At 66.2% G+C, this 113029-nt stretch carries 100 protein-coding genes and 2 pseudogenes (1 of these 102 cut by a window edge); 57 read left to right on the forward strand and 45 right to left on the reverse strand.

Annotated features, from left to right (window positions below):
• Positions 1-127: 127 nt before the first annotated feature.
• On the reverse strand, positions 128-1717 hold the full coding sequence (locus BFE01S_RS09310) for a S53 family peptidase (protein WP_028225246.1): 1590 nt from the start codon (positions 1715-1717) through the stop codon (positions 128-130).
• 365 nt (positions 1718-2082) lie between these two features.
• On the opposite strand from BFE01S_RS09310, the gene BFE01S_RS09315 reads away from it, so the two are divergent.
• Entirely contained in the window at positions 2083-3192 is a 1110-nt protein-coding gene (locus BFE01S_RS09315) for a BMP family ABC transporter substrate-binding protein (protein ID WP_028225247.1), read from the forward strand.
• A 60-nt stretch (positions 3193-3252) separates the two neighbouring features.
• Here BFE01S_RS09315 and galU read toward each other — a convergent pair whose 3' ends face one another.
• Positions 3253-4143, reverse strand: coding sequence for a UTP--glucose-1-phosphate uridylyltransferase GalU (gene galU, locus BFE01S_RS09320; protein WP_028225248.1), 891 nt, complete (start codon positions 4141-4143; stop codon positions 3253-3255).
• A 287-nt stretch (positions 4144-4430) separates the two neighbouring features.
• Complete coding sequence (locus BFE01S_RS44980) at positions 4431-4574, reverse strand: hypothetical protein (protein ID WP_169742612.1); 144 nt, start codon at positions 4572-4574, stop codon at positions 4431-4433.
• 264 nt (positions 4575-4838) lie between these two features.
• On the opposite strand from BFE01S_RS44980, the gene BFE01S_RS09330 reads away from it, so the two are divergent.
• Positions 4839-6032 carry an acyltransferase family protein gene (locus BFE01S_RS09330; protein WP_028225249.1) on the forward strand — a complete coding sequence of 398 codons (1194 nt, stop codon included), beginning with the start codon at positions 4839-4841 and terminating at the stop codon, positions 6030-6032.
• Between the two features lie 91 nt (positions 6033-6123).
• Here BFE01S_RS09330 and BFE01S_RS09335 read toward each other — a convergent pair whose 3' ends face one another.
• The 3 genes from BFE01S_RS09335 to BFE01S_RS09345 all read right to left on the reverse strand — a co-directional run bounded on the left by BFE01S_RS09335 (position 6124) and on the right by BFE01S_RS09345 (position 12323).
• Positions 6124-8604, reverse strand: a complete 2481-nt coding sequence (locus BFE01S_RS09335; RefSeq protein ID WP_028225250.1) for a glycosyltransferase family 4 protein — start codon at positions 8602-8604, stop codon at positions 6124-6126.
• Positions 8601-10067, reverse strand: coding sequence for a flippase (locus BFE01S_RS09340; protein ID WP_028225251.1), 1467 nt, complete (start codon positions 10065-10067; stop codon positions 8601-8603). Before BFE01S_RS09340 ends, BFE01S_RS09335 begins: the two co-directional genes overlap by 4 nt.
• A gap of 81 nt (positions 10068-10148) precedes the next feature.
• A complete protein-coding gene (locus BFE01S_RS09345; protein WP_407668195.1) occupies positions 10149-12323 on the reverse strand; it encodes an NHL repeat-containing protein in 2175 nt (724 codons plus the stop codon).
• 401 nt (positions 12324-12724) lie between these two features.
• Between BFE01S_RS09345 and BFE01S_RS09350 the strand changes: the two genes are divergently transcribed.
• The 3 genes from BFE01S_RS09350 (at position 12725) to BFE01S_RS09360 (ending at position 15843) form a co-directional block, all read left to right on the forward strand.
• On the forward strand, positions 12725-13807 hold the full coding sequence (locus tag BFE01S_RS09350; protein WP_028225253.1) for an acyltransferase family protein: 1083 nt from the start codon (positions 12725-12727) through the stop codon (positions 13805-13807).
• A gap of 73 nt (positions 13808-13880) precedes the next feature.
• Positions 13881-14924, forward strand: coding sequence for a GDP-mannose 4,6-dehydratase (gmd, locus tag BFE01S_RS09355; RefSeq protein WP_028225254.1), 1044 nt, complete (start codon positions 13881-13883; stop codon positions 14922-14924).
• Positions 14911-15843 (forward strand): NAD-dependent epimerase/dehydratase family protein, encoded by a 933-nt coding sequence (locus tag BFE01S_RS09360; protein WP_028225255.1) that lies wholly within the window; start codon positions 14911-14913, stop codon positions 15841-15843. Before gmd ends, BFE01S_RS09360 begins: the two co-directional genes overlap by 14 nt.
• A gap of 62 nt (positions 15844-15905) precedes the next feature.
• On the opposite strand, the gene BFE01S_RS09365 is transcribed toward BFE01S_RS09360, so the two are convergent.
• From BFE01S_RS09365 to BFE01S_RS09410, 10 genes are all read right to left on the reverse strand, one after another.
• Positions 15906-17075, reverse strand: coding sequence for a glycosyltransferase family 4 protein (locus BFE01S_RS09365; RefSeq protein WP_028225256.1), 1170 nt, complete (start codon positions 17073-17075; stop codon positions 15906-15908).
• 31 nt (positions 17076-17106) lie between these two features.
• Positions 17107-18303: a glycosyltransferase family 4 protein gene (locus BFE01S_RS09370; protein WP_028225257.1), complete on the reverse strand. Its 1197-nt coding sequence runs from the start codon at positions 18301-18303 to the stop codon at positions 17107-17109.
• A complete protein-coding gene (locus tag BFE01S_RS38060; RefSeq protein WP_042337396.1) occupies positions 18300-19799 on the reverse strand; it encodes a glucose-6-phosphate isomerase in 1500 nt (499 codons plus the stop codon). The genes BFE01S_RS09370 and BFE01S_RS38060 overlap by 4 nt, the downstream gene beginning before the upstream one ends.
• Positions 19800-19801: 2 nt before the next feature.
• Positions 19802-20950 carry a glycosyltransferase gene (locus tag BFE01S_RS09380; protein ID WP_028225258.1) on the reverse strand — a complete coding sequence of 383 codons (1149 nt, stop codon included), beginning with the start codon at positions 20948-20950 and terminating at the stop codon, positions 19802-19804.
• A 33-nt stretch (positions 20951-20983) separates the two neighbouring features.
• On the reverse strand, positions 20984-21910 hold the full coding sequence (locus tag BFE01S_RS09385) for a glycosyltransferase family 2 protein (RefSeq protein ID WP_028225259.1): 927 nt from the start codon (positions 21908-21910) through the stop codon (positions 20984-20986).
• A 61-nt stretch (positions 21911-21971) separates the two neighbouring features.
• A complete protein-coding gene (locus BFE01S_RS09390) occupies positions 21972-24200 on the reverse strand; it encodes a polysaccharide biosynthesis tyrosine autokinase (RefSeq protein WP_028225260.1) in 2229 nt (742 codons plus the stop codon).
• A 60-nt stretch (positions 24201-24260) separates the two neighbouring features.
• Positions 24261-25436 carry a polysaccharide biosynthesis/export family protein gene (locus BFE01S_RS09395; protein ID WP_042337397.1) on the reverse strand — a complete coding sequence of 392 codons (1176 nt, stop codon included), beginning with the start codon at positions 25434-25436 and terminating at the stop codon, positions 24261-24263.
• A complete protein-coding gene (locus tag BFE01S_RS09400) occupies positions 25424-25888 on the reverse strand; it encodes an arsenate reductase/protein-tyrosine-phosphatase family protein (protein ID WP_028225262.1) in 465 nt (154 codons plus the stop codon). Before BFE01S_RS09400 ends, BFE01S_RS09395 begins: the two co-directional genes overlap by 13 nt.
• A 32-nt stretch (positions 25889-25920) precedes the next feature.
• Entirely contained in the window at positions 25921-27357 is a 1437-nt protein-coding gene (locus BFE01S_RS09405; protein ID WP_028225263.1) for a UDP-glucose dehydrogenase family protein, read from the reverse strand.
• A 57-nt stretch (positions 27358-27414) separates the two neighbouring features.
• Positions 27415-28794, reverse strand: a complete 1380-nt coding sequence (locus BFE01S_RS09410; RefSeq protein WP_028225264.1) for an undecaprenyl-phosphate glucose phosphotransferase — start codon at positions 28792-28794, stop codon at positions 27415-27417.
• A gap of 492 nt (positions 28795-29286) precedes the next feature.
• Here BFE01S_RS09410 and BFE01S_RS09415 point away from each other — a divergent pair, with 492 nt between their 5' ends.
• On the forward strand, positions 29287-30807 hold the full coding sequence (locus BFE01S_RS09415; protein WP_028225265.1) for a mannose-1-phosphate guanylyltransferase/mannose-6-phosphate isomerase: 1521 nt from the start codon (positions 29287-29289) through the stop codon (positions 30805-30807).
• A gap of 89 nt (positions 30808-30896) precedes the next feature.
• Here BFE01S_RS09415 and BFE01S_RS38065 read toward each other — a convergent pair whose 3' ends face one another.
• Entirely contained in the window at positions 30897-32015 is a 1119-nt protein-coding gene (locus BFE01S_RS38065; protein WP_052420838.1) for a transposase, read from the reverse strand.
• Positions 32016-32580: 565 nt separating this feature from the next.
• Here BFE01S_RS38065 and BFE01S_RS09425 point away from each other — a divergent pair.
• A complete protein-coding gene (locus BFE01S_RS09425; RefSeq protein ID WP_028225266.1) occupies positions 32581-33039 on the forward strand; it encodes a DUF2501 domain-containing protein in 459 nt (152 codons plus the stop codon).
• 142 nt (positions 33040-33181) lie between these two features.
• The gene (locus BFE01S_RS09430) at positions 33182-33637 is read left to right on the forward strand and encodes a hypothetical protein (protein ID WP_028225267.1); all 456 of its coding nucleotides are present in this window, start codon (positions 33182-33184) and stop codon (positions 33635-33637) included.
• 44 nt (positions 33638-33681) lie between these two features.
• On the opposite strand, the gene BFE01S_RS09435 is transcribed toward BFE01S_RS09430, so the two are convergent.
• Entirely contained in the window at positions 33682-34269 is a 588-nt protein-coding gene (locus BFE01S_RS09435) for a DUF4337 domain-containing protein (protein ID WP_028225268.1), read from the reverse strand.
• A 191-nt stretch (positions 34270-34460) separates the two neighbouring features.
• Positions 34461-34805, reverse strand: a pseudogene (locus tag BFE01S_RS46245) (ABC transporter permease subunit); the annotation flags it as partial.
• On the opposite strand from BFE01S_RS46245, the gene BFE01S_RS09445 reads away from it, so the two are divergent.
• Positions 34804-36108, forward strand: coding sequence for a pyridoxal-phosphate-dependent aminotransferase family protein (locus BFE01S_RS09445; protein ID WP_084169677.1), 1305 nt, complete (start codon positions 34804-34806; stop codon positions 36106-36108). The pseudogene BFE01S_RS46245 and the gene BFE01S_RS09445 overlap by 2 nt on opposite strands.
• Positions 36109-36151: 43 nt before the next feature.
• Here BFE01S_RS09445 and BFE01S_RS09450 read toward each other — a convergent pair whose 3' ends face one another.
• Entirely contained in the window at positions 36152-36910 is a 759-nt protein-coding gene (locus BFE01S_RS09450) for a class I SAM-dependent methyltransferase (protein WP_028225271.1), read from the reverse strand.
• Positions 36911-37128: 218 nt separating this feature from the next.
• Here BFE01S_RS09450 and BFE01S_RS38070 point away from each other — a divergent pair, with 218 nt between their 5' ends.
• The 6 genes from BFE01S_RS38070 (at position 37129) to BFE01S_RS09480 (ending at position 43360) form a co-directional block, all read left to right on the forward strand.
• Entirely contained in the window at positions 37129-37860 is a 732-nt protein-coding gene (locus tag BFE01S_RS38070) for an HAD family hydrolase (protein WP_042337398.1), read from the forward strand.
• A gap of 145 nt (positions 37861-38005) precedes the next feature.
• Positions 38006-38482 carry a MarR family winged helix-turn-helix transcriptional regulator gene (locus BFE01S_RS38075; protein ID WP_042337399.1) on the forward strand — a complete coding sequence of 159 codons (477 nt, stop codon included), beginning with the start codon at positions 38006-38008 and terminating at the stop codon, positions 38480-38482.
• On the forward strand, positions 38479-40614 hold the full coding sequence (locus tag BFE01S_RS09465) for an FUSC family protein (RefSeq protein ID WP_028225272.1): 2136 nt from the start codon (positions 38479-38481) through the stop codon (positions 40612-40614). Before BFE01S_RS38075 ends, BFE01S_RS09465 begins: the two co-directional genes overlap by 4 nt.
• 36 nt (positions 40615-40650) lie before the next feature.
• Positions 40651-40863, forward strand: a complete 213-nt coding sequence (locus BFE01S_RS09470) for a DUF1656 domain-containing protein (protein ID WP_028225273.1) — start codon at positions 40651-40653, stop codon at positions 40861-40863.
• Positions 40864-40868: 5 nt separating this feature from the next.
• On the forward strand, positions 40869-41876 hold the full coding sequence (locus BFE01S_RS09475; protein WP_028225274.1) for an efflux RND transporter periplasmic adaptor subunit: 1008 nt from the start codon (positions 40869-40871) through the stop codon (positions 41874-41876).
• Positions 41873-43360, forward strand: coding sequence for an efflux transporter outer membrane subunit (locus BFE01S_RS09480; RefSeq protein ID WP_028225275.1), 1488 nt, complete (start codon positions 41873-41875; stop codon positions 43358-43360). The genes BFE01S_RS09475 and BFE01S_RS09480 overlap by 4 nt, the downstream gene beginning before the upstream one ends.
• A 40-nt stretch (positions 43361-43400) precedes the next feature.
• Here the strand turns inward: BFE01S_RS09480 and pbpC are convergent, their stop codons facing one another.
• The 3 genes from pbpC to BFE01S_RS09495 are packed head-to-tail and all read right to left on the reverse strand — an operon-like array spanning position 43401 to position 52405.
• Entirely contained in the window at positions 43401-45677 is a 2277-nt protein-coding gene (gene pbpC, locus BFE01S_RS09485; RefSeq protein WP_042337456.1) for a penicillin-binding protein 1C, read from the reverse strand.
• 11 nt (positions 45678-45688) lie between these two features.
• Positions 45689-51769 carry an alpha-2-macroglobulin family protein gene (locus BFE01S_RS09490; RefSeq protein WP_028225277.1) on the reverse strand — a complete coding sequence of 2027 codons (6081 nt, stop codon included), beginning with the start codon at positions 51767-51769 and terminating at the stop codon, positions 45689-45691.
• Positions 51770-51784: 15 nt separating this feature from the next.
• Positions 51785-52405, reverse strand: a complete 621-nt coding sequence (locus BFE01S_RS09495) for a hypothetical protein (RefSeq protein WP_028225278.1) — start codon at positions 52403-52405, stop codon at positions 51785-51787.
• A gap of 479 nt (positions 52406-52884) precedes the next feature.
• Between BFE01S_RS09495 and BFE01S_RS38080 the strand changes: the two genes are divergently transcribed.
• Entirely contained in the window at positions 52885-53205 is a 321-nt protein-coding gene (locus BFE01S_RS38080) for a hypothetical protein (protein WP_042337400.1), read from the forward strand.
• A gap of 36 nt (positions 53206-53241) precedes the next feature.
• On the opposite strand, the gene BFE01S_RS09505 is transcribed toward BFE01S_RS38080, so the two are convergent.
• Positions 53242-54033 carry an SDR family NAD(P)-dependent oxidoreductase gene (locus tag BFE01S_RS09505; RefSeq protein WP_028225279.1) on the reverse strand — a complete coding sequence of 264 codons (792 nt, stop codon included), beginning with the start codon at positions 54031-54033 and terminating at the stop codon, positions 53242-53244.
• Positions 54034-54146: 113 nt separating this feature from the next.
• Here BFE01S_RS09505 and BFE01S_RS09510 point away from each other — a divergent pair, with 113 nt between their 5' ends.
• Positions 54147-54707: a TetR/AcrR family transcriptional regulator gene (locus BFE01S_RS09510; protein ID WP_028225280.1), complete on the forward strand. Its 561-nt coding sequence runs from the start codon at positions 54147-54149 to the stop codon at positions 54705-54707.
• 94 nt (positions 54708-54801) lie between these two features.
• Here the strand turns inward: BFE01S_RS09510 and BFE01S_RS09515 are convergent, their stop codons facing one another.
• The gene (locus BFE01S_RS09515) at positions 54802-55134 is read right to left on the reverse strand and encodes a DUF4148 domain-containing protein (protein ID WP_028225281.1); all 333 of its coding nucleotides are present in this window, start codon (positions 55132-55134) and stop codon (positions 54802-54804) included.
• Between the two features lie 272 nt (positions 55135-55406).
• Between BFE01S_RS09515 and BFE01S_RS09520 the strand changes: the two genes are divergently transcribed.
• Together BFE01S_RS09520 and BFE01S_RS09525 are read left to right on the forward strand one after the other, a co-directional pair.
• On the forward strand, positions 55407-56801 hold the full coding sequence (locus tag BFE01S_RS09520) for a selenium-binding family protein (RefSeq protein ID WP_028225282.1): 1395 nt from the start codon (positions 55407-55409) through the stop codon (positions 56799-56801).
• Positions 56802-56815: 14 nt separating this feature from the next.
• A complete protein-coding gene (locus BFE01S_RS09525; RefSeq protein WP_028225283.1) occupies positions 56816-57472 on the forward strand; it encodes a hypothetical protein in 657 nt (218 codons plus the stop codon).
• Between the two features lie 104 nt (positions 57473-57576).
• On the opposite strand, the gene BFE01S_RS09530 is transcribed toward BFE01S_RS09525, so the two are convergent.
• Entirely contained in the window at positions 57577-57867 is a 291-nt protein-coding gene (locus tag BFE01S_RS09530) for a hypothetical protein (RefSeq protein ID WP_028225284.1), read from the reverse strand.
• Position 57868: 1 nt separating this feature from the next.
• Positions 57869-58660: a hypothetical protein gene (locus tag BFE01S_RS09535; protein ID WP_028225285.1), complete on the reverse strand. Its 792-nt coding sequence runs from the start codon at positions 58658-58660 to the stop codon at positions 57869-57871.
• Positions 58661-58889: 229 nt separating this feature from the next.
• Here BFE01S_RS09535 and BFE01S_RS09540 point away from each other — a divergent pair, with 229 nt between their 5' ends.
• From BFE01S_RS09540 to BFE01S_RS09550, 3 genes are all read left to right on the forward strand, one after another.
• Positions 58890-59738: an NADPH-dependent oxidoreductase gene (locus BFE01S_RS09540; protein WP_028225286.1), complete on the forward strand. Its 849-nt coding sequence runs from the start codon at positions 58890-58892 to the stop codon at positions 59736-59738.
• A gap of 35 nt (positions 59739-59773) precedes the next feature.
• The gene (locus BFE01S_RS09545; RefSeq protein WP_028225287.1) at positions 59774-60685 is read left to right on the forward strand and encodes a ketopantoate reductase family protein; all 912 of its coding nucleotides are present in this window, start codon (positions 59774-59776) and stop codon (positions 60683-60685) included.
• Positions 60686-60857: 172 nt separating this feature from the next.
• A complete protein-coding gene (locus BFE01S_RS09550) occupies positions 60858-61166 on the forward strand; it encodes an EthD family reductase (protein WP_028225288.1) in 309 nt (102 codons plus the stop codon).
• A gap of 10 nt (positions 61167-61176) precedes the next feature.
• On the opposite strand, the gene BFE01S_RS09555 is transcribed toward BFE01S_RS09550, so the two are convergent.
• Complete coding sequence (locus BFE01S_RS09555; RefSeq protein WP_322787818.1) at positions 61177-61689, reverse strand: PaaI family thioesterase; 513 nt, start codon at positions 61687-61689, stop codon at positions 61177-61179.
• Positions 61690-61941: 252 nt separating this feature from the next.
• Between BFE01S_RS09555 and BFE01S_RS09560 the strand changes: the two genes are divergently transcribed.
• The 3 genes from BFE01S_RS09560 to BFE01S_RS09570 all read left to right on the forward strand — a co-directional run bounded on the left by BFE01S_RS09560 (position 61942) and on the right by BFE01S_RS09570 (position 65408).
• The gene (locus BFE01S_RS09560) at positions 61942-62769 is read left to right on the forward strand and encodes an alpha/beta fold hydrolase (RefSeq protein ID WP_028225290.1); all 828 of its coding nucleotides are present in this window, start codon (positions 61942-61944) and stop codon (positions 62767-62769) included.
• Between the two features lie 159 nt (positions 62770-62928).
• Positions 62929-64386: a sensor histidine kinase gene (locus tag BFE01S_RS09565; RefSeq protein ID WP_245621073.1), complete on the forward strand. Its 1458-nt coding sequence runs from the start codon at positions 62929-62931 to the stop codon at positions 64384-64386.
• Positions 64383-65408 (forward strand): response regulator, encoded by a 1026-nt coding sequence (locus tag BFE01S_RS09570; RefSeq protein WP_028225292.1) that lies wholly within the window; start codon positions 64383-64385, stop codon positions 65406-65408. Before BFE01S_RS09565 ends, BFE01S_RS09570 begins: the two co-directional genes overlap by 4 nt.
• Positions 65409-65475: 67 nt before the next feature.
• Here BFE01S_RS09570 and cqsA read toward each other — a convergent pair whose 3' ends face one another.
• From cqsA to BFE01S_RS09595, 5 genes are all read right to left on the reverse strand, one after another.
• The gene (gene cqsA, locus BFE01S_RS09575) at positions 65476-66777 is read right to left on the reverse strand and encodes an alpha-hydroxyketone-type quorum-sensing autoinducer synthase (RefSeq protein WP_028225293.1); all 1302 of its coding nucleotides are present in this window, start codon (positions 66775-66777) and stop codon (positions 65476-65478) included.
• 789 nt (positions 66778-67566) lie between these two features.
• On the reverse strand, positions 67567-68040 hold the full coding sequence (locus BFE01S_RS09580; protein WP_042337401.1) for a DoxX family protein: 474 nt from the start codon (positions 68038-68040) through the stop codon (positions 67567-67569).
• Between the two features lies 1 nt (position 68041).
• On the reverse strand, positions 68042-68860 hold the full coding sequence (locus BFE01S_RS38085) for an HvfC/BufC N-terminal domain-containing protein (protein WP_042337402.1): 819 nt from the start codon (positions 68858-68860) through the stop codon (positions 68042-68044).
• A complete protein-coding gene (bufB, locus tag BFE01S_RS09590) occupies positions 68857-69699 on the reverse strand; it encodes an MNIO family bufferin maturase (protein WP_028225295.1) in 843 nt (280 codons plus the stop codon). The genes BFE01S_RS38085 and bufB overlap by 4 nt, the downstream gene beginning before the upstream one ends.
• A 22-nt stretch (positions 69700-69721) precedes the next feature.
• Complete coding sequence (locus BFE01S_RS09595) at positions 69722-69988, reverse strand: BufA1 family periplasmic bufferin-type metallophore (protein ID WP_028225296.1); 267 nt, start codon at positions 69986-69988, stop codon at positions 69722-69724.
• A 451-nt stretch (positions 69989-70439) separates the two neighbouring features.
• Between BFE01S_RS09595 and BFE01S_RS44150 the strand changes: the two genes are divergently transcribed.
• The 8 genes from BFE01S_RS44150 to BFE01S_RS09635 all read left to right on the forward strand — a co-directional run bounded on the left by BFE01S_RS44150 (position 70440) and on the right by BFE01S_RS09635 (position 74061).
• Positions 70440-70580, forward strand: a complete 141-nt coding sequence (locus BFE01S_RS44150) for a hypothetical protein (RefSeq protein WP_156966961.1) — start codon at positions 70440-70442, stop codon at positions 70578-70580.
• A 58-nt stretch (positions 70581-70638) separates the two neighbouring features.
• A complete protein-coding gene (locus tag BFE01S_RS09605; RefSeq protein WP_028225297.1) occupies positions 70639-71211 on the forward strand; it encodes a sigma-70 family RNA polymerase sigma factor in 573 nt (190 codons plus the stop codon).
• On the forward strand, positions 71208-71849 hold the full coding sequence (locus BFE01S_RS09610) for a DUF1109 domain-containing protein (RefSeq protein WP_028225298.1): 642 nt from the start codon (positions 71208-71210) through the stop codon (positions 71847-71849). Before BFE01S_RS09605 ends, BFE01S_RS09610 begins: the two co-directional genes overlap by 4 nt.
• Before the next feature lie 76 nt (positions 71850-71925).
• Positions 71926-72192 carry a DUF2795 domain-containing protein gene (locus BFE01S_RS38090; RefSeq protein ID WP_042337404.1) on the forward strand — a complete coding sequence of 89 codons (267 nt, stop codon included), beginning with the start codon at positions 71926-71928 and terminating at the stop codon, positions 72190-72192.
• A gap of 18 nt (positions 72193-72210) precedes the next feature.
• Positions 72211-72552: a DUF3175 domain-containing protein gene (locus BFE01S_RS09620; RefSeq protein WP_028225299.1), complete on the forward strand. Its 342-nt coding sequence runs from the start codon at positions 72211-72213 to the stop codon at positions 72550-72552.
• A gap of 197 nt (positions 72553-72749) precedes the next feature.
• Positions 72750-73100, forward strand: a complete 351-nt coding sequence (locus BFE01S_RS09625; protein ID WP_028225300.1) for a response regulator — start codon at positions 72750-72752, stop codon at positions 73098-73100.
• Between the two features lie 114 nt (positions 73101-73214).
• Positions 73215-73430 (forward strand): hypothetical protein, encoded by a 216-nt coding sequence (locus BFE01S_RS09630; RefSeq protein ID WP_028225301.1) that lies wholly within the window; start codon positions 73215-73217, stop codon positions 73428-73430.
• Between the two features lie 124 nt (positions 73431-73554).
• The gene (locus tag BFE01S_RS09635) at positions 73555-74061 is read left to right on the forward strand and encodes a PRC-barrel domain-containing protein (protein ID WP_042337406.1); all 507 of its coding nucleotides are present in this window, start codon (positions 73555-73557) and stop codon (positions 74059-74061) included.
• A 30-nt stretch (positions 74062-74091) separates the two neighbouring features.
• Here the strand turns inward: BFE01S_RS09635 and ligD are convergent, their stop codons facing one another.
• Complete coding sequence (gene ligD / locus BFE01S_RS09640; protein ID WP_028225303.1) at positions 74092-76626, reverse strand: DNA ligase D; 2535 nt, start codon at positions 76624-76626, stop codon at positions 74092-74094.
• 44 nt (positions 76627-76670) lie between these two features.
• The gene (gene ku, locus BFE01S_RS38095) at positions 76671-77594 is read right to left on the reverse strand and encodes a non-homologous end joining protein Ku (RefSeq protein WP_052420840.1); all 924 of its coding nucleotides are present in this window, start codon (positions 77592-77594) and stop codon (positions 76671-76673) included.
• Between the two features lie 134 nt (positions 77595-77728).
• Between ku and BFE01S_RS09650 the strand changes: the two genes are divergently transcribed.
• The 5 genes from BFE01S_RS09650 (at position 77729) to BFE01S_RS09670 (ending at position 84732) form a co-directional block, all read left to right on the forward strand.
• Positions 77729-78613, forward strand: coding sequence for a LysR substrate-binding domain-containing protein (locus tag BFE01S_RS09650; protein ID WP_028225304.1), 885 nt, complete (start codon positions 77729-77731; stop codon positions 78611-78613).
• Positions 78614-78722: 109 nt separating this feature from the next.
• The gene (locus tag BFE01S_RS09655; protein ID WP_028225305.1) at positions 78723-80837 is read left to right on the forward strand and encodes a LamG-like jellyroll fold domain-containing protein; all 2115 of its coding nucleotides are present in this window, start codon (positions 78723-78725) and stop codon (positions 80835-80837) included.
• Between the two features lie 11 nt (positions 80838-80848).
• Positions 80849-81139 carry a hypothetical protein gene (locus BFE01S_RS09660; protein ID WP_042337408.1) on the forward strand — a complete coding sequence of 97 codons (291 nt, stop codon included), beginning with the start codon at positions 80849-80851 and terminating at the stop codon, positions 81137-81139.
• 88 nt (positions 81140-81227) lie between these two features.
• Complete coding sequence (locus tag BFE01S_RS09665) at positions 81228-83366, forward strand: phosphocholine-specific phospholipase C (protein ID WP_028225307.1); 2139 nt, start codon at positions 81228-81230, stop codon at positions 83364-83366.
• A gap of 193 nt (positions 83367-83559) precedes the next feature.
• The gene (locus tag BFE01S_RS09670; protein ID WP_028225308.1) at positions 83560-84732 is read left to right on the forward strand and encodes a porin; all 1173 of its coding nucleotides are present in this window, start codon (positions 83560-83562) and stop codon (positions 84730-84732) included.
• Positions 84733-84832: 100 nt separating this feature from the next.
• On the opposite strand, the gene BFE01S_RS42915 is transcribed toward BFE01S_RS09670, so the two are convergent.
• From BFE01S_RS42915 to BFE01S_RS09705, 7 genes are all read right to left on the reverse strand, one after another.
• On the reverse strand, positions 84833-84997 hold the full coding sequence (locus BFE01S_RS42915) for a DUF1328 family protein (protein ID WP_028225309.1): 165 nt from the start codon (positions 84995-84997) through the stop codon (positions 84833-84835).
• A gap of 344 nt (positions 84998-85341) precedes the next feature.
• A complete protein-coding gene (locus BFE01S_RS09680; RefSeq protein WP_028225310.1) occupies positions 85342-86205 on the reverse strand; it encodes an alpha/beta hydrolase in 864 nt (287 codons plus the stop codon).
• Between the two features lie 174 nt (positions 86206-86379).
• Positions 86380-87381 (reverse strand): response regulator, encoded by a 1002-nt coding sequence (locus BFE01S_RS09685; RefSeq protein ID WP_028225311.1) that lies wholly within the window; start codon positions 87379-87381, stop codon positions 86380-86382.
• Complete coding sequence (locus BFE01S_RS09690; RefSeq protein ID WP_028225312.1) at positions 87381-88502, reverse strand: hybrid sensor histidine kinase/response regulator; 1122 nt, start codon at positions 88500-88502, stop codon at positions 87381-87383. Before BFE01S_RS09690 ends, BFE01S_RS09685 begins: the two co-directional genes overlap by 1 nt.
• A gap of 9 nt (positions 88503-88511) precedes the next feature.
• Positions 88512-89846 (reverse strand): sensor histidine kinase, encoded by a 1335-nt coding sequence (locus tag BFE01S_RS09695; RefSeq protein WP_028225313.1) that lies wholly within the window; start codon positions 89844-89846, stop codon positions 88512-88514.
• Positions 89847-89868: 22 nt separating this feature from the next.
• Positions 89869-91257 (reverse strand): class I SAM-dependent methyltransferase, encoded by a 1389-nt coding sequence (locus tag BFE01S_RS09700; RefSeq protein ID WP_028225314.1) that lies wholly within the window; start codon positions 91255-91257, stop codon positions 89869-89871.
• A 484-nt stretch (positions 91258-91741) separates the two neighbouring features.
• Positions 91742-92161 (reverse strand): hypothetical protein, encoded by a 420-nt coding sequence (locus tag BFE01S_RS09705; RefSeq protein ID WP_028225315.1) that lies wholly within the window; start codon positions 92159-92161, stop codon positions 91742-91744.
• A 343-nt stretch (positions 92162-92504) separates the two neighbouring features.
• On the opposite strand from BFE01S_RS09705, the gene BFE01S_RS09710 reads away from it, so the two are divergent.
• The 18 genes from BFE01S_RS09710 (at position 92505) to BFE01S_RS09800 (ending at position 109717) form a co-directional block, all read left to right on the forward strand.
• Positions 92505-93737: a SpoIIE family protein phosphatase gene (locus BFE01S_RS09710; RefSeq protein WP_028225316.1), complete on the forward strand. Its 1233-nt coding sequence runs from the start codon at positions 92505-92507 to the stop codon at positions 93735-93737.
• 14 nt (positions 93738-93751) lie between these two features.
• On the forward strand, positions 93752-94315 hold the full coding sequence (locus BFE01S_RS09715) for a SiaB family protein kinase (protein WP_028225317.1): 564 nt from the start codon (positions 93752-93754) through the stop codon (positions 94313-94315).
• An 18-nt stretch (positions 94316-94333) separates the two neighbouring features.
• Positions 94334-94720 carry a DUF1987 domain-containing protein gene (locus tag BFE01S_RS09720; RefSeq protein WP_028225318.1) on the forward strand — a complete coding sequence of 129 codons (387 nt, stop codon included), beginning with the start codon at positions 94334-94336 and terminating at the stop codon, positions 94718-94720.
• A gap of 101 nt (positions 94721-94821) precedes the next feature.
• Complete coding sequence (locus tag BFE01S_RS38100; protein WP_084169705.1) at positions 94822-95493, forward strand: GGDEF domain-containing protein; 672 nt, start codon at positions 94822-94824, stop codon at positions 95491-95493.
• A gap of 527 nt (positions 95494-96020) precedes the next feature.
• A complete protein-coding gene (locus BFE01S_RS44985) occupies positions 96021-96164 on the forward strand; it encodes a hypothetical protein (protein WP_169742613.1) in 144 nt (47 codons plus the stop codon).
• A gap of 74 nt (positions 96165-96238) precedes the next feature.
• The gene (locus BFE01S_RS44155) at positions 96239-96385 is read left to right on the forward strand and encodes a hypothetical protein (RefSeq protein WP_156966962.1); all 147 of its coding nucleotides are present in this window, start codon (positions 96239-96241) and stop codon (positions 96383-96385) included.
• Positions 96386-96478: 93 nt separating this feature from the next.
• On the forward strand, positions 96479-96775 hold the full coding sequence (locus BFE01S_RS09740) for a hypothetical protein (protein WP_028225319.1): 297 nt from the start codon (positions 96479-96481) through the stop codon (positions 96773-96775).
• Between the two features lie 625 nt (positions 96776-97400).
• On the forward strand, positions 97401-98342 hold the full coding sequence (locus tag BFE01S_RS09750) for a MurR/RpiR family transcriptional regulator (protein WP_028225320.1): 942 nt from the start codon (positions 97401-97403) through the stop codon (positions 98340-98342).
• Positions 98339-99337 carry an isoaspartyl peptidase/L-asparaginase family protein gene (locus tag BFE01S_RS09755; protein ID WP_028225321.1) on the forward strand — a complete coding sequence of 333 codons (999 nt, stop codon included), beginning with the start codon at positions 98339-98341 and terminating at the stop codon, positions 99335-99337. The genes BFE01S_RS09750 and BFE01S_RS09755 overlap by 4 nt, the downstream gene beginning before the upstream one ends.
• A gap of 38 nt (positions 99338-99375) precedes the next feature.
• Positions 99376-101301 carry a dipeptide ABC transporter ATP-binding protein gene (locus tag BFE01S_RS09760; protein WP_028225322.1) on the forward strand — a complete coding sequence of 642 codons (1926 nt, stop codon included), beginning with the start codon at positions 99376-99378 and terminating at the stop codon, positions 101299-101301.
• 56 nt (positions 101302-101357) lie between these two features.
• Positions 101358-102920, forward strand: a complete 1563-nt coding sequence (gene gsiB, locus BFE01S_RS09765; RefSeq protein WP_042337409.1) for a glutathione ABC transporter substrate-binding protein GsiB — start codon at positions 101358-101360, stop codon at positions 102918-102920.
• 75 nt (positions 102921-102995) lie between these two features.
• Positions 102996-103916, forward strand: a complete 921-nt coding sequence (gene gsiC, locus BFE01S_RS09770) for a glutathione ABC transporter permease GsiC (RefSeq protein WP_028225324.1) — start codon at positions 102996-102998, stop codon at positions 103914-103916.
• 7 nt (positions 103917-103923) lie between these two features.
• Positions 103924-104829: a glutathione ABC transporter permease GsiD gene (gene gsiD, locus BFE01S_RS09775; RefSeq protein ID WP_028225325.1), complete on the forward strand. Its 906-nt coding sequence runs from the start codon at positions 103924-103926 to the stop codon at positions 104827-104829.
• Entirely contained in the window at positions 104826-105923 is a 1098-nt protein-coding gene (locus tag BFE01S_RS09780) for a DmpA family aminopeptidase (RefSeq protein ID WP_028225326.1), read from the forward strand. Before gsiD ends, BFE01S_RS09780 begins: the two co-directional genes overlap by 4 nt.
• Positions 105920-106759, forward strand: coding sequence for a M55 family metallopeptidase (locus tag BFE01S_RS09785; RefSeq protein ID WP_028225327.1), 840 nt, complete (start codon positions 105920-105922; stop codon positions 106757-106759). Before BFE01S_RS09780 ends, BFE01S_RS09785 begins: the two co-directional genes overlap by 4 nt.
• A gap of 68 nt (positions 106760-106827) precedes the next feature.
• Positions 106828-108066, forward strand: coding sequence for an MFS transporter (locus tag BFE01S_RS09790; protein WP_042337410.1), 1239 nt, complete (start codon positions 106828-106830; stop codon positions 108064-108066).
• Complete coding sequence (locus BFE01S_RS09795; RefSeq protein ID WP_028225329.1) at positions 108063-108935, forward strand: alpha/beta fold hydrolase; 873 nt, start codon at positions 108063-108065, stop codon at positions 108933-108935. The genes BFE01S_RS09790 and BFE01S_RS09795 overlap by 4 nt, the downstream gene beginning before the upstream one ends.
• 47 nt (positions 108936-108982) lie before the next feature.
• The gene (locus BFE01S_RS09800) at positions 108983-109717 is read left to right on the forward strand and encodes a metallophosphoesterase family protein (RefSeq protein ID WP_028225330.1); all 735 of its coding nucleotides are present in this window, start codon (positions 108983-108985) and stop codon (positions 109715-109717) included.
• Between the two features lie 69 nt (positions 109718-109786).
• On the opposite strand, the gene BFE01S_RS09805 is transcribed toward BFE01S_RS09800, so the two are convergent.
• The 3 genes and pseudogenes from BFE01S_RS09805 to BFE01S_RS09815 all read right to left on the reverse strand — a co-directional run bounded on the left by BFE01S_RS09805 (position 109787) and on the right by BFE01S_RS09815 (position 112229).
• Positions 109787-110578: a BPSS1780 family membrane protein gene (locus tag BFE01S_RS09805; RefSeq protein WP_028225331.1), complete on the reverse strand. Its 792-nt coding sequence runs from the start codon at positions 110576-110578 to the stop codon at positions 109787-109789.
• A gap of 904 nt (positions 110579-111482) precedes the next feature.
• A pseudogene (locus tag BFE01S_RS46525) lies at positions 111483-111894 on the reverse strand (DUF1700 domain-containing protein); the annotation flags it as partial.
• Positions 111891-112229: a PadR family transcriptional regulator gene (locus BFE01S_RS09815; protein WP_028225333.1), complete on the reverse strand. Its 339-nt coding sequence runs from the start codon at positions 112227-112229 to the stop codon at positions 111891-111893. The gene BFE01S_RS09815 and the pseudogene BFE01S_RS46525, both read right to left, overlap by 4 nt.
• 538 nt (positions 112230-112767) lie before the next feature.
• On the opposite strand from BFE01S_RS09815, the gene BFE01S_RS42920 reads away from it, so the two are divergent.
• Positions 112768-113029: the 5' portion of a tlde1 domain-containing protein gene (locus tag BFE01S_RS42920; protein WP_084169683.1), read on the forward strand. The gene runs 116 nt beyond the window's last position; 262 of the gene's 378 nt are visible here — the first part of the coding sequence; it begins with the start codon at positions 112768-112770; its stop codon lies off the right edge, out of view.

Here is a 113029-nt window from a genome sequence, read left to right on the forward strand (position 1 = left end):
GTCTTCTCCTTGCGCGCTGTGTTCCTGCTTTGCCTTTCCACCGGACCGTCGACACGCCTTCGACATCCTCGCAACGCAGCTTCCCGGGCCCGCACGCCGGCCGTTCGCAACCGGCGCGCAACCCATCCTACGCCGATGCGAGTACCGCAGCCACTTTGCTGCCCACCGGCGTGCCGAGTCCCGTGCAGGCGTCCCACCCCGGCGCTGCCGAATAGTCGCCGTTGTTGCCGCTCGTCACGTCGTTGAACGCGCCGGGCTGCGCGTAGAGCAGCGCGTTCACGAAGCCCACGGGCTTGCCGCGCGCAGCGTTCGCGCGCGCGATCAGCGCGGCCCACAGCGGGGCCACCGCGCTCGTGCCACCCACCACGGTGTCCGTGCCGTCGATGCGTACCGCGTAGCCCGATTCCGGATCCGCGTCCGCGGACACGTCGGGCACGCCGCGGCGCACGAGCGCCCCGGCGCCGCCATTGCGATGCACGACCGAGAGCCCCTTTTGCCACGCGGGCAACGCAAAGGTCGCGCTCACGCCGCCGCCCGTCGCGCCGTCTTCGGCGCCGCCATTCCACACGGTCTCGCTCACGATGCGGCTGCCCGAGGCTGTTACGTGCGTGCCGCCGCAGCCCAGCGCATACGGGCTCGATGCGGGGAAGTCCACATGGTCGGCGCCATCGGAAACGCCGTCCGAGGAACCGCTGTCGCCGGCGGCCGCGCAGACCGTCACGCCGAGCGCCACGGCCGTCTCCAGCGCATCGTTGAGCGCCGAAAGCGTCTGCTGCGACCACGACGATTCCGGCGCGCCCCAACTGATCGAAATGACCGAGGGCTTGCGCGCGTTGTCGTGCAGCGCGGCGCTCACGCCATCGACGAAACCTGCCTCGCTGTTGGGCGAAAAGTACACGGCGATCAGCGCGGCCGGCGCGAGCGCACCGGCGATTTCCACATCGAGCGTGACTTCGCCGTCCGGGCCGTTGGGGTCGCCCGTGGGAGCGTTGTTCGCGCCGTCCACCGGCACGGCTTCCACGGTCGGCATCGGCACGCCGAGCGCACCGAAATAGCTCGCGAGATCGGACTCGCTGTAGCCGCCGCCCATTTCGATCAGCGCGATGCATTCGCCCTTGCCGTCGCCGGGCGGGAAGTCGTAGAGCGCGGCGATCTGCAGCGGCGTGAACGAAGCGGCCGCGGCGCGCGCCGCGCGGATGGGAGGACGAATGGGGGCACCCAGGCGAAAGTGCGGCTGCGCCTTCGCGCGGTTGTCGAAACCGAGCACGGCCGTGACGACGTCGCGCACGCCCTCGGGCACCTGCACCGGGCTGCCCGGCTGCCGGTAGTGATACGTGGACTGGCCCACCTGATGCGCGAAGCGCTTCAGATCGACGCCGAACGCCGCGCCGTACTGCTGCACGGTGCCGGAAAGCACGACGCGGCGCGCGGCCGCATCGGCCAGCACCACGTTCAGACCGTGGGCCGCGGCGAAGCGCTTCACCTGCGCGATGTCCTCGGGCGCCGCGCCGAAGCGCTTGTCGTAGGCCTCGCGCGAAAGCGGCTGGACCGACGGGTCGCGCGCCGTCAAGCCTTCAACCAGCGTGCGAAACGCCGCCTGCTGCTGGCGCCGCAGCACCAGCACGATCTCGAAGCGCTCTGCGGGATCGCATGCGCCAACGCATGTCGCGCCGGCCGTCACCGGATGATCGCCGCCTGTCTGGGGATGCCTCGTCATGGCTTGTTCTCCTTTGCTTCGAGTTTGCGATGCGCGCCTGCCGGCCGTCCGGCACGCCACCGCCCGGGCGGGTTCCCACTGCCTCCCCGGCTTCGCCGCGCGCGAAACGGCCTGTATGCCAAGGCTTGATTCATTCACCGCGCATGACACGTGTTCACAGCCGGTTCCGGCGTGCGCGCCGATGTGTTCATGCAGGCAAACATATCGCGCGCCGCAACTCCCGTTCCCGGGCCACTCGCCGTGCCTGCACGTGCGCCCGCATACATATGAAGTTTGTTATACCGGCGATAACACGGCGAAATATTTCCGGAGTATTTGGCTTCGGACCATGCGTCATCCATCCCTGCCCTTTTACCGGAGATCTCATGAAACAACGCATGGCCCGCGCCCTGCGCGCCTCCCGCACTACACTCGCCGCGCTTGCCACGGCCGTTACCGCGCTCACGCTCGGCGCCGCTGCGGCGCACGCGGAGCCGATGGGCGTCGCCTTCGTCTACCTCGGCAACCCGGGCGACGCCGGCTGGACCTACGCGCACGAACAGGGCGTGAAGGCCATCGAGGCGCAGTTCGGCGACAAGATCAAGGTCACGCGGGTGGAGAACGTGCCCGAATCGGCGGATTCCGAACGCGTGTTCCGCGACCTCGCCGCCAAGGGCAACAAGATCGTCGTGGGCACGAGCTTCGGTTTTCAGGACTTCGAACTGAAAGTGGCGAAGGACTATCCCGATAGCGTCTTCATGCATGCCACCGGCTTCAAGAAGGCTCCGAACTTCGCGACCTACGACGTGCGGACCTATCAGAGCGCGTATCTCGCGGGCCTCGTGGCGGGCTATACGTCGAAGACGGGCACGCTCGGCTTCGTGGCCTCGGTACCCGTACCCGAGGTGGTGCGCAACATCAACGCATTCACCCTGGGCGCGCGCTCGGTGAATCCCAAGGCACGCGTGAAGGTCATCTGGATCAATAGCTGGTTCGATCCGGGCCTCGAAAAGCAGGCCGCGGAAACGCTGATCGGCCAGGGCGCCGACGTGCTGATCCAGAACACCGACTCCACCGCCACCATGCAGACGGCCGAGCAGAAGAAGGTTCATGCGTTCGGCTGGGATTCGGACATGAAGAAGTTCGGCCCCCATGCGCAACTGGGCGCCTGCGTGAGCTACTGGGGCGTGTATTACGCGCACCTGGTCCAGCAGGTGATGTCGGGCACCTGGACGAACGCCCCCGTGTGGTGGGGGCTGAAAGAGAAGGCGATCGACCTCGCCGACATCAACACCGACGCGGTCCCGCCCGCCGCGCTCAAGGCACTCGCGGCGAAGCGCGAGGCCATCGTGGACGGCAGCTTCGACCCGTTCGCGGGCCCGCTTGCGGACCAGAGCGGCACGATCCGCGTGGCGGCGGGCAAGTCGCTCTCCGACCCCGAACTGCAACGGCTCAACTGGTTCGTGCAAGGCGTGGACGGCACCGTGCCCAAATAAGCACGGCACGTCCCGCGCGCGGCGGCTTCGCAACCCTGCGGCGCCGCCGCTTCGTTCGCGTTACGCCGCGGCGGCCAGCGCAGCCGGCAGGTGGCTCTGCAAATACGCTTCGAACTCGTCCTTCACCTCGGGGTGGCGCAGCGCAAACTCCACCGTCGCCTTCAGGTAGCCAAGCTTGCTGCCGCAATCGAAACGCGTGCCCATGTAGCGATAAGCCAGCACCTGCTCCTCGGTGAGGAGCGACTGCAGCGCGTCGGTAAGCTGGAGCTCGCCGCCCGTGCCGGGCTTGAGCGCGCGCAGATGATCGAAGATGGTGGGCATCAGTACGTAGCGCCCCACCACGCCCAGATTCGAAGGCGCCACTTCTGGCGCCGGCTTTTCGACGATGCCCGCGAGCTTGAACACGTCCTCTTCCCACTCGCGCCCATCGACCACGCCATACGACGCGCTGTTCTCGCGCGCGATGGTCTCCACGCCCACCACCGAGCTGTGATAGTGGTTGAACACGTCCACGAGCTGCCGCATGACGGGCTTGGGGCTGTAAAGCAGGTCGTCGGCGAGAATCACGGCGAACGGGCCGCCGCCCACGAGCTTTTCCGCGCACAGCACGGCATGGCCGAGCCCCAGCGCTTCGGCCTGGCGCACGTAGAAGCAGTCCACGTGGCTCGGCTTGATACTGCGCACGAGATCGAGCAGCTTGTCCTTGCGGCGCGCTTCGAGCTCGGCTTCGATCTCGTAGGACTTGTCGAAATGATCTTCGATCGCCCGTTTGCTGCGGCCGGTCACGAATATCATCTCCGTGATGCCGGCGGCGATCGCCTCTTCCACCGCGTACTGGATCAGCGGCTTGTCGACGATCGGCAGCATTTCCTTCGGGCTGGCCTTGGTCGCCGGCAGGAAGCGCGTACCGAGGCCCGCCACAGGAAATACCGCTTTCGTTACTTTCAGCATGATGTTCATTCCCAGATCGATCGTTTGAGTGACGGCCTCGCCGCAAGGCGAAGCCGGCGGCCCCGAGGGTTCGATAGTGCAATTTTTATAGGGACGGCGCCGGATTCGCGCTGCCATCCACAAGCGTGAAAGGCAACGTAAATCCGTAAATCGGTATTGAAAAGGATCGGCGGAAATTATTGCCATTCATTGCGAATATTCGGCATGAATTTCCTGAAATTCCCGCAACGTTGTGGCACGCATTCCGCGATGCGCGCGAATGAAGGGTGCGTGCCGGCGCACGCAGTCTACTCGACATCTTCGACCGTGGGCACCTTGCCGGAGCGCGCACGCACACGCCGGATAGGCTCGTTGCGCAAGGCTTCGCGGTAGGCCGACACGGCGACCAGGATCAACAGCACGGCAACGCCGGCTAGCAAGTGCAGGTTCATCGAAATCTCCAGCGCCTATATAAACCACCAGAACAACCGGATGCCGCAGGGAGCAGCGGGGGATCAGCAGGCAAGCCTTTTAAAATTAGCATCACAAATTCCACAAATAAACTGGTTTACCCGAATTCCGATTTTTTTATGCCTTTCGATATTTTTCGAATAACCATGCGGAATGCAAGGGCGAATACATTTTGAAAATCTTTCGCATAATTTCGGGCCGCCGCGCACCTATGATCGCGAGGACACTCACCCTTGCGCATACCGATGAGCGATCCCGCACTCGACACCGCCCTGCCGTCCACCGCTCCCGCCCTGGTGGCGAGAGCCCCGAGGCCATCCGTCGCCCGGCCGGCCGCCGTCGCAGCCGATCCGTTGATCGAGGCTCTGCGCGGCTTCGCGGCGCTGCTCGTGGCCTATTTTCATTGCCGCCAGGTGACATGGATCGGCATGGGGGCCTTTCATGCCTCGCAGCCCAGCCTCGCGCAGCCCGGCACACTCGCCGCATGGCTCACGCTGCCGGTCGCCTGGGGATCGGCCGGCGTGCCGATCTTCTTCGTGATCAGCGGCTATTGCATCCATCGCAGCGGCGCGGCGAAGCTCTTCGCCAATCCGGACTTCCGGCTCGACGCGCGCCAGTTCTGGCTACGCCGCTTCGTGCGCATCTATCCCGTACTGCTGGCCGCGCTCGTGCTCACCTTCGCCGCCGATTCGATCAGCCTCACGCTGCAACCGGTCAGCCACAAGATCCTCGACATCGGGCCGCGCGCCTTCCTCGTCAATCTGTTCTCGCTGCAAGGCGTGGCCGGCAAGACCTACGGCTCGAACGGGGCGCTGTGGACGCTCTCGCTCGAAGTGCAGTTCTACCTGCTCTATCCGCTTGTTTTCGCGCTGCGCCGCCGCTTCGGCCTTTCCGCCGTGATCGCGGGTGTTGCCGCTGTCAACGTGGTGTCCGCGCTCACGTTGCAGCGCTACGACATCATCGTCTTCACGTCGTACTGGTTCTCGTGGGTCCTGGGCGCCTGGATTGCCGAAGCGCGCCTGCGGGGCTCCGAAGGTTTCCCGTTCGCTTACGCGGCGGCCGCATTGCTCGCGGCAGCCGGCTGCGCCGCGTTCCACTTCGGCCAGTACGGTGCGTTCCAGCTCTGGGCCGGCGCCTTCGCCTGCTACCTCGCGAAGGCCCTGGCGCGCACGCCGCAGGGTAAGGGCAACGGAAACGGCAGCGGGATTGTCGTTCCCGCGCTTGCGAAGATCGGCGACTTCAGCTACTCGCTTTATCTGATTCATCTGCCGCTTTTCGTGCTGCTCGGTTCGCTGCTGTACCGCTCGGCCTTGCAATCTTCGATCTGGCCGTCCTTCGGGTTCACGCTTGCGGTGCTGCCCGTGGCCTGGGTGTTCTACCGGCTGTTCGAGCGCCCCGCCCTCAATGCGGCGGGACGGTTGCGGCACAGGACCGTGTAAGCCAGCGGAAGGCCGCATGAACGACAAGCGCCCGTCGTAACGGGCGCTTTTCAGACTCTTCTCAGTCTCTTCTCAGACTCATCAGACGCGCTCAACGCCCGCGCTTCACCACCTCCCCCAGCACACGATCCACCGTCTCCACATACAGGGCCTTGCCAAAGCGCTCGCGCGCGGCGGCGAGGCCCGCCACGGCGAGCCGCTCGCGCAGGGCCGCATCGTCGTGGAGCGAGACCAGCGTGGCCGCCAGTTCCGCCGCATCGCCGGGCGTGCAAAGCAGCCCGTTCGCGCCGTGCTCCACGATCTCCGTCACGCCGCCGTCGCGCGAAGCCACGACGGGCCGCTCGGCCAGCATGCCCTCCACCACCACGCGCCCGAACGGCTCGGGCGTGATCGACGTGTGTGCGATCACGTCCATCGCCCGCATGCACGCGGCGATATCGTGACGAAAGCCGAGGAAGTGGACGCGGCGCTCCAGCCCGTGCGCTTTGACGAACGCACGCAGTTCCCCGGCATAAGCGTCTTCGCCGAACAGCGGCGCGCCCACCAGCACGGCATGCAGGCGCGTATCGCGGCGCAGCGCTTCGAGCAGCACATGCTGGCCCTTCCAGTGCGCGAGACGGCTGAACGCGCCCACGAGAAACGCCTCTTCCGGCAGGCCGATCTGCGCACGCAGCGCTGCCTGCGAAATACCGTCCAGCGCGCGAAACGGCGCCTCGTCCACGCCGTTGTGCACGACGTCGATGCGACGATCGTCGAAGTTCGTCAGTTGTACGAACTCTTTCGCCGAAGCATGCGAGTTCGCAATCACGTGGGCGAGGCCCAGCTTCGCGCAGCCCTTGATGACCATGCGCTGTGCGCGGCCGAAATGCTCGGGGCTCACAATGTCGCGCAGATGCCAGACCACGGGCTTGCGCGAGAGCCGCCCCGCCAGCACGCCAATCACCATGGCGCGCTGCGTATTGGCGTAAAGCACGTCGGCCGTACGGGCGCGGCGGCGGGTCTCGCGCACGAGCGAGGCAATCCCCGCGATCACGCCAAGCCGCGGCGCCGCGCCGCCGTCGCGGCGTACGTTGCGCAGCGCGCCCGAATCGAGCACGTCCACGCGCGCGCCGGCTGCCGCCAGCGCCTCGCGAAACGGCCCGTCGTTGAACAACAAGACTTCGATGCGCGAGCGCAGCCCCTTCACCACTTCGAGCAGGGACAACTCCGCGCCGCCCAGCACGCCACTCTGGTCGATGGCGAGCACGCGCGGTGCATCGGCCTCGCTCTGCGCCTCCGGCACCGCATGCACCCGCGCCGTATCCCGATACCCGATCTCGGGCACGGCCTGCGCCACGCGAGCGAACAACTGCTCGCGAAACCGCGCCGCCGAAAAGCGTTCGGCATTCGCGCGGCAATCCTCGGCCCGGAAGTAACCCGGTTCGCGTTCGAACGCCTCGACGGCCGAGATAATCGCTTGCGCGCTTTGTTCCTCGAAGAACAGGCCCGTGGGCCGCGCGCCTTCGCGCACGGTTTCGAGCGCACCGCCCTTGCCATAGGCGATCACGGGCGTGCCGCACGCCTGAGCCTCGACCACGGAAATGCCGAAATCCTCCTCGGCCGCGAACACGAAGGCCCTCGCCCGGCGCATGCGGTCGTGCAGCACTGCGAACGGCTGATAGCCCATCACTTCCACATTCGGCGTGGCCTTCGCGCGCACCTTCTGCATGTCGGGTCCATCTCCGATCACCACGAGCTTACGCTCCGGCATGCGCGCGAACGCTTCGACGATCAGGTCGATCTTCTTGTACGGCACGAGCCGCGAGGCGGTCAGATAGAAGTCGTCCTTGCGGGTTTCGAGGGCAAAGGCTTCGATATCGACGGGCGGATACACCACGGCGGCGTCGCGCTGATACACCTTGTGAATGCGCCGCGCGATGAATTCCGAGTTCGCCACGAACTGATCGACCGAGTTGGCCGTGCGCACGTCCCAGTTGCGGATGTAGTGCAAAATGAGTCGCGCCAGCACGGACTTCGTGCCGCGCGTCAACTGCGACTCCTGCAGATACTGATGCTGCAGGTCCCACGCATAGCGAATGGGCGAGTGAACGTAGCTCAGGTGAAACTGGTCGGGCCCGGTGAGCACGCCCTTGGCCACGGCATGGCTGCTGGAGATCACCACGTCGTAGGCCGAAACGTCCAGTTGCTCGATGGCGAGCGGCATGAGCGGCAACCACGTGCGGTACCTCTTGCGCGCAAGCGGCAGTCGCTGGATGAACGAGGTGGTGACGCGCTTGCCGCGCAGGAAGGCACGATCCTTTTCTTCGACGAAGTCCACCACGGCGAAGAGGTCGGCCTCGGGAAAACACGCGATGATCTGCTCCAGCACCCGCTCGGCACCGGCGTAGGTGACGAGCCAGTCGTGCACGATCGCCACGCGTGGCGCGCGTGCCGCCCTCGCGGCTCGTGGCAGGATAGCGGCCCCTGACTCGTCGCGTTTCTTGATGGCCTTGCTCGCAACCTTCTCGCGCCGCAAGGCCGGTGCGGCCGCGCGTTCGGTGCGCGCCGCTTCGTCGATCAGTTCGTGACTCATGCGCTTTTCCGTAGATTCAGGCGAAACAGGAGGGAACGGACATAGCCGCGCAGTACCGGCGTGGTCGCAACCGACCAGAGCGCGTTCGCCAGTGCCAGCACGACACCCGCGCCAATCGCGAACGCGGCGCCCGGCAGCCACCACGCACAGGCGAGCGCGGCGGCCAGAAAACTCAGGTGTGCAAACATGTCCACGAGGATCAGGCGTGCATGGATGCGCGCGAGGTACAGCAGCACCAGATAGTCGAACAGCGAACGCGCGAGCACGGCAGCCGCGGCACCCGGCAAGCCGTAGCGCGCGATGCCCAGCCACAGCAGCCCCGCGAACAGCGGCAATTCGATCAGCCCGACGCGCGCTGTCGCGGCCGGATTGTTCTGCGCCTGGATGAGCACCCGCGTGACGCTCGCCTGGCCGATCAGCCACACGGCTACGATCAGTACGCGGCCCACCGGCGCGCCATGCGCCGCCAGATCGGGTCCCACCCACGCGTGCAGGAATGGTTCGAGCACGACGATGGCGCCGATGGCAACCGGCGTGAACACCGCATTGAGGAACTGGAGCGACTGCGCCGCAATCTCGTCCGCATGATCGCGGCGCAGCGCCGAAAGGCGCGGAAAAAGCGTGCGCACGAGCGCGTTCGGCACGAGATTCAGCCGCATCACCAGGTTCTGCGGCACGGTGTAGTAGGTCACGAAGCGTGCACCCAGACCCGCGCCCAGCATCATGCGGTCGAGCGAATCGGCCACCATGCCCGTGATGCTCGCAATCAGCATCCAGCCGCCGAAATGGAAGAGCGCTTTCGCCGTATCGAAACGCGGCCCGCGCAGCGTGCGGATGGACAGCACGCGCAGCGCCGAACGCCCCAGCAGCACGGCGGCCACGAACCGCGCGAACACGGCGGCAGCCAGCACCGTCTGCAGATTCGGCGCAATGGCCCACGCGGCGGCGAGCGGCAGCAACTGGAACAGGAACGTGCCGATGGTCTGGTTGGTGTTGTAGATGCCGAAGCGCTCGGCGCCGTTGATGGCGCCCGCAAACACCCAGGAGACATTGGCAAGCGGTATCGCCACCGCGAGCCACGGCAGCGCGCGATAAACCTCGTGGCGCAGTTCCGCCGAAACGTGCGTGAAATAGGCGGTATACAGCGCGCCGCCCGAATAGATCAACAGGCCGCCTATTGCGCCCGTGGTGAGATTGAGCCAGAAGGCGCTCCAGAACACGCGCTCGCAGGCCTCGGCATCGCCCGAAGCATGCGCCTTCGAAATGTGATTCTGCGCGGCCATGCTCATGCCCAGATCGAGCACGCTGAAGTAGCCGATCAGCGTCCAGACGAGCGCGATCACGCCATAGCGTTCGACGCCGAGCAGACGGATATACGAAGGCACCGTGACGAGCGACACGAAGGTCGGCAGCACGAGGCCAAACAGATTGATCGCGACGTTGCGCAGTATGCGTTTATCCATGGTGTTTCCGTGGCGACTCCGTGCCGGTTCCCGTAGTCGTTCCCGTGGTTGTTCCCGTAGTCGTTCCCTTAACGGCCGCCATCAGGCCGGCTTCCAGCGATACATGAGCACCTTGCCGCGAGCGTCCTCCTCCACGAAGATCAGGTACTCGCCATCGGGCTGCCGGTGCGCGCTGATGCCGAACGGCACATCGACCCACCCCGAGGCGTGGCCCACTTCCGGGCCCGGCCCGAAGGTGCCGATCTCCTTCGCGCTCTCCTTGTCGTACACATGCACGTTGCCCGCGGGCTCCACCACGAACACGTAGCGCCCTTCGACCGTGAGGCCCGCCGGCGTGACGGGCGGCTTCGCCGTGGGGTCCCACGGCAGGCGCAGCACATAGCGCTGATCGGGGTGCCCGCTCGACCAGTGGTCGTAGCGCACGAGCACGCGGCCCGCCTCTTTCCAGAAGCCGGGGTCGTGCGGCGCATCGGCCGTGTAGCCGGTCACGTAGAGCGAGTCGGTTTCGGGCTCGTAGATCGCGCGGTGCACTTCGGTGAACGGCGCCGGCACCGCATACTTGTCGAGCTTGTCGTAGCCGTAGATGGGGTTGCCCTTCGCATCGAGGCCGCCGAAGCGAAAACGCCAGATGCCCTTGTCGTCGCGGGCGCGCCAGATGTCGCCGCGCGTGTCGATCCACCAGCCCCAGCCGCCGCCCAACCGGTCCGGCCCGGGATTGCGCGTAAATTCGGCGGCATCGAAAGCCCCGTTGCCGTTGCTGTCGCGCCAGATCCAGTCGCCGCCGGGCGGCGCGTTCGGCACGTGCAGCACCGGCCGCTCGCGCCCCGCGATGAAGCCCGAGGGAATGGCCACCTCGCCGTCGTGCTGCGGATCGAAGCGATAGATTTTCAGGTGATCCGCGTACATGTCGGTGAGGTACAGGAACGTATGGCCATTCAGCGCGCGCGCTGTGGGCAAACCGGGCCACTGGTCCGTATGGAAGACCGGGTCGTCCGGATAACGGAAGCGATTGGAGAGGAACCCTACGTAATGCCAGTCCTGGCCGGGCGGCTTCGAGAGATCGAGTTCGAAGCGCTTGTTGCCCGTATAAACGCTATTGGGACGCTGCGGGTCCATCCACGCGCCATCCACGAACAGCAGGCCCTCCACGATCCAGTTGCGCTTGCCCTCCGGCGTATAGCTCTCGAGCGTGGCGCCCAGACCGGCGCCAATCGTGTCGTGACGCGGGCCGATCCCGTTGGTCGAGACGTAGATGTTGCCGCGCGCGTCCGTTGCCACGCCGGTCAGTCCGTTGAAACGCCCCGGCCCGGGCCGGCCTGCAATGCCGGAAAAGATTCCGCCGCGCTCGCCCAGGGTGCCGCTCTGTGCATACGCACCGCCGTTGCGCGTGTAGATGAGAATTTGCTGACGCGGCCCGTTATCGGCTATGAGCAGGCGCTGTGCGGGATCGAAAGCAAGATCGACAGCCACCGAATCGGCCGGCAGCGCGAGTGCATCCTGCGCAATCGGCTTGCCCTGCGCCGTAAAGTGCGAGACGCGCGGCGCGCGATCGGTCAGCGTGCCGGTGAGCACCCACAGCGACCCGTCGCCGGCAATCGCAATGCGCCCCGGCTCGTGGACATCCCACTGTGCCTCGCGCTGCATCGTGTTGGCGTCGTACGCCTCGATGCGGTTCATCGCCGTGTTGCTCACATAGAGCGTCGAATCCGTGGCGGCAAGTCCGCCGATGTCCGCAGGCGTGTCGCCCGTCACATCGTCGATGCGCAGGAATGCACCGGCAAGCTGCGCATGCGGATTGAGCGGATCGGGCGAAGCCGCGAACGCTGCGGCGCGTTTGGGTTCGTCGATGGGGCGCCGCGTGACGCCGATCCATTGATGGCCCTTCGGCGGCCAGATGCCGTTGCCGACCAGCTTGCCCTTTTCGTTGCCCACGCCCACGGCGGCATACAGATAGCGATGGTTCACCGCGACCGCGTTGCCGCCCTTGCCGCCCCACCCGTGCGTGCCGCCTGCGAAGCCCAGCACCTTGCCGTCCCGATACGCGCTGATCTCGCCGCCGCTCTCGTCCCACGGCGCATCTGTATAGACTTTGCCGTCGGGCGTTACCGCGATGGCGGTGATATTGATCTGCGTCCACGTGCCCTGGCCATAGCCATAGGTATTGCCGATCCACGAGGTGGTCACGTTCAGTTGCGGCGCGGCGACGGTCTGAACCGACGACGTGCAGACGAACGCGCACAGCGCGGCTAGCGCCAACGGCCTCTTGATGCGACCGGGACTCGATGCGGGCAAGGCAATTCCTCCGTTGGGGTTTACGGCAATCTGTCCGGATCATGCCGTACAACCACGAAGAAAAATCGCCCCGAAAAAAGCGAAAATAATTCAAAAAAATTCACTGCCATTTCGATACGGCGTTATTCTTTTCGCATCGATCTCGCGTCGCTCCTCCATCGACACAGCCGGTCATAAATGCTTATTTCATGCCATACCTGTCATTCTTTCCTTCTTTCTTGCTGCACCCTCCGCCATAACAACCATTCCCTTACCCGGCATTATTTATTTCCCATTACATTCAGAATATATTTCGCCGATTTTTGCGCATTTAATTCTTCCTAGAATGATCCGGACTGTCTGCGCCTGCATCCACCGGATACCCGATGACCGTAACGAGCCTCGCTAGTCCCGCACCGTCTTCCCACCGCATCGTCCAGCTCGACGGGCTGCGCGCGATCGCCGTGATGGCCGTGTTCGCGCAGCACGCGCTGCGCGCGCCGTTATGGATGGGCGTCGATCTGTTCTTCGTACTGAGCGGCTTTTTGATTACCGGCATCCTGCTCGAACGCAAGGCCCGCGGGCAGTCGTATTTCAGCTACTTCTACGCGCGCCGGGCGCGCCGCATCCTGCCGCCCTATGTGCTGCTGCTCGCCGCCTCCTCGGCACTGTTCGGCTTCGGCTGGGCACACTACTGGCCCTGGTATGCGTTCTTCGCCACCAATATCGGCGACGCACTGGGCCAGAGCGGACACGACAGCCTGAACATCCTCTGGTCGCTCGCGGTGGAAGAGCAGTTCTATATTTTCTGGCCCTTCGTCGTGCTGCTGCTGCCCGAACGCCTGCTGGCCCTCGCCGCCGCGGCGCTGATCGTGCTCGTGCCTGTGCTGCGCGCCGTGGCCACGCCGTGGTTCGACAGCTACTGGCCGATCTACTACCTCACGCCGTTCCGCATGGACCTGCTTGCGGCCGGTGCGCTCATTGCCGTCCTTGTGCGGCGCGACCGCCACGCGCTCGAACCGTTCAAGCCCGTCGCCGTGATTTTCTTCTTCGCGGCGCTCGCCACGCTCGCGTGGCTGCATCTGCACTATCCACGCTTTCGGGCCACCAATACGCCGCTTTCGAATGCGCTGCTCTATAGCGTCTCGCTCGTGCTGTGCACCTCGACCGTCGTGATCGCGCTGCAAGCCAAAGGCCTCGTGCTGCGCGTCCTGAGCCATCCGGTGCTGGTGTATCTGGGTACGATCAGCTACACGATCTACCTGATCCACCTCACCTTCCTCTATGCGGTGTGGCCGCTCGGCCATGGGCGCTATGCGAGTGCCGCCATCGCGCTCGCCCTCACGCTGGCGTATGCCAGCGCGAGCTGGTTCCTGTTCGAAAAGCGCCTCACGCGCGGTCCGCGCACGAAGCCTGCCGCGGCGCACGACGCCCTGGCCGCCGTCCGCGCCTCCGGCACGCGGCCCTGAATGCTGAATGCCCCCGAAACCGCCGTGAAATCCGGCCCTTCGACTTCTCGTCATTTCACCAAAGGCAGACTCCATGAACGAACAACGTAAAGCCATCATTACCGGCGTGTCCGGCCAGGACGGCGCCTACCTCACGCGTCTGCTGCTCGACAAAGGCTATCGCGTCACCGGCACCTACCGGCGCACGAGTTCGGTGAACTTCTGGCGCATGGGCGAACTCGGCATCCTCGACCATCCGGGGCTCGACCTCGTCGAGCACGATCTCACCGACGCGGGTTCGACCCTGCGCCTGCTCGAACGTACCCAGGCGCACGAGGTCTACAACCTCGCGGCGCAAAGCTTCGTGGGCGTTTCGTTCGACCAGCCCGTCACGACCGCCGAAGTCACCGGCATCGGCGCACTCAATCTGCTCGAAGCGATCCGCGTGGTGAATCCGCGCATCCGCTTCTACCAGGCCTCCACCTCCGAAATGTTCGGCAAGGTGCGCGCCGTGCCGCAGTGCGAAGACACCGCGTTCTATCCGCGCAGCCCCTACGGCATCGCCAAGCTGTTCGCGCACTGGTCCACCGTGAACTATCGCGAGTCCTACGACATCTTCGCCACGAGCGGCATTCTCTTCAATCACGAATCGCCGCTGCGCGGCCGCGAGTTCGTGACGCGAAAAATTACGGACTCCGTAGCCAAGATCAAGCTCGAAAAGCAGTCCATGCTGGAGCTCGGCAATCTCGACGCGAAGCGCGACTGGGGCTTCGCCTCCGAGTACGTGGAAGGCATGTGGCGCATGCTTCAGGCCGACCGCCCCGACACCTACGTACTCGCAACCGGCCGCACGGAAACGGTGCGCGATTTCGTGACGATGGCCTTCGCGGCAGCGGGCTACCAGCTCGAATGGTCGGGACGCGGCGAGCGTGAGACCGGCATCGATATTTCGAACGGACGCACGCTGGTACGCGTGAACCCGCGCTTCTACCGCCCCGCCGAAGTGGACCTCCTGATCGGCGACGCGAGCAAGGCGCGCGGCGAACTGGGCTGGCGGCCGCAGACCACGCTGGAACAGTTGTGCCAGATGATGGTGGCCGCCGACCTCTCACGCAACGAAACCCATGACACGTTCTGACGCCAGCCGCGCGCCCCGCGCGCTGATTACCGGCATGGGCGGCTTCACGGGACGCTATATGGCCGGGCGCCTCGCTGCCGCCGGCTATCGCGTCTGGGGCACGGTGCGCAGCCAGGAGCGCGTGCCGGCCGACACCACGCCCATTGCCGCCGACCTGCTCGACGAACGCGTCCTTGCCGACGCCGTGGAGGCCGTGCAGCCCGAGGTGGTCGTGCATCTCGCGGCCGTCGCGAACGTGACGCATGCCGATATCGCCCGCACCTATGTGGTGAACGTGGTCGGCACGCGCAATCTGCTCGATGCGCTCGCACGCATGACGCAGCCGCCGCGCGCCGTTCTTGTCGCCAGTAGTGCGAACGTTTATGGCAACGCTACGCAGGGGGTGATCGACGAAACCGTTTCTCCGCAGCCCGCCAACGACTATGCGGTCAGCAAGCTGGCGATGGAGTACGTGGCGAAGCACTGGCTGCCGAAACTGCCCATCGTGATCGCGCGGCCGTTCAACTACACGGGCGTGGGTCAGGACGGCGATTTCCTCCTGCCCAAGATCGTTTCGCACTACGCGCGGGACGCCCGCTCGATCTCGCTCGGCAACCTCGACGTGAGCCGCGACTTCTCCGACGTGCGCGACGTGGTGGATGCCTACGCGCGGCTCGTCGAAGCGGTGCCGCGCGGCGAGACCTTCAATGTCTGTTCCGGCCGGGGCTGGACGCTGCATTCGGTGCTCGACACGCTCTCGAAGATCGCCGGTTACGTCATCGACGTGGAGGTCGATCCGCGTTTCGTGCGCGCCAACGAGGTGCGCAAGCTCGTGGGATCGAATGCGAAACTTGCTGCCGCAATTGGCGAAACGGAACGCGTTCGGCTTGAAGATACGCTGCGCTGGATGTACGAAGACGCGCGCCGCCGGCCGCTCTGAACTTCTGCCCCTCTTGCTGCGGAGCCGGTGCCGAGGGGCGCCGGCTCCACGATGCCCCACCCTCAATGCACGCCGTTCGCCGCGCCAATCGCTTCCGCATATACCGCGGCCACGCGCTTCGCGATCACCGCGTTATCGAAGTGATTCCGTGCGTAGTCGCGGCAGGCCTCGGCATCGGGCAACTTGATACGCCCCGATAGCGCGCCGTCGATCCCGTCCGCAATCGCCGCCGCACCCGTGGAAGGCAGCACGAGATCCGGGGAAAGACCGGCCACCGCTTCCGGCAGGCCGCCCACCGGCGTCACCAGCACCGGCGTGCCCGCCGCGAGCGATTCCACCGTAATCAACCCGAAGCCCTCCAGCGCCACCGTCGGCACCACGCTCAGCGTCGCTGCGCGATACAGCGAAGGCAGATGCGCGTCGGGCACGAAGCCGAGCAGCTTCACGTTGTCGGTCAGACCCGCGTCGTCGATGCGTTGCTGCAGTTCCGCTTCCAGGCGCCCGCGCCCGGCAATCAGCAGCAGCACATCGGGGTGGCGCGAGCGGATCTGTGCAATGGCATCGATCAGATCCTCCAGCCCCATGCGCCGCACGAGCCGGCGCACGGCCAGCACGATGGGCCGTCCTTGCGGCAACTGGAGCTTCAAACGCGCTTCCGACTGTGTGCAAGGCGGATCGAACTGGGCCGTATCGACGCAGCCCGGCACCACCCGCACCCGTTCGGGCGAAATCGCATAGCGCTTCGTGAGGATGTCGCCGAATGCACGTGAAAGCACGATGAGACGCGAGGAGCGCTCGTACACCGACTGCTCCAGATAGTGCTTGATGCGCTGGCTAAGCGTCGCCGCGCCTTCGACCAGGCTTTCGTCGGCCCACGGCCCCTGGAAATGCGAGACCTGCGGAATGCCGCGCGTCACGTCGAGCCCCGGGAAGGTGTAGAGCGCGAAGTGCGAGGAGATCACGTCGGGCCGGTGGCTTTCGATCTCGCGGCGCAGCGCGTGGCGCGCCGCGATGAGGCGCAGCGGCAGCGCGCGGGAAGCGGAACCGAAGCCATGAATCGCGCCGCCGCTATCCTGCGCGACCTTCGGCGAGCCTGCCACCACGCCGCGCACGTGCACGCCGGCACCGGGCAGCGCGCCCACGAGCGAGTAATACATGCGGTCGAGCCCGCCCGCGCGTTCGGGGAACCAGTGCATGCCGATCTGCAACGAATGAATGGAGGAAGTCGTCATCGCGTGTGTCCTTGTTCTGCTGGAGTTTTTCTCAGAGGGTTTCTGCACCGGGCACGGCAGAGGCTGCAAAGCCATGGTCCGCCGTTGCCTCGCTCGCGTTGCCGGCCAGTTGACGGTAAAGCGCAATGTATTGCGCCCCCATGCGCGCCCAGCCGAACGAGCCGGCCAGTTCCGCCGCGGCATTGCCCATTGCGTGGCGGCGCGGGGTATCGTCGGCGAGTTGCCGCACGGCGGCGGCCAGCGCCGGCACGTCGTCGGGATCGTCCAGCACGATGCCGCAATCCGGCGTGATGATCTCCGCACCGCCCGCCGTACTGGCCGTGACGACCGGCAAGCCGGCCGCCATCGCTTCCAGCAGCGAGAGGCTCATTGCTTCGTAGCGCGAAGGAAAAACGTAGGCATCGACGGAGCGCATCAGCTTGGGCATTTCTCGCACGAGCCCGAGAAAATGCACGCGCGAAGCAATGCCCAGCGACTGCGCGAGCGCCGGATAAGGGCTGCCCGGCAGATAACCCGCCACCGCGAGATGCACGCGCTCCGGCAACGACTGCAGCGCGTGCAGTACCGTGCCCAGGTTCTTGCGCGGCGTGCGCAGATCGCCCACGAAGAGCAGCAGGAATGCATCGGCGGGCAGACCGAATTTGGCGCGGTCGGCGCCGGCCGCGGCGAAGGCGCGCGTATCGACGCCGTTGTAGATCACGTCCAGACGCTCCACCGGATCGCCACCCGAAGCGCGAATTTCGTCCGCTACCTTGCGGGAAACGGCGGCGATCACGCGCGAGCGCCGGTACGCCCAACGCTCGAGCACGGCATTCGCGCGCGTGTAGACGTACTGGTACGCCGACCACACGCCGCGCGTCAGCCCGAACGGGTAGTACTTGCTGCGCGCCCAGCCGCCGTGCACGAAGTGGGCGGTGTTGACGTCCGCGTGGGCCCAGGTGATGAAACCGTTCACATGCAGCACGTCGTATTCGCGGCGGTGGCGGCGCAGCCACAGCGCGCTTCTGAGCGCGAACACCTGCTGGCGCAGCAGGTTGGTGGGCCAGGCGCGCGAAGGTTGCACCGGCACCCACTTCACACGCGGATGCGCGAGCAGTTCGGGCGCGACGTGGGAGGCGATGAGCGTGACCTCGAAGCCCTCCTCCAGCGCCGCATGCGCGATTTCGTGATTGACGCGCCCCTGGCCGTCGTTATGGCGCACGACATGCGTGACGATTGCGACTCTCAATCGGGGACCTCCGTGATGCGGGCCTGGCGGCGCGCCAGATTGCGCCAGTGACCCGCGCTGAGTAGGGAAAAAACGCTCGAAAAAAGCAGCAACCCGCCCGTGCCGACGAGCGAATTGGTGAAGACAAGCATGGCGAAAATCGAGAGCGCGAGGCTCAGGCACGCGCAGGCGTAGCGGTCTTCGGGCATGCGCAGCGCCACCCGCACCGCACGCACGATGAGCCACAGCACCCCGCTGAGGTAGAGCAGCGTGCCGGGCCAGCCGAGCACGAACGGAATGTTCATCACGCCGCTATCGAAGCTGCCGTACTTGCCGAGCTGGCCGTTGTTGCTCGATAGCTTGGTGGAAGCCCCCGTGGCACCCAGACCTTCGCCCGTGACGTCGGTGAACGCCGTCTTGGCGAAATCGGCGTAGAACTGGTTGCGCGCCTCGTAGCTCTGGTCGTCGCTGAGATTGGCGAGCGTATTCAGGCGCTGCTGCATGCGGTCCGCCACGGGGCCGACCGTGAGCAGCGGCACGCACACCGCCGCCAGCACGAACGCGCTCGCGATAATGCGAATGCGCACGCGGTTACTGGACTTCGCCAACTGGATGAGCATGGCGATGGCCCAGCCGCCCCAGGTGGAGCGCACGAGCGAAAGCGCGAACGAGAAGAAGCCGAATGCAGCCGCTACCCAGCGCACGCGATGCTTCGCCGCCATCACGAACACCATGGCGCCCATCATCGCGAAGGCAAAGGGTCCCGACGAATTCATCGTGCTGAACACGCGCACGCCGTACGGCACGGGATCGCCCTGCGAGTTCATGTCCGAGCCGATCATCCACATGGCGTCCCACGGCGGCATCACGAAGAACTGCACAAGACCGTAAGCCCCCATCACGAGCATGCCGTAGATGAAGGTGTTGACGATGGTGTCGCGGCACTCGGGATACTGGCGCGTGAGCACCATGATGTGAAAGCCGATCAGCAGCGGATAGACCCAGTTCGCCAGGTCGTACGCCGCGGCAGCCGGCCCGTTCGCCACGACGCCCACCACGAAGGCGTACGCAATGCCGAGCAGCGCGAGCAGGAGCGGCAGGCCGCGGCGTTGCGCGAGCAGCGGGTAGAAGCGCACCAGCGAGATGCCGCTGATCATCGTGACGGCGAGCGGCGCCACCTGAATCAGGCTCGTGGGCGTGAACGCGCCCTTGCCGTAGTCGGCAAGACGGCGCACTTCGGGGCTCAGAAACCATAGCCACCACATGAAGCCGATGTAGCGCACCGGATTCACGAAATAGAGCCACAGGCCGACCGCCACCGAAAGCACCGGGAACGCGAGCGTGAGCACGGTGCCCTGGTGCGCCCCGATGAGCAGCGCCGTAATCAGCCACAGCGCGAGAGGCGGCAGCGTATCGCGGCCCAGCGCGCGGCGCAGGCCCGAGGCGCGGGTGCCTTGCGCGGGCGCGCCGGACGCGGCCGGTGGCAGTGCGCCGGAAACGGCGCCAGGCGTGCTCATCGTCACATCCCTCGCGGCAGTTGGCGCGCCGGGAGCGCCCCGCCTGCCGACGCGGCGCGCGCATGGCGCGCTTCGCGCTCCAGCAGCATCTCGCGCGTCAACTGCACGTGCTGCTGTGCGTAATGCTGCGTCGTGAGTTCGCGCTCGCGCAGTTGACCGCAGGCTTCGCGGGCCTGTTCGAGCGCGCGGGCCGGCTGCGAAGCCAGTGCGTTCACCGCGTCGCGCAACTGCTGCGGATCGAACGGTGCGACCCACGAAACGGCCCGTTCGTCGAAGTAATCGTCGAGCGCACCCACCTTCGTCGCGATCATGGGCTTGCCGAGCGCCGCGGCTTCCAGCATCACGGTGATACCGGACGCGTGCGTGTTGGGCCGCAGCGGCACGACGATCAGGTCGGCCCACTCGTAAAGCGCGCGCTGCTGCTGGAGCCCCGAAACGCGCACCACCTCCACGTTCGGCGCGCGCGCCGAAGACGGCATGCGCCGGCGCGTGGCGATCCGCACCTCGTAGCGCGCGTCGTGGCCGAGCGCGGCCACGAGCGTCGCCCAGTCGCGGTCGCGGTCGTTGCCGATCGCAGCCACCCGCACGGGTTCATGCGGCCGCCACTGCGTGGGCGGGCACAGCGGGAAGTCGTTCGTGTTGAGGCCGTAGAGGACCGTGCGCGCCGTGCGTCCGAAATAGCGGCTGCACAGTGCGGCATTCTCGCTTGCGAGCGTGGTGAGCAGGTCGGCACGCGTCAGCAGTCGCCGGTACAGCGCGCGGCGCAGCGCGCCGTAGCCCGCCCAGCGGTCGAGCAGCCACACGCTTTGCGCGAGCAGGAGCGGCCGGTCGCCGCCCTTCTGCGCGTGCAGGAGCAGCAACAGCGCCACGGCCAGATGCTCCTGCTCCGTATGCGTCCAGATCACGTCCGAGCGCAGAAGCGCGCGGCGGTTGCGCCAGGTATGGATGAAGTCGAAACCAAGCACGGCCTTCAGGGCGCGGCGCAGGAAGCGAGCGGGCGCGCGTTCGGCCGCGTCCTCGGAATAGTCGAGCGCGAACTCGTCCGACTCGGCGTGATGATAGCCGTACAGACAGCCGATATTCTCGCCTTTGCGATAACGGCGCGGATCCGCCCCGTAAAAGAGATGGACGTGGACTTGCGTGCTGCTCATTCGGTGTCCTCCGTAAAATTCGTCGGCCGCCGCTTACGCGAGCGCGCGGCGTGCTTCGCGTGCGCCGCCGCGCACCGCGCGCCAGCGGGCCAGCGCTGCGCCCGGGGGTGTGCCGCGCGCCGCGCTCAGTGCCGCCAGCAGCAAACCCGGATAAACGCGCGTGCCGACGAGCGCATACCACCACCACGCGGTTTCGCGGTGCAGCGGCGGCAGGTGGCCGCGCAGGATCAGGTGCAGGTTGAACGCCGCGTTGCGCATGGAGGCGAGCGTCTGCGCATTGCGCGGGTCCTCGCCGGGGCGCGGTGCCGGATAGTGATCCACCGCCACGCGCGGGTCGTACACGAGTTTCCAGCCGGCGCGCTTCACGCTCAGGCTGAACGCCATGTCGTTATGGGTCTGCGCGCCCGTACCGCGCAGGCGCCGGTCGAAACGCAGCCCGGCAATCGCCTCGCGCCGGTAGCTCATGTTGGCGCCCTTGAGCAGATCGACTTCGCGCGCCGTACCCACACCCAGATGATGATTGCCGACAATGCGGCCCGAGCGCTGGAGCTTGCCCACCAGTTCGCGCTCGCCGTCCAGTACGCGGCCTTCTTCGTGCACCCAGTCGCGCCCGCCCAGGGCGCCGAGGCGCGCGTCGGCCTCGAAGGCGGCGGCAATGCGCTCGACCCAGTCCGCGCGCGGCGCGGCGTCGTCGTCGGTAATGGCCACCACGTCGCCCGTCGCGGCTTCGAGCCCGCGGTTGAGCGCAGCCACCTGCCCCGGCTCTTCGACAATCGCCACCTCCACGTTCAGCACGCGCGGCGTGACATGGTCGGCAAGGCATGCGTGGGTCGCTGCGTCGTCGGCGCGGGCCACCACGACGATCTGCCCGGGCGCGCGTGCCTGGCGCAGCAGCGCGGAAAGGCAGCGCGCCAGATCGTCGGGACGCCGGTAGGTGGGTACGAGCACGGTCACTCTCATTGCAGGTTCTCCCCGTAGTTCTTCGGCCGGTTCTTCAGAAACGGATGGTTCCGTGCAGGCATCAGGCGCTCAGGTATTCCTGCACGCCCGCATAGCCGTAACCGTAGTGGCCGCGCGCACGCTGCGGCACGGCATTGAAAATGCCGCCTTGCACGCGCACGCCCGCCGTGCGCAGGCGCTTGAGCGTATCGGCAATCTCGCCTTCCGAATGCACGCCCGAGCGCAGCACGAGGAAGGTCGATCCCGCGTGGCCGCCGATGATGGCTGCATCCGTCACGGCCAGCACCGGGGGCGTGTCGATCAGGAGTGCGTCGTAGCGCTTCGACAGTCCTTCGAGGTACTGATCGAGTCGCGGCGACATCAGCAATTCGGAAGGATTGGGTGGCCGGCGCCCGCACGAAATGAAGTGCAGGTTGTCCACCTCGGTCGCGCGGATGGCTTCGTCGAGCGAGATCTGGCCGGAAAGCAGTTCCGAGAAACCGTTTTCCTGCGGGCCGCCCAGGTAGCGTTCGAGCGCGCCGCGCCGCAAGTCGCCGTCGATCATCAGCACGCGCTTGCCGGAGTGCGCGAGCAGCACGGCAAGATTGGCCGTGAGGAAGCTCTTGCCCACGCCCGGCACCGAGCCCGTGAGCATGACCACGCGGTTGCGCGCGTCCATCAGGCTGAACTGCAGCGAGGTGCGCAAGCTGCGCAGGCTCTCCACCGTGAGGTCTTTCGGGCAGGCATTGGAGAGCACCTCGCGCAGGCGCGTGCCGCCGCGCACGGGGCCGCGTTTCTCCAGCGCCGTCTGTTCCGCCGAGAGCGGCACGATGCCGTACACGGGCAGATGGAAGGCGCGCTCGATCTGGTCGGCATCCACGATGCCCTTGAAGAGATTGCGGCGCATCAGCACGAAGCCGGTGCCGAGAATCAGGCCGAGCAGCGTCGCTGCCGAGACGATGAGCAGCTTTTTCGGCTTCGAGGGCTTGCCCGGACGCATCGCCGCATCGACGATGTGCACGTTGCCGCCCGTGCCCACGCGCTGCACCGAAAGCTCCTGAATGCGGTTGAGCAGCAGCACGTAGATGTCTTCCGCCACCTTGGCGTCGCGCTGCAACTGCACGGCCTTCACTTCGGTAGCCGGCAGATCGCGAAAGCGCGTGTCGTACTTCTGCTGCTCGCCTTCGAGTTGCGCGAGCTGCTGGCGCGCGGCGATGAGCACGGGATGCTGGTCGCCGAAGCGCTGTTCGAGCGAGGCGATCTGCAGCCTCATCGCCGAAATCTGCTGCTCGTACTGCACGCTGCCTTCCAGATAGATCTTCGCTTCGTCGCTGGCGTCGATCGAGCCGGACTTGCTTTGATACGCCGTGAGCGCCGCCTCGGCGTTTTCGAGGTCAGCCTTCAGGCGCGGCTGCTCGCTCTTCAGGAAGTCGAGCATCTTGCCCGCGTCCTCCTGCTTGGTTTCCACGTGCTGGTGCAAGTAGGACTGCGCAAGCGCATTGGCGATGTCGGCGGCGCGCTGCGCGTCGGTGTCTTCGAGCGAAATGTCGATCACGCCCGTCTGCTTGCCCTGCTCCTGCACCGTGATCGCATTCTGGAACGCCGTGACGGCATCCAGATCGTTCATGCGGACCACCATGAAGCGCGTGCCGGGCCGCGCCGCCAGCTTGTTCACGAGCATCGACACGCCGCCGCCCTGTGCGGGCTCGCCCGCCACGCCCTCCAGCAGGCGTTCGCCGTTCGGGGCCGCGAGCGCGTAACGCCCGTTGGAGAGCGCGGTAAGCGTGAGCTTCTGGCCTTCGAGCGAAGGCGGCACCTCCACCGACTCCACGTCGGCCACTTCGCCGCCCCAGGCGAACGAGGAGAGGCCGAGCCACGGCTTCGCGGGTTCGCCCGGTGTGGCGAGACGGCTGGCGAGGCTGCCCAGCACCGGAATCGTCGCCGGCACGACCGAGAAGTCGAGCTTGAACTGCTTGACCACCGGCTCGATCACGCTGCGGCTCTTGATCATCTCCATCTCGGCGTCGGTGGGCAGCGAGGTGGAGGAGCCGCTGTCGACGGAGGCGCCCGTCTGCGTTTGCGTGAGCGCCTGCGACGTGTAGTCGGAGGGCTCCACGCGCACCTGGGTGTCGGCCGAATAGACCGGCTTGGCCACGTAGCAGTAGAACACCGCAATGGCGACCACGGCCGCCGCGATGGCAATGAGCCAGCCGATGTCGTCCAGAATGACGCGCAACAACTGGCCGAGGACCACGTCCTCTTCTTCGGTGCGGACCGCGGGGGCCGCCTGCTGGGTGAATTGCGTGCTCACGTTACGATCCCCATGTCTCGTGTTGCGTCGGTTCAACCTGAATCCGGATTGCCACGCGCGTCATTGCACGATCTCCTTCAGGTAGAAAACGGACTGGATGGTGGGCAGAACCTGCTGCAACAGGCGGTTAAAGGTGGTGGACGCCGCGGTGCCGACATACACGACATCCATCGGCTGCAGGTCGAAGTGCGACGACAGCATGATCGCGTCCGGCTTCGTCATGTCGAGACGGTAGATCTCCGGATGCGTGGGGTTGTTCTTCATGCCGCGCATCACGAACACCTGGCGCGGATTCGCATCGGTGTCGAGAATGCCGCCCGCCGCGGTGAGCGCATCGGCAATCGTGAAGTTGCCGCGAATCAGGCCCGCCTGAGTCGGCGTCTTCACTTCGCCCATCACGAATACTCTGCTATCCGAACGATCCGGCACATAGACCGTGTCGCCGTTCTGCAGCATCACGTCCTGGCTCGTGTCGCCCTGCTGGAGCATGCGGTTCGCGTCGAGCACATAAAGCTTGTGGTCGCGCGTGAGACGCACGCGGTTGATGTCGGCGTTGTCGGTCGCGCCGCCCGAACGCGTGATCGCGTCCGTCAACGTGAGCGGCACGTCGCTCATTGCGAGCGGCCCCGGCGTCTTCACGTCGCCCGCCACCTGCACCTTCTGGCTGCGGTAGGCGAGCACGCGCACGTCCACCTGCGGATTCTTCACGTAGGGGCCGAGTCGCGCGGCGATCTGGTCGCGCACCTGGCCGGGCGTCTTGCCCGCCGCCATCAAGCGGCCCACGAACGGGAAGTAGATCGTGCCGTCCGAGGCAACGGTCTGCCCATAGGGGTCGGCCTCGCCCGGCAGCGCGCTGGTGTAGGGCTGCGCGAGCGTCTGGCCGAGCGTCTGCGTGGTGTTGCCGCCCGTCGAGAAGGTCGAGCCCTGCGGCGTCGAGAGTTCGGGGTGGTCGTACACCGTCACGCCCAGAATGTCCTGCGGCGCGACGTGGTAGACGTAGTCGGCCGGGCTCGCGTAACGCGAAGGCGGCAGGGGCTGCTGCGGCGCGGCCGCGGCGGCCTGCGCCTGCTGCATGATGAGCTGCGCGTCGATCACGCGCACCGCGTACTGCTGCTGCGCCTGGGTGGACGGCTGCTCCTGCAGGCCCGACGTGTCGAGATAATTGCCGGGCGCCGTCGCGCAAGCCGACACGAAGGCGCACAGCGCCAGTACACAAGCGAGTTTCATCCTTGGCATATTCGGCTCAACCATCCCTTCACCATTCGATCCATCAGTTCGAGACTCTCCAGATACGCACCCTCGTGCAGGCCGTGCGGATCCACCACGTCCGAGTTCTCCCAGTTGCCGAGCGCGTAGACCTTGCCGCGCGCGGTCGGCACCATGCGCTCGACTGCGCTCACCTGGCGGTATTCCGTGACGAGCACGAGGTCCGCGGCGCGCACGAGGCGGCTCGTGAGCCTTCTTGCGCGATGCGGGCCTGCTTCGATGCCGCGCTCGGCGAGCAGGCGCTGCATCACCGGGTCCATGTCGTCGCCTTCGCGTGCGCGCAGCCCCGCCGAGTGGATCGCGCCCGCCTGGGCGAGCGTGTGTTTGGCCGCCGCTTCGCGCGCGGCGGCGCGAAAAAGCTGCTCCGCCGCCGGCGAGCGGCAGACATTGGCATGACAGACGATCAGCACGTCGTTGACCATGGCACCTCCCTCATTCCTGCCGCCGGCCGCGCTCAGACAGCCGCCACCGGCGCGGCCGGCGATCCTGCGCGCGCCGCCGCTTCGGCCCGCGCGCGGCCCGACTGCGCCGCGCTCGCACGGCCCACGGCGTGATACTCGATGCCGAGTTCGTGCAACGCGGGCGGATCGTAAAGATTGCGGCCATCGAACACGATCGGCGCTTTCAGGCGCGTTTTCAGCATTTCGAAGTCGGGCGCCTTGAACACCTTCCACTCCGTCACGACCACCACCGCATCGGCGCCGCTCGCCGCTTCCATCGCGTCCGCGACGAACGTCAGCCGCTCGCGGTGCTCGGGCACGGCGGCGAGGTCGAATGCGAGCGCCCGCTGCGCTTCTTCGGTCGCCACCGGATCGTAGGCGCGCACCTGGGCGCCGCGCGCCAGCAGTTCGGCAATCAGCGTGCGGCTGGGCGCTTCGCGCATGTCGTCGGTGTTCGGCTTGAAGGCGAGCCCCCACACGCCGAAGGTGCGCCCCGTGAGGTCGGAGCCGAAACGCGTGACGATCTTCTGCGCGAGCACGAGCTTCTGCCCTTCGTTGACGGACTCCACCGCGCGCAGGATCTGCAGCGGCTCGCCGAAGTCTTCGGCCGTGCGCATCAGCGCTTTCACGTCCTTCGGGAAACACGAGCCGCCGTAGCCGCAGCCCGCGTAGAGGAAGTCGTAGCCGATGCGCGGGTCCGAGCCCACGCCGCGGCGCACGGCCTCGATATCGGCGCCCACCCGGTCCGCGAGGTTGGCCAGTTCGTTCATGAACGAGATACGCGTGGCGAGCATCGCGTTCGCCGCGTACTTCGTGAATTCGGCAGACGGCACGTCCATGTAGAGCGTGCGCTCGTGATTGCGGTTGAACGGTGCGTAGAGGCGCTTCATCAGCTCCTTCGCGCGTTCGCCGGGCACGTCGTCGGCGCAGCCCAGCACGATGCGGTCGGGCCGTGCGAAGTCTTCCACGGCCGCGCCTTCCTTGAGGAACTCGGGATTCGAGACCACCGAAAACATGTGGGTCTCGCCGCGCCGGCGCAATTCGCCCGCAATGGCGTCGTGCACGAGCGCCGCGGTGCCCACCGGCACCGTCGATTTATCGACGATCACCTTGAAGCCGTTCATGTGCCGGCCAATGTTGCGCGCGGCGGCCAGCACGTATTGCAGGTCGGCGGAGCCGTCTTCGTCGGGCGGCGTGCCCACCGCGACGAACAGGATGTCGCCGTGCGCGACGGCCGCCGCGACGTCGGTGGAAAACGTGAGACGCCGCGCGCGCCGGTTGCGTTCGATGATCTCCTGCAGGCCCGGCTCGTGAATCGGCACGATGCCCTCGTTGAGCAGATCGATCTTGCGTGCGTCCACGTCGAGGCAAAACACGTCGTTGCCGATGTCGGCCAGGCACGCGCCCGTGACGAGACCCACATAACCGCTGCCTATGATCGTCAGATTCATGACCACCTCAAAGTGTGATTACCCATTGCCCTCGCGCGCGGCGCGAGGCGCTGCGCCTCAATAGGCGTTGTGTCCTGCAAAGCCCTTCCACATCGTCATGGCGACGATCTTCAGGTCGAGCATGAAGCTCCAGTTCTGCATGTAATGCAGGTCGAAGCGCACGCGGTCGCGCATCTTTTCCACGCGATCGGTCTCGCCGCGAAAGCCGTTGACCTGGGCCCAGCCCGTGATGCCCGGCTTGATGCGATAGCGGTGCATGTAGCCGCGCACGAGGTTCTTGTAGATGTCGTCGTGTTCGAGCGCGTGCGGGCGCGGCCCCACCACCGACATCTCGCCCTTGAGCACGTTGATGAACTGCGGCAGTTCGTCGAGGCTCGTGCGGCGCAGGAAGGCGCCCACGCGCGTCACGCGCGGATCGTTGCGGCGCGCCTGCGTGATTTGCCCCTGCGTTTCCGCATGGACCTTCATCGAACGAAACTTGTAGATCTCGAACTCGTTGCCGTCGAGCCCCTTGCGACGCTGGCGAAACATCACGGGGCCGCGCGAATCGCACTTCACGGCAATCGCGATCACGGCGAAGAGCGGCGCGAGCGCGGCGAGCACGCAGGCGGCAAAGAGGCAGTCGAAGGCGCGCTTGGGCAGCACGCGCAGGTCCGTGATGGGCGAAGCCGCAAGATTGATGGCCGGCACGCCCAGCAGATCCACCACGGGCTGATTGAAAAGCGAGAGCGCGCGCACATCCGGAATGAAGCGGATATTCACGAAGTCGTGGCGCAGCTCCGTCACGATGCGGTGGATCGTGCGTTCCTTCGAAATCGGCAGCGCCAGCCAGAGTTCGCGAATGCCGCGCTCGCGCACCTGCTGGAGCATGGCCTGCAGATTGCGCTCCACCGGCACGCCGTCCACCTCGGCCTCGCCCTGGGCGTCGCTGTCTTCGTCGAACAGCAGCGCCGGGCGAAAGCCGGCGTCCGGGCGGCTCTTCATCTGTTCGATGAGAAAGCGGCCATAGCGATGACCGCCCGCCACAGCCACGTCGCGCTGGTTGTAGCCTTCGCGGCGCAGGCCCTTGAGCACCATGTACACGAGCGCCTTCGAAACGATCAGGAGTGCGACCGTCGCCACCGCCCACAGGACGAGCCAGATCCGCGAGAGCGAATCGGCGCGGTGCACGCTGAAGCTGAGCAGGATGCCGGTGGCCTCCACCGCGAGCCACGCGGCGCTCACGCGGGCAAACAGGTCGTAGAGCGACTTGCCGCGCCACGACTGGTAGATGCCGAACGCGGGAAACATCCAGATGGCGAGCAGGCAGTTGAACGCAAGCGCCACGCTCTCCACGTCGCCGAGCGCCGCGACGTGGCCGCGATGCAAGGCGGCTGCGACCAGGGCGCCGGCAGCAATGGCGGCAACGTCGATAATTCTGGCAAGAACGCTGAGCATGTCCGGCACCTCGGTTTAAAAAAGTGGATCGCAGCCCCGCACCTGAGCGGTGGCCGTCTCCTCGATATTCTGGGAATGCGGCACCTGGTCCTGCCGGTGCCGCCAAATCGGATCCGAATAAACCCTAATAAAGCGCGATAAAAATTGATTCCGCAAGGCACAAAAGTATCTCGAAATGTTTCGGGTATTCCCGCAGATTTTTCATCGATTTTTTTCGGCAAGATTTGCGGAAACGCATGCCGATGACGCCGTGCACACGCGGGTTTCCGGCACATTTTTCCGTAATTTCCACCCTCTGACGCCGGTTCCAAAGCGCCAACGGACACTCATCCCGTCATTTTTCATGGATTTTTTATCGAATGAATGTGCGAATAAAAACCCTCTTTTTATTTGAAAAGAATATTTTCCGATTTCTTATTTGCGTTCCGGTTTATTACCGATTTTAAGCATGCTACAAATCGCATCACCGAAACCCCCTTTCAGGAGATCGAGATGACGGATACGGGTTCCGCAACAGTGGCGGCGCGTGCGGCCGAAGTCCGCGCAGAATCGCGCAGCGCGCTGCAGGTGTGCCCCGTGGTGCTTGCGGGCGGCGCGGGCTCGCGGCTGTGGCCCCTGTCACGCGAGCACTACCCCAAGCAGATGATCAATCTGGTGGGCGAGCATTCGCTGCTCGCGGAAACGGCCATGCGGCTCGACGCCCTCTCCGGCCGCGTGGCGCTCGCCGACCAGTTGCTGATCGTCTGCAACGAAGAGCACCGCTTCACGACGGCCGACCAGGTCCGCCAGGCCGGCAAGCGCGCCCGCCTGATTCTCGAACCCGCGGGGCGCGACACCGCACCGGCGCTCACGCTGGCCGCGCTTTCGGTCGTGGCCGAGCACCAGGACGGCATTCTCGTGGTCATGCCCGCGGACCATGCGCTCGCCGACCTCGATGCGTTCCAGGCCGCCGTTGCCGAAGGCGTGCGCCAGGCAGCGGCCGGCCATGTCGTGACGATGGGCATCGTGCCCACGCGCCCGGAGGTGGGCTACGGCTACATCCACGTGGGCGAACCGCTCGCCGCCGCCGAACCCGGCGGCGCGCGGCGCCTGAACGGTTTCGTCGAAAAGCCCTACTTCGAACTTGCACAGCAGTACGTAGCATCGCAGCGCTACTGGTGGAACAGCGGCATCTTCATCATGCGCGCTTCCACGTGGCTCAAGGCCATCCGCCACTTCCAGCCCGCCATCTACGATGCCTGTGCCGCCGCCACCGAACGCGGCACGCAGGACGGCGATTTTTTCCGCGTCGATCGTGAAGCGTTCGCGCACACGCCCTCGAACTCCATCGACTACGCGGTCATGGAATCGCTCGCGAGCGACCCTTCGGTCGCGCACGGCGTGGTGGTGCCGCTTGCGGCGGGCTGGACCGACCTCGGCTCCTGGGACACCGTGTGGCAGGTCTCGCCGAAGGACGACGAAGGCAACGTGGCGCAGGGCCGCGTGATGTTCGAAGGCGCGAGCAACACGTTCGCCCACTCGGACGGACGGCTGATTGCGTGCCTCGGCACGCAGGATCTCGTGGTGGTGGAAACGGCGGACGCCGTGCTCGTGGCCGACCGCTCGCGCGCGCAGGACGTGAAAAAGGTCGTGCAGCGCCTGCGCGAAGCGCGCGGCAGCGAGGCGGTCACGCACCGCCTCGTGCATCGCCCGTGGGGTCATTACGACTGCATCGACGGCGGCGAGCGCTTCCAGGTGAAACGCATCGTGGTCGAACCGGGCGCACGCCTTTCGCTGCAGATGCATCATCATCGCGCCGAGCACTGGGTGGTCGTGCGCGGCACCGCGCTCGTCACGCGCGGCGAGGAGCGCTTCATCGTCTCCGAAAACGAGTCGGCCTATATCCCGCTCGGCGTTGCCCATCGGCTGGAAAACCCCGGCAAGATGCCGCTCGAAATCATCGAAGTGCAATCGGGCTCGTATCTCGGCGAGGACGATATCGTGCGCCTCGACGATCAGTACGGACGGCAGTGAGCCGAGCGGGAGACGCGCGAGGCACGTCGCCTCGCGCCTCTCCCGCGGCTTTGCTCAATCTCTCTTGCTCAACCGCTTGTTCAAGCTTGTCAGCTTGCGCGAGACCCGGCGAGCGGCCTGAAATGCGCCTCCGCAGAACGGCGTTCGCCATTGCATGCCGAGGCATTCGCATCGCGGCCATCCGCCGGCGGCAGCAGCGCGCCCGAAGCCGAATAGCGCTGCAGCGGCGCATGCCGGACGTTGCCCGGCGCCGCGACACTTCCCGGCACCGGGCGCGTGACGACGCCGCCGGACACGCGCGTGGCACTCTGCGCGCCAGGCGTTTCGCCCGGCTCGCCGCGGCACTCGTGCTCGATCCATTTGCGCGCCCAGTCGAAGGCGAAGTGCTTCGCGCCATCGCGATCCTGGAACGGCGGGCCGATCAGGCCCGAACGCTCGAGGCGCTTGCCGTCCTTGTGGATCTCCACCGCCGCACGATACATGCGGTTGCGCACCGGCTGCACCGTGAGATGCATCACGTAGCCGTGCCACTCGGCCACCTGGACCGATTGTGCGGACTGCGGCACACCGCCGTGGTCACGGCCCGGCACACGCCGCGCGGCCGCGGGACTCTCGTCGCGCGGCCGCGCTAACGTTTGCGCGCCGGCGTGAGCGGGCGACGCGGCAGCCTGCGTGCGTGGGCGCGCAGCCTGTGTGCGCTCCGGCCTGCCCGGATCGGCAGGATCGGTGCGCGCAAGCTGGCGCGTCATGCTCTCGATGGGATCGGCCAGCACCGCGGCATGCGCGGGCACCTGCGGTGCCTGCCAGGCTTCGGGGCTCTTCCAGTACACCGCCGGCAAACCGTCGTCTTCCACCGCCTCGACAGCAACGGCTTCCACCGCCGGCGCCGAGGACGGCACACGGGGCACGGCAGGCTCCGGCACATAGACGAAATTGCGCCCCGCCACACTCAGGCGCTTGACGATCTCGATCAGCGTGCCGTTCACGTGCCATTCATCGAAACGACGACGGCACGTGGGACCGGACGGATAGCGCGCGGGCAGGCGCGACCACGATTCGCCCGTGCTCAAGATCCACAGGACGGCATTGGCCACCACCCTCGGCTCGGCGCGGGGGCGGCCGCGACGATTGAGCCTGATGGGCGGTTCATCGGCCACGAGCGTAGACACCAACGTCCATTCGTCATCGCTCAGTTCTTCGAAATTCATGCTGTTCTCCACGCAGCCGGACCGGGGCTGCAGTGACTGAGTCCTTCACTCGCGGATCATGGTTGTCCGCGTTGGAATACCCGGTTGCACCATATGCTTATCTACCTGGTTCATTTGCGTTCATCGCTGCACTCGGGCTGTGCAGATGTTCACGTTATTGACGCAAAGAACGTGGTCTCACTCGTGCATGGGAGAATTTGTGCAGGAAGCATACCACCTGAAACCAGCCGCGAGGAGGGTCGTAATAAGTGTTACGGTTAGAAACAAAATCGCGCGGAGCACGGCGTGAATATTGCCGAAAAGCCCCTGTAAGCAAGTGATTTCTTGCTTCGGCATGGTTGGCGACCCGTCTCGTGCGGTATGCGAGTGGCATGCCCCGTATGCCACTCGCGATGCCTGCGCACGGCACATCTTTCTCACCTGCTGTTGTGCATGCAACAAATGACACAATGATGACTACGCCGCGCGCCGGGTTGCACCTTGCATATCCGCGGCCATGTTCGCGCGGCGCGCAGGCGAATCCCTCTATAGTGAAGCGCAGTCTCGTCACTCTGGAGGAAGGAGTATGCAAGCATCTGTCACTCGCGCCGCTGCCGCCGTGGCCATCGCGCTCGTTCTGCCCTGGAGCACCGCCTACGCGCAGCTCGGCAACCTGCTCAACCAGGGCGGCAGCAGCGGTTCGGGTTCGGCCGGCAATGCACTGGGCGGGCTGGGCGGACTGGGCGGCGCGGTTCCGGGCGCCTCGCTCAGTTCGAACAGTCTCGGCAATGTCACGGGCCTGCTGCAGTATTGCATCAAGAACAACTACCTCAGCGGGTCCAGCGCGGGCAGCGTGAAAGACTCGTTGCTCAGCAAGCTGCCCGGCGGCGAGAACACCACCGATAGCGGCTATACGCAGGGCAGCAACGGCATCCTCACCGCCAGCAACGGCTCGCAGGTGGATCTCTCCGGCGGCGGCCTCAAGGAAGCCGCCACGCGCCAGGTGTGCGACAAGATCCTGAGCCAGGCGAAATCGATGCTGTAACCGAGGGAGTAAAATCCGCCCGCCGGTGCGGGCGGCGTGTGGCGCAGCGCGCATTGCGGCGCAATTATTGTGCCGCACCCCTTGAACATGAACGGCGTTCGGGTGTCGAATGGGTTATCCGGTTGTTGCAGTCGTTATCGCCATGCTTCAGCGCCGCCCCTTCGCCATCGGGTTGCTGGCCCGGCTCTTCGCGGGCCTGGCTGCCCTCCTCGCGCCGCTGTTCGCGCATGCCGACGCGCACGACGAACAGTTCGACTGCCGCTCGAACCCCCACACCTTCATTTCGTCGCTGATCGACGAAAAGTCGATCGATCCGCAACCCAGCCGGGTCGAAGCGAATTCGGTCAACGCGTTTCGCCCCGTGCGCGGCAACCAGCTCAGCGCGTTCGGCTTTCCTATCTACGTCGTGATTGGCTACGAGCGGGACGACACGCTCTTTCACCACGGTTCGGGCAAAGCGATCGAAGCGCCGCTGTACGGCGTCGTGGTGTCCGCGCCCGCGGACCCGGTGCGTTTGCGCGTATCCGAAAGCCACAGCGGCGCGACGGTGCATACCGTCGTGCCGCTATTGCTGACCGCCATCGTCTGCGGCGGCTAGAGGCCCCTGGGGGCCGCTGGAGACTGCTGGATGCGCCGAGGTGCTCAGGGCGCGAAAAAGGCCAGCGCACCCATCACCGCGCCGGTCACGGCAATGCCGATCGAGGCATACAGCAGCCAGCGCCGCCGCGTGAGCAGCGTAATGGCCGTGAGCGCGATCGAAATCTGGATCGCGGTGGTGGCCTGCGCCCAGCGGTGATGGCCGTGCATGAGCGCCTCGCTGCGCGCGTCGTCCTGCGCCACGGCCTTTTCCAGCGCTTCGGCGTTGGCGCGGATCGGCTCCTTCTGCTGGCGATATTTATCGACATCGGCGGCAAAGCGGCTGCGCGCCTCCGGGTTGCTCGCCGAAAGCGCCTCGCCCAGCTCCGCGAGATTTTCCTTCTCGCCCTTTGCCTGGTAGTACGCCCACTGGTTCGCGGCTTCCGTCTTGCGTATGGCCGCTTCGTTCTTGTAATAGAGCGCGAGATTTTCGCTCGTGCCGCTCTGGTAGGCAAAGATCGCGCCGATCGACGCGAGGATCGCCGTCATGACCGCCATGCGGCTCGCGAACGGATCGGCATCCCCATGCGCGCCGTGGCCTGCATGCTCGACCGCGTGATCGTGCGGCCCGTGCACCTCGTACTCTTCAGACATCCCAGGACTCTCCGATAACACCCGATCAGGCGCGCGCCTTCCGGGGACGCTCCCGCCTTTCGGGAGCGTCAATTATCGTGAGCGCGGCCCGCTTGTCCAGTAGGCAATTTGCATCGGCGCGGCAGGAAATGCCCGGGTCATGGAACAGAAAGCAAACCGTAGGATTCGCTGTGCGCGGCAGGCGGCCCGAAGAGGCGCGCGGCGAACACCACGCCCAGCTGCGAGCCCATGCCGCCCACCACCGCGGCGAAGATCAGCGCCGATGCGACGAAGGTGAACGATTCGGGCGTGACGAGCCCCTGGCGCGCCGCGAAGAATGCGCCGGCGAGGCGTGCGAACGAAGCGCCGGGCGTGAACGCCAAGAGCTTCCCGCGCGTGGGATTGAGGCCCAGCGAGCGACAGAAGCGCGACTGTTCACCGAAAATCGCCGCAACTGTACATGGCCAGACCGGGCCCGCGCGACAACACTGCAGGCTCCCCTTCTTGCCCGTGCACGCTGCCCGGGCTGCATCAACCCCGTCTGCAAGGTCTGCCATGAACGACACCACGCTTCGCCCCACGCCCGCCGATACAGAACGCCACTTCTCGGTTGCAGCGGCGGCGGCCGGGGCCGCGCCGGAGTCCGCCGTGGCCGTGCCCTGCCCCGAGGTCGAACCGCTCGACGGCATCCTGCCCGACGAGCCGCTCCTCATGATGGGCGCCGGCCCCGTGCCCATTCCGGCGGCAGTGGCCAAGGCCAACTCGGTGGTGATCAACCACCTCGGCGACACCATGGCGCGCGTGATCCATCAGGTGAAGGCCATGGCGCGCTACGTGTTCCAGACGCGCTCGAACTGGGTGCTGGGCGTGGCGGGCCCGGGGTCGGCCGCCATGGAGATGGCCGTCTCGAACCTCGCATGGCCGGGCACGCGCGTGCTCTCCATCGTGAACGGCTTCTTCAGCCATCGGATGGCGGAAATGGCGCGGCGCGTGGGCGCCGACGTCGAAACGCTCGCCGTGCCCGACCGCGAAATCGCCTCGCTCGAAGCCGTGGCCGAAGCCATTGCGCGCACGCGGCCCGCCATCGTCACGATCGTTCACGGCGAAACGTCGAATACGGTGTGGAACCGCCAGTTGCGGGAGATCGTGCAAATTGCCAAGGCGGCGGGCGCGCTCGTGGTGGTGGACGCTGTGTGCACGCTGAGCACGATGCCGCTCGACATGGACGCCTGGGGTATCGACGTGGTCATCACGGGCGGCCAAAAGGGCCTTTCGTCGATCCCGGGGGTTTCGCTGATCGCGTTCTCCGATGCGGCCTGGGCACGCGTGCGCGAGCGCACCGCGCCGAACACGCACTGGTGCCTCGACGCCACGCTCGCCGAAAACTTCTGGCACAAGGCGGGCTATCACTACACCGCGCCGGTTTCGGGCGTGCTCGCGCTGCACGAAGCACTGCGGCTCGTCTGCATGGAAACGCTGGAGAAGCGTTTCGCGCGCCATCAACGCTGCTCGCTTGCGCTGCAGAGCGGCGTGGCCGCACTGGGCCTCGCGCTCTACACGCCCGAAGACTGCCGCCTCAATTCCGTGGTGGGGATCGGCTTGCCGGAGGAAATGACGCCGCGGGCCGTGTGCGATCACATCTCGCAGCAGTATCAGGTGGAGATTGCCGGATCGTTCGGTCTGCCTATCGTTCGCATCGGCCAGATGGGCGAGCAGTGCCGCGAGCACAACCTGTTTCGCACGGTGCACGCGCTCGGCCGCACGATCCGCGATCTGGGCGGCAAGGTCGATCTGCCCGCGGGCGTGGCCGCGCTCGAAGAATCGCTTTCCGCGGCGGTGCGCGAGACACGCCGCGCGTAGCGCGTAGCGCAGGCGGCGCGCGGGGCCCGCAAGACAAACCGGCTTAGGCTCGCCGCGCGCGAATGCAGAGGAAGGCCGGCGCCAGTTCGAGTTCGGTGTGCAGCGCAGGCGCCACCGCTTTCATTTCCGGCGCGGGCCGCGGCTCCACCAGCCGGTCCAGGACCCAGCCTGCCGCGCTCAGGCCATTGACGATATCCGCCAGCGGCCGCCGGAACGCCTCGATATACGGCTTCGGCTCGCCGAAGCCGCCCCAGTGCAGGCCGAAGCGCGTCGTCTCGAAGTAGCTGCGCTCGCCGCGCGTGCGCGTGTCGATCCAGTCGCGCATGGGGTGCGCCATCGAAAAGACCAGTTGCGCGCCGGGCTTCGCCACGCGGTGAAATTCCGCGAACACGGGCTCCAGCGCCTCCACGTAGTCGAGTGCGAGCGAGCAGACGATGCGCTCGAAGGTGCAATCGGCAAGCCAGTCGAGCGGCCGCCCCAGGTCGCCCAGCACCGCTTCCACGGGCAGCCCCGCGCAATGCTCCCGGGCCAGCGCGATCATGGCCGGCGTCACGTCGAATCCATGCACGCGCGCGCCGGCCCGGGCCAGCTTCGCACTCAGGATGCCGGGCCCGCAGCCGGCGTCGAGCACGCTCAGCCCCGCGACCTCGCCGAGCAGCGCCGCCGTGGCGGGCCGCTCGTAGAGCGCGTTGTGCGGCTTTTCGGGCACGCGTTGCGCATAACGGTCGGCGAACTGCGTGTAGTTCGTGCGGCCAGGCAGTTCGTTGGGATCGGCGGAGGGCGTGGGTTTTTCGGAGGACATCGGCTGGGAGGAAGGAGTGCGAGGAATGCGAAAGCGCTATTGTCCCGCGTTTGAGGCGCTTTGCTCCAGTCCGCGGCGGCTCATGTGCGAACCGGTGCGAACCGGGGCATCCCGGCACCTGCCCGCGAGCGTCGCATGTTGCGCCCGCTCCGGGTATCATCGCCCTCCTGCACACGGCGTAAGCTCGCCGCCCCAGTTCTCACCGCCCCAGACCGACGATGTCCCATTCCCCCTTCGACGCCGTGCTCTTCGACTGCGACGGCGTGCTCGTCGATTCCGAACGCATCACCCACCAGGTGCTCGTGCAATTGCTGGGCGAACTCGGCTGGACGCTGGCCGTGGAAGAAGCCATGCAGATCTTCGTGGGCAAGATGGTGATCGACGAGGCGGCGCGCATCAAGGCCCACACGGGCTACACCATCGACGAAGCCTGGCTGGCCGGCTTCCGCGCGCGCCGCAACGAAGCGCTGGAGCGCGACCTCGTGGAGATCCCGGGCGCGCCCGCGGCCGTGCGCGCGGTGCATGCGGCCTTCGGCGGGCGTATTGCGGTGGCTTCGGGCGCCGACCGCCGCAAGGTGGAACTGCAACTGCGCAAGGTGAACCTCCTCGACTGCTTCGACGGGCGCATTTTCAGCGGCCACGAAATGCCGCGCAGCAAGCCGCATCCCGACGTCTACCTGGCCGCCGCGGCCGGGTTGAAGGCCGCGCCCGCGCGCTGCGCGGTGATCGAGGACACGGTAACGGGCGCACGCGCCGGTCTCGCCGCCGGCGCCACGGTGTTCGGTTACAGTCCGCCTGCGCCCGGCCACAGCAGCGCCCAGGCGCTGCGCGAAGCCGGCGTGGCCCATGTTTTCACCGACATGGCCGAACTGCCGGACCTGCTCGCACGCTGGCGGCCTCCGGCCGCCTGGCCGTCAAGCCGCGCCGGGAAGCCGCCCAAATCGGGCTAAAAACCGGCACAGGAAAGTCGCGCAAAACCGACACGCCGCTCACTTCCGTAGCACCCTTCTGCCGACTCGATTACCATCGCGTGATGGCGTCGTTAGCCGGAAAAGATAGTTTGCTACCAAATCGCATTCAGCTATCATCCCGCCGATGTCGAATCTTCATACCTTACGTCTGGCCGTCAGCAGCACGCTCGTCCTGGCCGCGCGCAAATGGCGGCGCACGAGCGACGGCATGCTCAGCGCGTACAACGTCTCCGAAGCCTGCTCCACGCCGCTCCTGATCGCGGGGCGCCTGGGCGAGGCCGTGCGGCAGGTCACACTTGCCGAGCACGTGGGCATAGAAGGGCCCTCGCTCGTGCGCCTGCTCGACCAGCTTTGCGCCGCGGGCCTCGTGCGCCGCGACGAAGACCCCGACGACCGCCGCGCCAAGACCATCACGCTCACCAACGCCGGCCGCGCCGTCACCGAAAAGATGGAAGAGGACCTGCGCGCGCTGCGGGGCCGCGTGCTCAAGGGCGTGACGCGCGCCGACCTCGAAGCGACGCTGCGCGTCCTGAACGCGTTCAACGCGTCCGAAGCGGCCGAGGCCGCCGAGGCCTCCCGCCGCGAGCGAACGGCGCCATGACCTACCCCACCGTGCGCGACTGGCTCTTCTCGGTCAAGACCTTCGCGGCCGCGATGCTGGCGCTCTATCTCGCGCTCTACTTCGAACTGCCGCGCCCCTACTGGGCGATGGCAACGGTCTATATCGTCTCGAATCCGTTCGTGGGGGCCACCCGTTCGAAGGCGCTCTATCGCGCGCTCGGCACCGCGCTGGGCGCATTCGCCGCCATCGTGCTCGTGCCGCCCTTCGTGGAAATGCCCTATGTTTTCAGCGTGATCGTCGCCCTGTGGACCGGCACGCTGCTGTTCTTCGCGATCTCCGACCGCACGGCGCGCAGCTATGTGTTCATGCTCGCGGGCTACACCATGCCGCTCATCGCGCTGCCCACCGTGACCGATCCCACCACCATCTTCGACGTGGCAATCACGCGCACCGAAGAAATCACGCTCGGCATCGTGTGCGCGAGCGTGGTGGGCAGCGTCATTCTGCCCAGCCGCCTCGCGCCCACGCTCATCGAACGCGCCGATACCTGGTTTCGCGACGCCGCGTTCTACGGCCGCGAAACGCTCTCGGGCCACCTCGCGGGCACGGCCATTTCGGCCTGCCGCCAGCGCCTTGCCATCACCGTGAACGGCCTCGAGTTCCTGCTCAGCCAGTTGAGCTACGACCATACGCACCCGGAAATTCTCGCGCGCGCCGAGTCGCTGCGCGGCCGCATGCAGCTCTTCCTGCCGATGATGTCGGCGCTGGCCGATCCGCTCGTCGCGCTGCTGCGTCTGAATTCGCGGCCCGAAGGTCTCGACGCCCTGCTCGCCGACGCCGCGAAATGGTTCGACTCCCCGTTGCCCATGCGGGTCTCCGAGATGCAGGACGAAGCCGGCGACCCGGCGGCGGAGGCGCTGCGCGCCCGCGTCGCGGCCCTGCAGCCCTCGCGCGAAGCGCTCGGCCGCTGGGAGGGCGCGGTGCTCTCGAACGCACTGTGGCGCCTCGGCCAGGTGATCGACGTCTGGCAGGACTGCAGAACATTGCGGGCGCTGATCGCCTGCGAGGAAGGCACGTGGCTGCCGCGCTACCGCCACTGGCGGCTCGGCGGCACGGAACGCTTCTTCGACCGCGGCATGATGCTCATTTCCTGTCTCGTGCCGGTGAGCGCGATCGTGGTGGCAAGCGCGCTCTGGATCAGTTCGGGCTGGCACGACGGCGCGGGTGCGGTCTCCCTCGCGGCCGTGGCATGCAGCTTCTTCGCCGCGCTCGACGAACCCGCGCCCATGGTGTTCCGCTTCTTCGCCGCCACCTGCGCGAGCGTGGTGTTCGCGGGCCTCTACCTCTTCGTCGTGCTGCCGCACGTGCACGACTTCGAGCTGCTCGTCATCATGTTCGCGGGACCGTTCATCCTGATCGGCACGCTGATCCCGCGCCCGGCCTTCAACATGGTGACGATGCTCGTAGCCGTGAACACGGCCACCTTCATCAGCATCCAGAGCGCCTACGAGGCCGACTTCCTCGTCTTCCTGAACAGCAATCTCGCGGGCGTGGCGGGCCTCCTGTTCGCCTTTCTCTGGACCCGCGCCACGCGCCCCTTCGGCGCGGAACTCGCGGCGCGGCGCCTGCTGCGTTCGAGCTGGTATGACGTGGCGATGAGCGCTTCTTCCGCGCCGCTCGACAACCAGCGCAATCTCGCCTCGCGCATGCTCGACCGCCTGATGCAACTGCTGCCGCGTCTCGGGGCTTCCGACGAGCATCGCCATCCGTCGATCGAGAGCTTCCGCGATCTGCGCATCGCGCTGAACGCGCTCGACCTGCGCCGCTCGCGCCGCCGGCTTAGCGGCGAGGTGCCCGATGCGATCGACCGCGTGCTGGCCGGCGTCAGCGCCTACTACCAGCGCTGCGCCAGCGCGAGCACGCGCGAGCCCGCGCCGCAGGCCCTGCTCGACACCATCGACGACGCGTTCGGCCGCATCGCTTCCCACAACGTCGCGCCCTCGCCCGCCACGCCCGCGCCGGGCAGCACGGCGGCGGGCGAGGCGCGCCGCGCCCATGCCTCGCAGCGCTGGCTGCGCGACACGCTGCACGCGCTCGTGGGCATGCGGCTCTCGCTCTTTCCGAACAACGCGGGGCAAGCGCCCCATAGCGCAACCGAGGCCAAGGCATGAGCCCGTTTTTCCGCGCCCTCTTCCGGGAGCCACATCATGATCGGTGAAGTCGATATCTTCGGCGTGTTCGTGCCCGCCGTGCTCGTGCTGATGCTGATCGCGTACCTCATCAACGTCGTGATCGGCAAGGTGCTGGTGCGCATCGGCTTCTACCGGCTCGTCTGGCACCGCTCCATTTTCGACCTCGGCATCTACGTGTTCGTGCTCGCCGGCGTCATCATCGTGTCGCACCGATTCATGCCTTACTGACTAACGTGAAAAAAACCTGGTTCTCCGCAGGACAGATCCTGCTGACGCTCATCGTCGTCGTGGTCGCCGCGCTCGTGCTGTGGCGCATCGTCAACTACTACATGTTTGCGCCGTGGACGCGCGACGGCCACGTGCGCGCCGACGTGATCCAGGTCGCGCCCGACGTGGGCGGCCTCATCACCGACGTGGAGGTGGTGGACAGCCAGCAGGTCAAGCAGGGCCAGGTGCTGTTCGTGATCGATCAGGCGCGCTACACGCTCGCGCTGCGGCTCGCGCAGGCCACGCTTGCGCAACGTCGGGCCACACTGGCCCAGGCCAAACGCGAATACGCGCGCAACCTCACGCTCGGCAATCTCGTGGCAAGCGAAACGCTGGAAGAAAGCCGCACGCGCGTGGAGCAGGACGAAGCCTCCGCCGCCGACGCCCAGGTCCAGGTGGACACCGCGCGCCTGAACCTGCAGCGCACGACCATCGTGAGCCCCGTGGACGGCTACCTGAACGACCGCGCGCCGCGCGTGGGCGAATACGTTTCGGCCGGGCGTGCCGTGCTCTCCGTGGTCGACATGCATTCGTTCCGCGTGGACGGCTATTTCGAGGAAACCAAGCTCTCCGGCATCCATATCGGCGAGCCCGTGGACATCATGGTGATGGGCGAGCCGCACGTGCTGCGCGGGCACGTGCAAAGCATCGTCGCCGCCATCGAGGATCGCGACCTCACGCCGAGCGCGAACCTGCTGCCGAACGTGAACCCGGCCTTCAGCTGGGTGCGGCTCGCCCAGCGTATTCCGGTGCGCGTGGCGCTCGACGAAGTGCCCGACGACTTCCGCATGATCGCGGGCCGCACGGCGACGGTCGCGGTGCATACGCCGGAAGACGACAGGAAGAAGCAGGCCGCCGCGGGTGCTGCCGGTGCCAGCGGTGCAAGCACCACGGTCGCTTCGCAGCCCTCAACAAGTGCTTCCCCGGCCGCAACGGCCAGCGCTCCCGCCCGCGCGGCAGGAGCCTCGCAATGACGCGCCGCAGCCTGTGGCGTGCCTTCGCGCTGGCGCCCATGACGCTGGCGCTCGGCGCATGCATGAATGTCGGTCCGAACTACAAGCTGCCGGGCGACGCACTCGTGAACGCACCGCTCGCGCAGGGGCCGATTGCGGGCACCGCGGGCGCGCCGGTATCGCAGGCCGACGTGCCCGACGACTGGTGGCGCCTCTACGACGACCCCGTGCTCAACGATCTCGTGGAAGAAGCGCTGAAGTCGAATACGAGCCTGCGCGTGGCGGCGGCCAATCTTGCGCGTTCGCGCGCGGCCGTCGAGGTCGCCAAGGAACAGGGCGGCTTCTCGGGCAGCGCGAGCGCCGCGTTCCAGCGCGCGCAGGTATCGGGAGAACAGTATCTGCTGTTCAGCAAGGTGCCCGTGGCCACGCTGGGCGACCTGGGCGTGAACGTTTCGTACGAGATCGACCTTTTCGGCAAGCTGCGGCGCGGCGTGGAAGCGGCCAACGCCGACGACGAAGCGGTGCTCGCCGCTACCGACCTCGCGCGCATCACCGTCGTTGCGGACGTGGTGCAGGCCTACGTCGAATCGTGCTCGGCCGCCGAAGAGCTCGCGGTGGCCAAAGAGTCGCTGAAGCTGCAGCAGGAGCGCGTCGCCCTCACCAAACGGCTGCGCGACGCTGGCCGCGGCAATCAGCCGGACGTGACGAGCGGCCAGACCCAGGCCGAGACGGTGGCCGCCGCCATCCCGCGCTTCGAAGGCCAGCGCCGCATCGCGCAATATCAACTCGCCATGCTGCTGGCGCGCTCGCCGTCCGACCTGCCGCCCGCCGCGCTCTCGTGCTCGCAGTTGCCCACGCTCAAGCAGCCGATCCCGGTGGGCGACGGCGCCGCCCTGCTCAAGCGCCGCCCCGACGTGCGAGAGGCCGAGCGGCAACTCGCGGCCGCCACGGCGCGCATTGGCGTGGCGACGGCGGAACTCTATCCGTCGATCAGCTTCGGCGCAGGAGTGGGTTCGATCGGGGTAACGGGCGATCTGTTCACGCCGGCCACGAATAGCTGGTCGTTCGGACCGCTAATCAACTGGACCTTCCCCGTCAACGGCCAGCGCGCACGCGTGCAGGAGGCGCAGGCGGCCACGAGCGGCGCACTGGCCCGCTTCGACGGTGTGGTGCTCAACGCGTTGCGAGAAACGCAAACGAGCCTCGCGACCTACGCCGCGGACGACCAGCGCACCGAAGCGCTGCGGGCGGCGTATGCCTCCGCACAGCAGTCGGCCGACGAAACGCACCGGCTGTATGCAGCGGGACGCGAGTCGTTCCTCGCCGATCTCGATGCCACGCGCACGCTGACGAACGTGCACGCCGAAGTGGCGGCGGCGGAGGGACAGGTGGCGGTCGATCAAGTGAAGCTGTTCCTCGCACTCGGCGGCGGCTGGCAGCAAGCGGCTGCCGAACCGCAGGGCAACGGGAACGCGACTGCGACTGCGGGCGCGACCGCGAAATAGCCCTCTTCCCGCGAGAAAAGCGGCGGCCCGAACGGCCCCGCTAGCGCACGGCTCCGGTGCCCGGCGGCATGCGTGCGCTTGCCGGCGCCCCGGCCTTCGCCATCGCGCCCCGCACTTCGAACCGCACGGCATCCGTCACCTGGCCGCGCGCATCCACAAGTTCGAGCACGTGCTTGCCCGGCCACGGCAGCCACGCCACGCGCGCGGCCGCGCCGAGCGGCTTGCCGTCCAGCCGCCACGTCACGCGCGCGGTCGATCCCGTAGCGCGCTCGAACCACACGCGCTGCTGCGCGGGCGGAATGTCAGGATCGACCGCGAAGATGGTGCCGTCCACAGGACTGCCGATCTGCGCCGGGCCGCGCGCAAGATCGGAGGCATTCGCGGCGAGGCCGACATCAGGCGTGGCCGTGCCCGCAAGGAACCACTCGTTGCGCGAGGGCTCCACCGCATCGGCGAACGTCACGCGCACGCGCTCGACGCCAGGCGGCGGTGCGGGCGCCACGCTGGGCACGCCGCGATGCAGATAGCCGACGATTGCGGCCCACACCGGCGCCGCCCCGCTCACGCCGGAAACGTCCCACATCGGCGAGCCGTCCGCGTTGCCCACCCACACGCCCACCGTATAGCGCGAGGTGTAGCCCATCGTCCAGTTGTCGCGCATGTCCTTGCTCGTACCGGTTTTCACCGCCGAAAACATGCGGGTGGCGAGTGGGCTGTCGAAGCCGAACGTGCGCGTGCGCGCGTTGTTGTCGGCAAGCACGTCCGTGACGATGAAAGCCGCGTCGCGGCTGAAAACGCGCGTGCCGGGTTTCGTCGCCGAAGATGGAGAGGATGACGAAGCAGACGATGCAGCAGACAACGCAGCGGCCGGCAACTCGACGATCGCCCCTGCCACGCCTCCGTTGGCGAGCGCGCGATACGCGTTCGCGAGCGAAACGAGCGTCACGTCCGCACTGCCGAGCGCGAGGCTGTAGCCGTAGTAGTCGCCGGTTTCGGTGAGCGGCAGCCCGAGCGTCTTGAGGGTCTTCGCGAAGCGGTGCGGCGTAACCATCACGAGCGTACGCACAGCCGGCACGTTCAGCGACGAGCCTAGCGCCGTGCGCACGCTCACCCAGCCCTTGAAACCCTTGTCGTAGTTCTGCGGCATGTAGAGGCCGCCGCCGGTGGCGAGGTCGAGCGGCGCGTCGTCGAGCAGCGAAGCCGTCGTCACGCGCCGTTCGTCGATCGCCTCGGCGTAAAGGAACGGCTTGAGCGTGGAGCCCGGCTGACGCAGCGAGAGCGCCGCATCCACTTCGCGTGCGCCCGAAAGGCCGCCCGACGACCCCACCCACGCCAGGACCTGGCCCGTGGCGTTGTCGAGCACGATGGCCGCGCCGTCCCTCACGTTGCGCGGATGGGCAGGCTGGTTCAGTTCGATCAGCGTGCGCGTGAGCGTGTCGCGCGCGAAGCGCTGCAGGTTGGCGTCCAACGTGGAGCGCACGCGCTGGCCCGCGGCAGGATGCACGGCGCTTGCGATCTGGCGCGCGAAGTGCGGCGCCAAAGCATCGGCGCCGTCGAAGCCGGCATAGTCGCCCGACGCCGCCGGGCGCGCGAAGGCCATCTGCACGAAGCCGTCGAGGTTCGTGCAATCGCCCGCGTCGTTCAGGTCGCGCAGGATGCGGCAGGCGCGCGCGGCCACCTTCTGCCACGGGGCGTTCGGCGCGCGGATCAGCGCGGCGGTCACGGCGGATTCGCGGTCGTCGAGGCCGGAGGGCGCCTTGCCGAAGAGCGTCTGCGAGATCGCGGCGAGGCCCACGGTCTCGCCGCGAAACGGCACGAGATTCAAATAGGCTTCGAGTATCTGGTCCTTGCGCCAGCTACGTTCGAGCCGCAGCGCGTCCACGGCCTGCACCGCCTTCTGGCCGAAAGAGCGTTGGCCCGAGCGCTTCGGATCGTCGTCGAGCAGGCCGGCCAGTTGCATCGTCACCGTCGATGCGCCGCGCGTGCGCGTATTCCACAGGTTCGCCCATGCGGCGGCGGCGGCGCCGCGCCAGTCCACGCCGCTATGCTCGTAAAATCGTTTGTCCTCCGAAACAACAATGGCTGCCCGCAGCGAAGGCGAAACATCGGCAAGCATCACCCAGTCGCCGCGCCGTGCCGTGCGTTCGACGCGAGTGCGCTGCAGCGGCGTGCCGTCGCGAGCGAGCAGCACCCAGTCGGAACTGCGCCATTGCGCGCGGACCTCGTCGTAGGCCGGCAGCGCCGCCGCCGTCACGGGCAGCAGCGCGGTACACGCCACGATAGCGGCGGCAGCGAGGGCTCTCACGCGCGCATGCATGATCGCTGTGCTCACGGCGCCGGCTTCACGACCACCGGTGCGTTGGGCACGGCACCGAAGATCGCGGGCGCATAGAGCGCCTCCACCCGCGTGGGCGGCAGGCCGAACGTGCCCACGTTGTTGAGCCGCACCGTGTATTCGATCGAAACCTTCCCCTTCGGCAAATAGTCGTAATACGCGCGATAGCCGTCGAAGCCGCGCTCGATGAAAGCCGGCCACGGTTCGTCCTCGCCGTGCTTCTCGCCTTGCGTCGCCACCGCCGAATCGCGTCCGAGCCCGGAGCCGAGTATCGTTGCACCCGCCGGCACCGGATCGTTGACGACCACCCACGTCATGTCGCTTTGCGCGTCGATGTCGAGGTGAACGCGAAGCACGTCGCCGCGCGTATAGACGCCCTTCACGGCCGGCTCGACGGCCGTAACGGTCTTCGTGATGCGGTAGCCCGCCGCGAACGGCGCTTGCAGCGGCACGGCGGCGAGGCTTTCCACAGTTGCCCACGGCTTGCCGGTTCCTTCCTGCGTGAGCGCGAGCGTGCCGCCCTGGCCCTGCGCGGGCCAGCCGAGCAGCACGCCGCGCACCGCAGCCGATCGCGTGGCCGCCATGGCGCCGGACGCGGCGCCCGCTGGTGCCGCGCTCCACGAAACCGTGCGTTGCGCGCTGCCCAGCGCGATCTTCGTCGTCCCCGTCACGCCCTCGCGTTCGAAGACCTGCGAGAAACGCTCGACGGCAATCGATCCATACGCGTTGGCCGTCGTCGTGTCCCACGCGCCGTTGTTCTGCATGGCGAGCAGGCCCGTCACGAGGCGCGGCATCTCGTCCTTCCACGCGGGGTTATCGACGAACGCGAGCGCGAGCCGCGCCGCATTCACCTGGGTGTTCGTCATGAGCCACCAGAGGTTGTCGCCGTCCGCCGTCGAGAACGTGAGCTGCGTGCCCTGATACGTGAGGCGCGCGCGCAGGATCTGTTCGAGCTGTGCGAGCTTCGCCTCGCGATCGGGCACGTCGCGCATGCGCGAGAGGCTCGCGTAATAGTCGATCACTGCCGACGTGGGCCACTGGTTCGGCGCAATCTCGATCGAACCGAAGAGCCGCGCGTTCGCGGCGCCGTAGCGCGAGAGCGCGTCGATGGCCGCGAGCTTGCGCAGGTCGAGGTCGCGGCGCGGCGCCCACGTGTCGCGCTGGATGCGGCCTTCGACGAAACGCGTGAGGCCGTCCTCCATCTTGGTGCGCAGGGCGTCGGGGAGCGCGAAGTGCGAATCGAGCTTCGAGGCTTCGTCCGTCACGGCGAGCAGGTAGGCGGTGAGCGTGGGGCTGCCGCGGTTCGGGCTGTCGTCGGAAGGCGGAAAGTAATTGGCGAGGCCGTCGCTGTCCAGATAGACCGGCATATGCGTGAGCACTGCCTGCCAGCGCGCCGGGTCGCGCAGACCCAGCGCCACCGAAGTCTGCTGTTCGAGGCAGCCATAGGGATAGCGTTCGAGCCAGCGCGCCACGCCCGGCAGGCCATCGGCAAGTTTCGGCTGTAGCGAGACCGCAATGCCGCCGCGCACGCGGCCGTCCTTCGCGGCGCTCGCGTGGGCGGGCGGCGCCACCGGCACCGAAAGCGTGCCGTCCACCTGCGCGAGCGTGGCCTGCTGCACCGTCACCGGTATCGCGGCGCTCACGCGCTGCGTGAGCTTCACCGCATCGCTCGCGTGCGCGCCGCCCTGCTCCGCCGCGCTCACGTTCCAGACCAGCGCGGGAAGATCCGCATCGGCGAGGCCGTCCGGCACCGTGGCCGTCCACGCGATCTCGCGCGACGCATCGGGCGCGAGATCCACCGTCTGCGGCGCAAGCGTAAGCGGCGGCACGCTGGGCGTGACCACCACCTTCATCGCACGCGAGGTGGTGTTGCGCAGCGTGAACTGCGCGCGGAAGGCGTCGCCTTCGCGCACGAGCGGGGGCAGGCCCGAAATCAACTGGAGGTCCTGGGTGCTTTCGATCGTCGCGCTCCCCGTGCCGAAGCGCTGCGCGCCGCTCGCCGCCACCGCCACGATCCGGAAGCGCGTGAGCGAATCGTTGAGCGGCACGTCCACCTGGGCTTCGCCCTTTGCGTCGAGCGTCACGTTCGGGTTCCAGTAGAGCAAGGTGTCGAAGAGCTCGCGCGTTGCGGCGTGGCCGCCGCCGCCGCCCGCGGGCACCGCCTTGCGGCCGAAGTGGCGGCGCCCGACGATCTCCATCTGCGCCGTCGAGGTTTCCACGCCATAGGCGCGTTGCTGGAGCATCGCGTCGAGCAGGTTCCAGCTTTCGTTCTTCATCAGTTCGAGCAGGGCTTCATCCACGGCCGCCACTGCGACTTGCGTACCTGCCGGCACCGGCTGGCCATTGGGCAACTGCACGCGCAGCGCGACGTGCGCCTTGCCGCGCACCGCGTAGCGCTTCGCATCGGGTGTCACCGTCACGTCGAGCCGGTGCGCGGCGGTGCCCACGCGAATCTGCGCGAGCCCATAGCGGTAAGCGGGCTTCGAGAGATCGACGAGCGGCGTGGGCGGTTCGTACTGGCGCCCTTCGTACCAGAACGCGCGCGCCCATTCGAGCGGCGCTTTCCAGCCCCAGGTGAAGAACGAATACCACGGCACCTCGTGAATGCGCCCGCGCAGCGCGAGCACGGACACGTACACGTTCGGCCCCCACTGGTCGCTCACCTTGAGTTCGACGGTGGGGTCGCGCCCGTCCAGATGCACGACGTGCGTTTCGATGATGCCCTCGCGCTCCACGGCCACGAGCGCGGTGGCGAAGCGGAACGGCATGCGCACCTGGAAGCGCGCGGTCTCGCCGGGTTCGTAGCTGGTTTTCTCGGGCAATACGTCGATGCGGTCGGTGTTGTCGCTGCCGAACCAGAGTTCGTCCTCGCGCGTGACCCAGACCGAAGTGGTGGCGGTGGACGCGTGACCGTCGCCGTCCGTTGCGGTTGCAACGAGATCGATATTGCCCGCCTCGCCGAGTTTCGCCTCGCAGTCGAGCAGCCCGTGATCGTCGCTCTTGCCGCTGCACAGCACGCCCAGATCGTGCGTCTGCGTGTGGTTGTCGTAGGCATAGAAGCCGCCCACCATGCGCTTGCGCGACGTGATGGTGGTACGGAATACGCCGCGCACTTCGAGCTTCACGCCCGCGCGCGGCTTGCCCTGGAGGTCGAGCGCCAGTGCCGTGACCGGCACCGTGCCGCCCACCGACACCCAGCGTCCCGACTTGATGCCCGCCACCACGGCGGCAGGCCACAGCGTAGCGCTGCCGCCTATCGTCTGCACCTCGCCGTTGGGATCGGCGAAGGTGGTTTCGAGCGCAAGGCGCGTGGGCGCGATCACGGCCGGCAGGTTCTTCAGCACGAGCGAGCCCGCGCCGTTGCGGTCGAGCGTGAGCGGCTCCTTGTCGGCCACGAGCCTGGCCGTTTCGGCGGCGTCCTGCGGGGTGGCGTCTTCGTCGTCCGCCTCGCCGTCACCGGTCTTGCCGTTCGCGCTTTCGGGCACGTAGGGCGCGAAGCTGAAGTCACCGAAATCGTCCGTGAAGGTGGGCGTGTAGTCCTTCACGAGTGCCGAGACCTGCACGGGCAGGTTCGAGGCGGCGCCGCCCGAGACGTAGCCGATCTGCACCGAAACCGGCGCTTCTTTCGCCGCCACGAGCGGCGAGGTCTTTTCGTTGCGCACGGCGATGCTGCCCGTGAACACCGGCACGCGGAACGCTTCCACGCGGAAGCTGCCGCTGTCGTAGTTCATGTGGACGCTGTCGCCGCCGCTGTCGTTGCTGTTATCGCCGTCGTCGTTCTGCGCGCCCGGGTCGCCATCGTCGAGCGAGACGTCGTATTCGCCCAGTTTCGCTTCGGCAGGAATCCTGAACGTTGATACAGCCGTGTGATCGGCGGACCAGGTGAGCGGCAGATGGTAGGTCTGCCCGCTCCCGGTATGGCGGATCGTCACGCGCCGCGGATACTGTTCGGGGAACGCCAGGCCATGCATGTTTTGCGCGCGGATGAAGTGCTTCATCGATACCGTCTCCCCCGCGCGGAAGAGCGGTCGGTCGAATACGGTATGCGCGATCACGGTGGGCGTGACGCTCGTGTCGGTGGGCACGTCGAAGCGCCACGCTTCGATGCCGCGGTTCCAGTCCGACTGCACGAACGCCATGTCGGGGCCGGTCTTCGGATCGTTGATGCGCGCCGAAACGAAGAACCCGCTATAGCTGTTTTCGCCGCACGTGCGCCGGCTCGCAAGCGGGCCGTCGATGGTCAGCAGGCCATGCGCGTCGGTCTTGCCCGCGGCAACCTGGTCGCCGTTGCAGTCCGATACGCGCACGTCCGCGCCCGGCACCGGTTCGCCCTTGTCGAGCGTCGTCACCCACACTACGCTGTTCTCGCGGCCCTGCTTGAAATGCACACCGAGGTTGGTGATGAGCACCGCCGTGCGCACGTACATCGGCACCGACTTGCCGAGCAGCGAAGCGCCGAGCGAGGGCGAAGCCAGTTCGATCACATAGAAGCCCGGCTTCTGCACGGGTATGCCTACCACCTCGAATGGCCGCAGCGCTTTCGGATCGGCCTTGGGCAACGCGAGCGTCTGCACGCCCGGCTGGCCGGCCAGCAGCGAGAGCGAGCGCACGTCGATCAGGCGTTCTTTCTGGCCGTTGCCGGTGTTCGTGTTCGCATCCGCGTCGGTATTTGCATCGTCGCCGTCACCGGCCGCAGGCTGCACGACCACCGCCGATTTCGCGCGCGCGAGCAGCCCCGGCACCTGCTTTTCGATGGACGATTCGCTCATGCCATAGGCGTCGAACTGCTCGACGAGGCGCATCCAGCGGCGCATGTCCGTATCCGAATCGACGGAAAGCTTCGAGAAGCGCGCCTCGCCCGCGTTGAGCCCCTTGATGTGCAGATCGGCCTCGACGTTGCGCAGCGTGACCGGCACGATCGGCGGCATGCCCGGCTCGGCGTAGCGTTCGATGATGCCGAAGGTGGAGGACGAAAACTTCGCGAGCGGCGGCATGGGCGCCGTGGCCATCGGCAACGGAAACAGGTCGGCGTTCGCGAGCGGCCGCCCGCTCGTATCCTTGAGCCCCGCGGGCGCGAGCACCGTGAGCATCGCGTGGTCGGGCAGCGGCGCGGCGAATTCGATCGTCCTGACTGCGTTGTCCGTGGTGTCTCCGGTATCGTCCTTTTCCGCGGTCGGCGCGATCTCGCCGTTCGGGCCGCGAAGGCGAAAGCGCCGGGCGTCGGCACGCGCAACGTCCGCGCTCAGCTCCACGCGCAGCGGCAGGAGCGGCGAGCACGGCGCCTTCGCGTTCTCGCGCTGGCAACTCATCTTCGCCGTGAACGGCGCGCGCACCGTGTAGTCGAGCCGGGTCTCGGTATCGTTCGGCGTGCCGTTCGGCCCCTTCACGCCCTTGCCGTAGACAAGCTGCATTTTCGCGCTCGAGGGCAGCGTCTGCTGGCATGCGATCGTGAGTACGCGCGCGCTGTCCTTCTGAAGCTGGAAATGCTTGAGGAGCGTCGCGCGCGTGGCGGCATCGACGTTGCGCACCGGGATGCGGTTGCCGAGCCCCTCCGACTCGCACCACACATGCTCGTGCACCGAGGCATCGGTGGCCGGGCCGTTGAGCGTGAGCACGAACACCTGGTTCTCTTCGATCTCGCCGGCGTAGGGCGCACGGTCCACGGGGAACGGGCCGCCGGTCGAAAACGCATAGCGCCGCGCGCCCGTCACAGCGTTGCCCGCCACCGACTTCAGCGCGTCGTCGAGCACGACGCTGCACTGCACGTCCGGCGGCAGCGCCGCCTTGAAATTCCACTTCCAGGTCTTTTCGTCGATCCATTCGCCCTGGCCTGCGGCCGCCGCGGCGTTGGTGCACGTCACGTGCGCGGGAGCCGGAGCGGCCGGGGCGCCGAAGGCCACCATCGGCTCGTCGAACTTGATCACGACTTCGAGCGCCTGCGCGACCGTGCCCTGGGGCGACACGCTCAGCGTGCGCGCCGCATCCGCCCGCCAGCCGAAGAGCGCGGAAGCGCCCAGCATGACGGCCAGCGCCGCCGTCCACCACCCGATCTTTTTCGCGTTATGGGTTTGCATCGCCCGTCCCTGTTTTCACGTCTTTTTCGCGTACGTTACTGGCGGCTTTCCGCGCAGCGTGGGCAGCATGGTAGCGCGCGGCCCAGGCAGACGCGCCGAAAGTGTGCTGCCACCCGTAGTGTCGCGCGGGCGGCAGCCGCAGCCCAGGGCCGGCCCGGCGGATCGGGCCACGCCCTCTACCGCGACCGCCGCCGGCGTTTCGGCATCGGGCATGAGCGGCATGTCGAGCACGCCGACGAACGTGGGCAGATCGCGCAAGCCCGCAGCGAAAAAGACCGCCACGCTCACGGCCGCGATGCGCCGGTCGGTCCGCCTGCGCCGCGCGGCGAACCACATGAACGCGCCCGAAGTCACGAAGAAGTTGCACGCGTGGCCGATCGCGAGGATGTCGCGCGTTTCGGCAATGAGCCGCGGCACCAGGAGCATGGCGAGCGCGCCCACGAGCACCACGGCCCACGGCGCCAGTTCGTAACGCGGCAGGCGGCGTTCGGCATGGCACAGGACGAACATTGCGTACGCCGCGCCGTAGAAACGATCAGTGCGAGCGAATTCACGCGCTCCCAGCCGTTCGTGTCCGCGCACGGCCTGGGTGGCCATGACCTGGTTGAGCGCCACCCTGCGCCCCGCGAGCGTCATCGGGTCGAACCCGCGGCAGGCCGATGAGATACCCCGTCGCTCCGGCCTGCAAGGCCGTGACGATGATCTGCTTCGTACTCCGTACTCCACGCCGGGATTGCCAGAATCGGCCGCGCGGGATCGCTCGGGGAAAGCTCGGGCAGTTCGGGCAGCGCTTGGGTCATGGGTCCGGCAAGACTGGCGAGAGCGCCAGGGTTTGTTCACTAATCACTCATGCGGACAGACCCTGGCTTCGCACAATTGCGCGGGACGCGCGGCGTTTCGCCTGCGGATTACCTGATTCCAGGTATTGCCGCCCCTGCGGCCAGCGATTCAAATAGTCCGAGAATCCAGAGGGCATTGGAAAAGAGGCCGTCGCGGCCGCAAGACCAGGACGGCCGCGCGAACACGCAACCTTCTACGAGCGCGGGGGCGGTGGTCCGGTGCGGGCGAAAAAGAACAGGGGCGCCCGCACCGGCGAAGCCGGCCAGTGAGAGACCATGGATCATGCAAGAAAGAGCCGGCGAGCCGCCGGCACGGGCTGGTGCGAGGAGCGGTACAGCCTGGAACTGGCGCGCGGCGGCTCGCATATCGCGAGCATGCTCTCGGCGCAGAGCCGCGCCGGCGCTATTGCCGAAGTCGTCGAGAACTTCGTGCTGCGGTACGGCGAAACCGATCTCACCGTTTTCCTCGACGTGCTTGCCGAGCGCCTCACGCGGCGCGGGGCGCCCGAGGCCGCGGCAGCGGTCGCCGGCGTCGGCCCACGCCACAGCAGCAGTGGCAGTGGCACCGGCGCCGGCGCGAAGAAGCGCCTGGCCTGAGCGCGCCTCACGCGCCGTTGCAGCGTGGAGCGTTTCCTACCGTGCCGCGTCGCGATAGCGCCCGGCCGGTTGCGACTGCGTGAAATTTGCCGCCATGGCAAGGCGAGCCGCGTCGAAGTCGGCCCATTGACGGTCGTCGGGCAGCGGCGGAATCGTCACCGTTTCGCGGCGGTCGTAGCCCACCAGCGCCGCATCCACGAGATCGCCCACTTCCATCACCCCCTGGAGCGCATTGACGTCCTTGCCGGAGCGCGCCCAGATCTCGGTGCGCGTGGCGGCAGGCAGCACGGCCTGCACGTAGACGCCCCGCTCGCCGAGCTCGATGTGCAGCCCCTGCGACAGCGAGAGCACGAAAGCCTTCGTCGCGCCATAAACGCTCGCGCCGTATTCCGGCAGAAGCCCCAGCACCGAAGCGATGTTGACGATCGCACCGCTGCCTTCGCGCGCGAAGCGCGGCGCCACGGCGGCCGCCAGCCGCGCAAGCGCGGTGACGTTGAGATCGATGAGCTTGCCCACCGCCTCCGCCCCCTGCTCCACGAACGTGCCCGGCAGGCTCGCGCCCGCATTGTTGATCAGGACACCGATGCGTTCGTCTTCGGCAAGACGCTTTTCGATGCGCGCGAGATCGGCGCGATCGGTCAGATCGGCGCGCACCACCTCGACCTTCACCCCGTCGCGGGCGGCAAGCCACGCGGCGAGTTCTTCCATGCGGGCGAGGTCGCGTGCGACCAGCACGAGATCGTGGCCGCGCTGCGCAAACCGGTCGGCATACACGGCGCCGATGCCGGTGGACGCACCCGTAATCAACACGGCAGGACGAGCAGACATCTGGAATCTCCTTGAGGATTCGAACTTTTACATGATAATAATCATGTATTCGAGAATGATGATGACCATCATATATAATGTCAAGCATGGATTGAGACGAATGGGAGCAGGCAATGAGAGTCAGCCGGGAGCAGGTTGCAGCCAACCGCGCGAGGATTCTGGAAGCCGCCAGCGCGCTGTTCCGCGCGCGCGGCTACGACGCGGTCACGGTGGCCGACGTGATGAACGCCGCCGGGCTCACGCACGGCGGCTTCTACGGCTATTTCAAGTCGAAGGACGCGTTGATCGCCCAGACGCTCGCGCACGTGTTCTCGCAGGGCGAAACGGGCAGCGCCGATCTCACGCATTTCGCGGCCGGCTACCTGTCGCCCGCGCACCGCGACAACGTGGCGGCGGGCTGCCCCACGGCAGCACTGGGCGCGGAAACCGTGCGGCAAACGCCCGAGGCGCGCGCGGTGATGGCCGAGGGTTTGAAAAAGACGATCGAGCGCTTTAGCGCAGGTCTTGCGGACGAAGCCGCCGGCGAGGCGCGCAGAAAAGCCATTGGCGCGTGGTCGGCGATGGTGGGCGCGGTCATTCTCGCGCGCCTGATCGACGATCCGGCGCTATCGGACGAAGTGCTCGAACAAACGCGCGCCTGGATCGGCGACCAGGGCGTGGGCAACGGGGCGTGAATCGTTGTGGTGCAAAAGACAAACGCCGCGCGAACCGTGAGTTCGCGCGGCGTGATAACGCGAATTCAAGCCCCTTTTACAGGGCTCCCCCGCATTAATGCGGGTTATACATGCGCAGCGGCGGCGAATAGCTGCTGACCGCACGGTCGCTCGGGCCGCCGCTTTGCGACGAACCGGTCGTGGCCGAACCGTAGCCACTGGTTTGAACACCGTTCTGGGCATCCACGCGCGCTTGCGCCGCCTGGATGTCCTCCGGGTAGTAACGGTCGTTGGCTTCCGGGTGATAGCCGGCTTGTTCGAGCTGGATCAGTTCGCCGCGAACCTGCCCGCGCGTGACCGGACCATTACTGGACTGCGCCTGGGCGAACGAGACGGCCGGGACTGCCAGCACGGCAGCAAGCGCAACGGCCTTGATGAGCGATTTCATGACACTACCTCCGAGAATTTGAATTGCCGGCGCAGTTCTTTTCTGCATCCGTTGAAGACAGTGTAGAGAGGTACGAGCCGCAGATAAATGTCGCCTCAATGAAATCACTGTTTTCGTAGAGCGGATAATCGGCTGCCCGAAACAGCGTCTCGCCCCTGCCCGCTTATCCTTTCTGCTCATATCGTTATTTCGCCATGGAATAAGGGACATAATCCGCACGCGATGCGCGCGGCGGGTGCATCATGAGGGCTCACCGACGAGGGGGATTGCCCATGGCCACCTGGAAGCCCGATCCGTCCTTTTACCCGTCCGCCCGCATGGCGGGCGGCGCGCCGAAAGAAACGCTCGCGTACGTCGCGAGCTTCGACCCCACCCGCCAGGTTCCGGATACGCTCGACGTGGTCGATCTGGACCCCGCTTCCGCCGGCTACGGGCGCATCGTCCATCGCCTGCCCATGCCCAATGCCGGCGACGAACTGCATCACTTCGGCTGGAACGCCTGCAGTTCGTGCCTGTGCCCCAACGCGCCGCATCCGCACTCCGAGCGCCGCTACCTGGTCGTACCGGGTCTGCGCTCGTCGCGCATTCATATCGTCGATACGAAGCCGGACCCGCGCGCGCCGCGCATCGTGCGCGTGCACGAGCCCGAAACGGTCGCGCAGCGCGCGGGCTACACGCGCCCGCACACGGTGCATTGCGGGCCCGAGGGCATTTACGTCACGGCGCTCGCCAACGCCGAAGGCGAGGCGCCCGGCGGCATCTTCCTGATGGATCACGAGAGCTTCGACATCCTCGGCCAGTGGGAAATCGAGCGCGGCCCGCAGCAGTTGGCCTACGACGGCTGGTGGCATCTGGGCTTCGACACCGTGGTCACGAGCGAATGGGGGCTGCCCGCCACCTTCGAAAACGGCCTCGTGCCCGAGGTGCTGCTGGGCGGCCAGTACGGCCACCGGCTGCACTTCTGGGATCTGCATACGCGCCGGCACAAGCAGACGCTCGATTTCGGGGCCGAAAACCAGATCGTATTCGAGTTGCGTCCCGCGCACAACCCCACGCGGCCATACGGCTTCGTGAATTCCGTGATCAGCCTGAAGGACCTCTCCGCGTCCATCTGGCAGTGGTATCGGGACGGCGATCAATGGGCCGCGCGCAAGATCATCGAGATCCCTGCCGAGCCCGCCGACCCCGACCTGCTCCCGCCGCTGCTCAAGGGCTTCGGCGCCGTGCCGCCGCTCGTCACCGACATCGCGCTCTCGCTCGACGACCGTTTCCTCTACGCCGCATGCTGGGGCACGGGCGAGCTGCGCCAGTACGACGTGTCCGACCCGGAGCACGCGCAACTGACCGGCAGCGTGCGCATCGGCGGGATCGTGGCGCGCGCGGCGCACCCGGGTGCGCCGGGCAAGGCGCTCAATGGTGGCCCGCAAATGGTGGAAGTGAGCCGCGACGGCGAACGCGTCTATTTCACCAACTCGCTCTATGGCGCGATCGACGGGCAGTTCTACCCCGACGGCATCGACGGCTGGATGGTGAAGCTCGACGCTGCGCCCGAAGGCGGCCTCGCGTTCGACGAGCGCTTCCTGATCGAATGGCCGAAATCGCATCGGCCGCATCAGGTACGGCTCGAAGGCGGCGACTGCTCATCCGATTCGTACTGCTATCCATAAGCCCAGCGCACGGCATGAACGGCTTCTTCGGGGCGCACTGGCAAACCTGGGCCGCCGTGGTCGGCAGCGGTGTCTTTCACGGCGCGAACCCGGCGATGGGCTGGCTGTTCGCCACCGCGATCGGCCTGCAGCGCGGCAGCCGCGCGGCGCTCCTGATGGCGCTGCCGCCCATCGCGCTCGGGCACGCGGCGTCGATCCTGCTGTTCGCGAGTTCGGCGGCGATGCTGGGCACCTGGCTGCCGGTTGGCGGCCTGCACTGGCTGCTCGGTGCGCTCCTGATCGGCTGGGCCGTATGGCAGCAGGCCTATGGCCACCGGCACCGCGTGCGCGTGGGCATGACGGCGGGGTTCGTCGGGCTCGCGGCCTGGTCGGCGCTGATGGCGACGCTGCACGGCGCGGGGCTCATGCTGATGCCGGTCATGCTGCCCTTGTGCGGCGGCGCTTCCGGCCTGGGTGTGAGCACCGGCGCGCGCGTGGCGGAAACGCTCTCGGTTTCGCTGCAACTCACCGTGCTGCACACGCTCGTGACGCTCGCCACGACTGCGTTGATCGCGCTCGCTGCCTACGAGTATCTCGGGCTTGGGCTGCTGCGGCGCGGCTGGATCAACTTCGACTGGCTCTGGCGCGGCGCGCTGGTGGCAACCGGCACGCTGGTGATGGCGGCCGGTTGACGGCATGTCGCATTTTGTTAGTTATCCGCAGGAAAGTCGGATGCCGTGCTCACTTCGCGTTGCGCTGGCCGATTGCGGTGTTCGTACAACGTTGAGGCGGCAAGTCACTCTTGCTCGGGACGCTGCGGCGATTCCCACTTCATCGGACGCTCGATGGTGATCTTGAAGCGCTCGCGCAACCCGGTATTCGTGTGCCCCTGCATGAGCATGACCATGCCGCCCAGCCTGCGGGCGTCCTCGTCCGTGATCGCGGCGTCGTGTTCTTCGAGCGGGACCGGCATAACCGTAGCGTTGTCGATCAGGGCTTGTACTTTCGATCTCAGTACGTTGCAAATTTTGAATTCCTGGGAGTCTTCGTCGTAGAAGACAATGGCTGCTCGCGGTGATTTGATCATTTCAATATCCTCTGCATTGCTGGTATTTCTGGAATGCACGCGTTTTGCACTCGGGATAGTACGCGGGGCTCCGATACATCGAACTGCCAGCCGAGCACATTTCCATATCGGTCTCGTACTCTGCAAAGCAATCCGCCTCGTCCGCCTCTGTTATGCCACGTGCTGCAAGGTCGGTTACATCTCTTCCGGTCGGGTCGGCCGGATACTCGAACCGCTGTGCGTCGCTAAGCGAACCATCACCGCGTGAGTATGACGGCATGTTGAGATTCTGCTGCACACGTGGCTTGTTGTCGTAGAGCCGGTTCGCCTGGTCGGCAATCGTTGACTGCTGCGGACAGTCCGAAGCTGGCCGTGGTGCTCTTTGCCGCTCTTCGCGGATAGCCTGCACGCACGCGAGCATCTCCTCTCGGCTGGGCACGAAGAGAAGCCCGCCATCACGGACCTCGCCATGCAGAGCATGCGCGATCTGCAGGTTATCCATCCGGTATATGTCGTAGCGGCGATCGCTTAGCCCGAGCACGGCACGCAAATCGTGCGATCCGTGAGACAGCAGTGAAGAAGGGGTATTGCTGCGCAACCATGCTGCGCGGGCTTCCTTCATACCTCGTACAAGGTCGTCGAGTTCCTCGCGTGGTGCGCTGCGGTGACGTGCGAAGTGAAACCACCGCACCACGTCGAAAATGTGTGGAGATCGGACGCGCAAATAGATCGAATCCTGGGCGCTTCGCCAGAAGAAGTGCCCATGCCGCCCATCATCACAGTCGTAACGGGAAACTAGAAAGAGTGAAGACATCGCGCCTCAAGGAAAAAAGGGAAACTCCCATACCTATCGCAACGCATGCCGCCTGTCTTTGTTCGATGTCAAGCCCGCGCCAGAACACGCGCCGTCTGCCCCATTCCCCCGGACCGCCGAAACCCAGACAACCCACTACCGCCCCACCAGCCCGTGTACCATACGGCGCCTGGCGCCCGCGACACCCGCGGCGCACCCGCACCACCTCAAGCATTCCGCCGGAGATACGATGTCCACCGCCCCCTCGCCCCACCGCCTTGCCGCGTCCCCCGACGCCGCGCTCGAAGCGCGCTACGGCACGCTCTGGTCGGCGCCCCTGCCCGCCTGGAACGCGACGCTCGACACGCTGCTCGCTCACCGCTCGGTGCGCGCCTATGCCAACCGTCCGCTGCCCGCCGGCACGCTCGAAACGCTGATCGCCGCGGCGCAGTCGGCCTCCACGTCGTCGAACCTGCAAACGTGGAGCGTGGTGGCCGTGGAAGACCCGGCGCGCAAGGACCGACTCGCCACGCTCGCCGGCGACCAGTCGCAGATTCGCGAAGCGCCGCTCTTTCTCGTGTGGCTCGCCGACCTCGCGCGCCTCGAAGCCGCGGCACAGCGCAGCGGCGCGCCCGTGGGCGGCCTCGACTACATGGAGACGATGCTCGTCGGCGTGATCGACGCGGCGCTCGCGGCGCAGAATGCCGTGGTCGCGCTCGAATCGCTCGGCATGAGTTCCGTCTATATCGGCGCGATCCGCAATCGTCCCGAGCAGGTGGCCGCCGAACTCGGCCTGCCGCCGCGCGTGATGCCCGTGTTCGGCCTGTGCGTGGGCTACGAGGACCCGGCGCGGACTGCCGCGGTCAAGCCGCGCCTGCCGCAATCGGTGGTGTTGCATCGCGAGCGGTACGACGCCGTTTCGCAGGAAATCGGCATTCACGACTACGAAAGCGTGATGGGCGCCTTCCAGACCGCGCAGGGCCAGCGCGCGGCCGGCTGGACCTCGCGCTCGCTCGCGCGCTGGAGGAGCCGCGAATCGCTGCATGGGCGCGACCGTCTGCGCGAAGCGCTCAACGCGCTCGGCTTCGAGCTGCGGTAGAACGATCGATCACTGGGTTACATGGAGGAAACGTCATGAAAATCGCCGTCATGGGCGCGGGTACGGTGGGCTGCTATTACGGCGGCATGCTCGCGCGTGCGGGGCACGATGTCGTGCTGATCGGCCGCGCGCAGCATGTCGAAGCCATCGAGCGCGAGGGCCTGCACCTCGAAACGCAGCAGTTCGACGAACGCATCGGCCAGCCGCATCTCACGGCCAGCACCGATCCGGCCGCCGTGGAAGGCGCGCAGCTCGTGCTCTTCTGCGTGAAATCGACCGACACCGAAAGCGCGGGCGCCTCCATCGGCTCGCATCTCGCCGCCGATACGCTCGTGCTTACGCTGCAAAACGGCGTGGACAACGCCGAGCGTCTGCGCGGGGCCATCGCGCAGGAAGTCGCCGCGGCCGTGGTGTACGTCGCCACCGAAATGGCGGGACCGGGGCACGTGCGTCATCACGGCCGCGGCGAACTCGTGATCGAGCCCTCCTCGCAAAGCGCTGTCGTGGCGCAAACGCTGATCGACGCGGGCGTGCCCACCCAGATCTCCGCGAACGTGCGCGGCGCGCTCTGGGCCAAGCTGATCCTGAACTGCGCGTACAACGCGCTTTCGGCCATTGCGCAATTGCCGTATGGGCGTCTCGTCCAGGGCGAGGGCGTGCGTGCGTCGATGCACGACATCGTGGCCGAATGCATCGCGGTCGCGCAGGCCGACGGCGTGAGCCTGCCGCCCGACGTGGATCTCGCGGTGCGCCGCATCGCCGAAACCATGCCGGGGCAGTACTCGTCCACGGCGCAGGACATGGCGCGCGGCAAGCGCAGCGAGATCGACCATCTGAACGGCCTCGTGGTGAGGCGCGGCGAGACGCTGGGCGTAGCCACGCCCGCGAACCGGCTGCTGCACACGCTCGTGCGCCTGATCGAGGACAAGGCGGGCGGCGCGGTTTAGCGGGCGGTTTAGGAGGCGATCAAAGCGCGACGAAGCAAAGCCGGCCTTTGGGGTTTGAGAACGTTACGCCAGAGCCGCGAAAAACCCTCCGGCCCACGACGGACGCGCCGCCTGAAACCGCGCGCGCCCGGGCGTAGAATCCGCGAACACGCTCTACACGGAGACTTTCGCCATGGCCAAGCTCGTCGTGCTCTACAAGACCCCCGCCGACCCCGCCGCGTTCGACGTGTACTACGCCTCGACGCACATCCCGCTCGCCAAAAAAATTCCCGGCCTCACGCGCTACGAAATCAGCACGGGACCGGTTGCCACGCCGCAAGGCCCCTCTCCCTATCACCTCGCGGCCGTGCTGAGCTTCGACACCTTCGACGCCCTGCGCGCCGGCCTCGGCTCGCCCGAAGGCCGGGCATCGGCCGAAGACGTGGGCCACTTCGCGCAGGCCGGCGCCGACCTGCTCCTCTTCGATACGAAGGACGTTTGAGACCAGAGCGTCAGCGCTCGAACACGAGCAGCGTGGACGAAGCGGTGGCGTAGACCTTGCCGGCGGCGTCGGTGATCGTGGCCTCGGCGAAGGCCGCGCGGCGGCCTATCGTCAGCACGCGGCCCTCGGCGCGCACCAGCCCGGTATCGGCCGTCATGGCGCGGAGATACGACACTTTCAGTTCGAGCGTGGTGTAGCCCTGAGTGGGGCCGAGCTTCGTATGCGCGGCACAGCCGCACGCGGAATCGAGCAGCGTGGCCGCGTAGCCGCCGTGCACCGAACCGATGGGGTTGTACACGCGCAGCCCCGGCACGGCTTCGAACACGGCGCGCCCTTCTTCCACTTCCACCAGCTGGAAATCGAGCGTATCGGCAATTGGCGGACGGCCGCCCAGCTTGATCATGTGCTGCAACTGTTGAAGGCCGGTCAGGCCGGCCGGCATTTGCGCAACGAGGTTCATGGGGTCCGGGTCTCCAAAGAGTGGGCGCGCACGGCGCAATGCGGGCGCAACTGCGCTCGCCATGAACCGCATCCTACCGTTTTTAGAACGATCGTGCTTAAATTGATCCAGATTTGAGGAGGTGCTCCAGCACCGGCTGGCCATCATTTATTACGCAATCCGAAGCAATTGGACTTCATACCCGGAGCATGCCGCAGATGCAGGCTCAAGCGCCCCCGCTCCGTAGCAGTTAAAATTCAGCGTCCCGGTTCGCCCGAATCACGCCCGAGTCACACACAAATCACGCACCGATTACCTAGCCACCCCGCACGGCCCATGAATACCAGCGCATTCGCCACCCTGCCCGCCACCGACGAGCGCGGCGCCCTCTCTATCGAATATTGCTGGATTGGCGTCGAACGCGTCGGCGCGCCGCTCGCCGTGTTTCTGCACGAGGGGCTCGGTTCGATCGCCATCTGGAAGGACTGGCCGCAAGCGCTGTGCGAACGCCTCGGCATGCGCGGGCTCGTGTATTCGCGGCCCGGCTATGGCCGCTCCACTCCGCGCCCGCACGAGGAGCGGTGGCCCGTCGATTACCTCGAACGGCAGGCGTGCGACGTGCTGCCCGCCCTGCTCGACGCGCTCGGCGTGAGCACCGCGCAGCGCGAAAAGATGTGGCTCGTGGGCCATAGCGACGGCGGCACCATCGCGCTGCACTACGCCGCCCGCTTCCCGCGCGCGCTCGCGGGTGCCGTGGCCATTGCGCCGCACGTGTTCGTCGAAGACGTTTCGGTGGAAGGCATCGTGGACATGAAAGCCGCCTACGAGCAGTCCACGGGCCTGCGCGAGCGCCTCGCGCGCTATCACGACGACGTCGATTCGGCCTTCTACGGCTGGGCCGATATCTGGCTGACCCCCGCGTTCCGCGCATGGAATATCGTCGATCAGCTCGGCGCGATCCGCGCGCCGCTACTCGCGGTGCAAGCCCTCGACGACCACTACGGCACGATGGCGCAGATCGAAACCATCGGCGAAGCGGTGTCGCATGCGCGCGTGGTGGCGCTCGCCGAAGGCGGGCATTCGCCGCATCGCGATGCGCCGCAGGCGCTCGACAACGCCATCGCCCAGTTCGTGCTCGAACAGCAGCACGCCGTTTCGCCCTGAATCAGCCGGTACGCGCCGCCGCGTCCGCTGTGCCAGGCGTACCCGGCGCCACGCTGCCGTGGCTCACGGCGCCGGGCCGCCGGCATTTCGATGCGTCGCGCATCGAATCCACGCGAAAAGAGGCCGGAAGCATGCTAACCCGTCAGGCGCGCCGGCGGGTTGGGCTCGGAGCCGCGCATTGATGATATCGTCTTGCACGGGCTGCGGCGCGTGCGCACCGCAGCCCCCGGCCGCCCCCCGGCAATAACGACAAGCGATTTGATCCCGATGACTGCATCGAAAACCTCGCTCGCAACGAGGCTGCGGCGCATGTGGGCGCCGCTGCGCCCGTTCTTCGTCCGCGCCTTCGCGCCCGCCCTGCGCAACCTGCAGTACGCGAAGCGGCGCATGCAGCCCTTCGCGGTCGTGGCCTGTGTGGGTTTCCCGCTTTACTACTACGTCTGGAAGGTTCTTTTCCCCCAGCCTTACGAGAATCTCACGCTGCGCCTGATCGGTGCGGCGCTGTTTTTTCCCGTGGTGATCTACGAGCGCTGGCCCGCCCGCGCCAAAAAACTGCTGCCCTGGTACTGGTACGGCATTTCGCTTTACGCGCTGCCGTTTTTTTTCACCTTCATGCTGCTGAAAAATCACGGCAATGAAGTCTGGGTGGAAAGCGCGCTGATCGCGGCATTCGTCATGGTGCTGCTGCACGACTGGCTCATGCTCGTGCTCCAGTTCGTCATGGGTATTGGTCTTGCCATAATCGCTTACTGGGCGACAAGCGACCCCATCGTATTCGGCACGAATTACCTCATCCACCTCACCATCTTTTCGTTTGCCGTGGCAATTGGTGCCGTGGCCAATTACGACCAGGACCGCATCCAGATCGAACAGGAGCGCGCCATGCTCGCCACCGCGGGCAGCGTGGCGCACGAGTTGCGCACTCCGCTCGTGGCAATTCGCGTGGGCGCGGCAGGCATCATGCGCTACCTGCCCACCCTGCTCGACACCTACCTGCTGGCGCAGCGCCATCGCCTGCCGGTCTCGCGCATCCGCGCGGCGCACCTGCATTCGCTGCAAGGCGTGGTGGGCCGCATCGAGCAGGAAGCGCTGTATTCGAACGCCATCATCGATATGCTGCTCGCCACCGCGCGCTTCACGGGCGGCAGCATGCAAAACGCAACATCCTGCTCGATCGTGCTGTGCGTGGAGGCGGCGCTGGCGCGCTTTCCGTTCCGCGAAGGCGACCGGCGGCGCGTGCATTGCAATCTGCGGCCCGATTTTACGTTTCAGGGCTCGGAAATGCTCACGGTTCACGTGCTATTCAATTTGTTAAAAAATGCGTTCCGGCACATGGGAAATAGGGAAGACGCATATATTTCGATCAAACTGGAAACCGGAATACGCGCAAACCGCTTAATTTTCAGGGATACTGGCACCGGTATATCAGCAGAAATCTTGCCGCATATCTTTACCCGCTTTTATACTTCGACCACCACCACCGACGACGTCTCCCTGGGAGCGGGTATCGGACTAGCGTTCTGCCACGATGTCATGCAGGCGATAGGGGGGGCGATAACCTGCTCTTCGGTGAAAGGCGAGTACACCGAATTCGTTTTGACATTCCCTGCGCCATGACGAAAGCCATCAAGCCCTTCGCGTACCCGACCACCGTCGCCTTCGTCGACGACAGCGCCGCGTTCCTGTCGAACCTGAGCCTGCAGCTCGACCCTCAACTGGCGTTCCGGATGTTCAATTCGCCCGCCCATGCGCTGCGGTTCCTGAACAGCCGCCCCGCGCCGGACCAGGGCAGCGAGCCCATCTTCAGCCCCTATCTGGACCGCACCGAAGAAAACGATGCGCACCAGGTCGTGGCCATGCGCGTCGATGCGATCCGCAGCCTCGTGCATCACGCGGCGCGCTTCGAGTCGGTTTCGGTCGTGGTGGTCGATTACGACATGCCCGAGCTGAACGGCATGGAGTTCTGCCGCCGCCTTGCCGATTCGTCGGTGAAGAAGATCGTCCTCACCGGCAAGGCCGACGAGCACGTCGCCGTGCGCAGCTTCAACGAAGGCCTGATCGACCGCTTCATCCGCAAGCACGAGATCGATGCGGTCGATACGTTGAACCACGCGATCCGCGATATGCAGGATGCGTATCTGGACCAGGCCGGCGCCTCGGTGCGCGACGCCCTCTCGGTTTCCGAATATGCGTTTCTCAAGGACAGTGCGCTCGCGGCGCACGTAAACGGCATTTTCGAAGCGCTCGGCATCGTCGAGCACTACCTCTCCTACCAGCCGCACGGCATTCTCATGGTGGACGGCGCGGGCACCGCCTATCTGCTCGTCATCCATACCGACGAAACCCTGCGCGGCGTGCGCGAGATCGCCGTCGAACAAGGCGCGCCGATGGGCTTTCTCAGCGAGCTCGATTCGCACCGCAGCCTGCCTTACTTCTGGCGCACGGAAGGCTACTACCCCGCGCAGTGCGTGGAGTGGGAGCCCTATATGCACACGGCGGCGGTCTTTCACGGCGAGCGCCGCTACACCTACGCCGTCGTGAAGAAACCGGCCGGCCTCGCGCTCGACACCCTGGTCCCTTACGACACCTTCCTGCATCAACTGGACGGCGAATTCCAGGCGGCGTGGAACCCTCAGTAAGCATCTGACTGAGCAGATGCCACGCCGGTCTGCATTTCCCCCGCTAATCAGCAGGGGTTCGGCCCGCTCACGCGGCAACGGCTTCGAGCGTCAGCGCCGCCGGCTGTGCCCCGCGCGTGCGCGTACGGCTCGCGCCGCGCTGGACCAGACGCTTCGTGGAAGGCCAGTTCCACATATCCACCTCGTCGCGGATCGCCTCGCACACGTCCACGAGGTGCTCGAGCTCCCGTTCCGAAAGCGCTGCGTTCACCGAGAGCCGCACGAGCGAGCGGTTCTGCGCCGTGGCCGGCGCGCAGAACACCGAACCGAAAATGCCGCGCGCTTCCAGCGCATCGCGCAGCACGATGGTTTGCTGCTCCGGGCCCGCTTCGAGCGCAACGATCTGGGCTTCGCTGCCGTTCAGGTTGTAGCCGAACCCGGCGAGCCGCGTGCGCAGGTAGCGCGCGTTCGCGTGGAGCCGCGTGCGGCGCCAGTCTTCGCGTTCGATCACATCGAGCGTGGCCGCGAGCCCCATCACCTCGTGCGGCAGCAGCGTCGAGCTGAAGATGGCGGGCAGCGCCTCGAACTTGAAGTATTCCTGAAAGCGCTTCGAACAGGCGATGATGCCCGCGCGGCCCGCGAACGCCTTGGCGAGGCTCGCGGTACGGAAATGCACGCGATCGGTCAGCCCCAGTTCGACCACGAGTCCCGCGCCCTTCGGCCCATGCGTGCCGAGCGAATGCGATTCGTCCACCACCAGCACGCAGCCGTGTTGCGCGCAGACTTCGGCAATCGCTTCGAGCGGCGCCACGCTGCCGTTCGTGCTGTACACCGAATCGACGATCACGACACCCGGGCCGTTGCGCTCGATGCGCTGTTCGAGGTGATCGACGTCGTTGTGCAGGAAACTGACCGCGCGTGCGCCCGCGCTGCGGATGCCTTCCCAAAGCGACATGTGGGCCATCATGTCCACGTAGACCGGCGTGCGATCGTTCGCGATCGACTGGATGAGGCCCGTATTCGCGGCGAAGCCCGACTGGCACAGCACGCCCGATTCCGCATGCATATAGGCGGCGAAGCGGTCTTCGAGCTGCAACTGCGGACAATCGTCGCCGTGCAGGAAGATGCCCGACATCAGCAGGCCGTTGCCTTCGTCGCGAATGCTGCGGCACATGGCGTCGAGAATCTCGGGATGGCGTGCGATCGAAAGGTAATCGTTGCTCGACAGATGCAGCGCCTCGGCGCCCGGCGTGCGGCCCTGCATGATGTGGCCGCCGGCCCAGGTTTCGTGCACGCGCGCCTCGTAATACCGGTCCACGCGTGCGGCAAGAAAGGACGGCAACGCCGCATCGTTCTGGTGGGCGCTACGCCAGTTGCTACCAACTTTCATCTCAGGCTCCTTGCGGTTATAGGCCGCCTCCCGAAGGCGACTCGTCGCGTCAGGAATCCTTGCGAGAGACAGGCCAGTGATGTGCCCGCGCAGGCACGCCGAGCGTGGTCATACTCGGTGCGCCTGCAACAGACAGGTGAATGCGGGTCATGCGATGGTGGACGGATGCGTCCGTCGCGATGCGCAATGCAACGCCAATGCGAGGACGAACCGGAGTGCAAAGCGGGATCTGCCCGCTTCGCCAGTGTGGGTTGCCGTGCGCGCCGCGCACGTACGCGCGGCCGCATTGCGGCATGATCGATGCAGACCGGCAGCACAACGGCGCCGGCGATATCGTTTGCGGCCGCCGGCCGCGCCAGAACAGACGCCCCGACATCCGCACGATTCCCGCCTCGCGTGATCGCTACAGGTTATGAAGGAAGAGGTGCCCGCACGGTGAAGGGGCCCCTGCGCCGCCCATGCGCGAAGCGCAGTACCCGCAAGGGAGCGGAAAGGAACACGGCGCAACACGCGAAATGCATGTTTGATAATTATCCAGTAAAAACTTCAGCGCCATGAACTTCCAAAGCATAACTATGCGCAGTGAATTTCAATTTCGCCATTCGCAGCATTCGCGCCACGTTCTCCGGCGAAAATGATTCGCCATGCATAATGCGGCGCGTACGGAAACGCTTTAACAATACGCGCAATGCCAAAGGACGAAAAAAAAGCGCAGCCGCCAGACTGGCGACTGCGCAGGACGAAAGCGGGAGAATGGCTGACCGGCTCAGCGACCGGAAGGCTTTCTTTCTATTTGATGCCGAAACGCCGATCCAGCGACAGAGCGCCGCCGCCCCGCCCGATCATGTAAAGCAGCAACCCGGCCCACGAAAGATGCGTAGGCCACGCATCGGGATACACGAATACTTCGATCACGGTGGTCATGCCGAGCAAGGCGAGCGCCGCGCCGCGCGTGAACAGGCCGAGCACGAGCAGCACCGGGAAAAAATGCTCGGAATACGCAGCCATATGCGCGGTGATTTCGGGGGGAATCAGCGGAATCTTGTATTCGTCGCGAAACAACTCGTACGTGCCGGGCGTGATCGTAAGGAAACCGCTCACCTTGGTGCGGCCCGACATGAAAAAGATCGCCGCAATGGCAAAGCGGCACACGAGCGCGAGCAGCGAATGGCCGATCAGACGGTTCGCCAGATCGGCGGCGGCGTTCCAGCCCGCGCGCAGGCGCGCGAGGGGAGGCGTTGAGGTGGCTTGAATCGTTTCCATTTCATGCTCCATCCGTTTTGGACTGCTTACGAGGTAAGGGTGTGGGGGCAGCCGTGTCGTCCGGGAACTGCGCGGCGCCGAATGCGCCGTCCGCAAAGAGGCCGGCGAACAGGGCACCCAGATCGAGATCGGGTTCGGCTTCGAGCGCGCACGCCGTCGCCTCTTCCATGGCGCGGCCCGCCGCGCAGGCATCGAGCAGCGCATAACCGCCCTTGCCCAGCGCGCGCCACGTCACGGCGCCGCCCGCGCGCGACAGCAAGGCGCCCTCGCCGTGCCACGCGAGCGCTTCGGGCAATGCGACCGCCTCGCGGTTCGCACTCCAGATCGTGTAGACGGGATGCTGGTCGAACCATGCCCAGCGCGCGCTCGCGTGCGGACGCAGCACCGTACGCATGAAGTCTTCCGGCGAAAGCGACGCCATCCCGGCCGCGCCCAGCACGGTATCGTCCGCCGCTACGTGCGCCTCGGTCCAGAACCGGTCGAGCCGCGCGACGTCCGCGAGCCAGGGTAGTTCGCGCGCGGGTTCGAAGCCGGCGAGGAACGCTGGGAAGCTCGTGCCGTAGAGCAGCAGCCGGGCATCTTCGGGTGGTTCGTCCTGCGCGTAGATGAGCGCCGCCGAGCGAAACCAGTCCACGCCCACAAGGCGCTCGACGGTGGGGAAGTTCGCCCGCAGGGCATCGACGCAACCCTTGAACACCGTGTTGCGATAAACGGCGAACCCCGGTTGCGCAGCGAATGCCGCAACGCGAGGGTCGTTCGCGGCGGCGCCGTGCAGCGCGCGCACGAACGCGTCCTGAAAAGCAGCGAGCGTGGGCTTCATGCGATCACCTCTGCTCGTTCGAGTATCGACTGCGCTGCGTTGCGTTCGGCCAGCAGCGTGTCGAACGCGGGAATATGATCGTCGCGCTCGATCAACGCGGGCCGCGGGCCGAAACGGTCGATTGCATAGCGATAGAGCGACCACACGGCGTCGGCCACCGGCGCGTCGTGCGAATCGATCAGGAGCGGGGGCTGCGTCTCCTCGTCCACGCTGTATCCGGCCAGGTGCATTTCCATCACCGCCTCGCCGGGAAAGGCGTCGATCCACGCGCGGGCATCGAAGCCCATGTTGCGCGCGCTCACATAGACGTTGTTCACGTCGAGCAGCAGGCCGCAGCCGGTGCGCCTCACCAGTTCGGCAAGAAAGTCCTGCTCGCTCCACGCGTGACCGTCTATCCGTATGTAGTGCGACGGATTTTCAACGGCGATGCGCCGCCCGAGTGCCTCCTGCGTACAGGCAATGTTCGCCGCAATGCGGGAGAGTGCCGCAGCATCGCGCGGAAACGGCAGCAGATCGGGGTGGTAACGGCCGCCCCAGGCGGACCACGCCAGATGCTCGGAAACGAGCGCCGGCTGCACGCGGTCCGCCAGCGCACGCAGCCGCCGCAGATGGGCGGCGTCCGGCACGCGGTCGGCCGCGAGCGAGAGCGAGACGCCATGCAGCGAGAGCGCGTGCCGCTCGCGCACGGCTTCGAGCCACGCGAGGCGCGGGCCGCCCTCGACCATGTAATTCTCCGGATGAACTTCGAACCATAAGCCGCGCGCCTCGCAGTTGCGCGCTTGCTCGTAGTGTTGCGGCTTGAGGCCGAGTCCGGCGCCGCATTCGGCTGGCGTATTCATGATCGCAGGGCGGCGAGGCACATCAGGAGCCCATCGGCGTGAGCGAGCCGTGGCCGTTCGGCGTCTTGATCATCGTGCAGGTGCCGGCGGGAACGTTCTTCCAGTGCGCGCCGTCATAGTCCATCTTCTGCGAACCGGCACAGGTGGTGCCCGCACCGGCCTTGCAGTCGTTGTGGCCGGCCATGGCGACGCCGTAGCACTTCTCCACGCTTTGGGCCTGCGCGACGGTGGCGCCCGAAGCGAGCGAGGCGAGGATCAGGGCGGCGGCGGAAAACTTAAGAGTACTCATGATATGGGCTCCATCGATTGGACTGCTGGGTTGAATGACGACTGGAACTGCAAGTTGAAACTCAAGTAAAAAATCGGACGGTGTCCGGATCGCCTGCGGCTTCGTGATCGATGCACGCGCGATCTGCCTGTAAATACGAAGCGGCCAATGCTTCGGTTACAGGCCGGGATGCAAATTCAGCGGAATATTTTTTTGCGGGATGCTGTAACCGGCGGGCGCGTTCGTTCGTATACGCGGGCGGATGGCAGACACGCCGCGCGCGCAAGCGCGGCGCGGCGCAACAGAAAGCCATCGGAAAGAAAACATGCCGACTGCACTGCACGATGCGCTGTTCGACGCGTTCACCACCCAATTTCCCGCCTCAGCCCTTGACGAATGTCCGGCAGGCCCGCGACTATTGACCCCAGGCCCATCGAACCCAGGGCCGTTCCCCTGCCACCGGAGTACCCGCATGACCCGCCACGCCCCCAACGCCGAGCAGAACGCCCATTCCTCGGGCGCCGAAGGCCCCGGCTTGCTGGCCGAAGCCTTGCCGCCGGCGCGTGCCGGCCGCCTCCGCGCCGCTGCGTCCGCACGCGCGCTACCCGCCTGATGCGCGCGCCATTGCCTGTGCGCGTTTTGTTTCGTCCGCGCTGTAACCGGAGTTCGCGATGAACCGAACTACCGGTAACGAGCCTCGCCACGGAACCGAGGAACGGCTCAGGGCCCTGTTCGTGCGCGGTCTGGACGGCGACACGGCGGCCTATCACGCCTTTCTCTCGGATCTCGGCGGGCATCTGCGCGGCTTCCTGCGCAAGCGGCTTTATGGAATGCAGGACGACGTGGAGGATCTCGTGCAGGAAATCCTGCTGGCCGTGCACAACGGCCGCGCCACCTACCGCCCCGAGGAACCGCTCACGGCCTGGGTGCACGCGATCGCGCGCTACAAGCTGACCGACTTCTTCCGCGCGCGCTCGCGGCGCGAGGCGTTGCAGACGCCGCTCGACGACGAACTGGAGATCTTCGCGACCAGCGACGGCGAAGCCGCCGACGCGCGCCGCGATCTCGGCAAGCTGCTGGACGAACTGCCCGACCGCCAGCGCCTGCCGATCCTGCATGTGAAGCTGGAGGGGCTTTCGGTAACGGAGACGGCAAAGCTCACCGGGCTCTCGGAGTCGGCGGTGAAAGTCGGTGTCCATCGCGGCCTGAAGGCGCTCGCGATGAAGTTTCAGAGTGCATCATGAAAACAGAGGACCTCATTTCCTTGCTCGCAACGGGCGCGGCGCCGGTGGACCGGCACGTGGTCGCGCGCCGCTTCAGCTGGGCGCTGATCGCGGGCGCACTGGGCTCGACGCTCCTGATGGCGCTCGCGTTCGGCGTGCGCCGCGACCTTGCCGCCGTGGCGGCAACCCCGCTTTTCTGGCTCAAGGTCGCGCTGCCCTTCTTCATCGCGCTGGGCGCGCTCCTCGCCACCGTGCGGCTCGCGCGCCCCGGCGTGGCGCCGCGCATGGCGTGGGCCGCCGTGGCCTGGCCCGTGGCCGCCGTTTGGCTGGGCGCCATCACGCTCGTGTGGCTCGCGCCGCCCGAGGCGCGCGTGGCGCTCGTCATGGGGCAGACCTGGCGGGTGTGCCCGTTCGCCATCGCGTTCCTCACGGTGCCCTCGTTCGTTGCCGTGTTCTGGGCCCTGCGCGGCCTCGCGCCCACACGCCCGCGCGCGGCCGGCTTCGCGGGCGGGCTGCTCGCGAGCGCCACCGCCACGCTCGCCTACTGCCTGCACTGCCCCGAAATGGGCGTGCCGTTCTGGGCCGTCTGGTACCTGCTGGGCATGGCCATCCCCGCGGCCCTCGGCGCCTGGATCGGTCCGCGCCTGCTGCGCTGGTAGGGGAGCCGCCCACTCGGCGCCGACCCGGGCATGGAGCCTGCTCTTTCCGGTTCTGAACGAACCGAAGGAGGCGTCGATGCCCACCGCTCCCCCCATTGCGCACAAGGCCGGCCCGGACGATCCGCTCGACAGCCGCATCGAATCGGCCGTGGCGCACGTGAGCTATCCGGCCCACCCGCCCGTGCTGATCGAAAGCGCCGAACACAACGGCGCGGCTGCGGACGTGATTGCGGCGCTCCGCCTCCTGCCCGACGAGGCCTACGGCAGCTTTCCCGAAGTGGCCGCCTCCATCACGGCGGCGCGCCGGCTCGGGCGCGGCTTGCGCAGCCCGTCGGGACAATGAACGCACAGGGAGGCTCGCATGAGCGCACCACCACGCAGCACCTCCGCCCGCGGCCGCAAGCGGCACGCACAGACACAGACCGCCAGTGCGCGCCGCTGGTCGAAGACGGTGAACGAAACCAGCGACGCGATGGACATCGAACCTCACGTCTTTCGCGACGGTAGCGCAACGGAGATCGCCAGCGCGCTCAAGCGCGCCGCCGAAGAGAGCCGCCGCCGCAAGGGCACGCCGTTCCAGTCGGCCATGTCGATGCTGAATTTTTACATCAATCGGGCCGGGCGCAATCTGCCCAAAACGCGGCGCGATACCCTGCAACGCGCGAAACGGCAATTGCGCGTGGCTTTCGGGCGCGCGCCCTGAGTGGCCGAGAGGTGGCGCGAGCGGCACGGCATGCCGGGTACGGAACCTGCGCTTCATCAGATCAAAGCCGGACCCGGCGCGCCTGCGCACCCAGTGCACCCCGCGCGCGCCGACACCGGCAGCGAACCTGAACCAAACCTGAACAAAATGCGAAGGCCAAAGGCGGGGCTTGCGCCGCGCCTGGCGGGTATAGACGTATGGCTACAGTATTGCTCGTGGACGACGACCCCAACGCGCTGGATGCGCTGAAAGAACTGGTGCGTCAGGAAGGTTACCGGGTCACCACCGCCGCGGATGGGCGCGACGCGCTGCGCTGCGCGCTCGCCGACCCACCGGATGTCGTGATTTCGGACTGCATGATGCCCCGCATGGACGGGCTCGCGCTCGTGCGCGCGATGCGCCGCAACCGGATGCTGGCTCACGTGCCGCTCGTGCTCGTCTCCGCGATGGTCACGCCGCCCGTCGACGCCAACGTCGTGGGCTTCCTGCGCAAGCCCTTCGCGATCGCCCAGTTACTGGACATTCTGCACCGCGTGCACGCACCTTAGGGTCGAACCCGGCACACATCCTCAGCAACCCGCTTTGGCTCTCGCCAACTATTTCGACATCCTTATTATTTTCATATCGACCCCATGTAACCGCACGTTTCAAGGAGAACGACGATGACCCCGACGAACGTCTATGCAGGCCGCTCGCACGACGAGCGCGTGGCGCGGCGCAACCGCGAAATCCAGCGTGCCCAGGAGCCGCCGGGCGGCGAGATGGCTGTCTACGGCACCGAGCCGGACCGCGACCATAGCTGCGGCGAGCTTTCGCCGCGCGGCAAAGCCGTGTGGCGCCGCGGCGCGGGACTAGACGGCGGCGGCAAGGCCGATTGAGGTCGAGTGAGGTCGAACCTGCCGGACAGCGCCATCGACAGGTATGCCCCATGCGCACGCAAAGGCATGACAGGCAACCCACGCGGTGCGCGCACCTGCGCCGCATCTTCATAAGGAGTCCATCATGCCTCACTCGGTTCCCTCCTCCGGGCTTCGTACCCCCGATGGCCGCGGCGCCCGCATCGTCGGGCACAGCCGCGACGACTCGATTGGCCCCGGTCCCTACGTCATGGCCGCGAGCACGCTAGGCAGCGATCGCGTGTTGAGCGTGGACGGCGATGAAATCGGCAAGGTCAAGGAGATCATGATCGACGTGCAAAGCGGCCGCATTGCCTACCTGGTGATGTCGAGCGGCGGCTTTCTCGGCATGGGCGACAAGCTGCTGGCGATTCCCTGGAACGCCCTCGCGCTCGACACGAGCCGCAAGTGCTTCGTCCTTGCGCTGCCGGCCGATCAGGTGCAGAACGCCCCGGGCTTCGACAAGGATCACTGGCCTTCGATGGCGGACCGTACCTGGGCCAGCTCCGTGCACCAGTTCTACGGGCGCGAGCCGTACTGGAGCATCCAGACGGCGCTACCCGGCGAGCCCGCGCGCCGCGAACCGCCGGAAGCAGGCGGCGTGAAGCTTTAGGAACAAGCCCGCGGCGGCCGATGCCTTCGCTCACATCCCCGCCAGCCTGCGCCGCATGGTTTCGGTGATACGCTGCCGCGCTTCGCCATAGCCCGCCCACGGATCGTCGCGCAACGCATCGAGCCGCTCATGCAGGTTCGCAACGGTCCATTGCGCGCCACCCGTTGTGCTTTCGAGTTCGTCCCAGCCTATCGGCACGGACACGCCCATTCCCGGCCGCGCGCGCGGCGCATACGCCGCCGCGGTGCTTGCGCCTCGGCCGTTGCGCAGGTAGTCGACAAAGATCTTCCGCTTGCGGTTCTGCGGGCCCATCTTCGCGCTGTACCGGTCGGGCAGCGTGGCGGCCATATGGGCGGCCACGGCCTGGGCGAACGACTTCGCCTCGTCCCAGCTCGCGCGGCGCGCGAGCGGCACCACCACGTGCAGCCCCTTGCCCCCGCTCGTTTTGCACCAGGCCGCCAGACCCAGTTCCTCCAGCAGATCGTGCGTGAGACGCGCGGCCTCGATCATGCGGTCCCAGCCTAGCGCCGGATCGGGGTCGAGATCGAACACGATGCGATCGGGCTTCTCGATGTTGTCCACCGTCGCATTCCAGGTGTGCAACTCGATCGTGTCCATCTGCGCTGCGCCGATCAGGCCCGCGAGGTCGTCGAGCGTAAGGAGCGGCTCGTGACCCGGGTCGAGTCCGGCATGCTGCACGGCGTGCGGAATCTGCAGCCGGGTAGCGTGCTTCTGGAAGAACAACTCGCCGCCGATGCCATCCGGCGCGCGTGCGAGCGCAACAGGGCGCCGGCGCAATTGCGGCAGCAGCCACGGCGCGACCGCTTCGAAGTAGCGCACGAGGTCGATCTTGCGCGTGCCGGTGCTCTCGTCGATCACGCGGTCGGGATGCGTGATGCGGATGCCTGCTACTTCGGCATCCTTATCACTTCCACGCTTTGCTGAACGGTTCGCGCTGCGCGATCCGGCCGCGGCCGTCTTCGCTGGCGCGGAGCCCTTTCCCGGCGCTACGCCGTTTGTTTCTCTCGATGCCTGTGATTCGCGCACGATCTCCTCCGCCGGTTTGTCGCGGCGCAGCCCGGCAAAGGACGCCTGGCGCACGAGTCCATCGCTCGTCCACGACTTGAAGTTCACTTCGGCAACCAGATCGGGCCGTACCCAATGCACGCGCCCTTTTCCCGGCCCTCTTCCCTGCCCTATTTCCACTTCGCACGGCACCCGCGCAAACGCCGCCGTCTTGCGTTCGCGCCGGGCCAGTTCGCCTGCGAGCGATTTCAGCAGCCGCTCGTTGAAGCCCGTGCCCACGCGGCCTGCATAGCGCAGCGTGCCGCCTTCGTACACGCCGAGCAGCAATGCGCCAAAACCCACGCGGCTGCCCTCTGGATCCGTATAGCCGCCGATCACGAACTCCTGGCGGCGCACGCAGCGCAGCTTGAGCCACGCCGTGCTGCGCGTGGACGTGTAAAGACTGTCGCGCCGTTTCGCCACAAGTCCTTCCAGACCCGCTTCGCATGCGGCTTCCAGCAACGCACCCGGATCGCCTTCGACTTCGGCGGAAAACCGCAGGGCGTCGGGGTCGGCGTGTTCGAGCAGCGCGGCCAGACGCGCCCGGCGCGCTTCGAGCGGCACGCCGCGCAGATCCTCGCCGTCGAGCCAGGGCACGTCGAACAGATAGAACACGATATCGTCCGCGCGGCCCGCATCGAAGGCGTTCTGCAACGCCTGAAAACTCGGCACGCCGTGGGCGCCCAGCACCACGGCTTCGCCGTCGAGCCACGCCGATTCCACCGCGAGCGCGCCCAGCGCCTTCGCGGCGCGGCTGAACTTCGCAGTCCAGTCGTGGCCCGCGCGCGTCACAATGCGCACCGAGGTCCTGCCTGCACGGCGCTCGATACGCGAAAGCACGCGATAGCCGTCGAATTTCAGTTCGTAAAGCCAACCATCGGTTCCCGGCGGCGCAGTAGCCGCTGTCGCCAGCTCGGGCGCCATCGTCTCGGGCAACGGCGTACGCACCGCATTGACTTTCTTCTTAGGCGTCTTCTTCGCCGGCTGCGCCTCGCCATTGCGCGCTTCGGTGTCGCGCTCCTTGATGAGCAGCCACTGCTCCTGCTTCCCGCCGTCCATCCGGCTGCGCACGAGCGCCCAGCCGCCATGCAGCTTTTCGCCGTTCAGCGTGAACTTGAGCTTGCCGGCTTTAAGTCCTTCGCGCGCGCCGCGCAGGCCGCCTTCGGGCTGCCACGTGCCATGATCCCAGATCTCGACCGTCCCCGCGCCATAGTTCCCTTCGGGGATGCGGCCTTCGAACGACCCGTATTCCAGCGGATGATCCTCCACGTGCACGGCGAGCCGCTTGACCGCCGGGTCGAGGCTCGGCCCCTTGGGGACGGCCCAGGACAGGAGCACGCCGTCCAGCTCCAGGCGGAAGTCGTAGTGCAGCCGCCGGGCGTCGTGGCGCTGGACCACGAAGTGCAGCGCCGCGGCACCGCGCCTCGCACGCGCACCGCGCGGTTCCGGCGTTGCGTCGAAACGACGCTTCTCCCGGTAGCGAACCAGCGGCTCATTCATTCACAGCCTCCTGCGGCGGCTCATGTGACAACTCAAGCACCGGCTCAAGCAGCACGCTTGCCGCGTTTCTGGGCGGGTTTGGCGGCGGCCTCTTCACTGCCCCCGCCCCGCTTGCCGCCCCCGCCGCCCCCGCCGCCCCCGCCGCCCTCGCCACTCCCGCCGCCACCCGAACCGCGCCGCCCGAGGCTGCGCTTGAGCAGTTCGGAAAGATCGACGATCTCGGCGCTGCGCCGCGGTGCCTCGGCCGCCGGCACCGTATCGACTTCATGCGCCTTGCCCTCGCGTATCTTGCGATCGACGAGCTTCATGATCTCGTCGTGGAAGGTGTCGCGGTAGTCGTCGGGCCGCCACGGCTCGCTCATGTCGTCGATCAGCTTGCGCGCCATTTCCAGTTCGCGCGCGCTCACGCCGGCCGCCTTCGCCGCGCGCGGCAGCGATCCCGCTTCGCTCACGCTGCGCACTTCGTCGTTCCAGCGCAGCGTATAGAGCACGAGCACGTCGCCGGCCGGCACGAGCGCGGCGAGATGCTGGCGGCTGTGCATCACGACGTTTGCAATGCCGAGCTTGCCGCTCGCCGCAAGGGCGTCGCGCAGCAGCGCATAGGGCCGCTCGCCGCGCTTGTCCGGCGCGAGCCAGTAGGGCGTGTCCAGATAGAGGAACGACACCTGAGGCGCCTCGACGAAGGCGAGGATATCGACCGTCTGGGTCGCCTCGGGGCTCGCCGCCGCGATTTCCTCGTCGGAGACCACCACGTAATGCCCTTTCTCGTACTCGTAGCCGCGCACGATGTCCTTGCGCGGGACATCCTTGCCGGTGCGCTTGTTGATCTGCCGATAGCCCACCGGATCGAACGTGCGCCGGTCCAGCAGATTGAATCCCGTATGCGCGGGACGCGTGGCGGGATACAGCTCGACCGGCACATAGACGAGCCCGAAACTGATGGCACCTCTCCATATCGCGCGCAACATGATCGCCTCTCCTTCAAGGAAGCGCACCCCGGGGGCGTCACGTCACCGAAGCAAGCGCGATGCCCGGTAAATCATCCGTAACAAAACTGTCTTGATTCTGAAGTAAAGTCAAACCCATTTGCCGCACACAGAACATGCTCGCCCCATTACTCGCCGCATTCTACGAAACAGTTCGACAAGGCAGCGTCACCGCTGCCGCGCGGCGGCTGGAGGTCAGCCAACCCACCGTCACCGCGCGCATCCAGCAGCTCGAAAGGCAGTACGGCGTGGAGCTCTTCCACCGGCGCGGCAGCCGGCTCGACCTCACGCAGACCGGTGCGGCGCTCATGCCGCTCATCGACCGGATGATGCAGACCGAAAACGATATCGACTTCGCGCTGCGCAACGAGCGCGAGTTGTATGCGGGCAGTTTCCGGCTCGGCACCACGGGTCCTTACTATATTCTTCCCACCGTTGCCGCGTTTCGGCGCCGCTATCCGAATGTGCAGATCGGCATCGAGGTGGGCAACTCGCAGGCCGTGCTCGACGCGCTGGTGGAATTTCGCGTCGATGTCGCGGTCTCCTCGAATCGCGTGGACGACCCGCACCTGGCCTGCCACCGCATTGCGGGCGACCCGCTGGTGCTCGTGCTCGAGCCGGACCACCCGCTCGCCGGCCGGCACCATGTCGATCTGAATGTCCTCGCCAGCGAAACCCTGCTGCTGCGCGAGCCCGGCTCGCGCACGCGCGACGCCACCGAAGCCTCGCTCAAGCGGCGCGGCGTGACGCCCGCCGCGCTCATCGAGATCGGCAGCCGCGAAGCGATCTGCGAAGCCATACGCCACGGTCTCGGCGTTGCGCTCATGCCGGTGGGCGAAGTGCCGCGCGGCGCCTCCCTCACCTCGGTGCCCATCGCGCCGGACGGCCCCGTGGTTCACGAATATCTCTACCATCTGCGCAGCCGCTCGAGCGCCCGTCTCATCACGGCGTTCATGGCCACACTCGAAGAAACCATCGCCCTCCCCAAAAAAAACGGCTGATACGCCTATCGGTAATCTTTCGTAAAACGAAATACCGGCGTCTTGCCTCATCCCTACTATCTCCTGTAATTCGCCGGACAGGCCGGCGAAATCCGGCAGGGGACCATCAATGACAAGACAGGCAGCCGTGCAGGCCGCTTGCGGCCTCGCGCTCGTCGCCATACTCGGCGGCTGCGGCGGGGAATCGACGCAACCTTCAGCCAGCGCGCACAGTTCGGGCGCTGCCAGCAGCGCATCGGGTGCGAGCGCACCCGCCGGCGCATCGAATGCCACGGGCGGTTCGTCGAACAACCAGACGAGCACCACGCCCGTCAACAAGATGCTCGTGATCGAGCTCGACGGCGTGACCTACAGCGCGCTCACCGCGGGCATCTCCGCGGGCAAGCTGCCCAATCTCGCAAAGCTCACGTTCGCGCCCGCCTATAGCGGCGGCGTGAACAGCACGCTCAGCCAGCAGCCCAATCTCGACACGCCGGGCTGGGCCACTCTCGTCACCGGCACGTGGGCCGACCGCCACCAGATCAACTCGGACGCGCCGAACCAGGCGCTGCACGCGCCCACCGTGTTCTCGATGCTCAAGTCCGCCGGCGCGGGCAAGCTGGGCGCGGCCGTGGATTCCGCAGGCTTTGCCGCGATCCTCGCGCCCGACCAGAACGCGGGCAACCTCGACAGCGTGACGGGCTGCGCCTCGGTGGATAGCTGCGTGACGAACCAGAGCACGAGCCTGATCAACAGCGGCTACTCGCTCGTGCTCGCGCAATACCATTCGGCGCAGGATGCTGCGCTCAACTGGGGCCTCAATTCGTCGAACTACTCGAACACGCTCGCGCAGCTCGACAGCGCCGTGGGCACGCTCGTAAACGCCACCGCGCAGCGCAACGGCGAACGCTGGCTCGTGCTCGTGACCGCCAGCCACGGGCTGAACGCCGCGGGCGGCACCGACGGCTTGCCGCTCGCCCCCGAATCGACGAGCTTCATCGGCATCAACCAGCAGGCCAACGGGCGCCTCTCGAATCCCGCGGCACCCACCTCGCTCGCCGACCTCTATACGCGCGCGAGCATCGCCGACCTCGCACCCACGCTGCTCGCCTACCAGAACGCCCTGCCCGCAGCGGCTTCGTATGCGCTCGACGGCGGCGAGCTGATCGGCCAGCAGCCCGTGTCGCAACTCATCGGCATGACGGGCAGCAACAACACCAGCACCGTGCTCACCTGGAGCGCGCCTTCCACGGGCGCCATCGCGGTGCTGCGCAACGGCCAGCAGATCGCCTCGCTGCCGGCCGGCACGTCCACCTACACGGACAGCCAGCTCGGCGTGAGCACCACCGGCGCCTATACGTTCAACTACGCCGTGGCCGCGGGCAGCGCGCCCATCGCCTCGCTCGTGCAGGTGCAGTACGTCGCGCCGCCGCCTCCCCCGCCCCCTCCGCCGCCGCTGGCGACGACGCTCGCGAACGGCCTCTCCACCTACTATCCGTTCGGCGCGCTGCCCGCCATCGACAAGATGAGCGCGAGCACGCTGGGCCCGTGGGCCGCGGACGCGAACGGCGGCTCGCTCACGCCCGATCCGTTCGGCGGCCAGGGCCTGAAGGTCGATACGAGCATTGTCGATACCAACGGCTTCGACGGCTACAAGCTCGCGCAGAACAACGACGTGACGAAGCAGCCGCAGTTCACGCTGGGTTTCTGGTTCATGACCTCGTGCCAGAACCTCACGGGCAACGGCACGCCGGTGTTCTCGAACAAGAACTACTACACGGGCGGCAACCCCGGCATTGCAATCGGCCTGTTCCCGGGCTCGACCACGAGCTGCAACCTGCGCTTCAACATTGGTGACGGCAGCACGCGCAACGACATGAACGGCGCGACCGTGAGCGCGAACAAGTGGGTCTACGTGGCGCTCACGATCGACACGGTGGGCAAGACCATGACGGGCTACGTGTTCGATCCGACGCTGGGCGAGGAGAAGTACACGGCCTCGGTCACGGTGAACGTGGCGAAGCTGCCGGGGCTGGGCGTATTCGGCCTCAACGAGGACGGCACCGGCCAGTACTACATGAACGCGTGCAACGACAAGGCGCCCTACACGGCCGGCGAGTGCGCGGCCACGCCGCCGGACGTGCAGTCGTTCAGCGACCTCGCGCTGTGGAACCGCACCGTTACCGAGAGCGAACTGCAGTCGGTCTTCGGATCGGGCAAGCCCCTCTCCACGCTCCTGCCATGAGAAACACCGCCATGAATCGACCTGTTCATCACGAAGCGAACGGCCTGCGCGCCGCCGGCGGCGCGCTCCTGGCGAGCCTGCTGTGCGCGCTGCTCGCGGCCTGCGGCGACGGCTCGAACAACAACGCCGGCAGCACCTCGGGAGGCACCGCCGCGGTCGCGAACACGGCCCCCGCCGGGGCGGGCGGCGCGAGCGCGCCGGTCGCCATCGTCGCCGCGCCCACCTCGGGGGCCTGCGCCGCGTCCGGCACGGTCGCCACCCAGCCGCCGCTCCTCAACACGCAGCTCAACTGCGCGCCCTGAGCAGCCAACCTGTTGCGCGCGCACCGGTATGGCACTCGCGCCGTGCCGGCGCGCGCCCGAACAACGCATAAAGAAACACCCGCCCATCATGACTTCAATGGATCGCCGCAACTTCCTGCGTGCCGCCGCGGCCGGCGCGACGCTCAGCATGTTCCCGCCCGCGATCCGGCGTGCGCTCGCGATTCCCGCGAACAACACGACCGGCACGATCAACGACGTGCAGCACGTCGTGATCTTCATGCAGGAAAACCGCTCGTTCGACCACTACTTCGGCACGCTGCCCGGCGTGCGCGGCTTCGCCGACCGCTTCACGATCCCGCAGCCGGGCAGCGCGAACGTCTGGCAGCAAAGCGACGGCAGCCGCACCGTGCTGCCGTTCTATCTGGACAGCACCAAGGGCAATGCGCTGCTCGCGGGCGGCGCGCACTCGTGGACCGATGCGCACAGCGCCTGGGACAACGGCCGCATGACGCAGTGGCCGAAATCGAAGGGCGATGTTTCGATGGGCTATCTGCAGAACCCGGACCTGCCCTTTCACTTCGCGCTCGCCAACGCCTTCACGATCTGCGACGCGTATCACTGCTCGCTGCACGGCGGCACCAACTCGAACCGCATTTTCATGTGGACCGGCACGAACGGCCCCACCGGCTCGAACTACGCCGTGGTGAACAACGACGGCTGGGACGGCCTGGGCGCCTCGGCCACGGGCCTCACGTGGACCACCTATGCGGAGCGCCTGCAAGCAGCCGGCGTGAGCTGGAAGGTCTACGAGAACCAGCCCGATAACTACACCGACAATCCGCTCGCGGGCTTCGCCACCTTCCGCAAGGTCAACGAGACCATTCCCGGTTCGCCGAACGCGCCTTATACGCCGGCCATGGAAGCGCTCTCGCCGCTCTACAAGGGCATCGGCAACACCATGCCCGACGGCGGCTTTCTGCAGGCGCTCGCCGACGATATCGCGGCCGGGCAACTGCCGCAGGTGAGCTGGATCGTCTCGCCGCAGGCCTACTGCGAGCACCCCGGCGCCTCCACGCCAGGCCAGGGCGCGTACTACCTGCAACTGCTGCTCGACACCCTCACGGCCAACCCGGACGTGTGGAGCAAGACCGTGCTCATTGTGAACTACGACGAGAACGACTGCTTCTTCGACCACATGCCGCCGCCCGACGCACCCTCGCCCAACGGCGACGGCACGTATGCCGGCAAATCGACGGTCACGACGCAATACGAATACTTCACGGTGCCGAACCCGCCCGGCGACTCGTCGCCGCTGCCGCCCGACGGCCAGCCCTACGGCCCCGGCCCGCGCGTGCCGATGTTCGTGGTCTCGCCGTGGAGCACGGGCGGCTTCGTGAACTCGCAGGTCTTCGATCACACCTCGGTGCTGCGCTTTCTCGAACAGCGCTTTGGCGTGCTCGAACCGAACATCAGCCCGTGGCGGCGCACCGTGTTCGGCGACCTGACCTCGTGCTTTAACTTCAGCACCCCGAACGACACGCCGGTCGGCACCATGCCCGCGCCGACCAAAGCCGCCGCCGACGCGCAGAACGCACAGCAGGGCGCGCTCGCCGCGGTGCCGGTGCCTTCGGTCGCGAGCCAGTCCATGCCGCAGCAGGCGCTGCTGGCGCGCCCCTCGCGCGCGCTGCCCTATCAGCTCCATACGAGTGCGAACGTGGATGCGCACAACGGCAACGTGTGGCTCGTGTTCAGCAACACGGGCAGCGTGGGCGCCGTGTTCCACGTGTACGACAAGCTGCATCTCGACCTGCCGCCGCGCCGCTACACGGTGGAGGCAGGCAAGGAACTCTCGGACATCTGGACGCCCACCACCGCCGATGCCGGCGCGTACACCCTCTGGGTGCTCGGTCCGAACGGCTTTCACCGCGAGTTCACGGGCAACGTCACGGCGGCTGCGGGCGGCCCGAATCCCGAGGTGCGCGTGTGCTACGACACGGCCAACGACGCGGTCTATCTGACCATCATGAACACCGGCGCGAGCGCCAGCAACACGACTGTCACATCGAACGCGTATCGTGCGGACGGCCCGTGGACGTATACGGTCCCGGCCGGCATGCAGGTCGAACCCTACTGGTCGCTCACGGGGTCGAGCGGCTGGTACGACTTCACGCTCTCGGCGGAGAACGGCGTTACCCGCCGCTTCGCGGGGCGCGTGGAAACGGGCAAGGACAGCGTCAGCGACCCCGCAATGGGCACCACAGCCTGAACAGGCGGGTCGTTGCGAAAGCAACGTCCGGGTGTCGCCGGGGCAAGGTCAGCCTCGTGGAAAACCGATTCACCGGCCCCGTATCCGCGCAAAGGCCCAGGCCGTGCGCGCGGATACGAGGCCGTGATGTCCACATGCTTGTGCGGGGATGCAACGAAGCATGACACCAACAACCAACACCTACCTTAAACAGATGAACAAGCTACGACTTTCCGGTATCGCCCTCGCGCTCGTCGGCGCGAGTTCGGGCGCCCACGCCGCGGACAGCGTCACGCTCTACGGCGTCATCGACACTTCCCTCCAGTACGTGAACCACGCGAACTCCGGGGGCGACCACCGCTGGGGCATGCAGGACGGCAACCTCTCGGGCAGCCGCTGGGGCCTCAAGGGCTCCGAAGATCTGGGCGGCGGCCTGAAGGCGATCTTCCAGCTCGAGAACGGTTTCAACCCGAACACGGGCGCCTTCCACCAGGGCGGCAAGATGTTCGGCCGCCAGGCGTTCGTGGGCCTCTCGGGCGACCAGTGGGGTACGGTCACGCTGGGCCGCCAGTACGACCCGCTCGTCGACATGGTCCAGCCGCTCACGGCCGACAACTATTTCAGCAGCATGTTCGCCACGCCGGGCGACGTCGATAACAACGACAACAGCTCGCGCACGAGCAACGCCGTGAAGTACGTCTCGCCGGTGCTCTCGGGCTTCCAGTTCGAAGGTCTCTACGCCCTCGGCGGCGTGGCGGGCCAGACGGGCTCGGGCCAGACGTGGTCGGGCGCGGCCACCTACTCGATCGGCTCGTTCAGCGCCGCCGCGGGCTACTTCTACGCGGCCAACGCGGCGTCGGCGACGAAGCGCACGGGCTGGAGCGGCACCTCGGACGGCACGTTCGACGGCAACTTCGATCCGGACACGCCGCTCAACAACGGCTACGTCACGGCGAAGTCCATCGGCATCGCCTCGGTGGCCGCGCAATACGTGTTCGGCCCGTTCACGGCCAACCTGCGCTACAGCAACGCGCAGTACCGTCCGGACGCGGAATCGGCGTTCTTCAACACCGAGCGCTACAACGTGGGCGGCGCCTACCTCGGCTACCAGGCCACGCCTGCGCTGCTGCTGGGTCTCGGCTACGTCTACACGAAGTCGAGCGGCGACACGTCGGCGACCTACAACCAGGTTTCGCTGGGCGCGGACTACTCGCTTTCGAAGCGCACCGATGTCTACTTGATGGGCGCATGGCAGCACGCCAGCGGCGAACAGGGCAACGGCAAGGGCGGCGCGGTGCAGGCCGAAGCGTCGGTCGGCTCGTATGGCTACTCGTCGGCGTACACGGTGCAGGACATCGTGACCGTGGGCATCCGCCACAAGTTCTGATCGCTTGCCGCACGGCAGGACAGAACGGCCGCGCAGCGATGCGCGGCCGTTCTTCTTTTTGCCCCACGGTTTGCACGGTGGTTTGCACCGCGCAACGACACTAGCGCCGCCTTGCGATACCCATGACGAGCGTGACGAGGAAGATCACGAGGAAGATGTAGAACAGGATCTTCGCGATGGCGGCCGCGCCCGCCGCAATGCCGCCGAAGCCGAACACGGCGGCGACGATCGCGATGATGAAGAAGATGATCGCGTACTGAAGCATGACGTCCTCCAGTCCCCGTTATGGCGGGGCAAATGTGAGCGCCTTTCGGGCGGCGTTGCGTTCGACGGGGCCGGACAATCCGGCCCCAACCCCGCGCCTGGCGCTTTTTTCACGCTTTTTTCCCGCTTCTTTCCTCGAGCGACTGCCTTGTGTCTGCCCTGTGGGATACTCGCGCCCGGCACGTGTCAACACAGTGAGCAAACCGGATGCCCGGCCCCGCGTTCGGCGTGGCGCCCGTAGTACCGGTGCCCGCGCCACGCCAGCGCCTTGGGTCGCGCAAGCGATGTGCCACGAACGGCCGTTCTTGACGTATTGATCGGTATCGGCAGGCAAATCGCTTCGCATCACACCTGTTCGGCAGGCGGATGCCAGCCGTTGTGCCTGAACGACGTCGAGAAGAACAGCACCTGATAGCGAATCGCATTGGACCAGTAGGCCCACGTATGGCCGCCCGGCCGCTCCGCATAGTCGTGCGGTATGCCGAGCGCGATGAGCCGTTCGTGCAGCACCCGGTTCGACTTCACGAAGTAGTCGCTCACGCCGCAATCGATCGTTAGGTCGATATGGGCCTGTTCGAATTGGCGTGCACTGGTAATGATCGCGTTGCGGGTCCAGAACGCCGCGTGCCGCGCGGGGTTGCCGAACACGCGGTCGATGCCGGGCTCGTCTTCGCAGGCGCGCGGGTCCACGGCCCCGCTCATGCTGCCCGCCGCGCCGAAGGTGCCGGGCTTGTCGAGCGCGATGCGCAGCGCGCCGAAGCCGCCCATGCTGAGCCCCGTGATCGCGCGGGCCTCCTTCGTCGCCAAGGTCCGGAAGTGGGCGTCCACCCAGCTCACCACCTCGGCGCCGATGTAGGTTTCGTAGCGGCTCTGCGAATCGAAGGGGCTGTCGATGTACCAGCTCTCGTGGCCGCCATCCGGCATCACCAGTATCACGTGATAGCGGTCGGCCAGCCGGGCAATGGGGGAATTCGCGGTCCAGTCCGTATGGTCGCCGCCCGAGCCGTGCAGGACGTAGATCACGGGAAAGCGCTGGGCGGGGTCGCCGCGCCCGTAGTCGTCGGGCAAGACCACCGTGGCCTTGAAGGTTTGCCGCATGGCGGCACTGGGAATGCTCACGACCTGCGACTGGAAAGCCCAGACAGGTCCGGCAAAGAGCAACGTCGAAACGAACCAGAGTGCAAGCCGAAGTGCGCGGGCCGTGTTCATGAGGGGTCGCTCTTGTTGTAGTGGCACCTTGCGGCGGCCAGTGAAACGCTCTGGCCGACTCTAGCAACGGGCACTTACAGTCAAATTTCAGCCAACCCTACGAACCGCAAGGAAAGCGCGCTGTCCCTCCCGGCGATCAGCGCGCAACCGGCACAATCACAAGCCGAGGCAAACTCAGAACTGCTCGATCCAGGTTGCAAGCCTGTCGGCCGGGAAGTCCGACTTCGGATGAGCAGGCTGGAACGCGACGGCCTCGCCTTTGCGCGAGGCGCCCAGCGCGAAGCCATTCACGTCCAGCCAGAGCAGGCTCGCGAGCCACACGGCGTGGCGGATCGACACGGCCTTGCCCGCCGGTTCCCCGAGGTATTCGACCAGTGCGGCACGCTCGTCCACCGCGAAGCCATCGTCTTCGCGCCGGACGGGAACGCCCGCCGCCTCGAGCGTCTCGGCCATGGCCGCCACCGCATCGGCCACGCTGGAACTAAAGCGCCGGTTGCGCAGCGCCGTGAAGTTCTCCGCCACCATATGGGCAAACGTTCCGCTGCGCTGGCTCTCCGCCGCGACCACATCGGAGTAGTCCACCAGCAGCCAGTCCGGCTCCGGACACTGCACCTCGGCAAGCGCGGCCGCGGCGAGGTAGGTTTCCACCGGCTGGAAACGCTCCGGGCCAACGAGCGCGGCAGCGAGCATGCGGACCTGACCGATGCGCGTGGCGAGCATCTGCTTGTGCAGCACGCCCAGTTTCTCGCGCACCAGTTGGTCGCGCTCCTTGCGTAGCTCGGAGAGTTCCAGCGCCTGCTTCAGCTCCATGCGCAGCGCCGTAATGTCCCACGGCTTTTTGATGTAGCGGTGGATATGGCCGAGATTGATGGCCGCAACGGTCTGGTCGATCTCCGAATACGCAGTGGTCAATATCCGCACGATATGCGGGTAGCGCTCGCTCGCATAACGCAGCAACTCGTTGCCGAACTCGCCCGGCATGCGCTGATCGGAAACCAGCACCCCCACCCGGTCGCCATGCGCGTCCAGGAGCGCCTTGCCCTCTTCCACCGAGCCGCCGGTAAAGACGGGCGCCAGGCTCCCGATGGCCCGCTGGAAATACTTCACAGCGGTGGCCTCGTCATCAACGAAGATAATCGCCGGTGACGACTCCTCTTTGGCTTTCACTTCGTTCATCAAGAACTCCTGAGCGATTGACTTCTGGTATTAGAAAATTCCAGCACTACGGTGGTGCCGGCTCCCAATGTGGATTCGATATGCAGCGCGCCGCGGCAAGACTGCATGACGCGGTTGCACAGCATCAGCCCCAACCCGTTTCCGCCCGATTCCGCGTAGGTGGTCACCGGGTCTTTCAACAGGTGGGCGCGGATTTCGGGCGCAATGCCCGGGCCGTTGTCGCTAACGGTAATGCGGGGCTGGGGCTGCGCCACCACGGTAAAGCGCACCGCTGGCGCCGCCGCATCGGCAAGCGCGCGCAAGGCGTTGGACAGGAGCGACGAGAGCACGAGGGCCACGCAATTGGGCTGCGTAGTCACGGCAAAGTCGCCGTGCACTTCGACCTGCACCCACGACCGCTGCGCCGCCGCGAACGGATAGGTATCGAGCAGCGCGGAGATCAGTCCGTGCGCCGTTGCCTCGCTGCGGGCGTCGTCGCCCGCCGCTTTCCGGCGTCCATTGTGAACCGAGCGCCAGAACGACGACACCACGGCCATGCAATACTGCGCGCCCTCGCGCATGGAGCGGGCCGTTCCGGCTATTTCCCGTTGCGATTCGGGCTGCCCCTCGGCGCGATCTTCGATGCTGAGCGCATTCAGCGCGATGGCCGCAAGCGGCGTATTCAGTTCGTGCGCGAGGAAAGCCAGGGTTTCGTCCACGGCTTTCAGGCGATGATCCTGAATGGCGCGCTCCTGGTAGCGCTCGAACGCGAGGCGCAGCGCATCGCGCACCGCGTCCGCCATGAGCGGCTTCTCCAGAATACGGAACACCTCGCCGGTATTGACGGTTCGCAGCAGCACGTCCACGTCCGCGTAAGCCGTGACCATGATGCGCACGATGTGCGGAAACGCCTGCGCCACGTGGCGCAGCAGGTTGCCGCCGTCGCGCCCGGGCATGCGGAAGTCCGTCACCAGCACGGCGATGCGGGCGCTTTCCCGGTCGAGGACGGCAATCGCCTCGTCCGTGCTCGTGGCCACCAGCACCTCGTAGTGCGCCCCGACCATGCGGGCGAAATACTTGCAGGCCAGCTCTTCGTCGTCGACGTAGAGCAGCGTGCGCGGTGTCAGCCTGAGGTCGTTCATCATGTGCCCTCACGTAGCGCGCGACAGATCGAAGCTGAACGCGGCCCAGCTGCCCAGTTCGCTCTCGGCATACAGCAGGCCGCCATGGCGCTCGATCACGGCATAGCTGATCGACAGCCCGAGGCCCAGGCCCTGCCCCACGTCGCGGGTCGTAAAGAACGGTTCGAACACGCGTGCGAGGTGCTCGTCGGCAATGCCTGGCCCGTTGTCGCGCACGGTCACATGCAGCCGCTGCTCCACCCATCCGCCGGTGATGTGGATGGCCGGCCCGGCAGTCCCGGCCTTGCGCATGGCCAGCGCGGCATTGGAGAACAGGTTGATCAGCACGCCGACGATGGCGGCTTCGTCGCCCTGCACCAGCGTATCGGGCGGCAGTTCGCGGACCACGGCCACGCCCCGCAACTCGTGGCCGATCAGCCGGAGCGCCGAATCGAGCGCCCGTTCGAACAGGAACGGCGTTTTGGCCTCCGCTTCGGCGTCGGCCTTGCGATAGGCGAAGGTCTTCAGGTCCGCCACGATGTGCTGGATGCGCTGCATGCCCTGCTTCGCATCGACCAGACACTCCTGCAGCACCGACTCCGCCTTGGCCGCCGGCTCCTCCAGCGCGACCTCGATCGCCATCAGGCAGAAGTTCACCGGGTTGTTGACCTCGTGCAGCAAACCCGCGGAAAGCGTGCCGATGGCCGCCATTTTTTCCTGTTGCAGCAGTTGGCCCTTGATGTCGAGCAGCTTGCGGTTGATCGCCTCGAGTTCGGCGTTCTTCTCGGACACTTCGGCCTTCAGCCGGAACAGCGAGAAGCGGATGCGCTCGTTGAAGAAGGTGTACACGGCACTCGCGGCAGCGGCGAACAGCAGCAGCAAGGCGTTCACGGTCATCGTGCCCGCCGACGCCATCCCGCCGGGATGCAGCAGGCAGGCCGCCAGATAGAGGCCGCAGGACAGCACGCCGAACACCAGGTTCTGCCACAAGCCGAAGGGCAGCGCGATGCCCGAAGCGAAGATGGCGAGGTTCAGCCCCATGAAGTAGGGCGACAGAACACCATCAGTTCTCCAGATCATCCATGAAATCATGATCTGCGGCAGCAGCAGCCAGGACAGCGTGAGCCATGGGGCGAAACGCCGCCCCACCGTGCTGCTCAACAGGATCACGATGCCGCCGATCAGCAGCGAGACGAACAGACGCGCGGCGGTAAACGACGTCAGCAGCTGGGGGTACTGCGCATAATCCAGCCCCACGCCCAGCAGGACGAGCACGATGGCGGTATAGGCGCCGCCACGGCTGAAAGTCACGCGGAAATCGGCCAGTTCAGCTTGATAACCTGTGTGCAGTTGAGCGGTACTCATGAATGGGGTGTCTGCCGACGTTTTATAGGATCGTGGCTTCCGCGAACACATTCACTCCGGTCTCGTCGACATAGAGCTTGTGTTCGGCCGATTGTGCAGGCAGCAGCGCGCGCATGCCGCTCTCGTTCCGGTAGATCAGATACCACTCGAGCAGATGCTCCATGCCGTACTTCTCGGGGTTCGCCGAGTGTACGTTAGTCACCAGCAACTGGCCGCCGGATCGCGTACGCGATGCGAAATAGTTCAGCAGCCGGGCGCAGACCTTGTCCGAGAGGTAATCGAAGAGGCCCGCGCAGTACACCGCGTCGAATTCGCGCAGCGACTCGTCGGGTGTGAGCCGGCGCTTGAGCAGATCATGCACCGACTGGTGCACCATTTCCAGCGAGACCTTGTGCCCGGCCCCGGCGGCGGCCTGTTCGATCGACGCTTCGGTAAAGGCCAGGGTTTCCTCGCTGAAATCGATCAACTGGAACGACAGGAGCTCGGGGTGCGCGTATTCGCGCACGAAGCGCTGAATTTCGAAGGCCGGCCCGCAGCCCACATTGAGTATGCGAAACGGTCTGCCGGCCGCGCGTGCGGCTTCGGCCTGGCGCGTGAGAAAGTCGATCAGCAGGGTGATGCGGTTGCGGTGCGCGGTCGCCACGGCCGCCTGGAGGAAGGCGGTGTTGACGATCTGGAAATAGGTCGTGGGCCCCTGTTGCGGATCGCTCAGGATCTGGTTGACCATTTCATAGTCGCCCGCATAGCCCAGCGGCTTGGTGAAGGTGCGGTAGACAAAGGGCGCGCGCAACAGCAGCGGATGCAACGCCGATTGCGCATAGGCGCGATGGATCGGCGCCAGCTCGGCATCGACGCGCTCAGCTTCCCCCTCGAGCCGGTCGAGGTAAGACTTCACCTTGAGCATGATGGGCGTAGCGAGCTCGTAGAACAGGTCTTCGCGCAGCTTGCCGTCGATCTTCGGCAGGCTCTCCGTCAAATCGACCTGCTCGACCCAGCGCGACACTTCCGAGAGGAACGCGCGCATCTCGTTCACCACGATCTGATAGTCGCGCCGGATATTGAAGCGCGCGTCCCAGTCGCTGATGAAGAGCTCCGCTTCGCGCCCGACCGACTTGGGCTCGCCCGGCAGCACGCTGAGCTCGCGCCACTCGTCGATCAGCGCGAGCGACACCACCGCGGTAAGGCCCGTGTTCACCAGACTGACCACGACCGCCTTGCCCAGATAGGCGTTCTTGCTGCCCATGCGCACGGTCAGGTCGCTCAGGACCTCGCTGACCTGGACGATCGAGTAGGGGTTGTAGATCTCCATCACCAGAGACTTTCTCTGGAGATTGATGATGGTCCCACGCACCTGCTCGCGCTGCGAGTTGCGGAAGCTGACTACCGGATCGATTTGCGTCTGAGAGTACACGGTATAGGAACCTGAGGAATCCGGAAAACGCAGTTGGGTATCGGATGCAGCGCAGTGGCGGGTGACATGCATGCCACATCGAACACGAACTGTAGACGTGGTTCAAAGCCGCGTTGCCATGCCGGCTCCCTACCCTTCGCCCGTGCGGCTCCGACAGTTTTTGAGTGTAACATCAACAGGGTCAACCCTTACCCCCGCCATAATCCCCGTGCGGCGTGCGGCTGTGGCGTGTGGCTGTGGCGCGCCGCACGGGTCGTCGATGGATGCGCCAGATGGGCAGCGCCAGCGTGCAACGCCGATGTTCCATACTACCGGGAAAGAAAAGGCGGCCGACTGAAGCGTCCCGGGAAACAGCCCAGGGACGTACGCGGCGCAGGTAGTCGCCGTGCGCGCGAGTCGCCGTTCACGGCTGTGCGCTATCGGTCCTGGCAAGGGCGCATGGATGCACGCTGGCCGATGAGCGAAGCGGCTCGCTACGCGACGGTCACGCCGTCTCGTGCATGCCGACCGATGTCGCCCGAGAGGGAAAGAAGTTCGGCAATGCGCTGCCGTCGAACACATCGAACTGCGCGGCAGCGAACATCGTATGGCCTGCCGCTCCCACGTACGTATCCGTGCCGTATGCCATGACCTGCGTACTTTGCATGAAGTTCAGAAAGCCCGAGGTGCTGCCCGGGTTCTGGGTCAAGTCGATCTTCGTTCCGTTCGGCGCGTAGTAAGGGCCGTCCTTGAACATGCCCTGGGCACCGGCTTCGCCCATTCGATGAAACAGTTGCATGAAGCTCACCATGCCATCGGCCTCGTTGCTGAGCGCCCGGTTTTGCGCGTCGACCAGGGTCCGCGACGTCACCTTGATCGAGCCGTTGCCGGACTGGAAATCGAATTGCGCATTGGCCAGATCCATCCGGACGCTCGGTGCTCGACGGACTGATGGAAAGACTCATCTTCTCCTCAATCATATGAAGAATTCCAGTCGTTTAACGGCGCCTTGCCGGAGAACTTTAGGGATTTTGTTATATTTATGAAAAAATATCGTAAGAAACGGCATCTCCCGCGCCTTTCGGGAATTCGCCCCCGCCGGCCCCGCTTTTTCCCCGAAAAAAACGCTAAAACCCCCGCAAACGTTAGCGGGCGGGCTATCGGGCGCACTGAATGCGCCATCGCAACATTTCTATTAACGGCGTAACGAAAATGACATAAATAGCCTTTAGCTTGCTGGTTTTCCTTATGGTCAGGAGCCGATCGCCATGCATCCCGCGCTCGCGCAATTTCGTCGTCCGGGAGTGTCCGCTGGCCCGCGAAGCGCCGGCGATCTGGTTCAGGAAGTGCCGGCTATCGATGCCGCCGATTCGAATTCTCTTGTCATGGAGATTTTCTATTCGCGGCCCGATATGGTCAGTCTCGCCGTGATCGAGGACGACCGCCCGATCGGCTTGATCAACCGGGATATCTTCCTCTCGAAGATGAGCAAGCCGTTTCACCGCGAGCTCTACGATAAAAAGAGCTGCATTGCGTTCATGGACAAGGAGCCGCTGATCATCGACGCCGACATGAGCATCGAGGCGCTCACGTTCAGGACGGTCGAGGTGGGCGAGAAAGCGCTGGTGGACGGCTTCATCGTGACGCGGGAAGGCCGCTTCGCGGGGGTCGGCAATGGCCTGCGCCTCCTTGGCAGCGTGGCGGAAATGCAGGCGCAGAAGAACCGCGAGATCATGCAGAGCATCGAGTATGCGAGCGTGATCCAGCAGGCCATGCTGCGCGCCTCGCGCGATACGCTCACCAACACGCTGCCCGATTCGGCGCTCCTCTGGGAGCCGCGCGACGTGGTGGGCGGCGACTTCTACCACTTCTCCGCGTTCGCCGACGGCTGGTTCGGCGCCGTGGCCGACTGCACCGGGCACGGCGTGCCGGGTGCGTTCATGACCCTGCTCGCTTCGGCCTCGCTTTCCCAGGCGCTGGAGCAGATCGGACCGCGCGACCCTTCGGCGCTGCTGGGCGCCGTCAATCGCAACGTGAAGGGTCTGCTCGGGCAGATCAACGGCAGCGGCGACGCCCCGCAATCGAACGACGGGCTCGACGCCGCCTTCTTCTGGTTCGACGCCGCCCGCCAGCAGGTGTCGTTTGCGGGCGCACGCGTGGCGCTCTATATGCTGAGGCCAGATGCCGCCGAATTCGAAATCATTGCCGGCGAGCGCATGGGCGTGGGCTATGTCGACAGCCTCGCCGATTACGCGTGGACGCTGCATACGGTCGAGGCGCCGCGCGGCAGCCTGCTGTTCGTTTCGACGGACGGCATGACCGACCAGATCGGCGGCCCGCGCAAGATTGCCTTCGGCAAGCGCCGCGCGCTCGAACTGATTCTGGGGCGGCGCGAAGATGCGCCGGCCGCGATTTGCGCCAGCTTGCACGAAGCGCTTGCGAAGTGGCAAGGCACGCAGTCCCGGCGTGACGACGTCACGCTATTTTTTGCACGTGTTTAAGGTACTCCACGACTATGTCTGTCACTCTGGATCAGCATAGCTGCTTCTTCGAAATAGCCCAGCAGCGCAATCTGATTTTCTATCACAAGGGCTATTTCTCCCACAGCATCGTCGCCGCCATGAGCGAGGTGGTGAAGCTGCAACTGGAAGTGGCGGGCGTGAGCACGTCCACGCGCAGAAAGATCTTCTCGTCCTTCATCGAACTCTCGCAGAATATCGTGCACTACTCGTCCGACTCGCTGCCCGAAGCCACGCTGCAAGGCGGCGCGATCCGCGAAGGCGCGATGTGCATTTCCAGCGACGGCGAGCGTCACCTGATGGTCTGCATCAACCCCATCGCCACGCAGGCCGTGGACGATCTGCGCGAAAAGCTCGAACCGCTGCGCAATATGTCGATCGAGGAAATCAAGCAGGCCTACAAAACGTCGTTGCGCGCCGATACGCCGGCCGACAGCAAGGGCGCGGGCCTCGGCTTCCTGACGATGGCGCGCGACGCGAGCGCCCCGCTGGAATTCGGCTTCTATCCGCGTCAGGACGAGTCGGGCACGACGCTCTTTTGCCTCAAGACCATCATCTGACCAGGAGCCGCGTACAGAATGGACAATCTTTTCATTGCCGCCACGGCGACCTCGCCGGAAATCGACTTCCGCTTCGACCAGAACGTGCTTGCGCTTCGAGGCGAGTCCTATCCCGAGAATGCGGCTGCGTTCTACGCGCCCGTCATGGAGGCGCTCAATGCGTGGCTCGCCGGTTGCGCGCAAGCCGAAATCACGGTGGAAGTCACGCTCACCTACTTCAACAGCTCCAGCACCAAGATGCTCTTCAGCCTCTTCGACGCGCTGGACCGGGCCGCTTGCGCCGGCAACCGCGTGGCAGTGAACTGGTATCGTGATGAGGAAGACGAAATGATTCTCGAATTCGGCGAGGAGCTGCAAACCGACTTCACGGCGATCCAGTTCAACGATTGCCCGGTCGCAACTTGAGCACGGCCGTGGTGATCCCGGCCACGCCCCGGAACGCGCCGCCCGACGACGCGCCGGATCTCTTTCGCAACGAGAGCGAAGCGCTGGAACGGGCCCGCGCCATGTGTGCGGACCCGTCCGCCGAGGCACAGGATTATCGCGAGGCGCTGGGGGAACTCATTCGCCACTACGAACGCCTGATGCGCGAAACGCGCCGCCTGATCGGGCGCAGCGATCGGGCCGAGCGCGACATGCAGGCGCTGACGCAGCAACTGCAGTTTCGCGCGACGCACGACGCGCTCACCGGCGTGCTCAACCGCAGTGCCGTGATCGAGCGCACCGTGAAGGCACTGCGCTCGAACCGGGCCGTGATGGTGTTGCTCGATATCGACGACTTCAAGAAGGTCAACGACGACTTCGGGCACCCCGCCGGCGACGCCGTGATCCTCGGCATCGTCAACTGCCTGCGCCAGATCCTCGGCACGGCGGGCTTTATCGGGCGCGTGGGCGGCGAGGAGTTCACGGTGGTCCTGCCGGGCGCCGATATCGCCGACGCCCTGCCGCTCGCCGAGCGCATGCGCGAGGCCATCGCCGCTCACGTGTTCCCGGCCCCGGTCAGCCGGCGCATTACGGCCAGCTTCGGCGTGAGCGACAATCCCGCGGGCACGGACTTCGACACGGCGTATGGCATTGCGGACACGGCCCTTTACGCAGCAAAACGTGGTGGGCGCAACCGGGTGACGTTCGATCCGGACAACGCGACGCACGACGCATCCGGTACACCGTCCGTGTGAAAAAACGTTGACGCCAAAATATTCGGTCATCTACACTTTTAATATTCACACTTTTGGGGTTGATGCCTTGGACAGCAGCTGTAGTCGATCTAAGAGCAGTTTGACCGCCTGACCCCGCAAGACGTCCGCGCTTTTTTCCTTGCCGCCGTCTTGCCAGCAGGCAGACGGTGCGCGTCGCAGTATCGTTACTTCCCGTGCACCTTTTGAGCGCCATGTGGCTGCGGTGCGTTCGCGCGCCTGCATGATCCGCATGGCATGAATCCGCGCGCCTCGCGCGCGGGATGTGTTTCTCCGCGCCCTTCAAACCGGCGTGCAGCAGCGCATGAACTCATACGTGCGCATTAAGCGCAACAAGGAGCCGGCATGCCCGACAGCGACAGTTATCCCTTATGCCACTCGAGTTTTCCCTTGAATCATTGCATTGAGGAAAGCGAGTAGACGTCTTTCGCCGCGCCCACGCTGCGCGCACTCCGCCGTCTACCTGCTTTCCGCGTAACGCGTTAAAGCCTGACGCACGGAGATACACCATGAATTTCGGCCTCCTTCTTTCGAAGCTTCCCCACGTCGAAGAATCGCGCCCCTACTACGACGCCATGCTCTCGCTGCATGTGCGCGAACCGCACCGGTTCGCCGCGTTCTGGCACAACCTCAAGCGCTTCATCGCTTCCTGATTCGACATTTCGGCCGGTTTGCTTCGATCTTTTCGTCGATGTACACCTGTCCAGTCCACTTGAAGGAGATTGCGATGACTGAAGTCTGGGTTGGGCTTTTCGTGGGTGCGTTCGCCTGTGCCATTGCGGCCATGCCCGTCGTCGCCCGTTTTCGTGCCGGCACGCTCCGGGAGCGGCTGCTCGCGCCGCGCCGTCCGCGTATCTGGCGCGTGCACATGTAGTGTCCGGCACGGGGCGCGGGCGTCACGCTGCGCTCCGTGTCTGATGTTCCGGTTGCGGTCGTCGTTGTCTTGCTGAAACGGGGAGAAGCCAAAATGAAACTACGTTCTTCACTGGAAATCTGCCTGCCGCTTGCCGTATTCGTGGCGGCCTGCGCGCTTTCGATTCCCACCCTCGTCCTGGCCTTGATCTGGCTGACCATCGGCGTCTGCTCGATCGGCCACCGCGCGCTGAACGACTTTCCGACCGCGGACATTCCGCGCCGGTGGCTGAGAGGCCCGCGCCGCGGCTGCCTGTGGTTCTATCATCTCGCCTGGTGGCCGCGCTACACGCCAGTGAACCTGCGTGCGTTAGCCGGGCGCCCTTCGAAAGCCGGCAAAGCAGTTCGATGAACACGGGTCCCTGCCGCGAGAACGCAATGAAAGTCACGAGCGCGGACAGGGAAGAGCCGCCGTTCGGCTGGACGGCCCCCGGCCGCCATTGGATCGACTGAATCTGCACCTGGCTCAGTTACCAGGTATGCGGCGGCAGGGAAATAAAGTGCGGAGTGAAATGCGCCGCGCTCAACCAGGCTCCGTTGTCTTCGGACGGCACGATCGCCCACAGCACGAACCGGCGAATTGCCGCGGCCATTATTCGTGCAGCTTGCCTGCACCGCCCACGCCAGCATTTCTCGCTCTTATGCGGGTATGCCATGCCAATCTCCGCACCCTTGCCGGGAAGCGCCTGCTCGAATCGCGCGCCGCAGGACGGCCGCGCGAGGGGGTGGGCGTTCAGCGGCCGATCACGTCATCCGTAGCCGCCGCGTCGCGCACATGAAAGCGCCTCGTCAAAGGATGACCGTTGCAGCGGCCATTCGCGTGCAAGCGGTCCGGCGCCTCGCCCCGGCACATCAAGGAATATGCGTTATTTCTATCCCGCCCAGGGGAAACCCTGTAGGTGTGAAAATTCATTTTCGAGTAAATTTCTCCGTGTAATTATTTTTACATCACCTCGAAGCTGCCCCCCAACCGAACCATGGCTCGACACTCTGCCGCTCCGCCCTCTGCCGGCCCCCTCATCGTGGAACGCATCGCCGCGGCCATGCCCACGCTGACGCCCATTCACCGGCGCATGGCCGAATACGTGCTGGCCAACCTCTTTCACGCCGCGACGATGCGCATCGACGAACTGGCGCAGGCCGTCGATACCTCGGTGGCCACCGCCAACCGGTTTGCACGCGCGCTCGGCTTCGACGGCTACCCAGCCTTGCGCGAAGCCCTGGTGCGCGGTTTCGAAGCGACGCTCGCGCCGGTCGAGCGCCTGCGCAGCGCCCAGGAGTCGCCCGCGAGCGGCGGCGAACTGCTCGGCGCCTCGCTGGCCCAGGCCGAGGTCAATCTTCAGCACACCCGAGCATCCATCGACAACGCGGCAGCCGAAGCCGCGGTCGAGGCGATCCTCGCCGCGCGCCGCGTGTTCGTGATCGGCTCGGGCGCGAGCGCGTTCCTTGCGAGCCTCATGGAACACGGCCTGCTGCCGTACCACGACAACGTGCAGTCGCTCGCGCTCATAGGCGGCCCCACGCATGCCGCGCGGCGCCTTTTCAGCGCCGGCAAGGACGACCTCGTGATCGGCATAGCGTTTCCCCGCTACGTCGACGACACGATCGAACTGTCGCGCCGCGCTGCGAGCCTCGGCGCACGCGTGCTCGCCCTCACCGACAGTCCGGCCTCGCCGCTTGCGCAGTTTGCGGACCTTGCGCTCTACATCCGCTCCGAACGCCGCCTTGCCGCCAACTCGGATGCCGCCGTGCTCACCGTGATCGAAGCCCTGTGCGATGCCGTCGCGCATCGCACGAAGCGCTCGGTGCAGGCCGCCACCGAAATGACCGAATTCGTGCTGCCCTGGCTCACGCCCGAGCGACACGCCGCCGCGCCCACGCCCGCGGCCCAATCCAGACGAGCGAAGAAAACATCATGAAGTCCAATGCGGTCATCGCCATCCATGGCGGCGCGGGCACGATCCTGCGCGCGTCGATGTCGGCGCAAGCCGAAGCCCAGTACCGTGCCGCGCTGCGAGACGTGCTTCAGGCCGGCCAGCGCATCCTCGCCGAAGGCGGCCACGCGCTCGATGCCGTGACGGAAGCCGTGCGCCTGCTGGAAGACTGTCCGCTCTTCAATGCCGGGCGCGGCTCGGTGTTCACCGCCGACGCCACACACGAACTCGATGCCTCGATCATGGACGGCCGCACGCTCGAAGCCGGTGCGGTCTGCTGCGTGAAGCGCGTGCGCAATCCGGTTCTCGCGGCGCGCCGCGTGCTGGAGTGCAGCGAACACGTGCTGTTCACGGGCGAAGGCGCCGAAGCCTTCGCGGCGGCCCAGGGGCTGGCCCTCGTGGAGCCGGCGTACTTCCACACCGACGCCCGCTACCGCCAGTGGCAGCTTGCCCATGACCGGCAGCAGACCATGCTCGATCACGACGGCGCCGCACGCGCTTCGCTCCCTTCCAGCGAGAGCGAAGCGCCCGAGCCCACGCCTCAGGAACCGCTCGACCCCAACCGCAAGTTCGGCACCGTGGGCGCCGTCGCGCTCGACGCGCACGGGCACCTGGCCGCCGCCGCCTCGACGGGCGGCATCACCTACAAGCAGCCCGGCCGCGTGGGCGACACCCCGCTCATCGGCGCGGGCTGCTACGCCAACGACGCCACCTGCGCCGTGGCGGCAACCGGTGCGGGCGAAATGTTCATGCGCATGGTGGCCGCCTACGACGTGTCCGCGCAGATGGCGTATCGCGGCGCGACGCTCGAAGCCGCGACCAACGACGTCGTCATGAACCGGTTGTTGCGCATCGAAGGGCGCGGCGGACTCATCGCCGTGGATCGCGAAGGCAACGTCGCCCTGCCGTTCAACACAGAAGGGATGTATCGCGGTTACGCGCGCGTCGGCGAAACCTGCGTCACGGGCATTTACCGGTAGCGAGACGCCGCCGGACGAACTGGAAGGAGAGCCGTACCGTGCAAACTGATCAGTTATCCTCATCACACTCCGAAACAACACAGCCCACGCAGCGCGTCGTGGCCGTCGATCGTCTCTCGGTGGCGTTTCGCCGTGCCGGCGCGACCTTCGAGGCGGTGCGCAACCTCTCGTTCGCGGTGGATCGCGGCGAAACGCTGGCCATCGTCGGCGAATCGGGCTCCGGCAAATCCGTGACGTCGCTGGCGTTGATGCGCCTCGTCGAACACGGCGGCGGCGCGATTGCGGGCGGGCGCATCGACCTGCGGCGCCGCAACGGCCAGGTCGTCGATCTCGTGCGCGCGCCGTCCGCCGCGATGCGCTCGATCCGCGGCGCGGACATCGCGATGATTTTCCAGGAGCCCATGACGTCGCTGAATCCGGTGTTCACGGTCGGCGACCAGATTGCCGAGGCCATCGCGCTGCACCAGGGCAAGAGCCGCCGCGAGGCTTACGCGCAAACGTTGCACCTGCTCGACCTCGTGCGTATTCCCGAAGCGCGGCGCGTGGCGGCACGCCATCCGCACCAGCTTTCGGGCGGCATGCGGCAGCGGGTCATGATCGCCATGGCGCTCTCGTGCAAGCCGGCCCTGCTGATCGCCGACGAACCGACCACCGCGCTCGACGTCACGATCCAGGCGCAGATCCTTCAACTGATCCGCGGCCTGCAGGACGAAATGGACATGGGCGTGATCTTCATCACGCACGACATGGGCGTGGTGGCGGAAGTCGCGGACCGCGTGCTCGTGATGTACCGCGGCGAGAAAGTCGAGGAAGGCGTTTCGGCGCAGATATTCGACACGCCCTCCCATCCCTATACGCGCGCCCTGCTCGCCGCCGTCCCGCGGCTCGGTTCGATGACGGGCACCGACGCGCCCGCAAAATTCCCGGTGCTCGCGTATGGCGCCACGCAAGCCGATGCCGAGCCCGCCGCCAGCGAGCACACAGACGATGCATCCGCGACCCGCACGGAGCCCGACGCACGCTCATCGCGCACCCCGGTCCTGCGCGTGCGCGACCTCATCACGCGCTTTGCGGTGAAGAGCGGCCCGTTCGGCAAGGTCACGGGTCAGGTGCATGCGGTCGAACGCGTGAGCTTCGACCTGTACCCGGGCGAAACGCTCGCGCTGGTCGGCGAATCGGGTTGCGGCAAGTCCACCACCGGCCGCTCGCTGCTGCGCCTGGTCGAAAGCCAGAGCGGTTCGATCGAGTTCGACGGCAAGGATATCGGCACCTTGAAAGGCCGCGCATTGCAGGCGCTGCGGCGCGATATCCAGTTCATCTTCCAGGATCCGTTCGCCTCGCTCAATCCGCGGCTGACCGTGGGCTTTTCGATCATGGAGCCGCTGCTCGTGCACGGTGTCGCGCGCGGCGAGCAGGCGCAAGCGCGCGTGAAGTGGCTGCTGGAGCGCGTCGGACTGCCCGCCGACGCGGCGCGCCGCTATCCGCACGAATTTTCCGGCGGTCAACGCCAGCGCATTGCGATTGCCCGTGCCCTCGCACTGAACCCCAAGGTGGTGATCGCCGACGAATCGGTCTCTGCGCTCGACGTTTCCGTGCAGGCGCAGATCGTCAACCTCATGCTCGACCTGCAGCGCGAACTGGGGGTGGCGTATCTGTTCATTTCGCACGACATGGCCGTGGTCGAGCGCGTGAGTCATCGCGTGGCCGTGATGTATCTCGGCCAGATCGTCGAGATCGGCCCGCGCCGCTCGATCTTCGAATCGCCGCAGCATCCCTACACGAAAAAACTCATGGGCGCGGTGCCGGTTGCCGATCCTGCGCGGCGCCGGGCGCAACGCACGATCGCCGTGGACGAGTTGCCGAGCCCGATCCGCGCGCTGGGCGACGAGCCCGAACTGGCACCCCTCGTCGCCGTCGGCCCGCAGCATTTCGTCGCCCGGCATCGCGTAGGCGGCGTCTACTGACGCATGCCTCGAAGTTCGACCCTACGTTTAACCCAATCAACCAGGAGTCCTTAACGATGAATCCGATCTGGCTGTCCTCGAAACCCGGGCTGCGCACATGGATTGCCGGCAGCTCCCTGCTATTCGCCGCGCTCGCGAGCGGCGCGGCACATGCCGACCAGACGGCGGTGATGGCCGTCGATGCCACCTTCTCCACGCTCGACCCGTACGACGCCAACGACACGCTTTCGCAAGCGGTTTCGAAGTCGTTCTATCAAGGGCTCTTCGGTTTCGACAAAGACATGAAGCTCGTGAACGTGCTGGCCACGAGCTACGAGGCGAGCCCCGATGCGCGCGTTTATACGTTCAAGCTGCGCCAGGGCGTCAAGTTCCAGGACGGCACCGACTTCAACGCAGCCGCCGTCAAGGCCAACTTCGACCGCATCACCAACCCGGCGAACCACCTCAAGCGCTACAACATGTTCAGCCGGATCGACAAGACGGAGGTGATCGATCCGTACACCGTGAAAGTCACGCTGAAAACGCCGTTCTCGGCCTTCGTCAACGTGCTCGCGCACCCGTCGGCCGTGATGATCTCGCCCGCCGCGATGAAGACCTGGGGTAAGGACATCGGCTTTCATCCCGTGGGAACGGGGCCGTTCACGTTCGTCAAATGGGATCCGGCCGGCGACCTCCTCGTGAAGAAGTTCGCGGGCTACTGGAAGAAGGGCTACCCGAAGATCGACGTCATCGACTGGAAGCCCGTGGTGGACAACAACACGCGCTCGGCGCTCATGCGCACCGGCGAGGCCGATTTCGCGTTCCGCATTCCGTTCGAGCAGGCAGCCGCATTGCAATCGAGCCCGAAGGTCGAGGTGGTGGCCATCCCGTCGATCATCCAGCGCTACGTGAGCCTCAACATGTCGAAGAAGCCGTTCGACGACCTGCGCGTGCGCGAGGCGCTGAACTATGCGATCAACAAGGATGCGCTCGCAAAGGTCGCATTCGCCGGCTACGCCATCCCGAGCGACGGCGTGCTGCCGCAGGGCGTGGATTATTCGGTGAAACTCGGCCCGTGGCCCTACGACCCCGCCAGGGCACGCGAACTGCTGAAGGCGGCCGGCTACCCGAACGGCTTCGAAACCACCTTGTGGTCGGCGTATAACAACTCGACTTCGCAGAAGGTCATTCAGTTCGTCCAGCAGCAGCTTGCGCAAGTGGGCGTGAAGGCGAGCGTCGAAGCCCTCGAAACGGGCCAGAGCGTGGCCCGCGTGGAGAGCGCCCGGGACCCGGCCACGGCGCCCGTGCGGATGTACTACATCGGCTGGTCTTCTTCGACGGGCGAGGCCGACTGGGGCATCACGCCGCTGCTGGCAACGGTCTCGCAGCCGCCCAGACAGATGAATACGGCGTACTACTCGAACCCCGCCGTGGACGCCGATCTCTCGAAGGCGCTGGAAACGACGGACCGCGCGCAGAAGGCCGCGCTCTACGCCGATGCGCAAAAGCGCGTGTGGGCCGACGCGCCGTGGATCTTCCTCGTCAAGGAGAAGATCGTCTATGCGCACAGCAAGCGTCTTGCCGGCGCCTACGTGGCGCCGGACGGTTCGTTCAACTTCGACGAAATCGCCCTCCAGTAACCGCGCCGCGCCGATGCGCGTCCGCCGCGAGGCGGCGCGCATCGGTCCGTGCGCTACGAAGCGGACTTTGCTGCCATGCTGAATTTTCTGCTCAAACGCCTGCTGGGCCTCCTGCCCACGCTCCTGATCGTCGCGGTGCTGGTGTTCCTGTTCGTGCATCTGCTGCCGGGCGACCCCGCACGCCTCGCCGCGGGGCCCGAGGCGGACGACGCCACGGTCGCGCTCGTGCGGGCGGACCTCGGACTCGACAAGCCCCTGCCCGAACAGTTCATGCACTTCTTCACGCGCGTCCTGGAAGGCGACTTCGGCACGTCGATGCGCAGCAAGCGCCCCGTTGCCGTCGAAATCGGCGAGCGCTTCATGCCCACCCTCATGCTGACACTCGTGAGCATGGCGTGGGCCGTGGTGTTCGGGATGACGATCGGCATCGTCTCCGCGGTATGGCGCAACCGCTGGCCGGATCGTCTCGGCATGGCGATCGCCGTGTCCGGCATCTCGTTTCCGGCCTTTGCACTCGGCATGGTGCTCATGGAGGTGTTCTCCGTCCAGCTCGGCTGGCTGCCGGTGGTGAGCGACGGCACATGGCGCAGCTACGTGGCGCCTTCGCTCACGCTGGGCGCCGCGGTGGCCGCGGTGATGGCGCGCTTCACGCGGGCCTCCTTCGTCGAAGTGCTGGGCGAGGATTTCGTGCGCACGGCGCGCGCCAAGGGCGTGGCCGAACCGCTCGTCGTGCTGCGCCACTGCCTGCGCAACGCCATGATTCCCGTCGTCACGATGATGGGCCTGCAGTTCGGCTTCCTGCTCGGCGGCTCGATCGTGGTCGAAGTCGTATTCAACTGGCCGGGGCTCGGGCGCCTGCTCGTGGACTCGGTGTCGATGCGCGACTATCCGGTGATCCAGGCGGAGGTGCTGCTGTTCTCGCTGGAGTTCATCGTCATCAATCTCATTGTCGACGTGCTCTATGCCGTCATCAATCCCACCATCCGTTTCCAGTGAGGACCGCATGAACACGACCACCGGCCACCCGGCTGCCGCCTCGCCTGTGCGCGGCGAGCCCGCGGTTCGCTCGCCCTGGAGCGAATTCTGGCGCAAGTTCCGCAAGCAGCACGTGGCGCTCTGCGCCGGACTCTTCGTACTCCTGCTCGTTGTCGTCGCCGTGCTCGCGCCGCACATCGCGCCCTACGACCCGGAAAACTACTTCGACTACGACGCGCTCAACGCCGGCCCCTCGGCCGCCCACTGGTTCGGCGTCGATGCGCTCGGCCGCGACATCTTCAGCCGCATCCTGGCGGGCACGCGCATCTCGCTCGCCGCGGGCTTTCTCTCGGTCGCGCTCGGCGCCGTGGTGGGAACGTTCTTCGGCCTGCTTGCGGGCTACTACGAAGGCTGGTGGGACCGCATCACCATGCGCGTAGCGGACGTGCTCTTCGCGTTCCCCGGCATCCTGCTCGCCATCGGCGTGGTGGCGATACTCGGCAACGGCATGATCAACGTGATCTGCGCGGTAGCGATATTCAGCATCCCGGCCTTCGCGCGGCTCGTGCGCGGCAATACGCTGATGCTCAAGCATCTCACGTATGTCGAGGCGGCCCGCAGCATCGGCGCCTCGGACTGGACCATCATCGCGCGCCACATCCTGCCGGGCACGGTTTCCTCGGTCGTCGTCTATCTGACGATGCGCATCGGCACCTCCATCATTACGGCGGCAAGCCTCTCGTTTCTCGGGCTCGGCGCGCAGCCGCCCACGCCCGAGTGGGGCGCCATGCTCAACGAGGCGCGCGCGGACATGGTCACGGCGCCGCACATCGCACTGTTCCCGAGCCTCGCCATCTTCCTCACCGTGCTGGCGTTCAACCTGCTGGGCGACGGCCTGCGCGACGCCCTCGACCCGAAACTCGACCGGCCATGAGCACACCTTCCACACCGTTGCCCATGCCGCACGTGGGCGTGCTGCCCTCGGGCGCGCAAGGAACGATCGCCGACGTGGCCGGCGTGCGCGTGGGGCATTGCACGCTCGACTGCGGGTCGGTGCAGACCGGCGTCACCGCAATCCTGCCGCATGGCGGCGACCTCTACCGCCACAAGGTGCCCGCCGCAGCCGCGGTGATCAACGGCTTCGGCAAGAGCATCGGGCTCGTTCAGGTCGAAGAACTGGGCGTGCTGGAAACGCCCATCGCCTTGACGAATACCTTCGGCGCGAGCGCGGTCGCCCGGGCGCAGATTCGCGAAGCCGTGAGCGCCAATCCGCAGATCGGCCGCGAATGGCCGACGGTGAATTCGCTCGTTTTCGAGTGCAACGACGGCTACCTGAACGACATTCAGGCGCTGGCGATCGAAGAAGTGCACTACTTCGCCGCCTGTGCCGATGCCAGGGCCACGGACACGGCCACGCTCGCGCGCGGATCGGTCGGCGCCGGGCGCGGCATGTCCGCGTTCGATCTCAAAGGCGGCATCGGCTCCGCCTCGCGCATCGTCGTGGCTGCCGGGCAAAGCCATACGGTAGGGGCGCTGGTGCTGGCCAACTTCGGCCGCCTGCCGACGCTGACCGTTGCGGGCGCACCCATCGGGCGAGTACTCGCAAAACGCCGGGAAGCGGACCGGGACGCATGCCATGGATCGCCCCCGGAGCAAGGCTCCATCATCATGATTCTCGCGACCGATGCGCCGCTCGATGCGCGCCAGCTCAAACGCTGCGCGCTGCGTGCCGCCGCCGGCCTCGCACGCACGGGCTCGGTGTACGGCCACGGCAGCGGCGATATCGCCCTCGCCTTCTCGACCGCCTCGTTCGTCCCGCACGACGCCGAACGCATCGCGTCGCCGCCGCGGCTGGCCGACGCGCGGCTCGACCCCGTGTTCGCGGCGTGCGCGGACTGCGTGGAGCAAAGCATTCTCGACGCGTTGTGGAGCGCGACCTCTGTCGTGGGCCGCGACGGCCACCGCCGTCCCGCGCTGCACGAAGCGATGCCCGATCTCGCGCAATGGCTGAAGCCGGGGCAATCATGAAAGTGCTCGTTTCGACGGATATCGAAGGCGTAGCGGGCGTGTTCCACCCGGAGCAGACGCGCGCAGGCAACGCCGAATACGAACGCGCGCGCCGCTGGATGACGGCCGAAGCCAACGCCGCCATCGAAGGCGCGTTCGCCGGCGGCGCCAGCGAAGTCTGGGTCAACGACTCGCACGGCGGCTTTCGCAACCTGCTGCCCGATCGGCTCGATGCCCGCGCCCGCGTCGTGCTCGGCAAACCGCGCACGCTGGGCATGATGGCGGGCCTCGAATACGGGGCCGCCCTCGTGTTCATGATCGGCTATCACGCGAGGGCGCAGACGGGCGGCATCCTCGCGCACACCATCAATAGCGGCGCGTTCGCGCAGGTCCGCATCGGCGGCACCGAAGCGGGCGAGGCCGAACTCTATGGCGCCGTCGCCGAACAATACGGCGCGCGCGTGGCGCTGCTTTCGGGCGACGACGTGTTCGCCGCACAAACGCAGCCGCGCTTTCCCGACGCGCGCTTTGTCGTCGTCAAACAGGCCACGGGTCAGACGAGCGGCATCTCGGACTCGCCCGAGCGGGCCTGCGCCGCCATCCGCCACGCCGCGCAGGAGGCCGCGCAGGAGGCCGAGCAGCGCAATGCGGATGCGCCCTGTCCCGCCCCCCAGGGCAGACCCTCTCCCGTACTGTGCGAGCTCCGCACGACGACCCCGGCCTATGCCGACCTGTTCTGCCAATGGCCGGCACTCGAACGAATCGATGCCGTGACATTGCGTTTCGAGGCCGCGAACGCCGAACACACGGTACGGATGCTGAATTGCCTCTCCGCGATGTCGTTCATGCTGCGATGAGGTGCCGCGCCGGGCTTTTGCTAGACTGGCACCCTTCCCGCAAAAAAATGAACGGCAAGAGGAGACAGATGAAATTCCCCGACAAATACCGGGTGTTATTGATGGTCTGGCTGCTCCAGTTCGTCAACTACCTCGATCGCATCAATCTCTCGATCGCGGCGCCGACGATGATGAAGGAGCTCTCGATCGGCCCCAGTCTCTTCGGCTTCGTGCTCGCCGCCTTCACGTTCGGCTATGCGGTAGCGCAGATTCCGGGCGGCGCGCTGGCCGACCGCTTCGGCGCAAAATGCATGCTGATCGTAAGCCCGGTGCTCTGGAGCATCTTCACGGGCGCGACCGGCTTCGTCTCCACGGTGATCGCGCTGATCGCGGTGCGCGTGCTGTTCGGTTTCTCCGAAGGCCTCTCGAACGGCGCGAGTTTCAAGTCGATCGGCGATTATTTCCCGCCGCAGGAACGCTCCACGGCCAACGGCGCCTATCTTTCCGCGCTGGCGCTCGGACCTGCTTTCGTGGCCCCCATCGCCGTCTGGTTCCTCATTCATACGGGCTGGCAGGGCATGTTCCGCTGGCTGGCGCTGCCCGGCCTCGCCATGGCCGTCCTCGTGGTGTTCCTGATTCCCTCCGCCAAAGCGCCGCGCCCCTTCGCCGCCGAAGGCACCGCGGAAACCGCGGCGCATTCGGGATCGGGCTTCGGCGAAGTCATGCGGCTGCCGCGCTCGTGGATCATCTTCACGGCCTATCTCGCGTTCAACATCGCGTTCTGGGGCTACCTGGGCTGGATGCCGAGCTATCTTTCGATGGCACGCCACATCGACATCAAGACGCTCGGCTTCGCGGCCTCGATTCCGTACTTCGCGGGCACCGTGGGCATGTTCGTGTTCGGGTGGCTCGGCAGCACCGTGCTGTACCGCCAGCGTTGCGTGCTGATCGCGGCCATCTATCTGTGCACCGCCGTCTGCCTCTACGTGACCTACAACGTGGATAGCGCGTTCAACAGCATCATCGGCCTTTCGGCGGCCGGGTTCTTCCTGTACGGCGGATTCGGCCCGCTCTGGTCGGTGGTGCTCGATCTCACGCCGGAAACGAGCCGCGGCGCGTTCTCGGGCTTCGTGAACTGCGGCGGCCAGATCGGCGGCTTCTTCGCGCCGATCGTGGTGGGCTGGATCGTCGGCCAGACCGCCTCGTTTACCGGCGGCTTCATCTTCATGAACATCGCGCTGGCCGTCGCGGCCGTCTGCTTCCTGGTGCTGCACACGTTCATGCGCTCGCTGCAGCCCACCGCACTCGCTTCGGGCCGCACGGCGTGAGCACGCACGGCGCGCCGGTCCGCGAAGCCGAGGTCCTGGCCGGCGGCATCGCGACGCGCTACGCCACCGCCGGCACGCAAGGCCCGGCGGTGCTGCTCGTGCATGGGCGCAGCATCGGCGCGTCCGGCGCGACCGAATGGCACGGGCTCTTGCCGCGCCTGGCCGAGGCCGGCTTTCGGGCCTATGCGCCCGATCATCTTTCGATGGGCTGGACCGATCTGCGTCCGCACGCCTGGCCCACCCAGGGCTACGAGAGCCTGCTCGCGCATCTGCTCGCATTCCTCGACGCGATGCATATCGATCAGGCACTGGTGATCGGCAACTCGATGGGCGCTTACCTGAGCGCCCGCCTCGCGCTGGATCACCCGGACCGGGTGCGCGCCGCCACGCTGATCGGCAGCAGGACGCTCGCGGCCGCGATGGGGCTCGTACCCACGCCCGCGCCGCGGCTACCGGGCGAAGAAGACTGGCATCGCGAAGGCATTCGGCAACACCTGCTTATGCAATTCCACGATCCGGCGGCCTTGCCCGACGCCATGCTGGAAGCGCGCTGCCTCGCGGCGCAGCGGCCCGGCGTGCGCGAGGCCACCGAAGCCTTCATCAGCGCCCTCAATGCGCGCGGCGCCGACGAGGCCGCGCGCGCTGCATTCCTGCTCGACAAGTGGCTGCCCCATACCCGCATCCCCATGCAGTTCGTGTGGGGCGAGCGCGACCGCGTTGCGCCCCTCGAACTCGCGCAACGGCTCGCGCGCCTGCTGCCCGCCATCCCGCTCAGCGTGGTTCCCGAAGCGGGTCATCTTTGCCATATCGAGCGCGCGGAGGCCGTCTCGCGTGTGATCGTGCCGTTTCTGAAGCAGAATACGCCATGACCTGAAGACACCCGAATACGCCTGAAGACCCGCGGGACGCCATCGACATGAAAATCGCAGCCCTCTCCGATATTCACGGCAATCTGGCCGCGCTGAACGCCGTATTCGACGACATTCGCCAGCAAGGCGCCGATGTCGTCGTCAACCTGGGCGACATCCTCTCCGGTCCGCTGCACGCGTCCGAAACCGCCGACCGGCTCATCCCGCTCGCACTGCCGACCATCCAAGGCAATCACGAAAGGCAACTGCTCGACACCGACCCGGCCCGCATGGGAGCATCCGATCGCTTCGCCCACGCCGCGCTGCGCGACGAGCACCTCGCCTGGCTGCGCGCCCTGCCCGCCACCCTGCGGCTCGACGACGACGTGCTGCTCGTACACGGCACGCCGCAAGACGACCTGACCTACTTCCTCGACACCGTCACCTCGAGCGGATGCCGCACGGCCACGCACGACGAGGTCAGGCGACGCGCCGGCGATACCGATGCCGCGCTAATCCTCTGCGGCCATACGCATCTGCAGCGTTCGATGAAACTCGCCGATGGCCGCCTCGTCGTCAATCCCGGCAGCGTCGGGCTGCAGGCCTATGAAGACGAGCGCCCCTTCCCTCACCGCATGGAAATGGGCTCGCCGCATGCCCGTTATGCCACCGTCACCCGAACTGCGCTGGGCTGGGACGTGGAGTTTCGCTCCGTGGCCTACGACTGGCACACCGCCGCCGATCTGGCCGCAGCGAACGGCCGCCCGGACTGGGCCGTTGCGCTGCGCACCGGGCACTGCTGAAACGGGACCGGCATCCATCGTCTGCAGTCCTGACAACCTGACTGCAATAAACGGAACTTAAACCGAACTTCAACGCTCGCCGAACACTTCCCGATAGCTGCCATACATCGAGAGCACGATCAGCGCGGTCACGAGCGGCGTGACGACCAGGCCACGCACCAGCATCGGCACGACGGGGGCCAGCAGCAGATCGGCCGCAATCGCAACGGCATAGACGAGCGCCACGCGCCAGTTGCGCAGCACGGCGCGCAGGCTCGTCAGCATGGCGTCGAGTGCCGGCAGACCGCGCAGGACGACGAGCGCCGGAGCAAACCAGAGCGCGGCGACGCCGAGCACATAGAACGGCACGGCGACAAGCGGCTCGAATCCGGCCCACGCCTCGCGATGCGCATCGAAGACGATCCAGATGCCGCGCAGGTCGCCCTGCACACCCACCGGCGTCACGCTCAGATGAAAGGCCGCGACCTGCGCCAGATAGCCGAGCCCCATCAGCGCGCAGGCACCGAGACCAATCGCCGCGAGCGCATTGCGGTGACTCTGGACAGCAGCCAGCGCCTCGCCCGCCGACCAGGGCCGCGCCCGGCTCGCACGCTCCTGCATCAGCACGAGCAGGCCCGCGGCGAAAGGCACGGCCAGCGGCGCCAGCACGGCAAAGCGCGGCACGAGTTCGAGCAGCGTGGCGAAATCGGCGCACACGAGCAGCGCCGCGAGCCACCACAGCGGGTGCAGCTTTGCGACGGCTACGCCGTCGGCAAGCCAGGCGGGCAGTCGCGCGAGCGTCACGCGGCGGCCTGCGCCGGATTGGGTCGATTCGAAACCGCGCGCCGCGGGCGACGTGGTGGAAAGAAGATGCAGATTCATGGCCGTTTCCTTACTGTGAAAACCGCGATTGAAAACCGCGAAAAAAAGATCCCGTTTGTGCCGCGTTAGCCCAGACCGCCCAGCTCGAGTTTCCCGGTGAGCCGTTCAGCCTGCCGACGCACGTAGCGCACGAGTCCGCGCCACGTCATGCAAGTGAGCCTCACGCACAGCCACAGGCCGAACGCGCCTCCCACCAGCATGGCAAATCCGTACAGCAGCGTGCCGATGTTCGAACCGTGCGGGCCGACGATCACCATCTTGTCGGAGCCGCTCGCAATCGACACGTGGTTGCGGTCCACTTCGACCGAATCCTCGCCGCTGCGCATTGCCAGATGCGGACCGCCGCTGCCGCCTTCGACGAACGAGAGGCGATCGCCGCCGTCCCGGATGTCCCACGCCATGGCGTTCGGCGCGCTGCCGATGCGGGCCGCCGAAACCTTGTCGCCGCTGTCCGTCTTCAGGTCGAGCGCAACGACGTCGGCACGGCGGATCGACCACGTGTCGCCCGTCACCGTGAAGAGGTCGCGCGCACCGCCCACCGACTCGATCTTCAGCTTGCCGTCGTTATTGCGAAGTTCGAGCGGGCCTGCCGGGGTCACGATCGAAATGCGCGTGCCGGGCTGCGGCCGCAGTTCGAAGCGCTCGCCGTTCACCCGGAAGTCGGCGATGTGCACCTGGGCGAGCTGGCTTTCCGTATCGCCTGGCTGGCTCTGCGTATCGCCTGGCTGGCTCTGCGTATCGCCAGGCTGGCTCGCGCCCTGCGCGTTCGCGGCGGCGGCGGGCTTCTTCGCGTTGTCGTTGTCGTCGTCATCGTCATCGTCGATATCGGCGTCGTGACGGCCGCCGGCCTGGACGCTCACGCTGTGGCCGCTGCTGCGCTCGAAACTGAACGGAATCTGCCCGAGCGACGGCCAGCCGAACAACTGGTGGCTGCCGAGCAGCACCACCGTCGCGAGCCCCGTGACCACCAGGGCGCTCGAAACGACGTAGCCCAGGGTGAGGAACAGCAGATAGAACATGAACGGCACGAGCAACAGCAATTGCATGAGCCCGAGGCCCGCGATCGAGAGGAACACACGCATCAGGTTGCCGAGCGAGCGGCGCGTTTCCCATTGACGGAACGTGGCCTGCGCCTTGAGTTCGCGTGCGAGCCGCACCGGGTCGCCCAGCGCGGCGATCACCTCGGCCTCGCTGCGGCCGGCGGCCAGTGCGTCGCCGATGTACTCGCGGTAGTCGGCCACGATTTCATCGACCACGTGCTTCGGCAAACTTCGCAGTTCATGCCGCAACTGCTGGATGAATGCGTCCTGCGTCATTGCTTGTCCCCTGTGGATGGCAGGCCGGGCAAACCCAGCACGCCGTTGACTTCATCGACAAAACTGCGCCATTCCTCTTCCATTTCCGCGAGGCTCGCCCGCCCCGCCGAGGTGAGCGAGTAGTACTTGCGCGGCGGCCCCGAGTTCGACTCGACGAAATAGGTGGAAACCCAGGCCTCGGCTTGCAGGCGGCGCATCAGCGGATAGATTGTTCCTTCACTGATCTCCATCGTTTCAGAGAGTGTTGAAACGAGTTCGTAGGCGTAGCTGTCCCCGCGCGCCAGCACGGCCAGCACGCACATATCGAGGGTTCCCTTTTTGAGCTGCGTCTTCATGCCATTCCGTTCTATCTAATATGCATGGCACAGTACCTTGCTATGCACGAATGCTGGACGCACCTTGTTCCGTCACGTCATGGTGCGAACTGTAGCAGGCGGTATTGTTTTATGCAAGGTACTGTTTTATGCACGGCTCTTATTACGGAATGAAAGGTTGACCTCCCTCTCCCAGGCCCTCGGCCGAACTCCGTACGTAGTCAATCAGCAGACGAATTCCGGTTTGCGAAACCTGCCGCCATCCATGACGCACCACTAGAAATTCTGTATTTTTATTCGCAACGCTTATCTCGTAATTAAGGATGCCTATTAAATTCAGGCTAAATTTATCTTGATCTGTTGTATGATTGCTTCGCGTTGCTGGTCGCGGTTCTGCTGGTATGGATTGTCTTCGGCGGGTGGCGGGGTCGCTGTGTGACGGGCAAGTCCTGCTGAGTTGGCTGCCGCCCTTTGTTGTTGTTCAGTCATACTAATCATAGTTGAATCGGCAGAAATCTCTATTCAACGTCAATTCATTTCATTCTATTTGGAGGAGCGTATGCCTTGGGTGTATAAGCAAAGTAATGGCGAATTGTCACACAATGGAAGAATCGTGAAGCAGGGGAATAGCGGTGGTTATTCAGGCAGTGGCGCTGGAAAAAACAATCCTGCCATGCAGGCCACTAGAAGTATTGGACCCATTCCGCAGGGTACGTATAACATCGGGACGCCGCGTCATTCGGCTCATGTGGGCCGCTATGCGATGCCGCTTACCCCGGAAGTGGGCACCGATACCTTCGGCCGCTCCGCGTTTTACATGC

This window comes from Paraburkholderia ferrariae NBRC 106233 (genome assembly GCF_000685035.1).
Lineage (GTDB): Bacteria > Pseudomonadota > Gammaproteobacteria > Burkholderiales > Burkholderiaceae > Paraburkholderia > Paraburkholderia ferrariae.

What these genes read in the sequence shown, in the direction of transcription:
- BFE01S_RS09310 (WP_028225246.1), bottom strand. Translation starts at nt 1,717, where the DNA reads ATGACGAGGCATCCCCAGACAGGCGGCGATCATCCGGTGACGGCCGGC.
- BFE01S_RS09315 (WP_028225247.1), top strand. Translation starts at nt 2,083, where the DNA reads ATGAAACAACGCATGGCCCGCGCCCTGCGCGCCTCCCGCACTACACTC.
- galU (WP_028225248.1), bottom strand. Translation starts at nt 4,143, where the DNA reads ATGCTGAAAGTAACGAAAGCGGTATTTCCTGTGGCGGGCCTCGGTACG.
- BFE01S_RS44980 (WP_169742612.1), bottom strand. Translation starts at nt 4,574, where the DNA reads ATGAACCTGCACTTGCTAGCCGGCGTTGCCGTGCTGTTGATCCTGGTC.
- BFE01S_RS09330 (WP_028225249.1), top strand. Translation starts at nt 4,839, where the DNA reads ATGAGCGATCCCGCACTCGACACCGCCCTGCCGTCCACCGCTCCCGCC.
- BFE01S_RS09335 (WP_028225250.1), bottom strand. Translation starts at nt 8,604, where the DNA reads ATGAGTCACGAACTGATCGACGAAGCGGCGCGCACCGAACGCGCGGCC.
- BFE01S_RS09340 (WP_028225251.1), bottom strand. Translation starts at nt 10,067, where the DNA reads ATGGATAAACGCATACTGCGCAACGTCGCGATCAATCTGTTTGGCCTC.
- BFE01S_RS09350 (WP_028225253.1), top strand. Translation starts at nt 12,725, where the DNA reads ATGACCGTAACGAGCCTCGCTAGTCCCGCACCGTCTTCCCACCGCATC.
- gmd (WP_028225254.1), top strand. Translation starts at nt 13,881, where the DNA reads ATGAACGAACAACGTAAAGCCATCATTACCGGCGTGTCCGGCCAGGAC.
- BFE01S_RS09360 (WP_028225255.1), top strand. Translation starts at nt 14,911, where the DNA reads ATGACACGTTCTGACGCCAGCCGCGCGCCCCGCGCGCTGATTACCGGC.
- BFE01S_RS09365 (WP_028225256.1), bottom strand. Translation starts at nt 17,075, where the DNA reads ATGACGACTTCCTCCATTCATTCGTTGCAGATCGGCATGCACTGGTTC.
- BFE01S_RS38060 (WP_042337396.1), bottom strand. Translation starts at nt 19,799, where the DNA reads ATGAGCACGCCTGGCGCCGTTTCCGGCGCACTGCCACCGGCCGCGTCC.
- BFE01S_RS09380 (WP_028225258.1), bottom strand. Translation starts at nt 20,950, where the DNA reads ATGAGCAGCACGCAAGTCCACGTCCATCTCTTTTACGGGGCGGATCCG.
- BFE01S_RS09385 (WP_028225259.1), bottom strand. Translation starts at nt 21,910, where the DNA reads ATGAGAGTGACCGTGCTCGTACCCACCTACCGGCGTCCCGACGATCTG.
- BFE01S_RS09395 (WP_042337397.1), bottom strand. Translation starts at nt 25,436, where the DNA reads ATGCCAAGGATGAAACTCGCTTGTGTACTGGCGCTGTGCGCCTTCGTG.
- BFE01S_RS09400 (WP_028225262.1), bottom strand. Translation starts at nt 25,888, where the DNA reads ATGGTCAACGACGTGCTGATCGTCTGTCATGCCAATGTCTGCCGCTCG.
- BFE01S_RS09405 (WP_028225263.1), bottom strand. Translation starts at nt 27,357, where the DNA reads ATGAATCTGACGATCATAGGCAGCGGTTATGTGGGTCTCGTCACGGGC.
- BFE01S_RS09410 (WP_028225264.1), bottom strand. Translation starts at nt 28,794, where the DNA reads ATGCTCAGCGTTCTTGCCAGAATTATCGACGTTGCCGCCATTGCTGCC.
- BFE01S_RS09415 (WP_028225265.1), top strand. Translation starts at nt 29,287, where the DNA reads ATGACGGATACGGGTTCCGCAACAGTGGCGGCGCGTGCGGCCGAAGTC.
- BFE01S_RS38065 (WP_052420838.1), bottom strand. Translation starts at nt 32,015, where the DNA reads ATGAATTTCGAAGAACTGAGCGATGACGAATGGACGTTGGTGTCTACG.
- BFE01S_RS09425 (WP_028225266.1), top strand. Translation starts at nt 32,581, where the DNA reads ATGCAAGCATCTGTCACTCGCGCCGCTGCCGCCGTGGCCATCGCGCTC.
- BFE01S_RS09430 (WP_028225267.1), top strand. Translation starts at nt 33,182, where the DNA reads ATGCTTCAGCGCCGCCCCTTCGCCATCGGGTTGCTGGCCCGGCTCTTC.
- BFE01S_RS09435 (WP_028225268.1), bottom strand. Translation starts at nt 34,269, where the DNA reads ATGTCTGAAGAGTACGAGGTGCACGGGCCGCACGATCACGCGGTCGAG.
- BFE01S_RS09445 (WP_084169677.1), top strand. Translation starts at nt 34,804, where the DNA reads ATGAACGACACCACGCTTCGCCCCACGCCCGCCGATACAGAACGCCAC.
- BFE01S_RS09450 (WP_028225271.1), bottom strand. Translation starts at nt 36,910, where the DNA reads ATGTCCTCCGAAAAACCCACGCCCTCCGCCGATCCCAACGAACTGCCT.
- BFE01S_RS38070 (WP_042337398.1), top strand. Translation starts at nt 37,129, where the DNA reads ATGTCCCATTCCCCCTTCGACGCCGTGCTCTTCGACTGCGACGGCGTG.
- BFE01S_RS38075 (WP_042337399.1), top strand. Translation starts at nt 38,006, where the DNA reads ATGTCGAATCTTCATACCTTACGTCTGGCCGTCAGCAGCACGCTCGTC.
- BFE01S_RS09465 (WP_028225272.1), top strand. Translation starts at nt 38,479, where the DNA reads ATGACCTACCCCACCGTGCGCGACTGGCTCTTCTCGGTCAAGACCTTC.
- BFE01S_RS09470 (WP_028225273.1), top strand. Translation starts at nt 40,651, where the DNA reads ATGATCGGTGAAGTCGATATCTTCGGCGTGTTCGTGCCCGCCGTGCTC.
- BFE01S_RS09480 (WP_028225275.1), top strand. Translation starts at nt 41,873, where the DNA reads ATGACGCGCCGCAGCCTGTGGCGTGCCTTCGCGCTGGCGCCCATGACG.
- pbpC (WP_042337456.1), bottom strand. Translation starts at nt 45,677, where the DNA reads ATGCATGCGCGCGTGAGAGCCCTCGCTGCCGCCGCTATCGTGGCGTGT.
- BFE01S_RS09490 (WP_028225277.1), bottom strand. Translation starts at nt 51,769, where the DNA reads ATGCAAACCCATAACGCGAAAAAGATCGGGTGGTGGACGGCGGCGCTG.
- BFE01S_RS09495 (WP_028225278.1), bottom strand. Translation starts at nt 52,405, where the DNA reads ATGACGCTCGCGGGGCGCAGGGTGGCGCTCAACCAGGTCATGGCCACC.
- BFE01S_RS38080 (WP_042337400.1), top strand. Translation starts at nt 52,885, where the DNA reads ATGGATCATGCAAGAAAGAGCCGGCGAGCCGCCGGCACGGGCTGGTGC.
- BFE01S_RS09505 (WP_028225279.1), bottom strand. Translation starts at nt 54,033, where the DNA reads ATGTCTGCTCGTCCTGCCGTGTTGATTACGGGTGCGTCCACCGGCATC.
- BFE01S_RS09510 (WP_028225280.1), top strand. Translation starts at nt 54,147, where the DNA reads ATGAGAGTCAGCCGGGAGCAGGTTGCAGCCAACCGCGCGAGGATTCTG.
- BFE01S_RS09515 (WP_028225281.1), bottom strand. Translation starts at nt 55,134, where the DNA reads ATGAAATCGCTCATCAAGGCCGTTGCGCTTGCTGCCGTGCTGGCAGTC.
- BFE01S_RS09520 (WP_028225282.1), top strand. Translation starts at nt 55,407, where the DNA reads ATGGCCACCTGGAAGCCCGATCCGTCCTTTTACCCGTCCGCCCGCATG.
- BFE01S_RS09525 (WP_028225283.1), top strand. Translation starts at nt 56,816, where the DNA reads ATGAACGGCTTCTTCGGGGCGCACTGGCAAACCTGGGCCGCCGTGGTC.
- BFE01S_RS09530 (WP_028225284.1), bottom strand. Translation starts at nt 57,867, where the DNA reads ATGATCAAATCACCGCGAGCAGCCATTGTCTTCTACGACGAAGACTCC.
- BFE01S_RS09535 (WP_028225285.1), bottom strand. Translation starts at nt 58,660, where the DNA reads ATGTCTTCACTCTTTCTAGTTTCCCGTTACGACTGTGATGATGGGCGG.
- BFE01S_RS09540 (WP_028225286.1), top strand. Translation starts at nt 58,890, where the DNA reads ATGTCCACCGCCCCCTCGCCCCACCGCCTTGCCGCGTCCCCCGACGCC.
- BFE01S_RS09545 (WP_028225287.1), top strand. Translation starts at nt 59,774, where the DNA reads ATGAAAATCGCCGTCATGGGCGCGGGTACGGTGGGCTGCTATTACGGC.
- BFE01S_RS09550 (WP_028225288.1), top strand. Translation starts at nt 60,858, where the DNA reads ATGGCCAAGCTCGTCGTGCTCTACAAGACCCCCGCCGACCCCGCCGCG.
- BFE01S_RS09555 (WP_322787818.1), bottom strand. Translation starts at nt 61,689, where the DNA reads ATGGCGAGCGCAGTTGCGCCCGCATTGCGCCGTGCGCGCCCACTCTTT.
- BFE01S_RS09560 (WP_028225290.1), top strand. Translation starts at nt 61,942, where the DNA reads ATGAATACCAGCGCATTCGCCACCCTGCCCGCCACCGACGAGCGCGGC.
- BFE01S_RS09570 (WP_028225292.1), top strand. Translation starts at nt 64,383, where the DNA reads ATGACGAAAGCCATCAAGCCCTTCGCGTACCCGACCACCGTCGCCTTC.
- cqsA (WP_028225293.1), bottom strand. Translation starts at nt 66,777, where the DNA reads ATGAAAGTTGGTAGCAACTGGCGTAGCGCCCACCAGAACGATGCGGCG.
- BFE01S_RS09580 (WP_042337401.1), bottom strand. Translation starts at nt 68,040, where the DNA reads ATGGAAACGATTCAAGCCACCTCAACGCCTCCCCTCGCGCGCCTGCGC.
- BFE01S_RS38085 (WP_042337402.1), bottom strand. Translation starts at nt 68,860, where the DNA reads ATGAAGCCCACGCTCGCTGCTTTTCAGGACGCGTTCGTGCGCGCGCTG.
- bufB (WP_028225295.1), bottom strand. Translation starts at nt 69,699, where the DNA reads ATGAATACGCCAGCCGAATGCGGCGCCGGACTCGGCCTCAAGCCGCAA.
- BFE01S_RS09595 (WP_028225296.1), bottom strand. Translation starts at nt 69,988, where the DNA reads ATGAGTACTCTTAAGTTTTCCGCCGCCGCCCTGATCCTCGCCTCGCTC.
- BFE01S_RS44150 (WP_156966961.1), top strand. Translation starts at nt 70,440, where the DNA reads ATGACCCGCCACGCCCCCAACGCCGAGCAGAACGCCCATTCCTCGGGC.
- BFE01S_RS09605 (WP_028225297.1), top strand. Translation starts at nt 70,639, where the DNA reads ATGAACCGAACTACCGGTAACGAGCCTCGCCACGGAACCGAGGAACGG.
- BFE01S_RS09610 (WP_028225298.1), top strand. Translation starts at nt 71,208, where the DNA reads ATGAAAACAGAGGACCTCATTTCCTTGCTCGCAACGGGCGCGGCGCCG.
- BFE01S_RS38090 (WP_042337404.1), top strand. Translation starts at nt 71,926, where the DNA reads ATGCCCACCGCTCCCCCCATTGCGCACAAGGCCGGCCCGGACGATCCG.
- BFE01S_RS09620 (WP_028225299.1), top strand. Translation starts at nt 72,211, where the DNA reads ATGAGCGCACCACCACGCAGCACCTCCGCCCGCGGCCGCAAGCGGCAC.
- BFE01S_RS09625 (WP_028225300.1), top strand. Translation starts at nt 72,750, where the DNA reads ATGGCTACAGTATTGCTCGTGGACGACGACCCCAACGCGCTGGATGCG.
- BFE01S_RS09630 (WP_028225301.1), top strand. Translation starts at nt 73,215, where the DNA reads ATGACCCCGACGAACGTCTATGCAGGCCGCTCGCACGACGAGCGCGTG.
- BFE01S_RS09635 (WP_042337406.1), top strand. Translation starts at nt 73,555, where the DNA reads ATGCCTCACTCGGTTCCCTCCTCCGGGCTTCGTACCCCCGATGGCCGC.
- ligD (WP_028225303.1), bottom strand. Translation starts at nt 76,626, where the DNA reads ATGAATGAGCCGCTGGTTCGCTACCGGGAGAAGCGTCGTTTCGACGCA.
- ku (WP_052420840.1), bottom strand. Translation starts at nt 77,594, where the DNA reads ATGTTGCGCGCGATATGGAGAGGTGCCATCAGTTTCGGGCTCGTCTAT.
- BFE01S_RS09650 (WP_028225304.1), top strand. Translation starts at nt 77,729, where the DNA reads ATGCTCGCCCCATTACTCGCCGCATTCTACGAAACAGTTCGACAAGGC.
- BFE01S_RS09655 (WP_028225305.1), top strand. Translation starts at nt 78,723, where the DNA reads ATGACAAGACAGGCAGCCGTGCAGGCCGCTTGCGGCCTCGCGCTCGTC.
- BFE01S_RS09660 (WP_042337408.1), top strand. Translation starts at nt 80,849, where the DNA reads ATGAATCGACCTGTTCATCACGAAGCGAACGGCCTGCGCGCCGCCGGC.
- BFE01S_RS09665 (WP_028225307.1), top strand. Translation starts at nt 81,228, where the DNA reads ATGACTTCAATGGATCGCCGCAACTTCCTGCGTGCCGCCGCGGCCGGC.
- BFE01S_RS09670 (WP_028225308.1), top strand. Translation starts at nt 83,560, where the DNA reads ATGAACAAGCTACGACTTTCCGGTATCGCCCTCGCGCTCGTCGGCGCG.
- BFE01S_RS42915 (WP_028225309.1), bottom strand. Translation starts at nt 84,997, where the DNA reads ATGCTTCAGTACGCGATCATCTTCTTCATCATCGCGATCGTCGCCGCC.
- BFE01S_RS09680 (WP_028225310.1), bottom strand. Translation starts at nt 86,205, where the DNA reads ATGAACACGGCCCGCGCACTTCGGCTTGCACTCTGGTTCGTTTCGACG.
- BFE01S_RS09685 (WP_028225311.1), bottom strand. Translation starts at nt 87,381, where the DNA reads ATGAACGAAGTGAAAGCCAAAGAGGAGTCGTCACCGGCGATTATCTTC.
- BFE01S_RS09690 (WP_028225312.1), bottom strand. Translation starts at nt 88,502, where the DNA reads ATGAACGACCTCAGGCTGACACCGCGCACGCTGCTCTACGTCGACGAC.
- BFE01S_RS09695 (WP_028225313.1), bottom strand. Translation starts at nt 89,846, where the DNA reads ATGAGTACCGCTCAACTGCACACAGGTTATCAAGCTGAACTGGCCGAT.
- BFE01S_RS09705 (WP_028225315.1), bottom strand. Translation starts at nt 92,161, where the DNA reads ATGGATCTGGCCAATGCGCAATTCGATTTCCAGTCCGGCAACGGCTCG.
- BFE01S_RS09710 (WP_028225316.1), top strand. Translation starts at nt 92,505, where the DNA reads ATGCATCCCGCGCTCGCGCAATTTCGTCGTCCGGGAGTGTCCGCTGGC.
- BFE01S_RS09715 (WP_028225317.1), top strand. Translation starts at nt 93,752, where the DNA reads ATGTCTGTCACTCTGGATCAGCATAGCTGCTTCTTCGAAATAGCCCAG.
- BFE01S_RS09720 (WP_028225318.1), top strand. Translation starts at nt 94,334, where the DNA reads ATGGACAATCTTTTCATTGCCGCCACGGCGACCTCGCCGGAAATCGAC.
- BFE01S_RS38100 (WP_084169705.1), top strand. Translation starts at nt 94,822, where the DNA reads ATGTGTGCGGACCCGTCCGCCGAGGCACAGGATTATCGCGAGGCGCTG.
- BFE01S_RS44985 (WP_169742613.1), top strand. Translation starts at nt 96,021, where the DNA reads ATGAATTTCGGCCTCCTTCTTTCGAAGCTTCCCCACGTCGAAGAATCG.
- BFE01S_RS44155 (WP_156966962.1), top strand. Translation starts at nt 96,239, where the DNA reads ATGACTGAAGTCTGGGTTGGGCTTTTCGTGGGTGCGTTCGCCTGTGCC.
- BFE01S_RS09740 (WP_028225319.1), top strand. Translation starts at nt 96,479, where the DNA reads ATGAAACTACGTTCTTCACTGGAAATCTGCCTGCCGCTTGCCGTATTC.
- BFE01S_RS09750 (WP_028225320.1), top strand. Translation starts at nt 97,401, where the DNA reads ATGGCTCGACACTCTGCCGCTCCGCCCTCTGCCGGCCCCCTCATCGTG.
- BFE01S_RS09755 (WP_028225321.1), top strand. Translation starts at nt 98,339, where the DNA reads ATGAAGTCCAATGCGGTCATCGCCATCCATGGCGGCGCGGGCACGATC.
- gsiB (WP_042337409.1), top strand. Translation starts at nt 101,358, where the DNA reads ATGAATCCGATCTGGCTGTCCTCGAAACCCGGGCTGCGCACATGGATT.
- gsiC (WP_028225324.1), top strand. Translation starts at nt 102,996, where the DNA reads ATGCTGAATTTTCTGCTCAAACGCCTGCTGGGCCTCCTGCCCACGCTC.
- gsiD (WP_028225325.1), top strand. Translation starts at nt 103,924, where the DNA reads ATGAACACGACCACCGGCCACCCGGCTGCCGCCTCGCCTGTGCGCGGC.
- BFE01S_RS09780 (WP_028225326.1), top strand. Translation starts at nt 104,826, where the DNA reads ATGAGCACACCTTCCACACCGTTGCCCATGCCGCACGTGGGCGTGCTG.
- BFE01S_RS09785 (WP_028225327.1), top strand. Translation starts at nt 105,920, where the DNA reads ATGAAAGTGCTCGTTTCGACGGATATCGAAGGCGTAGCGGGCGTGTTC.
- BFE01S_RS09790 (WP_042337410.1), top strand. Translation starts at nt 106,828, where the DNA reads ATGAAATTCCCCGACAAATACCGGGTGTTATTGATGGTCTGGCTGCTC.
- BFE01S_RS09800 (WP_028225330.1), top strand. Translation starts at nt 108,983, where the DNA reads ATGAAAATCGCAGCCCTCTCCGATATTCACGGCAATCTGGCCGCGCTG.
- BFE01S_RS09805 (WP_028225331.1), bottom strand. Translation starts at nt 110,578, where the DNA reads ATGAATCTGCATCTTCTTTCCACCACGTCGCCCGCGGCGCGCGGTTTC.
- BFE01S_RS09815 (WP_028225333.1), bottom strand. Translation starts at nt 112,229, where the DNA reads ATGAAGACGCAGCTCAAAAAGGGAACCCTCGATATGTGCGTGCTGGCC.